Genomic DNA, 92,455 nt, shown 5'->3' on the forward strand with positions numbered 1-92,455 from the left:
CACCTCGATGCCGCGCGTGACCTCGCCCTTCGCGTCCGAAAATACCTTGCCGTGCTCGCGCGTGATCAGCGCGGCGAGGTCGTCGTGGTGCTGGTCCAGCAGTTCCTTGAACTTGAACAGGATGCGCGCGCGGCGCAGCGGCGGGGTGTCGGCCCATGCGGGAAAGGCGGCCTTGGCGGCGGCCACGGCATCGGCTACATCCTGCGTAGTGCCGAGCGCGACGCGCGCCGAGACTTCGCCCGTGGCGGGGTTGAACACATCCGCCTGGCGCTGGCCGCCGGCGCGGCGCACGGTGCCGCCGATGAAATGATGGACTTCGGCCAGTTGCCGGTTTTCTGCGATGCTCACTTGGGATTTCCTTCGATGGCCGTGGCGCGCGCATGGCGCGCCACGGCGTGCAATCAGGGAGGCCGGGCCCGCGGGCCCGGCGGCAATGGGAGGCGGCGCGGGCCGCTAGCTCGATGTCCCTTACTTGATGTCCTGCAGCGCCTTCTTCACCGTATCGAACAGCTCGCCGATCTGCGCTTCGGAGATGATCAGCGGCGGCGAGAACGCCAGGATGTCGCCGGTGTAGCGCACCAGCACGCCCAGCTCCAGGCACTTGAGGAAGGCCTCGTAGGCGCGCGCGCCCGGCTGGCCCGGACGCGATTCCAGCTCGATGCCGGCCACCAGCCCGTAGTTGCGGATGTCCTTCACGTGCGGCGCGCCGCGCACGCCATGCGCCGCGGCTTCGAATACCGGCGCCAGTTCGGCGGCGCGACCGAACAGGTTCTCGCGCTGGTACAGGTCGAGCGTGGCGATGGTCGCCGCGGCGGCAACCGGATGGCCCGAGTAGGTATAGCCGTGCAGCAGCTCGATCGTGCCCGGCGCGGCCGAATTGACCACGGCGTCATGCACTTCGCGGCGCACGGCGACGGCGCCCATCGGCACCGCGGCGTTGTTGATCGCCTTGGCCATGGTGATCAGGTCCGGCGTCACCTTGAAGCGCTCCGCCGCGGTGGCAGCGCCGAGGCGGCCGAAGGCGGTGATGACCTCGTCGAAGATCAGCAGGATGCCGTGGCGGCTGGTGATCTCGCGCAGCTTTTCCAGGTAGCCGACCGGCGGCACCAGTACGCCGGCGGAGCCCGCCAGCGGCTCGACGATCACCGCGGCGACGTTGGCCGGGTCATGCAGCGCCAGGATGCGCTCGAGCTCGTCGGCCAGATGCGCGCCCCATTGCGGCTGGCCCTTGGAGAAGGCGGCCTCGGCGAGGTTGAAGGTGGCCGGCAGGTGGTCGGTGCCCGGCATCAGGTTGGCCGAGAAGGCCTTGCGGTTCGGCCCGATGCCGCCCACCGCCATGCCGCCGAAGCCGACGCCGTGGTAGCCGCGCTCGCGGCCGATAAAGCGCGTGCGCTGGCCTTCGCCACGCGCGCGGTGGTACGCCAGCGCGATCTTCAGCGCGGTGTCGACCGCCTCCGAGCCGGAGTTGGTGAAGAAGATGCGGTCCAGCCCCTGCGGCATGATCGCCGCCACCTTGGTGGCGGCCTCGAACGACAGCGGATGGCCCATCTGGAACGGCGGCGCATAGTCCAGCGTGGCCGCCTGGCGTGCCACCGCCTCGGCGATTTCCTTGCGGCAGTGGCCGGCGGCCACGCACCACAGGCCGGCGCAACCGTCCAGGATCTGGCGGCCGTCGTGGGTGGTGTAGTACATGCCGCTGGCCGACGCCAGCAGGCGCGGCGCCGCCTTGTACTGGCGGTTGGCGGTAAAGGGCATCCACAGCGCATCGAGATCGGGAATCACGGTCTTGGCGGCGTCCATACGTTCTCCTGGGGGAATCGGGTCGGTGGGCGGCGCCGCGCTGGGGGCAGCGGCGGCGATGAAGGCCACTCTACCGGCGGCGGCTGGCCGACAAAATATACAGTTCGGACAACCGCGCCTTACCGTACAGTTTGACCACGCCAAACCGTACAGGCAAGCGGCCCTGCGCTGCCGCTCCGGGTCGCTTCGGCCGTGCCCCGCCCCTGCCGCCGCATGGCATGCCACGTTGCACCGCGGCAATTTTCGCGGGATGGAGCGCCACCGGCCGCGACCGTGCCGCCAGCCGCTAAACTGTACAGGTCCCCGCCCGCCCGAGTGCCCGATGCTGACCCTGAACCTGACCCGCAGCCGCCGCGACGGCGACACCCTGACCGAGCAGATCGTCGCCGGCATCGCCGCGCTGGTCGAGCAGCGCGCGCTGCGCGCCGGCGCGGCGCTGCCGTCGGTGCGGCGCTTTGCCCAGCATCACCATGTCAGCACCTTCACCGTGGCCGAGGCGTACGGACGGCTGACCGCGCTCGGCTACCTGGCCGCGCGGCCCGGTGCGGGCTATACCGTGGCGCACCGCCATGCACCGGCCGGGCATGCGCGTGCGCCGCAATGGGAGGCGCCGGGACTGAACGCTGCCTGGCTGCTGTCGGACGTGTTTGCCGATCATTCGGTGCCGATCAAGGCCGGCGCCGGCTGGCTGCCGGGGGACTGGCTCAACGAGGAAGGCCTGCACCAGGCCATGCGTGCGTCGGCGCGCGTGCCGGCGGCGCAGCTGTCGGGCTACGGCCATCCGTATGGCTTTGCGCCGCTGCGCGAGCACATTGCCGCGGGCCTGGGCCAGTACGGCATCCCGCTGCAGGCGCAGCAGGTGGTGCTGACCCAGGGCGCGACGCAGGCGCTGGACCTGGTGGTGCGCACGCTGCTGCGCGCCGGCGATACCGTGCTGGTGGAGTCGCCCTGCTACTGCAACCTGCTGCAGATCCTGCGGCTGGCCGGGCTGCGCGTGGTCGGGGTGCCGCGCACGGCGGCGGGGCTGGACACCGACGCGCTCGAGGACGCGCTGCGCGCCCACGCCCCGCGCGCACTGTTCATCAACACGGTGCTGCAGAACCCGACCGGCGCCAGCCTGACCAGCATGAACGCCTTCCGCGTGCTGCAACTGGCCGAGCAGCACCGGCTGCTGGTGGTCGAGGACGATATCTACCGCGAGCTGGCGCCGGCGGGCTCGCCGATGCTGGCGGCCATGGACGGACTGTCGCAGGTGGTCTATGTCAACGGCTTTTCCAAGACCATCACGCCGTCGCTGCGGGTCGGCTACCTGGCGGCCAGCCCGGACCTGGCCAAGGCCTTCGCGCGCACCAAGATGGCGGTGGGCCTGACCTCATCGGAGGTGACGGAGCGGCTGGTGTATTCGGTGCTGACCAGCGGCCATTACGGCCGCCATGTGGCGGCATTGTCCGAGCGGCTGCGCGCGCAGCAGGACCGCGTCACCGAAAAGATGGAAGCGCACGGGCTCGAGGTGCTGCTGCGCCCGGAAGGCGGGATGTTCGCATGGGCGCGCCTGAACGAGGCGGTGCAGGCGCGCTGGCTGGCCAGCCGGCGCGGCGGACCGCTGCTCGGCAACCGGCTTGCCACGATGGCGCTGGAGCATGGCATCTGGCTGGCGCCGGGATCGTATTTCGAGCCGGACGAAACCGATTCGCCATGGATCCGCTTCAACGTGGCCACCGGCGATGCGCCACAGTTGTGGCAGTTCTTTGACAGCCTGGCGCAGGCGCGGCAGGCGGCTTGAGGTGGAGGAAGGCGGCGTGGCCGGCGCTCAGCTCCAGAGACGCTCGACCAGCCAGCCGGCGGTGGCGCAAACGCCTACCCAGGCGGCAAGACAGGTGACAATAAAGCGATAGCTCATCTCGGTACGGTCAACAAAGATATGACGGGGACGTGAATTTTCGCCGAATCATACATCCATTCATGAATGTATGTAAGCGAAAGAAAAGATTCCTTACGACTATCGCGGTCATGTTGTTGTGTATAACGCACACGCGTGCAATACCGTCCGTCGTTCCCTGACACAAACCAAGCCCGCCCATGATGCCGTAGGGGATGCCACGGCACGCGCACGGGTCTCTGCTACCCTTGGGCCTGCCCGGCCCCGTGCCAGACGATTCACCAGTTTCAAGCGCAACGCACGTATTCCCCATGCATACCCAAGACCTGTCCGCCTGGACCCACAGCCACGCCTTCGACGCGGGCAACCGCGCCGCCGAACGCGGCACGCGCCTGGTCATGGTGATCACCGCCATCACCATGGTGGCGGAGATCGCCGCCGGGCTGTGGTTCAACTCGATGGCACTGCTGGCCGATGGCTGGCACATGAGCTCGCACGCGCTGGCGATCGGCCTGTCGGCCTTCGCCTACGCCGCCGCGCGGCGCTACGCCGGCGACTGGCGCTTTGCCTTCGGCACCTGGAAGATCGAAGTGCTGGCGGGCTTTGCCAGCGCGGTGTTCCTGCTGGGCATTGCCGCGCTGATGGCGGCGGGCTCGGTCGAGCGGCTGTTCACGCCGCAGGCCATCCACTATCGCGAAGCAATGGGCGTGACCGCGCTCGGGCTGCTGGTCAACCTCGGCTGCGCGCTGATCCTCGGCGGCCATGCGCATGGGCGTGAGCATGGGCATGACCACGGTCACCATCACGGCCACGATCACCACCATCACCACCATGACCTCAACCTGCGCGCCGCCTATGTGCACGTGCTGGCCGATGCCGCGACCTCAGTGCTGGCGATCGTCGCGCTCGCCGGCGGCTGGTGGCTGGGCTGGTCGTGGCTGGACCCGGTGATGGGGCTGGTGGGCGCGGTGCTGGTCGGGCGCTGGGCCATCGGCCTGATGCGCCAGAGCGGCACGGTGCTGCTGGACCGGGAGATGGACCATCCGGTGGTCGACGAGGTGCGCGAGGTGCTGGCCGGCCTCGATCACGGCGACGAAAGCACGCGCGTGTCCGACCTGCATGTGTGGCGCGTGGGCCGGCAGCACTTTGCCTGCATCGTCTGCGTGGTCACGCATGACGGCGCGCTGACACCGCAGCGCGTGCGCGAGGCGCTGTCGGTGCACGAGGAACTGGTGCACGTGACGGTGGAAATCAGCCGCTGCGACGGCGATCACTGATACGACCACTGAGGCGAGCGCTGAGGCGAGCGCAGCGACCCGCCCTCGGCTTGCGGAGGATCAGCTCAGCTCAGCTCGCACCACATGCACAGCGGCGGCGTGTCCGCGGCGCGGTGGAATTCGCTCGATGCCATGACTTCGGGCGGCAGCTTCGCGGCCGGCACCAGCGTAAAGCCGTAGCGCGCGAAATAGCTCGGACAGCTGGAAGCGAGCAGCACCGCACGCAGCGCGCCGTTGGCGCGGGCCCGCATCAACGCGGCACGCACCACGTGGGTGGCCACGCCCTGGTCGCGGTGTTCGGGCAGCACGGCCACGGAACGGATCACCACGGTGTCGCCGCAGCGCTCGCCGGCGGCGCAGCCGATGATCTGCGCGCCAAGGATGGCAACGTGGAAATGCTCGAGCAGCCGCGGCACGCCGTCCAGCGGCAGGCCACACCGTTCCAGCACCTCGCCCACGGCGGGAGCGTCGGTCGGCACGGCCGCGCGGATGCGCAGGTCTTTCATCATCTGGAGCCTCTGTTTTTCACACTGCCTCGCGAAGGGAAACGCCATGGAAGCCCGTACATGGCGGTGCCGCCAACTGGCGGCACGGGTTGCACGCAGGCCGACGGGCCTGTCGGGCAACATTACCCGATTCGCTGCCGTTGATCCATTGGGGATAAACGGGTGTCCGGAACCTTTGCGGCATACCGGTCAGGGCGCGCGCGGCACAGCCCGCCGCAGTCATGACGCTGGCCGATGACAGGCGTGTGAAAAAAGAAAGCGGAGAGCTCGCGCGCGACTGCGCAGGTGCGCCGGGCGCAATGCGCCCGAGCCGGAATATGGAGGCGGGGATCCGGAATCGAACCGTCGTACACGGCTTTGCAGGCCGTTGCATAACCACTCTGCCACCCCGCCGCTGACATCGCGCCGGAGCGGCGCGACGTGCTGCGGGCCGCAGTGTAGCGGGAAATGGAAATCTTTGCAGGAGACCGCGCGCCGCGCCGGCTCAGCCCTCGATCTCGCCCATGGCGGACTGGATGTAATTCTGCAAGCCGACCTTGCGCACCAGCTCCAGCTGCGCCTCGAGCCAGTCGATATGTTCCTCGGTGTCTTCGAGGATATCGACCACCAGCTGGCGCGAGACATAATCGCTGACCGATTCGAAATACTTGATCGCGTCCTTGCAGCTGGCCTGCGACACCAGTTCCAGCTTCAGGTCGCAGCCGAGCATCTCTTCGGTGTTCTCGCCGACCAGCAGCTTGTCGAGGTCCTGCAGGTTGGGCAAGCCGTCGAGCAGCAGGATGCGCTCGATCAGCTTGTCGGCGTGCTTCATTTCCTCGATCGATTCCTCGTACTCATGCTTGCCCAGCGCGCGCAAGCCCCAGTGCCGGTACATGCGGGCATGCAGGAAATACTGGTTGATGGCGGTCAGCTCATGCCGCAGCTGTGCGTTCAGCAACTGGATTACCTTCTTGTCAGTCTTCATGGCAGCCCCCAATGCCCCTGTGACAGGGACATGCGATGTCGCGATGGCACGACCACAGCAACGCCACGGCGAATCAGCCGCCGTGACTTCATGGTAGTTCCGCATAGGCGGACATCAAGCAATCCGGGCCCGCGCCGCGGCGTTCTTGCCGCATGGCTCTTCAATTTTCCAGCCTCGCTTGCGGATGCGAATGCCAATGGTTTTTATTCGGTTTTCATAAGCGCCCTGCTCGACATCGTGACAATAAAAAGCGAGCGCCGCGGCGTTTGCCGCGGCGCCCGCCATGGGCGTTGCCATCGTTGAAGTTCAGTCCAGCTTCGCGCCCGAATCCGCCACCAGCGTCTTCAGCACTGGCCAGTCGCGCGCATAGAGCGCCTGCGCCTCGGCCGGTGTACTGCCCACGGTGCGCAGCCCCAGCGTGACCATGCGCTCCTGCATCTCGGGGGTCTGCAGGATGGCGCGCACTTCGCTCTCGAGCCGGGCCAGGATCGGTGCCGGCACGCCTACCGGCGCCACCAGTCCGATCCAGCCGACGGTCTTGAAGGCGCTGTCCTGCATGCCGGCCTCGGCGAAGGTGGGCATCTCGGGCAGCGCGCTGCTGCGCTGCGCGCCGGTCACCGCCAGCGCCTTGAGCTTGCCGCTCTGGATATAGGGCTTGGCGGTGAGGATGCTGGCGAAGCCAAACTGCACCTGCCCACCGAGCAGGTCCTGCAGCATCGGCGCCTCGCCCTTGTAGGGCACGTGCGTGGCCTGGCCGTGCACCAGCTTGCTGTAGTAGGCGCCGCTCAGATGCGACAGCGAACCCACGCCCCACGAGGCATAGCTCAGCTTGCCCGGCCGGCTGCGCGCGTAGTCGCCCAGCTCGCGCACGGTGCGCGCCGGCACCGACGGATGGGTCACCAGCACCAGCTGCGCGTCGGCCAGCACACTGATCATGGTCAGGTCCTTGCGCGGATCGTAGGGCAGCTTCTGGAACAGGAACTGGTTGGTCAGCACCGACTGCGTCAGCGTCATCAGCAGCGTGTAGCCATCGGGCGCGGCCTTGGCTACGGCATCGGTGCCGATGATGCCGGATGCGCCGGCCTTGTTGTCGACCACCACCGGCTGGCCGAGCCGCTTGCTGAGCTTTTCGCCCATGGCGCGGGCAATGGTGTCGGTGCCGCCGCCGGCCACATAGGGCACGACAATGCGGATGGGCTTGGCGGGATAGGCCTGGGCCGCGGCCGGCAAGGCCATACCGAGCGAAAGCCCGGCGACGAGGCCGCCGGTGGCCAGCGTCAGCCATGCGCGTCGGTTCATGTTGTCTCCAGATAGGTTTTGGTTTTGGAGGGCAACCTTAGTGGGCTTGAGAACTTACGTCCAATGCAATATTTTTCAGTTTTTGATGCATAAATGATTAATTCATGGGCTTGAGGCAACTGCATCACTTCGTCACGCTGGTCGAGCAAGGTAGCTTCGCGCGCGCCGCTGCCGCGCTGCACCTGTCGCAGCCGGCGCTGACGCGCAGCATCCAGGCGCTGGAATCCGATCTGGGCACGCTGATCGACCGCAGCTACGGCAAGGTGCGCCCAACCGCCGCCGGCATGCTGGCGCTGGCGCGCGCGCGCCGCATGCTGCGCGAGCAGCGCGAACTGCGGCGCGACCTGAAATTGCTGGAGGACGTGGAAGTCGGCACGATCCGCGCCGGCTTCGGGCCGTTTGCGGCCTCGTTCCTGCTGGACCCGGTGCTGGAGGCGCTGGTGCGCCGCTATCCGCGGCTGCGCATCGACCTCGAGACCGCCGACACGCCCGCGATGCGGCGCTCGCTCGAAGCCGAGCAGCTCGACATCTTTGTCGGCGAAAGCCGCAGCCTGGCGGAACTGGCACACCTGCAGATCGACCGGCTGCCGGCACTGGAAACGGCATTCTTCGTGCGCAGCGGCCATCCGCTGACCCGGCAGCGCCGGGTCACGCTGGCCGACCTGCGTGGCTACCCGGTGGCCGGGACCCGGTTGCCGCCGCATATCGTGCGCTACTTCCGCCAGGCACTGCACGAGGCCAGCGGCGGCGGCGGCCCGCTGCCGGAGGACGAGCCCGGGCTGATGAGCGTCACCTGCAACGACATGCATGCGCTGCGCGCGCTGCTGCTGGCCGTCGATGCCGTGGCGCTGGTGCCGGTGGCGATGATGGCCGAGGCGTGCGCGCAGCGCCTGGCCGTGGCCCTGCCGATGCACCCACCCACCGCGCTGAAGGCGCAATATGGCATCGTCACGCTGGCCGGACGCACCCCGTCGCCGGCCATGCGCGTGTTCGCGGCGCTGGTGCATGAAGCGGTGGCGCAGACCGGCGCCGATGCCGGGCCGGCGCCGTAGACCCGGCGCGATGCGAGGCGTTCAGCCCGCAGCCACCGCGGGCTGTCCGGCCTGGACATCCGTCGGCAGCCGCGCGGCCAGGCGCTGGCGCGAGCGCTCCGGGTTGACCACGCACAGCCCGGCCAGCGCCGCCACCACCATGATTGCGCCGCACAGCGCCAGCCCCAGCTCAAAGCCGCGCGCGCCGGGCACGTTCTGCACCAGCACGCCCGTCACCAGCGGCGCCAGCACACCGGCCACCGACGACACCGAGGCATCGATCGCCAGCACTGCGCCGCGCTGCCCGGCCGGCACCACTTCGGCCAGCATCGCCGGGCCGAGCGAATAAATCGCCGGCGCGCACACGCATGCCAGCACCAGCAGCCCCACGCGCATGGCCGGCGTGGTGTCCGGCCATTGCAGCAACAGGAAGAAGCCGCCCGCCAGCAGCAGCATGCCGGCCGAGACCCGGCCGCGCGCCACCCGCGACGACACCCCGCGCGCCAGCAGGCGTTCCGAGAACCACGCGATCGCGATCGTCAGCGGCAGGTTGGTGCCGACGATCAGCGCGAACAGCTTGCCGCTGACGGCATGGTCGAAGCCCAGCCCGCTTTGCAGGTAGGCCGGGATCCAGGTCAGGCACAGCGCCAGGCCCCAGTACGCCGCCAGCCGCAGGGCAAAGCAGCCGAGCACGGTGGGATCGCTCAGCAGCACGCGATACGGCAGCCGCTGCGGCGCGCCGGGGCCCGCGGCGCCCGCGGCACCATGGCCGGCCGGGCGTTCGTCGAGCGTGCCTTCGCGCCCGAGCGCGATCCAGACCACCGCCCACACCACGCCCAGCACCGCCAGCAGGTAAAAGTTGGTGCGCCAGCCCCAGTGCGCCGCCACCGCAGGGATCAGCAGCCCGGCCAGCACGATGCCGATGCCCGCTCCCTGCGTCAGCACCGCCACCGGCAGGTTGCGCCGGTTGTTCGGAAACCACTTGTAGCAGGCGTGGATCGCCACCGGCGCGGCCGGCCCTTCCATGAAGCCCAGCAGCACGCGCGACACGATCAGCACCGCCAGGCTCGACGACAGCGCGATCGGGATCTGGCACAGCGACCACGCCAGCGCCATCAGGATCAGCAGCCGCGAGGTCGGCGTGCGGTTGGCGAGGAAGCCGCCCAGCACGCCGGACACCGCAAACAGCCAGAAGAAGCTGCTGCCGACCAGGCCGAACTGCGCCGGCGTCAGCCCCAGCTCCGCCATCATCGGCGCGGCCAGCAGGCCCACCACCATCTTGTCCATGGCGTTGACCACCAGGAAGAAGAACAACAGCACTGCGGTCAGCCACGCGCGGCGCGGCTGGTAGGTTGGATTCATGCGTGCCTCCCGGAAGTAAGGGGATGCCCGCCGCTGCAGGCATCGAGGTTCATTCATTGATGCGCCGTGCCGACGCCGTTGCGCCCGTCGCCGCCGATATAGCCGAACAGGTAGGCGCCGACCTTGCGCATCTGGATCTCGTCCGAGCCCTCGGTGATGCGGTAACGGCGGTGGTGACGGTAGATATGCTCGAACGGCTTGTGGCGCGAATAGCCGAGCCCGCCGTGCACCTGCATCGCGGTGTCGGCGGCCTCGCAGCACAGGCGGTTGGCGGTGTAGTTGCACATCGAGACCTTGTCCGACAGGCGTTTCTCCACCTCGCGCTTGGGCATCTGGTCCATTTGCCAGGCGGTCTGGCGGATAAAGGCGCGCAGCATCTCGGCGCGCGTGGCCAGTTCCACCAGCGGGAACTGGATGCCCTGGTTGCGCGCCAGCTCTTGCCCGAAGGGCTTGCGCTGGCGCGCGTACTTCACGCTCTCGCGGATGCAGTAGTCGGCCGCGCCCAGGCTGGCGGCGGCCTGGCGGATGCGGTTCTCGTGCACGAAATGCTGGGCAATGGCGAGACCGGCGCCGGGTTGCCCGAGCACGGCGTCGTCCGGCACCCAGACCCCGCTGAAACTCACACGCGGGTGGTCGGTGGGCATGTTGAAGGTCCACAGGTACTCTTCCACGCGCACGCCTGCGCTGTGCGCCGGCACCAGGAACGCGGTGATGCCCCGGGCATCGCCGTCCTCGCCGCTGGTGCGCGCGAACAGCACCACGTGCGTGGCGGTATGCAGGCCGGTGGTCCACATCTTCTCGCCGTCGATGCGCCAGCCGCCGCGCCCGCCGCGCGCCTCCGGGCGCGCGCGCGTGGCCATGTGGGTAGCGTCGGAACCGTGCTCTGGCTCGGTCAGGCCGAAGCTCAGCTTGACGGTCTCGTCCAGCATGCCCGGGATCAGCGTGGCGCGTTGCGCGTCGCTGCCGAAATCGCGCAGCACCAGCACGAAAGGCTTGTTGCCGACGATCGAATGCTCGTTCTGCAGGTCGTTGTGCAAACCCAGCCCCCTGGCCGCCAGGTGTTCACGGATCACGGCCATCCACAGGTTGCCGCCATCGCGGCCACCGTACTCGGCAGGCAGCGCGAAGCGCAGGTGCCCGGCGCGGTCGGCGCGGCGGCGCGCTTCGGCCAGCAGCGCCTCCCATTCGGGGCGCGGCAGGCCCTGGTTGTCGAAGTCGGTGCGGGCCCATTCGCGGCGGTGGTCGAAGAAGCGCTGGTTGTCGCTCTCGGCCTGCAGTGGTGCGATCTCGGCCTCGATAAAGGCATCGAGCTCGGCCAGGTAGGCCGTCAGCTCGGCCGGCAGCTGGAAATTCATGGAAGCGTCTCCTCAGGATCCACAATCTGGCGATAGCTGCTGTACCCGGGCTGGTCGACGGCAAGCTTGGCCAGCGTGACCGCCCACAGGTGGTCGGCAAGCCCGGGCGTGGCGGCATCGAGGCGCCCGCTGGCGATGCCCTCGCACAGGCGCCGGTTCAGTTCGGCGAGCGTGCCGTCGGCGCCCAGCAGCGCGCGCAGGCGCTCGTGCTCCGCGGCCTGCGCCGCGGGCGCGAGGCGCAGTTCGCGCGCGACGATGTCGAGCACATTGGCGGCCACGCGCGCATCGAAGGCCGCGCGGCCGCTCAAGCCTGGGATCACGGTGTCACGCAGGAAGGCGGTCACCGCGTCGATCAGTTCAGCGGCGTGGGGGGTGTCTTGCATGTTCAGTCTCCGGGGCCGGGCCGGCCGACGCAGGCTCGCGCGGCAGCAACAGGTCGAGCAGGTCGATCTCGGTTTCGGAACTGCGCCGGCCGATCGCGGCGCGTTCCACGCTGCGCGGCCCGCCGCCGTCCAGCGCGCGCGACATGGTCTGGCAGGCCACGCCCCACTTGAGCACGCCAAAGATCTCCCAGAAGCGAACGCGCCCGGCATCGACCGTGCCGCCCGCGTCGGCATAGCCGGCAAACAGCTGCGCGCGCGTACCGAAGCCGCCCACCGGCAGCTCGGAGCGGCCGAAGCGCCAGGAATTCACGCACAGCCAGCCCAGGTCGGTCATCGGATCGCCCACATGCGCCAGCTCCCAGTCCAGCACCGCGCGCAGGCCCGTCTCGTCGACCATCAGGTTGCCGTTGCGGAAATCGCCATGGACCAGCGTGGCGCGCCCCGGTGCCGGCGCATGGCGCCGCAGCCAGCGGAAGGCCAGCTCGAATACCGGGCGCTGCTCGCCCGCCGCCCGATAGCGCCGCAGGTAGCCCTCGACTTCGTCGGCGGCGCAGCTCTCGCGCAGCGGCGGCAGCGCGGCGCGGTCGATGCCGTGGATCGCGGCGAGGGCCTGCCCGCACTGGTAGGCCAGCCGTTCGCGCGCCCGCGCCAGCCGCGGCTCGCGCACGATGCGCCCGCCCAGCGTCTCGCCTTCGATGCGGTCCATCACGAAGCCGGCGCCGATGCCGTCCTGCGGCGCCAGCATCGCCCGCACCACCGGCACCGGCACCCCGGCCGCGCCGGCCAGTCGCAGCAGCGCGGCCTCGGCCGCCATGCCTGCCTGTAGCGCCGACACCGTCGCCGCGGGCCGCGCCGCCGCGCCGGGATCGCGCCGCAGGATCATCGGAACGGGCCCGTGCGACCCGGCCAGCGTGAACGACCACGTCTCCTGGCTGGCGCCACCGGACAGGCGGCGCAGATCGGTGATGCCGGCCTCGGCATCGAAGCCGGGCAACTCGCGGCGTACGACGCGGCGCAGGCCGGCCAGCAAGCCGGCTTCCGCGTGGAGGGGCGTGGATAGGTGCATCGGTCTCCGGGCAGTCCCGCATGGTCGCGGCACCGCAGAATTAGTAATCTTGATTATGTTTTTGCCGAGTATGGTGGCCTGATACAGTTCATGACATCAGTAAAAACACGGACAAACAGGGGCACGCGGAATCACTTCCGCAACCGATCGGGGTCGTCATGAAAGAAAAACTGATCGCGCTGGAAGGCCACGCCGGCTATGCCGCGCCGCGCTATTCCAGCGGGCTGCGCACCACCCACCGGCTGCTCGAGGCCGGCCGCCGGCTGCTGCGCGAACGCACGCTGGAACAGGTGCCCATCCAGGAGATCTGTGCCCGCGCCGGCGTCACCACCGGCGCGTTCTACAGCCGCTTCGACGGCAAGGACAGCTATTTCAAGGCCCTGCAGGCGCTGGCGCTGGCTAAGCTGCGCAACGCCATGGCGGCGCGCCTGGCACAGCTCGATAACGCACCGACGTCGCTGGAGGACGCGGTGCGCACCATGGCGCGCGACAGCCGCATCTGGGCGTGCCGCAATGAAGGCGTGCTGCGCGCCTCGCTGGTGGTGCGCGCCACCACGGGCGAAGACCCGATCCGGCAGCTCAATCGCCAGTACATCGTCGACCTGGCCTCGCGCCTGGCGCGGCTGCACCCGGCCGGCCCGTCGCCCGAGCTGGAACTGCGCATCCGCTTCGCCCACCAGGCGCTGGCCGGCACGCTGCTGTATGCGCTGATCAACCGCGAAAGCATCTACGCGCTGTCAGACCGCCGGCTGGACCAGGAAATGGCGCGGGCGTTCCTGCTGTCGGTGGCGTAGCGCCAGTCAAGTCCAGGCCACAATGGAAAAGAGGCCCCGCAGGGCCTCTTCGCAACTGGCAGATGGCAGCCGGCGTCGCGCCGGCTTCGCTCGCCTTACTCCACCGTCACCGACTTCGCCAGGTTGCGCGGCTTGTCCACGTCGGTGCCGCGCGCGCACGCCGTGTGGTACGCCAGCAGCTGCAGCGGCACCACGTGCAGGATCGGCGAGAGGTCGCCGTAGTGCTCGGGCATGCGGATCACCTGGATGCCGTCGGACGACTGGATCTGCGTATCGCTGTCGGCAAACACGTACAGGCGGCCGCCGCGGGCGCGCACTTCCTGGATGTTGGACTTGAGCTTCTCCAGCAGCGCGTCGTTGGGCGCGACGGTGACCACCGGCATGGCTTCGGTGACCAGCGCCAGCGGGCCGTGCTTGAGCTCGCCCGCCGGATAGGCCTCGGCGTGGATATACGAGATTTCCTTGAGCTTGAGCGCCCCCTCCATCGCGATCGGGTAATGCAGGCCGCGGCCGAGGAACAGTGCGTTCTCGCGGCGAGCGAAGTCTTCGGACCAGGCGATGATCTGCGGCTCCAGCGCCAGCACGCCGTGCAGCGCGGCCGGCAAGTGGCGCAGGTTGGTCAGGGCCTGGGCCTCGGCCTCTTCGGTGAGCAGGCCGCGGGTCTTGGCCAGCGACAGCGTCAGCATGTAAAGCGCTGCCAGCTGCGTGGTGAAGGCCTTGGTCGAAGCCACGCCGATCTCGGTGCCGGCGCGGGTCAGGAAGCGCAGTTCGGTCTCGCGCACCATGGCGCTGGTGGCGACGTTGCAGACCGCCAGCGTATGGACGTGGCCCAGCGCGCGGGCATGGCGCAGCGCGGCCATGGTGTCGGCGGTTTCGCCCGATTGCGAGATCACCACCACCAGCGCGCGCGGGTTGGGCACGGTGTCGCGGTAGCGGTATTCGCTGGCGACCTCGACCTGGGTCGGGATCCTGGCGATGCTTTCGAGCCAGTACTTGGCGGTGCAGCCGGAATAGTAGCTGGTGCCGCAGGCCAGGATCAGCACGCTATCGATGCCGGCGAAGACCTCTGCCGCGTTGTCGCCGAACAAATCCGGCGACAGGCCTTCGACACCTTCGAGCGTGTCGCCCAGCGCGCGCGGCTGCTCGAAGATTTCCTTCTGCATGAAGTGGCGGTACGGGCCCAGGTCGACCGAGGCGGCATGGGCTTCGACCAGGCGCGCTTCGCGCTCGACCGGGTGGTCATCGACGTCGTGGATGGTCACGCCGTCCAGCGTGATCTCGACCACATCGCCCTCTTCCAGGTAGATGATGCGGTTGGCGGTGCCGGCCACGGCCAGCGCGTCGGACGCCAGGAAGGACTCGTTTTCGCCCAGCGCCACCACCAGCGGCGAGCCGGCGCGCGCGCCGACCACGCGGCCAGGCTGGTCCTTGGCGAACACCGCGATGGCGTAGGCGCCGTGCAGGCGCTTGGTGACCGCGCGCACCGAGGCGAACAGGTCGCCGCGGGTGGCGCTGCTGGGATAGCTGTAGGCCTGGTGGATCAGGTGGGCGACCACCTCGGTATCGGTCTGCGACTCGAAGCCGTAGCCGACCGCGCGCAGCTCTTCTCGCAGCGGCTCGTAGTTCTCGATGATGCCGTTGTGCACCAGCGCGATGGTCTCGCCCGACAGGTGCGGGTGGGCGTTGACGGTGTCGGGCTTGCCATGCGTGGCCCAGCGCGTATGCGCCACGCCGGTGAAGCCGGACAGGCCGGACGCCTGCGTCTGCGCGTCGAGGTCGGCGACGCGCGACACGGTGCGCGCGCGCTCGACCGCATCGTCGCGCACGACGGCGACGCCGCACGAGTCATAGCCGCGATACTCCAGGCGGCGCAGCCCTTCGATCAGGACCGGAACGATGTTGCGCGTGGAAACCGCGCCGACGATGCCACACATGCTGAACCCCCGTTTGCTGGCGCCTGCCCTGAGGCTGACGCCGGTATGAATCCTGTGGCGCCGCCTGGTGCAGGCGGCGCGTGCCCGGGCCGCCCGGGGCGGCCCCTGGTGCCTACTGCTTCGGCGGCTTGACCGGACGCTGCCAGGCGTCGATGGTCAGCTGCTTGGCCCGCGACAGCGTCAGCTTGTCGGCCGGGGCCTCCTTGGTGAGCGTGGTGCCGGCGCCCAGCGTGGCGCCGCGGCGCACCGTCACCGGCGCCACCAGCTGCGTATCGGAGCCGATGAAGACATCGTCCTCGATCACGGTGCGGTGCTTGTTCACCCCGTCATAGTTGCAGGTGATGGTACCCGCGCCAATATTGACGCGCGAGCCCACCGTGGCGTCGCCCACATAAGCCAGGTGGTTGGCCTTGCTGTGTGCTGCCACCTGTGCATTCTTGACCTCGACGAAGTTGCCGATATGCACATCCTCGCCCAGCTCGGTGCCGGGGCGCAGGCGCGCGTACGGCCCGATGCGGCCCGCGGGCCCGATCCTGGCCTCGTCGATATGGCAGAACGGATGCAGTTGCGCGCCGGCGCCGACGGTGCTGTTGCGGATCACGCAATGGGCGCCGATGCGCACGCCGTCTTCGAGGTGCACGCGCCCCTCGAACACGCAGCCGATGTCGATGGTGACATCGCGCCCGCAGGTGAGCTCGCCGCGCACGTCGATGCGGGCCGGGTCCAGCAGCGTCACGCCGGCCTCGAGCAGGCGCCGGGCCTGGTTGCCCTGGTGGATGCGCTCGACCTCGGCCAGCTGCAGCTTGCTGTTGACACCCAGCGTTTCCCACACCGCGGCGGGCTGGGACGAGACCGTCTCGACGCCGTCGGCGACAGCGCGCTCGACCGTGTCGGTCAGGTAGTACTCGCCCTGGGCATTGTCGTTGCGCAGCGTCGACAGCCACTTGCGCAGGTGGCCGGTCGGGCACACGATGATGCCGGTGTTGATTTCGCGGATAGCCTTCTCGGCTTCGCTCGCGTCCTTTTGCTCGACGATGCGGACGATGCTGCCCGCCGCGTCGCGCACGATGCGGCCATAGCCGGTCGGATCGGGCATTTCCACGGTGAGCACGCCAAAGCGCTGCGCGCCGGCCTCGGCCACCAGTGCCTGCAGCGTCGCCGCGCTGGTGAGCGGCACGTCACCGTAGAGAACCAACGTAGGCTGGTTGTCGTCCAACAATGGAAGTGCCTGCATCACCGCATGGCCCGTGCCCAGTTGCTGGGCCTGCTCGGCGAAGGCGACATCGTCAGCGGCCACCGCCTCGCGCACGCGCGCGGCGCCGTGGCCGACCACGACCACCAGCCGCGACGGCGACAGCGCACGGGCCGTATCCAGGACGTGCGCGAGCATGGGTCGCCCGGCTACCGGGTGCAGGACCTTGGGCAAATCGGAATACATCCGCTTGCCCATGCCCGCGGCGAGAATGACGATATTCACAAGGAGATCCCTAAGTGAGTGTGTCCGAAAATATTCTGGAAAACGCCGGCCGGATATTGGGCCCGGTGTTTGGCAAGGGGCGCCGCCGGGGCTGGCAAAAGCCTGCCGCCAGGCCTGCGCATCTTCCCGCAAACCCTTGCCACGACTTGGCTGGCGGGCAGCGAGCGAGCCCGGTTCCAATGCGCGGCGATTTTAACATGGCGCTTTCTGCCCAACCGACCGAGGTTTCCGATTTTCACAATTGCTGGGCCCGCCGCATTTTGGTGATTCTGGGCGCCGCGGCCCTGTGCGCGTGCAGCGCCATGAAGCTCGGTTACCAGCAGGGCGACCGCCTGGCGTACTGGTGGATCGACAATTATGTCGACGTCAGCGCGGCCCAGGAGCCGCTCACGCGCGAGGCCATCGCGCGCTTCTTTGCCTGGCACCGCAAGGCCCAGCTGCCCGAAATCGCCAGCCTGCTGCAGGAGGCCAAGGCCGACGTGCGCCAGCCGGTCACGCCGGCGAAGGTCGCGCACTTCCAGGACGCCTCGCAGGAACTGGCGCGCCGCTCCTTCGAACAGGCCATGCCCGACATGGCCGACCTGCTGCTGACGCTGACGCCCGACCAGATTGCGCGCATGGAAAAGAAGTTTGCCGAGGGCAACGCCAAATACCGCAAGAAATTCCTCAACGCGGACCCGGCCGAGCGCGAGGAAGCGCGCTTCGACAAGGTGATGGAGTACGCGCGCCTGGTCTACGGCGGCTTCTCCCCCGAGCAGGAAAAGGAGATCCGCGTCAAGGTCGGTCCGGTGGTGCAGAACGCCGAGGCGCGCTATGCCGAGCGCGTCGCGCGCCAGCAAGAATGGATCAAGATGGTGCGCTTCGTGCAGGCCACGCAGCCGCCCAAGGCGCAGGTGATCGACCTGCTGCGCCGCTTCCGCGAATACTGGCAGAACCCGCCCGCCCGGCACGCCGCCAGCCACGAAGCCGGCAACAGCGCCGGCATCGCGCTCACGGTGGCGATCGCCAACCTGACCACGCCGCAACAGAAGGCGCACGCGCAAGATCGCTTCCAGAAGTGGATCGACGATACGCATGCGCTGATGCGCGAGAAGGAGAAACCACCGGTGCAGTCGGCGGCGGCGAGCTGAAGCCGCCCCGCCCCGAGGCAAAAAAACGCCCGCGCAAGCGGGCGTTCTGCCATCCGGGTGCCGCCGGACTTACTGCGTGCCGGCCGGCTCCGCCGCGGGCGGGCGCTCGAAGCGCACGAACTCCATGCGGTTTTGGTCCAGGCTGCCGGCAAACGTCAGCGGCTGTTGCTGGAACGTGGTTTCACCGAACAGCGAGGCCTCGTCGACCTTGGCCAGGCCGGTCGCCAGCCCGGTGAACGGGAACAGCTCGGTATCCGCCAGGTGCGACGGGACCACGTTGCGCAGCGCCGCGAAGATGTTGTCGATACGGCCCGGATTGTGCCGCTCCCACTCCTGCAGCATCTCGCTGACCTTCTTGCGCTGCAGGTTTTCCTGCGAGCCGCACAGGTTGCACGGGATGATGGGGAATTCCATCGCGCGCGCGTACGACGCGATGTCCTTTTCCGAGCAATACGCCAGCGGGCGGATCACGATATGCGCGCCGTCGTCGGTGGCCAGCTTGGGCGGCATCGCCTTCATCTTGCCGCCGAAGAACATGTTCAGGAAGAAGGTGTTGACGATGTCGTCGCGGTGATGGCCGAGCGCGATCTTGTTGGCGCCCAGCTCCTTGGCAGTGCGGTAGATCACGCCGCGGCGCAGGCGCGAGCACAGCGAACAGGTGGTCTTGCCCTCGGGCACCTTCTCCTTGACGATCGAGTAGGTGTCCGCCTCGACGATCACATATTCCACGCCGACCGACTTCAGGTATTCGGGCAGGATGTGTTCCGGGAAGCCGGGCTGCTTCTGGTCCAGGTTCATCGCGATCAGCTTGAACTTGATCGGCGCGCGCTTCTGCAGCGCCATCAGGACCGACAGCATGGTGTACGAGTCCTTGCCGCCACTCATGCAGACCAGCACGGTGTCGCCGTCCTCGATCATGCCGAAGTCGCCGATGGCCTTGCCGGTTTGCGATTGCAGCCTCGTCTCGAGGCGATAGAAGTTGTTCGAGTGGCTCATGGAGCATCCTGTTGCGTGGCGCCCGCCGGATGGAATGGCCGGCGCGGCGCGAAGGGGCAACATTTTACTTTAGGCGCCCGCGCGCTGCAGCGGGCGTCGGCAGGACCGCTCAGGCCTGCTTGATATGGAACACCTCGACCCCGACCGAATCGCAATCCGGGTACACATCGGGCTTCTCGGTCGACACGCGCACCGCGCGCACCTTGGGATGCTTCAGCATGGCGCGCGCGACGTCGTCGCACAGCGTTTCCTGCAGGTGCACGTGGCCCTGCGCCATGCGCGCGGCGACGGTGTTGCGCATGAAGTCGTAGTCGACCACTTCGTCGAGCTTGTCGGCCTGCGGCGTGCATTCCTCCAGCGGCACGAACAGGTCGATATTGATCAGCACGCGCTGCTCGCCCTTCTTCTCGAATTCGTGCACGCCGATATTGATCTGTACTTCGTAGTTGCGCAGGAACATGCGTCGGCAGTCCTGCAGGCTGGGGTGGGAAAGGGCGGCGAGCATGGTCATGGGCGGGAAACGAAAAGGACAGTGTAAGGCGGGGGTGCCGCGCCGGTCAGGCGCGGCCGATGATGCAGGTCATTCGGTCAGGAACATCACGTCGCGCGCCAGCGGCATCAGGTGCTGGCCGCCGTCTACGTACAGCGTGGTGCCGGTCACGGCGCGCGCCTGCGCCAGGTAGGCCACCGCCTGGGCGATGTCCTCGGGCGTGGACGACTGGCCCAGCGGCGTCACGCGATGCGCGCGGCGGAAGCTCTGCTCCGACTGCTCGCCCGACACCAGCGTGATGCCCGGGGCCACCCCCACCACGCGCAGGCGCGGCGCCAGCGCCTGCGCCAGCTGCACCGTGGCGGTCTGCAGCGCGGCCTTGGAGAGCGTGTACGACAGGAAATCCGGGTTCAGGTTGTCGAGCTTCTGGTCGAGCAGGTTGATGACCACGCCGCGAGGTTCGACCGACTTCTCGGTGGCCTTGCTGGCGCCATCCGGGCCCGCGGCCGCGGCCAGCGCCTTGTGCAGTTCGCGCGCCAGCAGCAGCGGCGCGGCCACGTTGGTGCGCATATGCGTATCCAGCGACGCATACGAGAAGCTGGTGGCGACGTCGTACTGGAACAGCGAGGCGTTGTTGACCAGGCAGGTCGGCACGCCCAGCGCGGCGGTGCAGTCGGCCACCAGCCGGCTGGTGGCGGCCTCGTCGGCGAGGTCGGCGCGCAGCACCGCGGCGCGGCGGCCGAGCGTGCGGATCTGCGTCGCCAGCGCTTCGGCCTCGTCGACCGAGCGATGGCAGTGCACGGCCACGTCCCAGCCCTGCGCCGCCAGTTCCAGCGCGATGGCGCGGCCCAGGCGGCGCGCGCCGCCGGTCACGAGGGCCACGCCGCGGGCGGCGGGCTGGCCAGCGGGTTGGCTGGCGGAGGTATCGGATGCGGGCATTGCTACAATCGCAGGATGCAGAAAGCCGCTAGTTTACCCCTTCCCCCCGCCGACGCGCAGGCCGCTTCCGATACCCTTACGGCCCGTATTGGCGAATCGATCGATGCGGCCGGCGGCTGGATCGGCTTCGACCGCTACATGGCGCTGGCGCTGTACGCGCCCGGCCTGGGCTATTACAGCGGCGGTTCGGCCAAGTTCGGGCGCGATGCCCGCGACGGCAGCGACTTCATCACCGCCCCCGAGCTCAGCCCGTTCTTCGCCCGCACGCTGGCGCGCCAGTTCGCGCCGCTGCTGGCGCAGGGGATGCCGCGGCTGCTGGAATTCGGCGCCGGCACCGGCCGGCTGGCGGCGGACCTGCTGCTGGGGCTGGAACAGGAAGGCCAGTTGCCTGACACCTACGCCATCGTCGAACTGTCGGGCGAGCTGCGCGCGCGCCAGCAGGACACGCTGGCCCGGCGCGCGCCGCACCTGGCCGAGCGCGTCACCTGGCTCGATACGCTGCCGGCCACCTTTGAAGGCGTGATCGTCGGCAATGAAGTGCTGGATGCGATGCCGGTGCAGCTGTATGCGCGCCGCGACGGCGGCTGGCATGAGCGCGGCGTGGCGCGCGCCGCGCCCCAGGCCGATGGCGGCGCGCCCGCGTTCCGTTTCGAGGACCGGCCGCTGGCCGATGCCGACGTGCCGGCGGCGCTGCGCACCATCCCCGGCGACCACGACCTCGTCACCGAGACCCATGCCGAGGCCGAGGGCTTCACGCGCGCGGTCGGCGCCATGCTGGCGCGCGGCGCGGCCTTCTTCATCGACTACGGCTTCCCCGCGAGCGAGTACTACCACCCGCAGCGCGCCGGCGGCACGCTGATGTGCCACTACCGCCATCATGCGCACCCGGACCCGTTCCTGTACCCAGGCCTGCAGGACATCACCGCGCACGTCAATTTCAGCGGCATCGCGCATGCTGCAGCGGAATCAGGGCTGACCGTGGCGGGCTTTGCCTCGCAGGCGCGCTTCCTGATGAACGCCGGCATCACCGAGCTGCTGATGACGCTGGACCCGTCCGACGCGCGCACCTTCCTGCCGCAGGCCAATGCGGTGCAGAAGCTGCTGTCCGAGGCCGAGATGGGCGAACTGTTCAAGGTGATCGCGCTCACGCGCGGGCTCGACCGCGGACCGGAAGACATCGAGCCGCTCGCCGGCTTTGCCCGCGGCGACCGCTGCCACGCCCTGTAACGGCACCGGAGCCGCGATGCTGCGCTGGACCCTAACCATCTTCCTGAGCGTGATCATCCTGTCGGCGGCGCTGCCGTGGCTGCAGAAGGTCGGGCTGGGCCGGCTGCCCGGCGACGTGCGCTTCCGCGTATTCGGGCGCGAGTTCGTGCTGCCGTTCGCGTCGACGATCCTGATCTCGCTGATTGCGCTGGTGATCGGCAAGCTGCTGTAGGTCTTAGGCAGCTTGTCCGGGCCGGCTCACGCGCCGTCCGGTTGCACCCCGAGCCGCTGCGCCACCGCCGCCACCCGCGCGGCATGGACCCGGTCCTTGATCTGCGCCACGTCGTCCGCGCAGGCGCGCGCGATGGCCCCCGCATCGACCGACGCCGCGGCCTCGCGCGCCGCCAGCAGGCGCGCGGCCTGCGGGTAGGCGTCGTGCTTGAAACCCTTGCGCCCGCGCTTGTCGGCCTCGCAGGCCTGCAGCGCCTGGGCGAAGCGCGCGGGCTTGCGCAGCGCATCGCAGCGCTCCAGCAGCCGCACCACGGCGGCGGCGCTGAACTCCAGCGAGCGGTGGATGTTGCCGTGCTCGCGCGCCACCACCAGCGCGAGGTCGCGGCATTCGTTGGGCACGCGCAAGCGCGCGCAGACCTCCTCCAGCAGCTTGACGCTGCGCAGCTCGTGGCCGACATGGCGCGGCAGCACGTCCGCGGGCGTGGTGCCCTTGCCCAGGTCATGCACCAGCGCGGCAAAGCGCACCGGCAGCGGCGCGCCCAGCGCTACGGCGCAGTCGATCACCATCATCACGTGCACGCCGGTATCGACCTCGGGGTGGAAGTCGGCGCGCTGCGGCACGCCCCACAGCCGCTCGAGCTCGGGCAGCAGCCGCGCCAGCGCGCCGCATTCGCGCAGCACCTCGAACATGCGCGACGGCCGCGCTTCCATCAGCCCGCGCGCCAGCTCCTGCCACACGCGCTCGGGCACCAGCGCATCGACCTCGCCCGCGGCGACCATCTCGCGCATCAGGCGCATGGTCTCGGCGGCGACGTTGAAGTCGTGGAAGCGCGCGGCAAAGCGCGCCAGCCGCAGGATGCGCACCGGGTCTTCGGCAAAGGCGTCGGAGACATGGCGGAACAGCCGCGCGGCCAGGTCGCGCTGGCCGCCGTGCGGATCGATCACGGGCCCGGTCAGGTTGCCGTCGGCATCCACCGCGCGCGCCATCGCGTTGATGGTCAGATCGCGCCGGACCAGGTCGTCCTCGAGCGTGACGTCGGGCTCGCAGTAGAAGGCAAAGCCCTTGTAGCCCATCGCGGTCTTGCGCTCGGTGCGGGCCAGCGCGTACTCCTCCTGCGTGCGCGGATGCAGGAACACCGGGAAATCCTTGCCGACCGGGCGATAGCCGGCGGCTTCCATCTCGGCCGGGGTCGCGCCGACGACCACGTAGTCGCGGTCCTGGCTGGGCTTGCCCAGCAGTTCGTCACGGATCGCGCCGCCCACGGCGTACACCTGCATGGTTGTGGCCTTTTCATGCGCTGGCACGGGGTCACTGGGCAGTGGCCCCGTGCCGGCGTAATTGCTAGTGGGTGACGATTATCGCATCGGCACGGTCCGGGGCCAGCCGGTACGGCTCGTCATCGGCGAGGAAGTCGCGTTCCTCGCGCGCGCCGGCAATCCATTGCTGCATCGCCGGCAGCGCCAGCATGAAGTCGGCATAGGCCTTGGCGTCTTCGCAGTCGTCCGGCAAGTGGATGCCGTAGGTGGCGAAGCGGCTCACCACCGGCGCATAGAACGCGTCGGCGACGGTGAAGGTACCGAACAGGAACGGCCCGCGCGCCGCATGCTGCTTGCGCAGCCCGTCCCAGATCGCGGCGATGCGCTCGACCTCGCGCTGCACCGCCACGTTCCAGCCGCGCCCGGGCAGCACCGCGGTCACGTTCATCGGCAACTGGTTGCGCACGTTGGCGAAGCCCGAATGCATCTCGGCGCAAATCGCGCGCGCCACCGCGCGCTCGGCGGGGTCGGCCGGCCACAGCTGCTGGTCGGGGAAGCGCTCGGCCACGTATTCGGAGATCGCCAGCGAATCCCACACGGTGACGTCGCCGTCGACCAGCACCGGCACCTTGCCCGCGGGCGAGTAGCGGGCGATCTCGGCCGCGAAGCTGCCGGTGAACAGGCGCACCTGCACTTCCTCGAAATCAATGCCGGCCTGGCGCAGCAGCAGCCAGGGACGCAGCGACCAGGAGGAATAGTTCTTGTTGCCGATGACGAGCTTCATCGTGAGGTCCTTGGGGGAGGAAACGGAGGGGAGAGACGGCACGGACGCGGGCCGCAAGCCACGCCCCGCAGCCCGCGGGACGGCGTGGCAGCCGCGCGCCGGACCAGTCATTTTGCCAGCGCGGCCGCCCGCGTCAAAGTGAATTGCGCTCGCAACCGATATGAAATCCGGTCACATAGGCCGCGGCCTCAGATGGCGCCTCAGCGGTGCACGCTGGCGCGCATGTGGGTCAGCGCGGCATCGCGGTTGCGCCCGGACAGCGCGTCGGTCATCACCGCCTCCAGATGCACGGGGTTCAGGTTCAGCTCCGGCGCCAGCGGGCGCTCCAGCACATTGTCGAGCTGCATCGAATCCAGGTTGTCGCGCGACAGCAGCGGCTCGCCCGGCATATGCTCCATGACCGCGGCCTGCACCCGCGCCAGCGCATCGGGCAGCGCGATCACCGGGCGCGGATGGCCCGAGGCGCGCCCGGCAAAGCGCACCAGTTCCTCCAGCGTATAGACCTGCGGCCCGCCCAGCTCATAACCATGGCCGATGGTGGCCGGATTCACCATGGCGTTCAGGTAGGCCTGCACCACGTCCTGCACGAACACCGGCTGGAAGCGCGCATGCGCGCACGCCAGCGGCACCACCGGCGCCAGCTGCTGCATGTGAGCGAACAGGTTGAGGAAATGGTCGTCAGGGCCGAACACCACCGAGGGCCGGAAAATGGTCCAGTCGAGCCCGCTGGCGCGCACGATGCGCTCGCCGTCGCCCTTGCTGCGCAGGTACATCGACGGTCCATTGCTGTCGGCGCCAAGCGCGCTCATATGCAACAGCCGGCGCACGCCCGTGGACAGGCATGACGCCACAATTTGCCGCACCAGTTCCACATGCGCGCTGGCAAAGGCCTCGCCGTAGGGATCGGCGCGCTCGCCGTGCAGTACGCCCACCAGGTTGACGACGATGCCGTCGACGCCGAGCGAGCCGATCGCGTCGTCGAGCGCGGCATTGTCGGCCAGGCCCAGCTCCACCACCTCGACGCGCGGCAGCAGCAGCAGGTGCTGCGCATGCTCGACATTGCGCGTGCCGACCACGATGCGGTCCGGGGCGATGGGGGAATCGGGATTGGCGCCGGGTTCCAGCGGCGCGCCCGAGGCCGAGGCGGCGCCGGCCAGGCGCGAGACGAGATGGCTGCCGATGAAGCCGGCGCCACCGATGACGAGGACGTTGCTGGTCTGCATGTTGCCTCCGTGCCAGGAAAGAAGCACGCCGCGGCACCCGCGCCAGCCCGGGCCTGCGGCGCTACACCGGCAGGCCCGTCTTGCCTGCCCCATGCCGGGGCAGGCGGACCGGAAAAGATGACTTCAGGGCAGGCTGGTGGTGGTCACCGCCGACGGCGCGACCGTGCCCAGGCGCGACTTCAGCGACTGCGGCCGGCCACTCATCAATGCAGCATAGTACGTAGCGTTGGAAAGCACATTCTTCACATAGCCGCGCGTTTCATTGAACGGGATGGTCTCTGCAAAGATCGCGCCTTCCACCGGCCGCGCCAGCGTGCTGCGCCAGGCCTTGGGCCGGCCCGGGCCGGCGTTGTAGGCGGCCGAGGCCAGCGTCCAGGAGCTGTCCAGGTCGGTCAGCACCATGTTCAGGTAGTTGGTGCCGAGCTGGATGTTGATGGTGGGATCGCCCATCATCGACGGCGAAAAGTCGCTCATGCCGATCTTGCGCGCCACGTATTTTGCCGTGGCCGGCATCACCTGCATCAGGCCATGCGCCCCCGCCGACGAGCGCGCATTCATGATGAAGCGCGATTCCTGGCGGATCAGGCCGTACACCCATGCCATGTCGAGGCCAACCTCGTCGGTGGCGCGCTGCATGATGTCGCGGTACGGCATCAGGAAGCGCAGCGCGAAGTCATGCTCGTTGCGGGTGCGGTCGGCCGAGTTGACGGTGCGGTCGAGCAGCTCGAGGCGGCGCGCATATTCGGCGGCGGCCAGCAGCTCGCGATCGCTCATATTGCGCAGCTCCCAGTTCCACTCGCGGTTGCCCTCGAAGCGCAGGTTCATGGCGTAGAACTTCTGCGCGCGCTGAAAACCGGGGCGCGCGCGCATCGCCATGGCCTCGGCGTCGCTGACGGTGGTGCGCGGCGGCAGCGTGATGCGGTTGCCCAGTTCTTCGCTGGCGAGCTGGCCGTAGAAGTTGAACTGCCCGGCAATCTGCTGGAAGTTCTGCTGGGCCTCGGTGTCGCGGCCGTCGGCCTTGAGCGCGCGGCCGTACCAGTAGATCCAGGCCGGGTCCTTGCCGCGCAGTTCCGGGCGCATCAGCTCGACCGCCTGGCGCACCTGCTTCCAGTCGCCCTGGCGCAGCGCGGCGCGCACGCGCCATTCCTGGGTGTCGTCGGACAGCCACTGGTTGCCGCCCAGATCCATCTGGCGGCGGTAATAGCCGGCCGCCTCGGGCAGCAGCTTCTTGGCCGCGAACTGGCCGATCACACCCCACGCCGCACCCTGCTCGTCGCGCGACAGCGTGCCCTGGGCCGTGGCCAGGTAGGCCGCCGCCTGCGACGGGTCGGAGCGCGCCATCTTGACGATGGTGGCAAGGGTATCGCCATCCACGCGCGCGTCAGGGACCAGCGCCGCGATCTTGCCGGCCAGCGTGACGTAGTTCTGCTCCAGCGCCAGCCGCGCCTGGAAGGCCAGGTCGCTGCGCTGGATCTGCTGGCTCTGGACCAGATAGCCGATCAGGTCGACGCAGCCTTCGCCGTAGTACCTGGGGTCGCTCAGCACGTTGCGCGCATCGGCGGCCACGTTCTGGCCCTTGAGCGCGCGCGACAGCAGCGCATAGCACTCGACCTGGGTATCGTCCTTGAGCGCGAACTGCGGGTATTCGACATCGAAATTGGCCCAGTCGCGCTTCTTGCCCAGCACCAGCAGCCAGTCATTGCGCATGCGGTCGGCAATCGCGTCGCCCTTGTAGCGCTGCAGGAACACGCGCACCTGGTCGTCCGGCGCATCGATGCGGGCCAGGCCGCTGGCGTCGAACAGCTGCGGCTTGATGCGGAAGTACTCGACATAGGACGGCACCGGGTAGTCCACCAGCGTGGCCGAGATCGCGTAGGCGCGTTCGACGTCGTTCTTGCGCGCGGCTTCGCGCAGCGCGGTGAAGGCCTCGTCGGGATCGCTGGGGATCACCGTCGACGGCGCGCGCGTGACCGCCTGCGGGCGCTTCTGCGCGTGGACGGGCGTGACAAGCAATGCACATGCAAGCGCGATCCAGGCGGCCCGGCCTGCACGCTGCAGATATACTCCCTTCAGCATTCTTCTTCCTTGTCGATGACGGCGGCGCCCGCGCCTGCACCGTGTGCCGAGAACCGCGGCGCCGCCATCCGTGTTGGTTCGGACGAGGGCATTATCCCACGCCATGTCTTCCACTCCTGAGACTACATCCCCCCCCGCCGCCGACCGCCGCGCGCTGCGCGCGCAACTGCTGGCGCAGCGCAGCGCCCTGCCCGCGCGCGCCGCCGCCGATGCCCGTATCGCCGCCGCGCTGTCCGAACTGCTGGCGGGCCTGGCGGTGCGCTGCCTGGGCTTCTACTGGCCGATCCAGCAAGAGTTCGACGCGCGCGCCGCGGTGGCGCAGTGGCTCGCCGCCGTGCCCGGCCGCCATGCCGCGCTGCCTTCGGTCAGCCGCCCCGGCACGCCGCTGGATTTCCACCTGTGGACGCCGGATACGCCCATGGCCACCGGCCACTACGGCATCCCGGTGCCCGACGGCACCGAGGCCGCGATGCCGGATGCGCTGCTCATTCCCTGTGTCGGTTTCAGCCCGGACAAGTTCCGCCTGGGCTACGGCGGTGGTTTCTACGACCGCACCCTGGCTGCCATGGCGCAGCGGCCGGTCGCCATCGGCATCGGCTACGACGCCTGCCGTATCGCGCTGCAGGCGCAGCCGCACGACATCGCCATGGACTGGATCGTGACGGAGTCGGGCGCGTTCTAGCCCGGATCGGGCCCGACGCCCTGCACCAGCTCGTCGACCAGCGCGCGCATGCAGCGCCAGTGCGAGCCTTCCCAGAACACCCGCAGGCAGCGGTCGCAGGTGACGAAGCTGCGATGGCGCGCCAGCACGCCGTCCGGCACGCGTCCGGCCGCGCCGGCCGGATCCAGCGCGCGCAGCGGCGCATTGCAGTCCAGGCACAGCGAAAACGGCCGCGCGCTGCGCGCCAGATCCAGCCGCGCGAAGATCTCGCGCACCTGCTGGCGCGACTTGAGCGCGCGCACATAGCAGCCGTGCGTGATGCCGCGGCGCTTGAGCAGTTCGCGGTCGCGCGTCAGCACGATGCGGCCCTCGTCGACCGCGATGCGCTCGATCTCGCTGTCTTCGAAATGGTTGTCGTAGAGCGTGTCGAAGCCGGTCATGCGCAGCAGATGCGCCAGCCCGCCAAGGTGCGCGTCGGCGACAAAGCGCATTACCCGCAGCGGCTGCTCGCGTACCCGCAGCAGCGCAGACACGTCGATCCGTTCGAACTTGGGATAGACCGAGACCCGGTCGCCATCACGCAGCTGCCGCTCGAACCCGCTCGATTCGCCGTTGACCAGGATCAGCTCGACCTCGGTATGCGGCACGCCCAGCGCCTCGATCATGTGCTTGACCGTGGCCGCACGCGCACACACGCACGACAGGTCGCGCCGGCGCTGGTCCGGCGCGAGGAAGTCGTTCAGTTCCTCGTAGAAACGGAAGGTGGCGGTGACCATGGGACGAGTATGGCACCGATCGGGCGATGGGTGCCGGCTCAGCCCGCATTCCCGAGCCGCAGCGCCGCCTCCACCGCCAACTTGGCCCACGGCGTCATCGCCGCCGGCGACTCCAGCGCGGCGGGCGGCAGGCTGAGGTAGTGGCGCATGGTGACTTCGCGCCGGGAGGACTGGTAGCGGAACGGCTCGCTGCCCTCGGCCTCAAACTTCGCACGCGTGGCCTCATCCGCCTTCAGGTAGCAGGTGCCGCCCGACACCAGCGCGAACATCAGCCCGTCGTAGAACAGGCCGTGGCCGCCGAACATCCGTTTCGCCGTGACCGGGCCGATGCGCGCCGCCAGCGGCCCCATCAGCTCGAGCAGGTGTTCGATGAAGGGGTCGGGGCGGCGCGTGGCCATTGCCGGATTACAGCTTCAGGCGCTGCCAGATCGCCTTGGTCGCGCCGGCTGCGTTGAGCGTATAGAAATGCAGCCCCGGCACGCCCGCGGCCAGCAGCCGCTCGCACAGCGCGGTGACCACGTCGAGGCCGAAGGCGCGGATCGACTCGCGGTCGTCGCCGAAGCTCTCCAGCCGCTTGGCCACCCAGCGCGGCACTTCGGCGCCGCACATCTCCGAGAAGCGCATCAGCTGCGAGTAGTTGGTGATCGGCATGATGCCCGGCACGATCGGCACCTCGACGCCGAGCGCGCGCACGTCGTCGACAAAGCGGAAGTAAGCGTCGGCGTTGTAGAAGTACTGCGTGATCGCCGAGTCGGCACCGGCCCTGACCTTGCGCACGAAGTTGTCGAGGTCATGGCGCGGCGACTTGGCCTGCGGGTGGTACTCGGGGTACGCCGCGACTTCGATATTGAACCAGTCGCCGGTCTCGGCGCGGATGAACTCGACCAGTTCGTTGGCGTAGCGGAACTCGCCGATCTCGCCCATGCCCGACGGCATGTCGCCGCGCAGCGCGACGATATGGCGGATGCCGCCGTCGCGGTACTGCTGCAGGATCGCGCGGATGCTTTCGCGCGACGAGCCCACGCACGACAGGTGCGGCGCGGCCTCGATGCCTTCGCGCTGGATTTCCAGCACGGCGTCGAGCGTGCCCTGCTGCGTGGTGCCGCCGGCGCCGAACGTCACCGAGATGTACTTGGGCTTGAGCGGTGCCAGCTGCGCGCGCGTGTTGCGCAGCTTCTCGGTGCCCTCCGCCGTCTTGGGCGGGAAGAATTCAAAGCTGAAGTAGCGGTCTTGCATGATGGTGGCGCGCCGCGTTGCCGCCGCGCGCGGAATAAGGTCAGTCGTCGCGGTTGCCCAGCAGCAGGCTGGCCAGCAGCCACGAGATCACGCTGTACAGGATCGAGCCCAGCAAGGCCGCCCAGAAGCCGCCGACGGTAAAGCCCGACAGCAGGTTGCCGACGAACAGGAACAGCAGGGCGTTGATGACGAAGATAAACAACCCCAGCGTCAGCAGCGTAACCGGCAGCGTCAGGATCACCAGGATCGGACGGATCAGCGTATTGACCAGGCCCAGCACCAGCGCCGCCAGCATCGCCGAGCCGAAGCTCTTGATGTGGATCGACGGGATGATGTACGGCAAGACGAACAGCGCGACGGCGTTGATGATCCAGACGACCAGTAGTCTCATGACGGTTCCTTGGGTTGGCTCAATAGCGGGGCTGCTTCCCTCTCCCGCAAGCGGGAGAGGGAAGTTCCTACCTTCCTGCGCGCATCAATAGCGGTAGTGATCCGCCTTGTACGGGCCTTCCTTCTTCACGCCGATGTAAGCGGCCTGCTGCTCGGTCAGCTCGGTCAGCTGCGCGTTCAGCTTGCGCAGCTGCAGGCGCGCGACCTTCTCGTCCAGGTGCTTGGGCAGCGTGTAGACGCCGACGGGGTACTTGCCGCTGTCGCGCTCCTGCCAGAGCTCGATCTGCGCGATGGTCTGGTTGGCGAACGAGCTGCTCATCACATACGACGGGTGGCCGGTGGCGCAGCCCAGGTTCACCAGGCGGCCCTTGGCCAGGATGATCAGCTTCTTGCCGTCCGGGAACTTGACATGGTCGACCTGCGGCTTGATCTCGTCCCACTCGTATTTCTCGATCGAGGCGATGTCGATCTCGTTGTCGAAGTGGCCGATGTTGCAGACGATGGCCTGGTCCTTCATCTTGGCCATGTGCTCATGGGTGATGACATGGTAGTTGCCGGTGCAGGTGACGAAGATATCGCCATGCTCGGCGGCGTAGTCCATGGTGACCACGCGGTAGCCTTCCATCGCGGCCTGCAGCGCGCAGATCGGGTCGATCTCGGTAACCCACACCTGCGCCGACAGCGCGCGCAGCGCCTGCGCGCTGCCCTTGCCCACGTCGCCGTAGCCGGCCACGATGGCGATCTTGCCGGCGATCATCACGTCGGTGGCACGCTTGATGCCATCCACCAGCGATTCGCGGCAACCATACAGGTTATCGAACTTGCTCTTGGTGACCGAGTCGTTGACGTTGATGGCGGGGAATTTCAGTTCGCCCTTCTGCGCCATCTGGTACAGGCGGTGCACGCCGGTGGTGGTTTCCTCGGTCACGCCGCGGATGGCTTCCAGGTTGCGGCTGTACCAGCTGGAATCCTTGGCCAGCTTTTCCTTGATCGCGGCGAACAGGAAGGTTTCTTCCTCGCTGCCCGGGTTGGCGATCACCGAAGCGTCCTTTTCCGCGCGCGCGCCCAGGTGCAGCAGCAGCGTGGCGTCGCCGCCGTCGTCGAGGATCATGTTGGGGGTGCCGCCGTCAGACCAGTCGAAGATGCGGTGCGTGAAGTCCCAGTATTCCTTCAGCGATTCGCCCTTGAAAGCGAACACGGGCGTGCCGCCCGCGGCGATCGCGGCGGCGGCGTGGTCCTGCGTCGAGAAGATATTGCACGAGGCCCAGCGCACGTCGGCACCCAGCGCCTTGAGCGTCTCGATCAGCACGGCGGTCTGGATCGTCATGTGCAGCGAGCCGGCGATGCGCGCGCCCTTGAGCGGCTGCGCGGCGGCGAACTCGTCGCGGATCGCCATCAGGCCGGGCATCTCGGTCTCGGCAATGGCGATTTCCTTGCGGCCCCAGCCGGCCAGGTTGATGTCGGCGACGAGGTAGTCCTGCTTCAGGTCGGTCACAGCGTTCATGTTTCACTCCCGGTGAAGAGTGGCACGCAGTTGACGAGTACGGGGGTCTAGCGGCCGTGCATGGCGCTCGGGCTCATGCGAAGCACGCGGATAGGTCGACTCGCTTCCGTGCGGACCACGGATCAGCGAGCGCCGTTGAAGACAGTCCGAGCCTGGCGGATGGCAGGGGCGGCTGTGCCGCCGGCCGCGCGATGTGCTTCGCGGGCCTCCATCCGTTGCAACGCTCCTCGGAGTGGCGGTATTGTAGCGTGCCCGGAGGCCTTGCGCACCGGCCCTCCTTGATTTCCGCACAGATGATCCCAACGCCACCCCGTACCCTGACCATCGCCGGTTCCGACTCCGGCGGCGGCGCCGGCATCCAGGCCGACCTGAAGACCTTTTCCGCACTGGGCTGCTTCGGCATGAGCGCGATCACCGCGATCACCGCGCAGAACACGCTGGGCGTGACCGGCGTGCATGCGATCCCGGCCGACATGGTGGCCGCGCAGATCGACGCGGTCGCCGGCGATATCGGCGTGGACGCGGCCAAGACCGGCATGCTGGGCACCGCCGCCATCGTCGAGGCGGTGGCCGCGGCGGCAGACCGGCACGGCATCCGCAAGCTGGTGGTGGACCCGGTGATGATCTCGACCTCGGGCGCGACGCTGTCCGACGACGCCACCACGCAGGCCATGGTGCGGCTGCTGTTCCCGCGCGCGCTGCTGGTCACGCCCAACCTGCCTGAAGCCTCCTACCTGCTGGGCCGCAGGATCGCGCGCCGCGCCGACATGGAACAGGCCGCCGCCGACCTGATCGCGCTGGGTTGCCCGGCCGTGCTGCTCAAGGGCGGCCACCTCGAAGACGATGGCGCGGCGGGCCGCGCCGGCGGGCTGGACGACATGCTGATGCTGAAGGACGGAACCGTGCGCGTGTTCACGCACCCGCGCGTCGAGACCCGCAACCTGCACGGCACCGGCTGCACGCTGGCGGCCGCGATCGCGTCGCAGCTGGCGCGCGGCGATGCGCTGGAAGCGGCGGTCGGGACCGCGCTGGACTATGTGGCGCAGGCCATTGCCGCCGGTGCAGGCTTGCGGCTGGGCGGCGGCAACGGCCCGCTGAATCACGCCTTCGCGCCGCGCGCGCTGGGCTGAGCGGCGCGCGGCTCTGGCATCACTCAGTTGCCGCCGCTGGACAACGGCACCAGCTTGAACGCGGCGCGCGCCACGCATACCACATTGCCGTCGGCATCCTTCACTTCGCCCTCGCAGAACGCAATGCGCGCGCCGCGGCGCAGGCAGCGCGCTTCCAGCGTCAGCTCGCCGCGCGCGGCAGCCAGGAAATGGGTCGACATGTCGATGGTGATCACGCCGGTTTCGGTCGGCGCATGCGAGCGCGCGGCGCCACTCAGGGTGAAGTCGAGCGTCGCCATCAGCGTGCCGCCATGCACGTCGCCGCGGCTGTTCACCAGCTGCGGGTGCGCCGGCAGGCGCGTGCGGCAGTAGCCCTCTTCGATCAGCTCCGGCTGCAGGCCGAAATAGCGCATCAGCGGCACGTCGATGCCGAAATAGGGCTTTTCAGGCGTGCCGGGGGCGGCGGGGATGATGGCGGGGAGCTGGATCGACATGGTGGGCACGGCTGGGGGGTTGGCGGGGATGCTGGCCAACATCATAGCGGCGGGTCTTGGCTCGGTTCCCGGCGCTGGGCGAATGTCGCACAAATCTTTGGAAACGCGATGGTTGTCGCCTCAGAGCACCTGCCGCATCGCCACGCGCTGCCGCAGCCCCGCCGCACGCTGCGCCGCCAGCGCCTGCGACAGCAACGGGCATAGCTCGCTGTCCTGCAGCTGCCGAAAGCCCATCGACGCATAGAACGGCGCATTCCAGCGCAGATGCGCGAACGTGGTCAGGCCCAGCGAGCGCAGTCCGCCGGCTCGCGCCCAGTCCTGCACGGTGCCAACCAGCGCGCGCCCGATGCCGCGCCGGCCATGGTCGGGATGCACGTCCATCTCGTCGAGATAGCCGCAGGCGCCATGGCGGCTGGCCAGCGCGAAGCCGGCGATTTCACCGCCGTGCTCGGCCACCCACAGGCGCCCTTCGCGCTGCGCCGCGGCCAGTGCCGGCTCCGGCGTGCTGACCAGGCGCAGCAGCGCCGGCAGGTCGCCTTCCGGGAACAGCGCGGCGGCGGCCAGCTCGATGTCCGGCAGCCGCGGCAGGTCATCCATGGCCGCCAGGCGTATGCGCGGGGCGGCCACGGCGCGCTCAGCCGGCAGGGAACAGGCTGACGAGGCGGGCCACCGCGGCCGGCACGTCGTCGGCCTCGGTGACGGCGCGCACCACGGCGGCGCTGCCGACGCCCACCGCCAGCACTTCGCGCATATTCGACGCATTGACGCCGCCGATGCCGACCAGCGACGGGATCACCGGCTGCATCAGCTTCGCATACGCACGGAAGCGGCCCATGCCCTGCGGCTGGGTCGGCATCACCTTGGTGGTGGTCGGGAAGATCGCGCCCAGCGCCAGGTAGCTGGGGCGGATCGCGGCGACGCGCAGCATCTCGGCGTAACCGTGCGTGGACACGCCCAGCCGCAACCCGGACGCGCGGATCGCATCGAGATCGGCATGGTCCAGGTCTTCCTGGCCCAGGTGGATGCCGTAGATGCCACTGTGCGCGCCATGGGCGGCGTGATGGTCGAGCGCCGCCTGCCAGTGGTCGTTGATAAACAGGCGCGACGACGAGCCCTGCATGGCCCTGGCCGCGCGCGCGATCTCGGCGCGCACCGCGGCCGCGTCGCCGGACTTGAAGCGCAGCTGCAGCGTGGGCACGTTCAGCGGCGCCAGCCGCTCGATCCAGTCGGCGCTCGGCACCACCACATACAGGCCCAGCGCGGGGCATGGCGCGAACGGCGCGACGGTATCCTCGGGCGCCACCAGCGCGGCGTGGCGCACGTGCGGGAAGCGCGCAAAGTCGGACGGCCAGTCGGCCGAGCCCGGGGTCCAGGCGCGCGCCAGGCACAGCGCATCGTGGGCCGGGAAATGCAGCGACAGGCAGGCCAGCAGCACCGCGACGAAGGCGGGCGAATGCGGCTGGCCGGTATCCGCGGCGACCGAGAACACCCAGGTGCCCATCGGCGAGCGCACGGTGTCGATCCACTGGCCGCCTTCGCGGTCGGTCTCGATCAGCGTGGCGCCGGCGGCGGCAACGCGCGCGATGGTGTCGGCATCGGCTTCGCCGTCTGACAGCAGCACGTCGTGGGCGCCGGGCTGCGCCGGCGCGTCTTGCAGGCGCCAGGCCTGCCACGGCTTGTCATCGACGCCGAAGGTGTCGCCGTAGTGTTCCAGCACCGCCTGGCGCAGCGGGCCGTCGCTGGGAGCGTGCACGGGGCGGCGGGTCATGCGCGCTGCTCCGTGTCATCGGCGTGCCAGAACGGCATGCCGACCACCGGGGTGCTGGCCTGCGCGACTTCGCGCTCGGGCATCGGCCCCGCCAGGTAGGCGGTGCGGCCCGCGGCCACGGCCTGGGCGAAGGCGCGCGCCATGTCGACCGGATAGGCGGCCTGCGCCACCGCGGTGTTGAGTAGCACGCCGTCGTAGCCCCACTCCAGCACCTGCGCCGCATGCGACGGCAGGCCCAGGCCGGCATCGACGATCAGCGGCGTATCCGGCAGGCGCTCGCGCAGCACGCGCATCGCGTGCGGGTTGACCGCGCCGCGGCCGGTGCCGATCGGCGCGGCCCACGGCATCAGCGCCTGGCAGCCGACGTCGAGCAGGCGGCGACACAGCACCAGGTCCTCGGTGCAGTACGGCAGCACCTTGAAGCCTTCCCTGATCAGGGTCTCGGCCACGGCCGGCAGGTTGAGCGTGTCGGGCTGCAGGGTGTAGTCGTCGCCGATCAGCTCGAGCTTGATCCACGGCGTCTCGAACACCTCGCGTGCCATCATCGCGGTGGTGATGACTTCCTGCGCGGTGAAGCAGCCGGCGGTGTTGGGCAGCACCGGCACGTCCAGCGCCTTGAGCATCTGCCAGAACGCCTGGCCGCCCTCGCCATCGCCCACCGCGCCCTGGCGGCGCAGCGCGACCGTGATCATGGCCGGGGTCGAGGCCTGCACGGCCGCTTCCAGCGTGGCCGGCGACGGATAGCGCGCGGTGCCGAGCAGCAGGCGCGAGCCGAACGGCTCGCCATACAGCACGAACGGGTCGCGCAGGGTTGCGGAAGGTTCGAAGGTCATGGGTCAGCCTCCCGTCACGGGTTGCACGAGGTCGATGCGGTCGCCGGCCGCAAGAGGGGTGTTGGCGTGCGCGGCGCGCGGCACGAACTGGCCGTTGACCGCCGCGGCAAAGGGGGGCGCGATCTGCGCCGCGCTGACCGCGTCCGCCAGCGTGGCGGATTCGGCAAGGGCGAGCGGTCGGCCGTTGAGCAGGATATCCATGTCAGTCTTGCATTAATGCAGCGTGCCGGAGCGCGCGCCAACGGCGGGCGCCGGCGCTTCCGTCACCGCCTCGATCATACCGGGCCAGCGCAGCGCGGCAGGCACGGCATGCGCGGCGGGATCGCCGTTGAGCAGCGCGCCCACCACCGCGCAGGCGGCCTCGGTCACCGCCGGGGCGATCAGAAAGCCGTGGCGGTACAGGCCATTGACCCGCACCACGCGCGCGCGCTGGTCGACGCGGATCGCCGGCAGGTGGTCCGGCCGCGTGGGCCGGCGCTGCACGTTCAGCTCCAGCACGCGCGCCTCGCCGAAGGCCGGGTGCAGCGAATGCGCCGCCGACAGCAGTTCCAAGGCGGAGCGCACGCTCATCGGCGAATCGTCCTCGCTTTCCAGCTCGGTGGCGCCGATCACATACAGGTCGTTGGGCTTGGGCGCGATATAGATCGGATAGCGCGGATGCAGCAGGCGTACCGGGCGGTGCAGCCTGACGTCGGGCGCATGCACCCGCACCACTTCGCCGCGCAGCCCACGCAGTCCGGGCTGGCCGTGCTGCCCGCTCTGGCCCGGCTGCGCCGGCCACGCGCTGCGTGCGCCCAGGCCGCGGCAGTCCAGCACCACGTCGGCGTGGATGCCGAGCTGGGGCAGCGAGCCGGCATCGACCTCGCCCGCCTCCCACACGCAATGCACGCCTTCGCTGACCGCGCACGACAGCAGCGCGCGCAGCGCGCCGCGGTTGTCGAGCTGGCCTTCGCCGGCCAGCAGCAGTCCCTGCGGAAAGCGGCCCGCCAGCGCCGGCTCGACCTCGCCCACGCCCTTGCCGTCGAGCGCGCGCAGCCGCTGCGCCACCAGCTCCGGCGGCGCCACCGCGCGCATGCGGCTGGTGAACAGCGACATCTCGGCCCGGTCGCGCGCATGCCAGACCACCAGCGTGCCGTCTTCCTGGAAGAAGACCGGCTCCGGCAACTCGGCCAGCCAGGCGCGCCACAGGTCGACGCTGGCGATGCCAAGGTCGACGATGCGGCGCTCGGCAATGGCCGACTCGGCCAGCGGCGCCAGCATGGCCGCGGCCACGTAAGCGGCCGAGCCCGCGCCGTCCGGGCCGGCCCGCTCCACCAGCGCCACGCGGGCGCCGCTGCGGACCAGCAACCAGGCGGCCAGGCGGCCGGCAAGGCCGGCCCCGAGGATGGCGACGTCAAACGACTGCACTGCTGTCATGAGGGTGTTGTGCCGGGCGCGCCATGCGGCCGCGTCCGGCCTCCTTGTTATCGGTGCCGCCGCGCGGGGCGCTGCGCGGCGGCGGATCTTGCGCGGGCATGGCTTGCGAGGCCATGCCCGTCCTGCCGAGACTTCGGCAGGTTTTCTGCTACTGCCTTACGAGTAGATCTTGCTGCCCTTCTTCAGGAACTCGATCGACTTTTCTTCCATGCCCTGCTGCGCTTCCTTGGGCAGCGAGGCCGCGTAGTCGCGCACTTCCTGCGTGATCTTCATCGAGCAGAACTTCGGCCCGCACATCGAGCAGAAGTGGGCGATCTTGGCACCCTCGGCCGGCAGCGTGGCGTCGTGGTAGGAGCGCGCGCGTTCCGGGTCGAGCCCCAGGTTGAACTGGTCTTCCCAGCGGAACTCGAAGCGCGCCTTCGACAGCGCGTTGTCGCGCAGCTGCGCGCCGGGCCAGCCCTTGGCAAGATCCGCGGCGTGGGCGGCGATCTTGTAGGTGATGATGCCCTCACGCACGTCTTCCTTGTCCGGCAGGCCCAGGTGCTCCTTGGGTGTGACGTAGCACAGCATGGCCGTGCCCATCCAGCCGATATTGGCCGCGCCGATGCCGCTGGTGATGTGGTCGTACCCCGGGGCGATGTCCGTCACCAGCGGTCCCAGCGTGTAGAACGGCGCCTCGTAGCAATGCTTGAGTTCTTCGTCCATGTTGGCCTGGATGCGCTGCAGCGGCACGTGGCCCGGGCCTTCGATCATCACCTGCACATCGTGCTTCCACGCCTTGGCGGTGAGCTCGCCCAGCGTGCGCAGCTCGCCGAACTGGGCCTCGTCGTTGGAGTCGGCGATGCAGCCCGGACGCAGGCCGTCGCCGAGGCTGAACGACACGTCGTACGCCTTCATGATCTCGCAGATCTCGTCGAAGTGCGTGTACAGGAAGTTTTCCTTGTGATGCGCCAGGCACCACTTGGCCATGATCGAGCCACCGCGCGAGACGATGCCGGTGACGCGGTCGGCGGTCAGCGGCACGTAGCGCAGCAGCACGCCGGCGTGGATGGTGAAGTAGTCCACGCCCTGCTCGGCCTGCTCGATCAGCGTGTCGCGGAACATCTCCCAGGTCAGGTCCTCGGCGATGCCGCCGGTCTTGTCCAGGGCCTGGTAGATCGGCACCGTGCCAATGGGCACCGGCGAATTGCGCAGGATCCATTCACGGGTTTCGTGGATATGCTTGCCGGTGGACAGGTCCATGATGGTGTCGGCGCCCCAGCGGATCGACCACACCATCTTTTCCACTTCCTCGGCCAGCGACGAGGTCACCGCCGAGTTGCCGAGGTTGCCGTTGATCTTGACGCGGAAATTGCGTCCGATCGCCATCGGTTCCAGCTCGGTGTGGTTGATGTTGGCGGGAATGATGGCGCGGCCCGAGGCGATCTCCTGGCGCACGAATTCCGGCGTGATGTCTTCCGGACGCAGCGGCAGGCCGGCGCCCAGCGCGTTGCCCGGATGCTGGCGCAGCAGTGCCTTGTATTCGGGCTTGTCGTACAGCGCCTGCAGGTTCAGCGACTCGCGCAGCGCCACGTATTCCATTTCCGGCGTGATGATGCCTTTGCGCGCATAGTGCATCTGCGACACGTTGGCACCGGCCTTGGCGCGGCGCGGATTGGTCAGCTGGGCGAAGCGCAGGTGCGCGGTGGCCGGGTCGTTGGCGCGGTCGCGGCCGTATTCCGACGACAGGCCGGGCAGCACTTCGGTATCGCCGCGCTCGTCAATCCACTTGGCGCGCAGCGCCGGCAGGCCGGCCTTCAGGTCGATATGCACGTCCGGATCGCTGTACGGGCCCGAAGTGTCATAGACCGGGATCGGCGGATTGGGCATGTCGCCCTTTTCCGTGCGCGTGGAAGTCTGCAGGATCGTGCGCAGCGGCACGCGGATATCCGGGCGGCTGCCGGTCAGGTAGGTCTTGCTCGAAGCCGGGTAGGCGAATTTCTGGTCGAGATCGCTTTCGAGCGATTCGAAGGATGCAGCGGGGGCAGTACGGGCCATGGGTGTCGTCCTCTCTCTCTTGCGGGGTGGACGAAACCAGGAGCCCTGTGAGCGCCGCCTGGCTTGTGGCCGAGGTGGCGAGTCCCGTGGGGACAAGAGGCTTGGTCTTGCTGAAACTTCCCACGCCGGTACTAACCGGATCGGGTTCGAAGGGACTCTCTCAGCCGCGCGGCCCATCCGCACGGCACCCCTGTTTCATCCAACGGGGTGAATTTAAGCACAGAGCACCGGTGGGCGCCAGTGCCAGTTGGCCGCCGCGGGTGGTGCCACAGTTGTGCAAAAAGGTATCGAATCGCGCATGCTGCACCGCAAAAATGGGCCAAAAGCGGACGACCGTGCACTCATGCGCGCGCGGCGTGATCTACCATGCAAGCAAACGACTAGCCCCGCTCGAGGAGACAGCATGACCGACGCCGCCACCCACCGCGTCTTCAACCAGGTGCCGGATCTCGCGCACTACAACCTGTTCGACAGCGATCCCACCGTGCGGGCCGCGCTCGAACGCCTTGGCGGCGGCTGGCATGCCGACGCGCTGCGGCAGTTCGGCGCGCGCCTGGGCGAGCCGGAAGTGCAGCAATGGGCCGCGGACGCCAACCGCCATGCGCCGCAGCTGCACACCCACAGCCGCACCGGCGAGCGCATCGACACGGTCGAATTCCATCCGGGCTGGCACGCGCTGCTGGGGCTGCTGCGCGGCCAGCAGCTGCAGGCCCTGCCGTTCGCGCAACCGCGCGCGGGCGCCTGGGCGGCGCGCACCGCGGGGTACTTCCTGCAGGCGCAGGTGGAATCGGGCTCGCTGTGCCCGCCCACCATGACCTTTGCCAGCATCCCGGTGCTGCGCAAGGAAGCCGCGCTGTTTACCGAGCTGGAACCGCGCCTCTATGCGGCCGAACATGATGCACGCGACCTGCCCTGGCGCGACAAGACCGCGATCATGATCGGCATGGGCATGACCGAGAAGCAAGGCGGCTCCGACGTGCGCGCCAACACCACGGTGGCGCGCCCCTTACACGGCGCAGGCGGCGAAGGCCGCGGCGCGGAATACGCGCTGACCGGGCACAAGTGGTTCTTCTCCGCACCGATGTGCGATGCGCATCTGGTGGTGGCGCGCATGGGTGCCGAAGACGGTCCGCTGTCGTGCTTCTTCGTGCCGCGCTTTCGCGACGACGGCAGCCGCAACGCGGTGCAGATCCAGCGGCTCAAGGACAAGCTCGGCAACCGCTCCAATGCCAGCAGCGAAGTCGAGTTCCGCGACGCCACCGGCATCCTGATCGGCGAGGAAGGCCGCGGCATCCCGACCATCATCGAGATGGCCACCAGCACGCGGCTGGACTGCGTGATCGGCAGCGCCGCGATCCTGCGCGCGGCCTACGTGCAGGCGCTGCACCACACGCGCCACCGCAGCGCCTTCGGCCGCCTGCTGTGCGACCAGCCGCTGATGCGCAACGTGCTGGCGGACCTGGCGCTGGAATCCGAAGCCGCCACGCTGCTGATGATGGAACTGGGCCAAGCCTTCGCGCAGGCCGAGGGCGACAACCCCGACCCGCTCGCCTCCGCTTGGAAACGCGTGGTCACGCCCGCGGCCAAGTTCTGGGTGTGCAAGCGCACGCTCGAAGCCACCGGCGAAGCGATGGAAGTCTGGGGCGGCAACGGCTATGTCGAAGAGGGGCCGATGGCGCGGCTGTACCGCGAGGCGCCGGTCAATTCGATCTGGGAAGGCTCGGGCAACATCATGTGCCTGGACGTGCTGCGCGCGCTCCAGCGCAATCCGGACGATGCCGCGCGCCTGCTGCAGGACCTGTCGCGCCGCGCCGGCGGCCACCCCGCGGTGCGCGCGGAACTGGCCTCGCTGCAGGCCATGCTGCGTGAAAACGCCGACCAGCTCGAAGCCAATGCGCGCCGCTTTGCCCAAAGCCTGGTGCTGACCGCGCAGGCGGCGCTGATGCTGGCGCATGCCGAACCCGCGCACGCCGAGCTGTTCGTCGCCAGCCGGCTCGGGCGCCAGCACGGGCGCGTGTTCGGCACGCTGGACGCGGATGCCGGCGCGCTCGGGCGGGTGGCGTCGCGCGGCTTCGAGGGCTAGGCCTCCATCGACTCCAGCACCCGCAGCATCACCCGCGGCGCATAGCGGATCAGGTCGTGCGCGCGCTCGCCGATCATGATCGCGGGCGCATTGGTGTTGCCGCCGATCAGCGTGGGCATCACCGAGGCATCGACCACGCGCAACCCCTCCACGCCGCGCACGCGCAGCTGCGGGTCGACCACCGCCATCGCATCCATGCCCATGCGGCAGGTGCCGACCGGGTGGTAGATGGTGTCGGCGCGCTCGCGGATCAGCTCGCGCACGGCGGCATCGTCGCTGCCATCGGCGCGCAGGCCAGCCGTATAAAGTTCGCGCCCGCCGAAGCAGGACAGCTGCGGCTGTGCCAGGATGCCGCGCACGATGCGCACGCCGGCCACCAGGTCGTCCAAGTCGCGCGCGTCGCTCAGATACTTCGGATCGATCAGCGGCGCGCGCCGGATATCGGCCGCGGCCAGACGGACCTCCCCACGGCTGCGCGGCCGCAGCAGGCAGACATGGCAGCAATAGCCATGGCCGAGATTTAGCTTGCGCATATGGTCATCGGCCAGGCCGACCACGAAATGCAGCTGCAGATCGGGCTCGGGCAGCGCCGGGTGGCTGCGCAGAAAGCCGCCGGCCTCGGCGAAGTTGCTCGACATCATGCCGGCGCGCTCGCGCCGGTAGCGCAGCATTTCGGACAGCAGCCTGGCAACCCCGCCGAACGATACGCCGAACAGCTCGGGCACGGCGGTGCGCTTGTGCAGCACCACGTCGAGATGGTCCTGCAGGTTGGCGCCCACGCCGGGCAAGTCATGAACTACGTCGATACCGTGTTCGCGCAGGTGCGCGGCGGGTCCGACCCCGGAGACCATCAGCAGCTGCGGCGAGCCGAACGTGCCCGCGCACACGATCACGTCGCGACGCGCGCGCAGCAGCTGCTGGCGGCCGTCACGCTGCACCAGCACCCCGGCGGCGTGGCGACCTTCGAAGACGATGCGCAGCGCCTGCGTGTCGGTCAGCACGCGCAGCCGCGCGCGGCCGCCGTTGCAGGCGCGATCGCGCGCGTTGCCGCCGTGCAGGTAGGCGCGCGCGGCGTTCCAGCGCTCGCCCGCGTGCTGCGTGACCTGGTACCAGCCGATGCCCTCCTGTTCTTCGCCGTTGAAATCGTCGTTGCGCGGATAGCCGGCCTGCTGCGCGGCCTCGATAAAGCGCTCGGCGAACGGGTTGGGCGTGCGCAGGTCGCTGACATGCAGCGGGCCGTTGCCGCCGTGCAGCGGATCGTCGTCGCTGCCCGCCAGGCGCTCGTTGCATTCGGCGCGGCGGAAGTACGGCAGCACGTCGTCCCAGGACCAGCCATCGCAGCCGGCGTCGGCCCAGGCATCGTAGTCGGCGGGCCGGCCGCGCGTGTAGATCATGGCGTTGATCGACGAGCAGCCGCCCAGCCCGCGCCCGCGCGGCTGGTAGCCGCGGCGGCCGTTCAGGCCCGGTTGCGGCACGGTGTGAAAGGCGTAGTTGCGCGCCCCCGCGCGCGGCAGCATCGCGGCCAGCCCGGCGGGTGTGCGCACCAGCACATGGTGGTCGTGGTGCCCGGCCTCGATCAGCGCGATGGTGTCGTCGCCGCTGTCGGCCAGGCGCCCCGCCAGCGCACAGCCCGCCGAGCCCGCGCCGACGATGACGTAGTCATAGGTGGTTTCCATCTGTCTCCCCGCGAGTCCGCAGGCGGCGCGCATGCGTGAGCCGGGCCGCGCCGGCGCGCGCCCTGTCCGTCCAGCGGATGGCAAGCCGTGAGATTCAGTGTAGGCGCTGGCTGCGCTGGCTCAAGGCCGGAGCGGGGCGGCGGCAACCAAAGGCACGGGCTTGACGGAGAGGCGCGCGAGCGCGCCGGACGGGCGTTTGAATCGGCTTTCTGGTAGCAAGCTTCCATTGTCTTGGCCGTCGCGCTGCCTTATCTTGCGCGATGGTGCGCCAATGTGCGCGCAAATCCAGGAGCGCAGCCATGCGAGAAGTCCCCGACCTGTCGTCCGTCTTCGGTGCGATGCATGCCGCCTCGCGGCGCGACCAGCTGCCCGCGTGGACCGTGCGTGCCGATCGCCTGCAACGCCTGCGACGCCTGGTGACCGAAAACCAGGCCGAAATTGCCGCGGCAATCCACGCCGATTTCACCAATCGCCCGCGCCAGGAAACCGCGCTGCTGGAGGTGTTCCCCAGCCTGGCCGGCATCGACGATGCGCTGCGCCACGGCAAGCGCTGGATGCGCGTGCGGCGCGCGCCTACCGGGTTCTGGTTCCGTCCCGGGCGCTCGCGCCTGGTGCCGCAGCCGCTCGGCGTGGTGGGCATCGTGGTGCCCTGGAACTATCCGCTGTACCTGACCGTCGGCCCGCTCGCCGGCGCACTGGCGGCAGGCAATCGCGCCATGGTCAAGCTGTCGGAATACACGCCGCGTTTTGCGGCGCTGTTCGCGCAACTGGTGCCGCAGCACTTCGCCCCGGACGAGATCGTGGTGATCAACGGCGATGCCGACGTGGCCAGCGCCTTCACCGCGCTGCCGTTCGACCACCTGCTGTTCACGGGTTCGACCGCGGTCGGCCACCATGTGATGCGGGCGGCGGCCGCCAACCTGACCCCCGTGACGCTGGAGCTGGGCGGCAAGTCGCCGGCCATCGTCGGCGCCGGCGCCGACCTGGAGCGCGCGGTGGAGCGCATCCTGGTGGGCAAGCTGATGAACGCGGGGCAGACCTGCATCGCGCCGGATTATGTGATGGTGCCGGAGGACTTGCGCGGTCAACTGGTGGACGCGGCGCGCCGCTGCGTGGGCCGGCTCTACCCTGACCTGGCGCGCAACCCCGACTACACCAGCATCATCAGCCCGCGGCATTTTGCCCGGCTGGCAGCGCTGGTCGACGAGGCCGCCGCGCAAGGTGCGACCGTGGTGCCGCTGTCGGAGGCGCTGCCGGATGCACAGGCGCGGCGCCTGCCGCCGGTGCTGCTGCTGGACGTGCCCGACGGCGTGACCGCGATGCGCGAGGAAATCTTCGGGCCGGTTTTGCCGGTGGTGACCTACCGCACCCTCGACGACGCGGTGGACTATATCAACGCGCGCCCGCGGCCGCTGGCGCTGTACCTGTTCGAGCGCGACCGCGGCGCCATCGCCCATGTGATGCAGCAGACCGTCGCCGGCGGTGTCACCGTCAACGACACGCTGTTCCATATCGCCCAGGACGGCCTGCCGTTCGGCGGCGTCGGCGCCAGCGGCATGGGCGCGTATCACGGGCAGGCGGGCTTCGATACCTTTTCGAAGGTGAAGCCGGTATTCCACCAGGCCAGCCTGAACGGCGCCGGCCTGCTCAAGCCGCCTTACGGCAAGACCTTCGACACCATGCTGCGCCTGCTGCTGCGTTAGGAGCAGGGCGGCGCAGGCCGCGCCTCACGACACCAGCATCGGCCGCCCGAGCATGCGCGACAGCACTGCCTCGGGCGAATGGGTGTGGTCCGAAATCGCCTGCGGCGCCAGGTAGATGGTCTGCTCCATCATCGCGCGCCCGCGCATGGCCGCGTGCAGCAGCTGGTCGCTGAAGACGATCCAGGTCGCACCCGGCGGGAAGTGGAATTCCTGCTGCGGCACGTTGGCCTGGTAATCCAGGTCGGCCTTGGCCAGGTCATGCAGCTGCAGCATGCGGTGGTCGTATTCCGAGCGGCGGCGCTTGGTGATATGCAGCAGCTTCATCAGCGCCGCCTGCCCCGGCCACATGCCGTGGGTCTTGGGCACGAATTTCTGCGCAAAGTCGCCGAACGGCTCGCCCACGCGCCACACACGCGGCGCGGCCGGGTCGATATTGTGGAACACGCGCAACAGGCGCTTGCCCAGCATCGGGTTGGACGGGAATGAATCGACGTGCAGGCGGGTGTCGTCCTTGCGCCAGCTGACCGGGCGCCCGGCGATCTCGCTGGGCCGCAGCGAGGTGCCGGCGCGGGTCATGTGCGGGATGTATTCCGGAAACAGCGTGCGGATCAGCAACTCGCTGCTGTCGGCGTAGCGGCGGATCAGCGCGTAGAGGCCGGCCAGGTCCTGCTCGGTGCCCTGCGCGCCGCGCACCGCGTTGTCGCCGGCGCGCAGGTTGATGTTCTTGGACTTGCCGTCGGAATAGCGGGCATCGAGGAAGCGCTCTTCGCCCGGCTGGAACTGGAACTTCAGGTTGGGGAAATAGAGCACCGCGCCTTGCTCCAGTTCGCGGCGCAGCGTGGCGCGCGCTTCGGCGCTGACCTCGGGCGCCCACTCCGTATAGGGCTGCGGACGGATCAGGTCGAGCTGGCCGGCGGCAGCAGGCCGGGCGAGGGGCGACGGGGCAAGGACAGGCGCTTCGGACATGGCATCCTCTGGGAACGGTTACCAGTGTTTGGGGGTGGCCGCCGCGGCGGCATGGCGTGCCGGAATTTTACTCCGAGCGCCGGCCGTGGCGCCGGCTTCACGCGGCAGCTGGACTACGATCAAACCCGCGTTAAAAAACCCCGCGGGCCCTTGCGGACCGGCGGGGCTTGCCGTCAGGACGACGGACGCGGGCGGCGGCGCTTACAGGCCGGCCGCGGCGCGCAGCGCAGCCGCCTTGTCGGTGGCTTCCCACGAGAATTCCGGCTCTTCGCGGCCGAAGTGGCCATAGGCCGCAGTCTTCTCGTAGATCGGCCGCAGCAGGTCCAGCATCTGCACGATGCCCTTCGGGCGCAGGTCGAAATGCTCCTGCACCAGCTCCGCGATCTTGGCGTCCGGAATCTTGCCGGTGCCTTCGGTATAGACCGTCACGTTGATTGGCCGCGCCACGCCGATGGCGTAGCTGACCTGCACCTGGCACTGCCGCGCCAGGCCCGAGGCCACCACGTTCTTGGCCACGTAGCGCGCCGCGTAGGCGGCCGAGCGGTCGACCTTGGACGGGTCCTTGCCCGAGAACGCGCCGCCGCCGTGCGGCGAGGCGCCGCCGTAGGTGTCGACGATGATCTTGCGCCCGGTCAGGCCGCAGTCGCCCTGCGGCCCGCCGATCACGAAGCGCCCGGTCGGGTTCACCAGGTACTTGGTTTCCTTGAGCATCTCGGCCGGCAGCACCGGCTTGATGATCTCCTCGATCACGGCCTCGCGGATCTGCGCCTGGGTGATGTCGGGCGAATGCTGGGTCGACAGCACCACGGTATCCACGCTGTGCGGCTTGCCGTCGACATAACGCACCGTGACCTGCGACTTGGCGTCCGGGCGCAGCCACGGCAGGCGGCCGTCTCGGCGCAGCAGCGACTGGCGCTCGACCAGGCGGTGCGCATAGTAGATCGGGAACGGCATCAGTTCCGGGGTCTCGTCGCAGGCGTAGCCGAACATCAGGCCCTGGTCGCCGGCACCCTGGTTCAGGTAGTCGTCCGAGGCGCGGTCGACGCCCTGCGCGATGTCGGGCGACTGCTTGTCATAGGCCACCAGTACCGCGCAGCCCTTGTAGTCGATGCCGTAATCGGTGTTGTCGTACCCGATGCGCTTGATGGTGTCGCGCGCGATCTGGATGTAGTCGACATTGGCGGTCGTGGTGATTTCCCCGGCCAGCACCACCAGACCGGTGTTGCAAAGCGTCTCAGCTGCCACACGCGCATACTTGTCCTGCGCCAGGATGGCGTCCAGGACGGCGTCGGAAATCTGGTCGGCGACCTTGTCGGGATGGCCTTCGGAGACGGATTCCGAAGTAAAAAGGAAGTCGTTTGCCACGAACTTATTCTCCAGGTTGGCTATTGCGTGCCAGCCTGTTCGGTTCATGGCGGCGACGCTTTAGCGGTATTTCAGGCAGCCCGGTTAGAGCCGCATCGCCCCGCAAGTTGTCAGTTAACTCGGCGATACACGCTATTATACGCGCCTGCAGGCGTCGTTGCAGCGCCACAGGCGTGCGGTACGACACCTTGCCGGCACGCCGGACCAACGCCTGCCTGCCCGTCTGATCCCGGCACAGACCCGGCGGCGGACTTGCCTGGACCCTTCTTCCACGCCTGATGACTTTTTTATTCTGGCTGATCTCCCGTTTTCCACTGCGGCTGCTGCAGGCCGCGGGCGGCGCGCTGGGCCTGCTGAGCGCCCGCCTGCCGGGCCGCTATGGCCAGCGCCTGCGGGAAAACTTCAGGCTCGCCTTCCCCGACGCCACCGAGGCGATGATCGACGAGGCCGCCCGCTCGGCCGGGCGCATGATCATCGAGATGCCCTACTTCTGGAGCCGTCGCAGGATCGGCGCGAAGCTGTACGGCTTCGACGACCACCTTTGGCCCGAACTGGCTAACCTGCAGGCGCGCGGCAAGGGCATCATCATCCTGACGCCGCACCTGGGCTGCTTCGAGGTGCTGCCGCAATCCCACGCCCTGCATCGCCCGGTGACCGCGCTGTTCAAGCCGCCGCACCAGCCGTGGCTGCGCGACTGGATCGAAAAGATGCGCACCCGGCCCAACATGCATATGGCGCCGGCCACGCCGCGCGGCGTGCGCATGCTGGTGAAGGCGCTCAAGCGCGGCCAGGCGGTGGGCATCCTGCCCGACCAGGTGCCCAGTGGCGGCGAAGGCAACTGGGCGCCGTTCTTCGGCAAGCCCGCCTACACCATGGCGCTGGTGCACCGGCTGCAGCAACTGACCGGCGCGCCGGTGGTGGCGATCTTTGCCGAGCGGCTGCCGCGCGGCGCCGGCTACCGCGGCCATCTGCGCGTGATCGAGGACGGCGGCATGCTGCCGGACGATCCGGCCGCCGCCGCCGCGATCATCAACCGCACCATCGAAGCACTGGTGCGCCAGTGCCCGACGCAATACCTGTGGGGCTACAACCGCTACAAGCAACCCGCCGGAGCGGGCACCCCCGGCATCCCGGACACGCCGGCTACCGAGGGCACGGATTCCGAGCCGGCGACTGATCGATCGACTTCATGAGCCGTGTGTTCACGTGGCTCGGCATCGGCCTGCTGACCGTGCTGGGCAAGCTGCCCTACCCATTCGTCGCGCGCTTCGGCGAGGCGCTGGGCAGCCTGCTGTACCGGATCCCCAGCGAGCGGCGCAAGGTAGTGCAGGCCAACCTGCGCCTGTGTTTCCCCGACCGCACCGAGGCCGAGATCGACGCGCTGTCGCGGCAGAGCTTCCGCCTGCTGTTCCGCAGCTTTGCCGAGCGCGGCATCTTCTGGACCGGCAGTGAGGCGCAGATGCGCCGCTGGGTGCAGATCGACGACCAGGCCGGGCTGGTCGAGCTCGACGGCACGCCGCACATCCTCGTGACGCTGCACCTGGCGGGCGTGGAAGCCGGCGCGATCCGGCTCACCATCCACCTGCGCGAGCGTGTCGGCCGCTCCGGCGCATCGCTCTATACCAGGCAGAAGAACGCGCTGTTCGACGGCTTCCTCAAGCAGGCGCGCGGGCGCTTCGGTGCCAACATGATCTCGCGCAACGACAGCGCGCGCGACATCCTGCGCTGCCTGAAGAAGGGCGAGGCGCTGCAGCTGATCGCCGACATGGACTTCGGCGAGCGCGACTCGGAGTTCGTGCCCTTCTTCGGCGTGCAGGCGCTGACGCTGACCTCGGTCTCGCGGCTGGCGCGCCTGACCGGCGCCAGGGTGGTGCCGATCTACACCGAGATGCTGCCCGACTACCAGGGCTATGTGCTGCGCGTGCTGCCGGCGTGGGAGCACTACCCCGGCGCGAGCGTGACCGACGACACGCGCCGCATGAATGCCTTTTTCGAGGACTGCATCCGTCCACGCGTGCCTGAGTACTATTGGGTGCACAAACGCTTCAAGCACCGCCTGCCGGGCGAGCCCGAGATCTACTGAGCGCTACGAAGCGAAGTGCGCCGGCACGTCCGGCGTCGCGCCGCTACAATCCCCACCATGAAACTCAAGTTCACCAAGATGCATGGCGCCGGCAACGACTTTGTCGTGCTCGACGGCATCCACCAGCAGATCGACCTGACCCCGGCCCAGTGGCGCGCGCTGGCCAGCCGGCATTTCGGCGTGGGCGCGGACCAGATCCTGATCGTCGAGAAGCCGACGCGCCCGGACGTCGATTTCCGCTACCGCATCGTCAATGCCGACGGCAGCGAGGTCGAGCACTGCGGCAATGGCGCGCGCTGCTTCGTGCGCTTTGTCACCGAGCAGGGCATGACCAACAAGCGTTCGGTGCGCGTCGAGGTGATGAACGGCGTGATCACGCTGACGCTGCAGGACGATGGCCAGGTCACGGTCGACATGGGCGCGCCCGAGCTGGAACCGGCGCGCGTGCCGTTCCTCGCCCAGGGCCTGCCCACGCGTACCGAGGGCGCCGACACGCTGTACGGCCTCGAGGTCAACGGCCGCACCGAATGGATCTCGGCGGTGTCGATGGGCAATCCGCACGCGGTGCAGGTGGTGGACGACGTCGAGAACTTCCCGGTGCTGCAGGACGGCCCGGTGATCGAGCACCACCCGGCCTTCCCCAACCGCGTCAACGCCGGCTTCATGCAGGTGGTTGACCGCCACGCCATCCGCCTGCGCGTCTACGAGCGCGGCGCCGGCGAGACCCTGGCCTGCGGCACCGGCGCCTGCGCGGCGGTGGTGGCCGGCATCCGGCGCGGCCTGCTGGATTCGCCGGTGCGGGTCCACACCCATGGCGGCGAGCTGACCATTGCCTGGGACGGCGACGCCGAACCGGTGCGCATGACCGGCCCGGCCACCACTGTGTTCGAAGGCAGCATTGACCTGGCGGCCCTGCCGGCCTGACCATAGGGGCTGCGCGCCCCTTTTTCCCTCCCCTGCAGCGCAGTCCCCGGGGCGCCCGATTCCCTGATCCCGCAGATCATCGCGAATGGAGCGCCCATGCCGCTGGACGATTTCCGCATCACCTCTGGCAAGCGATTCCGCCTTGCCGACTTCGAGCCGGGCAGCAAGCCGCTGTCATGCGGCAAGAAAGAGGAAGACCTGGCCCGCATCATCGAGTTGAGCAACGCCCTCGACGCGCAGCAGGACATCTTCTATGCCGAGCACCGCCGCAAGCTGCTGGTGGTGCTGCAGGGCATGGACACCAGCGGCAAGGACGGCACCGTGCGCGGCGTGTTCCGCAGCTTCGATCCGCTGGGCATCCGCGTGGTGGGTTTCAAGGCGCCGTCGCCCGAGGAGCTGGCGCGCGACTACCTGTGGCGCATCCACCAGCAGGTGCCGAAGGCGGGCGAGATCGTGGTCTTCAACCGCAGCCACTACGAAGACGTGCTGGTCACGCGCGTGCATGACTGGATCGACGCCGCCGAATGCGAGCGGCGCTTGCGCCAGATCCGCGAATTCGAGTCGATGCTGACCGAGACCGGCACCACCATCATCAAGTGCTTCCTGCACATTTCGCGCGACGAGCAGAAGTCGCGGCTCGAAGCGCGGCTGGCAGACCCGCAGAAGCACTGGAAATTCGACACCAACGACCTCGCCGAGCGCAAGCACTGGACGGCATACATGGATGCTTACGAGGCCGCCATCAAGGCGACAAGCACGCCGGAATGCCCGTGGTACGTGGTGCCGGCCGACTCCAAGACACACCGCAACCTGATGGTGGCCGAGATCCTGACCAAGGTCTTCGAGGACCTGAAGCCGGCGTATCCGCCGGCGCGGCCGGAACTGGCAAAGCTCAAGGTCGACTGAGTTCGGCGCGCACCGGGCGCGCTCAGCCCCCGTTGCCGCGATGCACGTCGTGCGTGACGAACGGGTGCTCGCGGCTCGGCATGGCCAGCCAATGCGGATGGCGCAGGGTCTGGCGGATATCTTCGAGCCCGCTGGTCCAGTGCTCGTGCATGGTCAGCGGGCCGAACTGATAATCCTTGGCCAGGTTCTCGAACGACTTGTCGCGGTAGATCAGCTGGATCACGTTGCGGCGCGCATCGCACGACTGCTCCGCGGCACGGCGGTACCAGTCGTTGTCGCGCTTGGACTGCGGCACCAGCGCCATCACCTCGTTGAGCATGCGGCGCAGGTTCTGCTGCTCGCGCATATAGTCGGTGATGGCCCGGGTGCGGCTGGAATACTGGATGTCCTTCTGGCGCTCGGCCACGTCGATCAGGTCGTGCGGCAGCTTGCCGCGCGCGCTCCACAGGTCGACCTGGAAGATCAGCGCATCGCGCCGCGGCTGCGCGGTCAACACCTCGGCCAGCGGCGTGTTCGAGACCAGCCCGCCGTCCCAGTAGTATTCGCCATCGATCTCCACCGCCGGGAACCCCGGCGGCAGCGCGCCCGAGGCCATGAAATGCTCGGCGCAGAGTTTGTCGCGGGTATTGTCGAAGTAGGCAAAGTTGCCGGTGCGGACATTGACCGCGCCCACCGAGACCCGCATCAGGTCGGGGCGATGGTTGATCAGGTCGAAGTCGGCAAAGCGCTCCAGCGTGGCCTTCAGCGGCTTGGTGTCGTAGAAGCTGGCATGGGTCGGGTCCGAGTAGCGCGACATCAGCGCCGGCCAACTGCGCGGCTGGAAGAAGCCGCGCTGGCCCTCCAGCATGGCGCGCGCCGCGTGCAGGCCGTCGAACCAGATCCGCATCGGCTCGGGCCAGCTCGCCGCTTCGTCGGCGAACCAGGTGTAGGACAGGCTGGGCAGCCACGGCTGCGCGCAGATGTGCTCCCAGAACGCCCGCAACTGCTCGACCCGGCGCTGCGGCGGATTGCCGGCGATGATGGCCGCGTTCAACGCACCGATCGAAATGCCGGCGACCCAGTTGGGATAGATGCCGCCATCGGCCAGGCCCTGGTACACGCCGGCCTGGTAGGCGCCCAGCGCGCCGCCGCCCTGCAGCACCAATGCGCGCACGGCATAGGCCTCGTGCGCGGGCCGGTCGGGCGCCTTGGCCGCCTTGCGCACCGGCTTGCGCGGCCGCACCTGGGCGCCGCGCTCGGCCAGCGAATCGCCGTTGGCGGCGGACTCCGCCGTTGGGGACGGCGTTGCCGCCTGCCGCACTGCCCGTTCCTGCCGCTCCTTTGCCGCCACGCCGCGCTCCCTCCCAGTCTGAAAGTCAGCCGTGTGCCTACCGGCCACGCCCCGGGCGCTGGCTGCCAGCGCCCGGCCTCTGCAACGGTTTCAGACGCCGTAGCGCTGACGATAGGCCGCCACGGCCTCGCGCGAGGCGCCCAGCGCCGGGTCCTGCGAGGCATCGAGATAGGCCAGCAGGTCCTTCAGGCTGGCGATGGCGATCACCGGGATGCCGAATTCGCGCTGCACGTCCTGCACCGCAGAATGGGTGCCGACCTGCTCGGCGGTGCCGCTCTTTTCCATGCGGTCCAGCGCGATCAGCACTGCGGCGGGCTCGGCGCCGGCTGCGCGAATCAGGTTGACCGACTCGCGTACCGAGGTGCCGGCGGAGATCACGTCGTCGACGATCACCACCTTGCCCTGCAGCTTGGCCCCGACCAGCGTGCCGCCTTCGCCGTGGTCCTTGGCTTCCTTGCGGTTGTAGGCGAAGCCGACATCACGTCCCATGCCGGCCAGCGCCACCGCGGTCGCCGACGCCAGGGTGATGCCCTTGTACGCCGGCCCGAACAGCACGTCGAACTGCACGCCAGAGGCCAGCAGGGTTTTCGCATAGAATTGCGCCACCTGGCCCAGCATGCCGCCCTGGTTGAACAGGCCGGCATTGAAGAAGTAAGGCGACTTGCGGCCGGCCTTGGTGACGAACTCGCCGAACGACAGCACGCCTGCGTCGAGCGCAAAGCGGATAAAGGTCTGGCTGAGATCAGTACCGGCTGTCGCCGCGGGCGGATTCTGCTGCGTCATCATTTCTCTCTGAATTCAAAATTTCCCCGAATGTTACGGATTATCAGCGCCAACCTCAACGGCATCCGCTCCGCGTCGAAGAAGGGCTTTTTCGACTGGATGGGCAAACAGGACGCAGACATGGTCTGTGTGCAGGAACTGAAGGCGCAGTCCGCCGACATGACGGAAGCGTTCCTGGCGCCACACGGCTACCACGGCTTTTTTCATTACGCCGAGAAGAAGGGCTATAGCGGCGTCGGACTCTACACGCGCCACAAGCCCGAGCGGGTCATCACCGGCTTCGGCAACGCTGAATTCGACAGCGAGGGCCGCTATGTGGAAGTGCAGTACCCGCACCTGGCGGTCATTTCCGTGTACGTGCCGTCCGGCTCGAGCGGCGAGGAGCGCCAGCTGGCCAAGTTTCGCTTCATGGAAGCATTCCTGCCGCACCTGCTGCAACTGAAGGCCAGCGGCCGCGAAATCGTGCTGTGCGGCGACGTCAACATCGCGCACAAGGAAATCGACATCAAGAACTGGAAGGGCAACCTGAAAAATTCAGGGTTCTTGCCGGAGGAGCGGGCCTGGATCGGCGAGCTGTTCGACGTGCACGGCTATGTCGACGTGTTCCGCAAGCTGGATCCGCGGCCGGACCAGTACACGTGGTGGAGCAACCGCGGCCAGGCCTACGCCAAGAACGTCGGCTGGCGCATCGACTACCACCTCGCCACGCCGAAGATCGCCGACACCGCGCAGCTGTGCTCGATCTACAAGGACGAGAAGTTCAGCGACCACGCGCCGCTGTCGATCGACTATAACTTTCCGCTCTGACAGCGGGCGCATCGGGCCGGTTCAGGCCGATTCAGGCCGCCCGGATCTCTTCCAGCAGTTCCGGGTGGCGGTCCAGCAGCCGCAGCAGCTTCACCAGCGCCAGTGGTGGCTTGGTCCGCCCGGTTTCGTACCGCGAGAACGCATTGACGCCACCGCCGAAGATTTCGGCGGCCTCGCGCTGGTCCAGGCGCAGCTTCTTGCGGACTTCGGTGATATAGGCCGGGTCGACGAGGGCGGCGTTGACCTGCCGGTTGAAAGCCAGCATCGCCTCGCTCACCCAGTCGCTGTCACGGGGCAGCACGCCCTCGCCGCACTTGGGGCACCATTGGCCGGACACATTCGGGATCACCGTGGTCTCACCGCGGTACGTATAGGGCACGTCGCGCGTTCCCGCCACCAGTTCCGCGCCACCGCACTCGGGACATTTCATCTTGCTTCCTCCAGCTGTTCGCCTCGGTGCAGTTACCTTGGCTTGAAGGAAACGACCAGTACGTCGTTGGGGACGGTGAGCTTCACATACAGCGCACCATGCGGCGTGATGGGCCGGTAGACGTCCTGCCAGATCCGATCGTCCTCGTATGTTGTCATGCTCTTGTAAAAGTCCGCTGGCTGGAGGCGGGCCAGGATGTCGCGCACCCCGCTCCTGCCCAGACCCATCATCGACGCGTGGGAATACGCGGCATACGTCATTTCCATCTTGCCCGCCAGCAACAGAGCCTTCACATCCCGCAGCTTGTAATGCGCGGTTCCCTTCTCCATGAAAACTAACCTACTTGGTTAAAACCCGCAAGCCGCGAACTGTGCCAAAGCGCAGGACTCCAATTGGTACAAACCCCTGCGACAGGCCCCCATCCCCGTTACAATGCGGGTTCGCCCCTGCGCCCGGCAGGAGAGGTTTCGCATTCCCGCATTTCAAAGAGCGAGTCAGCCATGGTTTTCAAAGTGTTCGTCGATGGTCAGGAAGGCACCACCGGTCTCCGGCTGCTTGACTATCTTTCCGGTCGTGCCGACGTGGAACTGCTGCGCATTGCCGAAGACAAGCGCAAGGACCCGGCCGAACGAGCACGCTTCCTGAACGCCGCCGACGTCGCCTTCCTGTGCCTGCCCGACGTGGCCTCGCGCGAGGCGGTGTCGCTGGTGACCAGCCCGGACACCTGCGTGATCGACGCCAGCACGGCGTTTCGCACCGCCGACAACTGGGCCTACGGCCTGCCCGAACTCGCGCGCGGCCAGCGCGACAAGATCCGCGCCAGCAAGCGCATCGCGGTGCCGGGCTGCCACGCAAGCGCCTTCGTGCTGGCGGTGCGCCCGCTGGTGGATGCCGGCGTGCTGCCGGCCGACTACCCGCTGTCGGCGTTCTCGCTGACCGGCTACAGCGGCGGCGGCAAGTCGATGATTGCGGAGTTCGAAGCCGGCGGTAACGCGAAGCTGAACAGCCCGCGCCCCTACGCGCTGGGCCTGGAGCACAAGCACCTGCCGGAAATGCGCGTGCAGGCCGGCCTGACCCAGGCGCCGATCTTCAACCCCATCGTCGGCAATTTCCTCAAGGGCCTGGCGGTGACGGTGCCGGTGTTCGCCGAGCGCCTGGCGCGCAAGGTCAGCCCCGAGCAGATCGTCGAGATCTATCGCCAGCACTATGAAGGCGAGCAGTTCGTGCGCGTGATGCCGTACAACAGCGCCGACAACCTCGACGGCGGTTTCTTCGACGTGCAGGCCAACAACGACACCAACCGCGTCGACCTGTTCGTGTTCGGCAATGCCGAGCGCCTGAACCTGGTGGCGCGCCTGGACAACCTGGGCAAGGGCGCGGCCGGCGCGGCGGTGCAATGCATGAACGTGCATGTGGGCGCCGACGAGGCCAGCGGACTGCGGGCCTGAAGCCAGCCGTTCCCGCACGTCAAAAAAGCCGGCACTTGAACTGCCGGCTTTTTTGTTGCACGTTGCTGCCGCGTCCTACACGCGTTGCAGCGCGCGCAACGCGTCGACCAGCCCCGCCCCCTGGAAGGAGCGCTCGCGTCCCAGGTCGGTAGCCGCGGCGCACAGGATGGTTTTGACCGTCTCAGGCTGGCCCATCAGTTCATTGTTGCGCGACAGCAGCAGCGCCGCGACCCCGGACACATGGGGCGCCGCCATGCTGGTGCCGTCCATCGACGCCAGCGTGCCGCCGGGCACGGTCGAGGTGATCTTCTCCCCCGGCGCGACCAGGTCGGGCTTGATGCGGCCATCGCCGGTGGGACCGTGGCTGGAAAAGTAGGAAATGCCGAAGCGGTAGGGATCGGTGCGGTGGGTCGCTCCCACCGTGATCACGGCGCGCGCATTGCCGGGATCGGTGATGGTCTGGCCGCGGAAGCCGGCGCCCATGTGTTCGGCGGCGAAGGCCTCGTCGTAGCCGTAGTTGCCCGCCGCCGCCACCACGATCACGCCGCTGGCCACCAGGCGGTCGCACTCGACGCACACCGGCGTGCTGCCGCAGGCGTAGCTGCGCACGTCGTGGCGCAGCGCCACGCTCAGGTTGATGCCGTGCACCGACTGCCGGTCGCGGCTCTGGTTGAGCCAGCGCACGTACTGCAGCGCGCCCAGGATGCCGAACTCGTCGCCCCTGCCCTGCGCGTCGAAAACGCGCAGGTCGAGCAGTTCGATGCGCGGGCAGATGCCGCTGACCTCGCCGGCCTCCATCAGCTCGGGCGGCAGCGGCATGGGATCCGGCCGCGCCAGGTAGGCCGACGCAGGCCAGCCGGCGCCGATGATGCCCGCCACATGCGTACCGTGGCTGCCGCCGGGCGCCACGTACTGCGCCGGGTCATCGTGGCTGATTTCCAGCAGGGGCTCGATCACCGACCAGTCGATGATGCGGCCATGCGCCAGGTCCTCGGCAATCGCGGCGATGCGCTGCCGCAGCTCAGCCTCGCCCGGCCCGCGCTTGCCCTTGGGCATGGGCGGCAGGCGGCCGCTGGTGATCGCCGACAGGCGCGTGAAGTCCAGCGTCCGGACCACGCGCGACAGGCGCGGCGCGATCAGCCCGTCGCGCACGGGCAGCGGCCCGTCCAGCTTGAGCGGATCGAAGAAGGCCGGATGGCGCGCGTCGATGCCGGAATCGATCACCGCCCAGCGCACGCCCTGTCCGCCGGTATCGAACACACGGATGGCCGCATCGGCCTTGACGGTCTTGCGCGAGGCGAACACCGCGTGCTCGGCCGGCCGGTTGACCGAGATGCGCCATAGCGGCGAGACGGCGGCGGCAGCGGCGGCGTCTCCGGCGGCCATGCCGGCTGTCGGCGTGGCCGCCCCCTCCACATGATCCTCGCGCAGGCAATCCCACAGTGTCTCGAGCACCTGGCGGCTGGCCTGCGTGACACGCCGCGTCAGGCCACCGGGCGGGAAGCTGTCGTCGTGCAGGCCCAGCAGCGTCAGCGCGACGTACTGCGCGGCGACATTGACCAGCCGCCCCAGCGCCTGCCCGGCCGGCGCGGCGAGACCGCCGAAGCGGGTACGCGCCGCGGTGTAGCCGATGTCCTTGAAGCGCGCCAGCGCCGCCTCGCTGCCGACATGGGCCAGCACCGACTCGCCCAGCCAGCGCACCAGCGCGTCGCCGGTCAGGCTCAGCGCCAGCGCACTGCGCGCGGCGGGCGTCCACCTGATGCCGGCCATCGGCACGCGCACCTCGCGGTGCCACCAGGCGGTGAGCGGCAGCAAGCGCAGCATGTCGAAGAAATCGATCTGCGCCAGCAGGTGCGATTCATTGGCGGCAAGGAAGCGCGGGCCGGCGGGGTCCGCTGCCGGACCGGCCAGCGCCGGCAGGCGCCTCAGCACCGCGGCGCGCAGCGCGGCGATGCCGGCGCCGTGGTGCGGGGTCAGCAGCAGGCCGCGCGGCACCTCGAACGATTCGCCGGATGCATACAGCAGCCAGACTTCGGAGCTGACCGGCAGGTCGCTGGTGAAGCGGTCGGGCTCGGCCTCGCAGCCGGCGAAGATCAGCAGATACGCGGCCCGCCGTTCCGACGGGCTCATGCGGTTCAGGCTCATGCGGGTCCCCCTGCGGTTGTCGCATTGTCCCCGGCGCCGGCTTCACGCCATCAAGGCGCTGTCCGGAATGCGGCGCGGCTGGTCGCGGCGCCGTTCAGCGCTTCAGCGGCTTTTGCCGGTCCTCGTCGCCGGCATCCACCGGCGCATCGCCCAGCCCCGTCATATTGGGGCGGTAGGGCGGTAGCTTGTCGACCGTGGTGTTGATCGCGCGCGCATACAGCGGCAGCACTTCGGGCAAGTGCCTTTCCAGGTCGGCGATGCGGCTGCGCCCGGACGGATGGGTCGACAGGAACTCGGCGCCGGACTGCGAGACCTTGCCCATCTTCTGCCACAGCGACACCGCCGCGCGTGGATCGTAGCCCGCGCGCGCGGCGACATCCATGCCGATCAGGTCAGCCTCGGACTCGTCCGAGCGGGAAAAGCGCAGCGTCAGCAGGTGCGCGCCGGTGCCCAGCGCCATATTGCCGAGGTTGCCGAAGCCGAACAGCTGCGAGATCACGTTGGCGCCCAGGTTGGTGATCTCGGACTTGGCGGCGCGCTCGCGCGCATGCTCCTGCAGCGCGTGCGCGATCTCGTGCCCCATCACCATGGCGACTTCGTCGTCGGTCAGCTTGAGCTGGTCCAGCAGCCCGGTATAGACCGCGATCTTGCCGCCCGGCATGCAGAAGGCATTGACCTGCTTGGAGCCGATCAGGTTGATCTCCCACTGCCATTGCCGCGCGCGCTCGTTCCAGCGCGCGGTCTGCGGCAGCAGCCGCTTGCCGATGGCGCGCAGGCGCACCAGCTGCGGGTGGTTGTCGGGCGCCAGCGCGCGCTTGGCGATGGCCTCCTGCTTGAGCTGCTCGTACTCCTGCACCGCCTGCTGCTCGATTACCTCGGCCGGCACGATGTTGCGCACCGCCGAGCCGCCCGGGTTCAGCCGGATGCCGCCGGCGCCGCCGTCCTGCGGCTGCGCCGGCGCCGGCACGCTCCAGCCGAGCGGCAGCACGGCCGCGGCCAGCGCCAGCGCGCGGGCCAGCCGCAGTCGGGAGGGACGCTGAACACCTTGCAGGCGGCGAAGCATGGGCGATTCCTTGGGCGCAATCGGAGAGCAGGCAAACAGGTGGTGCAATAATACACGGCGCCCGCGCAGCCGCGCGGGCGGCACACGGCCGCCCCATCCATGAATTTCCAGACCTATCTCGATATCTTCCGCAACCGCCGCATCGGCGCCATGCTGATGCTGGGCTTCGCCTCCGGCCTGCCGCTGGCGCTGACCTCCGGCACCCTGCAGGCGTGGATGACGGTCGAAGGGCTGGACATCAAGACCATCGGCTTTTTCTCGCTGGTGGGCCAGGCTTATATCTTCAAGTTCCTGTGGGCGCCCTTGATGGACCGCTACACGCCGCCGCTGATGGGGCGCCGGCGCGGCTGGCTGCTGCTGACCCAGGTCGGGCTGGTGCTGGGCATCGCCGGCATGGCGTTCTGCCCGCCGCAGCAGGCGCTGTGGATGCTGGCAGCACTGGCCACGCTGGTGGCGTTCCTGTCGGCCTCGCAGGACATTGTCTTCGACGCCTACAGCACCGACGTGCTGCGCCCGGCCGAGCGCGGCGCCGGCGCGGCGGTCAAGGTGCTGGGCTACCGGCTGGCGATGCTGGTCTCGGGCGGCCTGGCGCTGTGGCTGGCGGACCGCGTGCTGGGCTGGCAGCAGACCTACCTGCTGATGGCGGCGCTGATGGGCGTGGGCATCCTGACGCTGCTGTGGGCACCGGAGCCGGATGTGCCCGCGCGCGCGCCGCGCTCGCTGGAAGAGGCGGTGGTGGGCCCGCTACGCGACTTCTTCGCGCGCCCGGGGGCCTGGTGGCTGCTGCTGCTGATCGTGCTGTACAAGCTCGGCGACGCCTTTGCCGGCAGCCTGTCGACCACCTTCCTGATCCGCGGCGCCGGCTTCTCGGCGGGCGAGGTCGGCATCGTCAACAAGACCCTGGGGCTGGCCGCGACCATCCTTGGCGCGCTGTTCGGCGGCACGCTGATGGTGCGGCTGGGCCTGTACCGTTCGCTGATGCTGTTCGGCGTGCTGCAGGCGGTGTCGAACCTGGGCTACTGGATCCTGGCGGTGACCCCGCCGCACCTGTGGACCATGGGCGCGACCATCGCGGTCGAAAACCTGTGCGGCGGCATGGGCACGGCGGCCTTCGTCGCGCTGCTGATGACGCTGTGCAACCGCTCGTTCTCGGCCACGCAGTACGCGCTGCTGTCGGCGCTGGCTTCGGTGGGCCGGGTCTACGTGGGACCGACGTCGGGCTACATGGTCGAGGCCTGGGGCTGGGCGCCGTTCTATCTCGGCACCGTAGTCGTGGCGCTGCCAGGCGTGATGCTGCTCTGGGCGATGCGCCACACCGTGCACCGCTACGAGGCCCAGGCGCGCGAAGCGGTGGCCTGAGCCGCCGGCCGGCTTATTCCTTGTAATAGACGATCTGGTGCGAGCTGGCGATCAGCTCGCCCGCGGCGCTCCACAGCTGCGCGCGCTGGTCGAAGAAGCCCTGCCGGAACACCTGCGCCTGCGCGCTGGCCAGCACATGGCTGTGGCCCAGCGCCGCCAGCGTGGCCGCATCGGCATGGAAATACGTGGTCATCGACACCGTGCCGGCCGGCACGAAGCCGGCGCGCTTGAGGAAGATGCGCGGGTAGAAGCTGTCGGCCCACGCCGCCACCGCGGCGAAGTCGGGCGTGCGCGCCGGCGCGTCGCGCAGCCAGAACTGGGTCAGGCTGTCCGGGTGCTCGGTGCCGGCCTCGGCGGTCGGCTTGGCGCCGCGCACCGGCCGCATGTCGTAAGCCTTGAGCCAGCGCACCGGTGCAAACCCGCCCATGCCCGGCAGCGTGTCGGCGGCCGGCACCTCCGGCATCACCGCTTCGCCGCAGGCCCAGGTATCGCGCCGCACCGCGAACATCGCGGTGGCGGTGGTGGCGACGGCATCGCCCTGGCGCAATTCCAGGGTCCAGTGCTGGGTCGAGCGGTTGGTGCGGACCGGACGCGCCTCGATCTCGAACGGGCCCTCGGCGATCGGGCCGGCAAAGTTGACGGTCAGCGAAACCGGCTCGCCCAGGCGCTGCGGATGATTCAGCGCCGCCTGCAGCAACGTGGCGGCCGTGATGCCGCCGAAGGGGCCGATCATGTTCCAGTACGCCGGCGTGGTGCGGCCCTGGAAAAGGTGTTCGCCGGCCGGCACCAGCGCCAGCGCGTCGTCGAAGGGATGAAGCTGGCTGGCGGCAGCGGCGGCTTGGATCTGGGGCGCAGTGGACATGGCGGAAGCAGGCTGGCTCGTTGAAATAGAACGATCGTTCGTTTATCTGCCTACACTAACCGTAGTCAGCGTTCCGGTCAAGCGCGGCATCCGCCCGCCTCGCCCAACCACACCCTCGCTTCATCCCTGCGCCCGCCGCCGCAACGGCAGCGCCCAGCCCAGCTGGTTGGCGACCACGCCCAGCAGCACCAGCGCCATGCCGGCCACCTGCAGCGGCCCAAGGACCACGCCAAACACCATCACGTCGATGACGATCGCCACCAGCGGATAGATGAACGACAGCGTGGCGATCGACACCACCGACAGCCGCTGGAAGGCGCCGTACAGCAGCGTGTACATCACGCCGGTATGCACCAGCCCGAGCGCCAGCAGCGCGGCCCAGGTGACACCGCCATAGCTGCCCGCGGCCGGATGCGCCAGCGGCGCCAGCATCAGCACGCCCAGCACCATCTGCAGCCCGGCGATCTGTCCCGGCGGGATCGCCTGCAGCCGCCGCGTCGCCAGCGTCGTCACGGCGTACAGCATTGCCGCGAGCAGGCCCAGGCCGATGCCGGCCAGCATCGACGCGCCGCCGGCGCCGTGCTCCAGCCCGGTGATCAGCATGACGCCGGCAAAGGCGAGCACCAGCCATGGCAGCCGGGCGAACGGGAACGGCTCGCGCTGCAGCACCGAGGTCAGCAGCAGCAGGAAGAACGGCTGGGTGTGGTAGACCACCGTGGCGATGGCAATGCCGCTGTACGCGTACGCCGAGAACAGCGCCAGCCAGTTGAGCACCAGCGTGACGCCGCCCAGCACCAGCCACCCGGCCTGGGCGCGGGACATCCGCACCCAGCCGCGCTGCAAGGTCAGCACGCCCAGCAGCGCTGCGCCACCGAACAGGCAGCGGAAGAACACCACATCCAGCGGCGGCTGGCCGCTGGTCACCACGAACCAGCCGATGGTGCCCGACAGCATCATGGCGGCGACCATGCGCCAGGCACCGCCCGGCTGGGGTTGTTGCGAAGGCATGAGGAACTCCGGTTTTAGCCAATGGCCGCATTGTTCCACTCGTCAGCCAGGTCAACAATGCAGTCGTGACTCAATTACTATTTGACTACAGGTCAAAGACAGGAGATTTTGCATGCTGGATGCGCCACTCAATGCGATGGCGGTGTTTGCACGCGTGGTCGAGTGCGGCAGCTTCTCGGCCGCCGCGCAAGACCTCGGCATGACGCCCTCGGCGGTCAGCCGCCATGTCTCCCGGCTCGAGGCCCGGCTCGGCGCGAGCCTGCTGCAGCGGACCACGCGCGCGTTCGCGCTGACCGAGCTGGGCCAGTCGGTCTACGCCGCCTGCGCGCGCATGACCGCGGCCGCGCGCGAGGTCACCGCGCTCGCCGGCGAACACGGCGGCGCGCCGCACGGCGTGCTGCGCGTGAGCGCGCCGGTCTCGTTCGGGCAGGCCTGGCTGGCGCCGCGGCTGCCGCCGTTGCTGGCGAAATACCCGGGACTGGACCTGCAGCTGACGCTGGCCGACCGCATGGTCGACCTGGTCGAGGAAGGCATGGACGTGGCCGTGCGCATCGCGCGTGAACTGGCCCCCGGCCTGGCGGCGCGGCCGCTGCGCGAGGTGCGCTACCGGCTGGTGGCCTCGCCCGGCTACCTCGACCGCCATGGCGCGCCGGCAACGCCGGCCGACCTGCCGGCGGCGCGCTGCCTCTACCTCGGCTACGGCAATTTCGGCGAGCGCTGGACGCTGCGCCACCACGCCGGCGGCGACAAGGTCGAGGTCCGCATCCCGCCGCGGCTGACGCTGAACAACAGCCTGGCGATCATGAGCATGGTCGAGCGCGATGCCGGCATCGGGCTGGTGCCGGATTTCTCGCTGGGCGATGCGCTCGAGCGCGGCCGGGTCGTCACCGTGCTGGGCGACTGGGACATCCTGGAGCCCTACATTGGCACGGCGTACGCGGTGTACACCCCGACGCGGCATGTGCCGCCCAAGGTGCGGGCCTTTGTCGACCACCTGGCTGCGAGCGCCGGCGATGCGCCGCGTTGAAGCTCCGTGGGTACGTCTAAGCTAGCCCCCGGCCTGCCCCAGCACCCGGCGCAGCAGCCACAGCATCGCGTAGCGCACGCGGCCGGCATCGGCGCCGGCCTCGATTTCCAGCGCGGCGCGGTCGAACGCCGCCGACAGCAGCGGCGCCACGCCGCCGGCGTCCACGCCCGCCGCCTCCAGCCCTTCGCGCAGGGTGCGGGCCGCGTTGGCCTCGTCGAGGGCCAGCATCTCGCGCAATCCCAGCACCGCCGGCCCTTCCACCAGCAGCAGGCGGGTGCGTCCGGGCACCGTCATCGCCTGCAGGTAGGCTTGCGCCCCGCTGAGCAGCCCCTGGGCAGCATCCTGCCCCGACGGCGTGGCGGCTTCGATGTCGGCGGCGACGGCCGCGGCGTCTTCGGCCAGCACGTGGCGGAACAGGTCGCGCTTGTCGGCAAAGTGGTGGTACAGCGCGCCGCGCGTGATGCCGGCGGCGGCGCAGACGTCGGGCGTCGAGGTTTCGGCGTAGCCGCGGCTGACGAACAGGGCACGGGCGGCCTCCGTCAGCGCCTGGCGCGTGGCTTCGGTACGTTCACGGTTGGTGCGGGCCACCTTCGGGTTCCTTGCAAACATGCAGCCTGTATCTTAATATCGATTTACATACAGACTGCATGTATTTGCCACCAGGAGCCCGCATGAAAATCACCAGCTATTACCCGGTCATCATGACCGCCGATGTGGCCGGGACGGCCGCGTTCTATCAACAGCATTTCGGCTTCACGGCCCTGTTCGCCAGCGACTGGTACGTGCACCTGCAACTGTCGGACGACCCCACGGTCAACCTCGCCGTGCTCGACGGCAGCCACGAGACCATCCCCGCGCCGGCCCGCGGCCAGCGCGCGCAGGGGCTGCTGCTGAACTTCGAGGTGGAAGACCCGGATGCCCTCCATGAGCGCCTGCGCGCGGCGGGGCTGCCGATCCTGCAGCCGCTGCGAGACGAGGCCTTCGGCCAGCGGCATTTCATCACCGCCGATCCCAACGGCGTGCTGATCGACATCATCAAGCCGATCCCGGCATCGGCGGAGTTCGCGGCGCAGTACCAGGCCGGCGCGCTGCCAGGCTAGGTGCTCACCCCGCTCACCCGGCTCAGGCGGCGCAGACCCGGTACACCGCCAGGCTGCCGCGCCAGTTGACGCCCCAATTGACGGTCACGCCCTCGTGCATCACGACGCGGTCGATCACGCGCAGGCCAACCTTGGGCGCCAGCGCCTCGAAGTCGCTGATGGTCAGCACACGCACGTTGGGGGTGTTGTACCACTGGTAGGGCAGCGATTCCGACACCGGCATGCGGCCGCGGAACACCGACAGCCGGTGCGGCCAGTAGCCGAAGTTAGGGAACGAGACGATGCACTCGCGCCCCACCCGCAGCGTGTCGCGCAACACCTGCGCGGTGTTGTGGATGGTCTGCAGCGTCTGCGACAGGATCACCGTGTCGAAGCTCTTGTCCTCGAACAGCGCCAGCCCGCCTTCCAGGTTCTGCTGGATCACGTGCACGCCCTTCTGCGCGCAGGCCAGCACGCCTTCGTCGCGAATCTCGATGCCGTAGGCCTGCACGTCCAGTTCGTCCTGCAGCACGCGCAGCAGGCTGCCGTCGCCGCAGCCCAGGTCGAGCACGGTGGAACTGGGTTCGATCCAGCGCGCGATCGCGCGGAAGTCTGGACGCAGCGCCAGGATATTGGGATTGGCCAGGGCGTTCATGCGCCGATCTCCTCCGCGATGCGGTCGTAGTAGGCGCGCATCAGGTTGTGGTAGCGCGGGTCGTCGAGCAGGAAGGCGTCGTGGCCGTGTGGCGCGTCGATCTCGGCGTACGAGACCGGGCGCTTGTTGTCCAGCAGCGCCTTGACCAGTTCGCGGCTGCGGCTGGGCGCGAAGCGCCAGTCGGTGCCGAAGCTGGCCACCAGGAAGCTGGCCCTGGTCTGCGCCATCGCACGCGTCAGGTCGCCGCCGTGGGCGAGCGCGGGATCGAAGTAGTCGAGCGCGCGCGTGATCAGCAGGTAGGTGTTGGCGTCGAAGTACTCGGCGAACTTGTCGCCCTGGTAGCGCAGGTAGCTTTCCACCTGGAACTCGACGTCGAACGAGAAGCGGATGTCCTCGCTCTTGAGCTCGCGGCCGAATTTCTCGGCCATGTCCTCGTCCGACAGGTAGGTGATATGGCCGATCATGCGCGCCACGCGCAGGCCGCGCTTGGGCTTGACGCCGTGCGCGTAGTAGTTGCCGCCGTGGAAGTCCGGGTCCGACAGGATCGCGCTGCGCGCCACTTCGTTGAAGGCGATGTTCTGCGCCGACAGCTTGGGCGTGGACGCGATCACGATGCAGTGGCGCAGGCGCTCCGGATACATCAGGCTCCAGGCCACCGCCTGCATGCCGCCCAGGCTGCCGCCCATCACCGCGGCAAACTGCGCGATGCCGAACGCGTCGGCCACGCGCGCCTGCGCATTGACCCAGTCTTCGACCGTGACCACGGGGAACGCCGCGCCATAGGGGGCCCCGGTGGCCGGGTTCAGGCTCATCGGCCCGGTCGAGCCGAAGCACGAGCCCAGGTTGTTGACGCCGATGACGAAGAAGCGGTTGGTATCGAGCGGCTTGCCGGGACCGACCATGTTGTCCCACCAGCCCACGTCGCGCGGGGCGTCGGCATACACGCCGGCGACATGGTGCGAGGCGTTCAGCGCGTGGCACACCAGCACCGCGTTGGAGCGGTCCGCGTTGAGCGTGCCGTAGGTCTCGACCATCAGGTCGTAGCCGGCGATGGACGAGCCGTTGCGCAGCTTCAGCGGCTCGGCAAAGTGCATGCGCTGCGGCGCGACCACGCCGACCGAATCCGGCGGCAGGTCGAACGCGGCAGGCGCGGCGGTCGGCAGGGCGACATCAGTCATGGAATCCGGCCCGTGGCGAACGGGCATAAAAAAACCCGACCGGCATTTGCGTATCAAGCGTCGCAGCCGAGTCGGGATTCGCTGGATTCCTTGCGGGATTCCGCGTGCCGGCGCCATCCACTGCCGTGGTGGCATGGGGCGCCGACCCAACCTCTTTAGCCGCATTTATAGTGGCGAGCCATCGGACCTTGTCCGTGGCTGCCGCGCGCCCGCAAGCCAGTCATCAAATCGGCGCGACCGGGCAATTATAGAGCAATCGGCCCGGCTGGTTGCATTCAGCCCAGCAGCACGCGCAGATGCGCCTCGGCATGGTCCGACGGCGACTTGCGGAAACCGCTCTTGGCATAGCGGTGCCACTGGCCCTGCACCGCCGCCATGATCAGCGCGGCGCGCGCGGGAATATCGGCATCCGCCGGGAACGCGGCCTGGGTCACGGCCACCTTCAGGCACTGTCGCAGCGACGCCTCGATGCGGTCCACCACCTGGTTGATGCGCTCCTGCAGCCGTTCGTGCTCGCCCACCAGGGCCTCGCCGGTCAGCACACGCGTCATGCCCGGGTTCTTTTCCGCGAACGACAGCAGCATGCGCACGATCGCATGAACCTGGCGCAGGCCGTGCTCCTCCTTGTCGGTGATCTGGTTGATCAGGCCGAACACGGTCTGCTCGATAAAGCCGATCAGGCCCTCGTACATCTGCGCCTTGCTGGCGAAATGCCGGTACAGCGCCGCCTCGGACACGCTCAGTCGCGCGGCCAGCGCCGCGGTGGTGATCTTCTCCCCGCGCGGGTGCTCCAGCATGGTCGCCAGCGTCTGCAGGATCTGCACGCGGCGCTCGCCGGGGCGCGGACGCTTGCGCGCCGGCGCCGCCGGCTGCTGGTCGGCGTCCGGCTCGCTGCCCGTAATGGCCGCTTCTGGTGCGCGCCCGTTGCTTTGCGTCATGACCCGGTTCTCCGCATTCGTCGTTGGAGTTGATGCATCGATTGTACTTTTATGTCCACATAGGCCGGCCGGTTCGGCACGCGGGCGCGCACGCGCGGCACGTTGTCCGGCTGCGCCTGCGGCGCCTGGGTCTCGGCGGCCACCAGCGTCACCGAGCGCTCCTGCACCGCGTGGCCGGCATGGCGGCGGTCCTCGGCCTGCAGCGTCGAGCGCACCGCGGCGTCACGGCGGCTGCCGTCGTCATGCGCGGCGGCGGGCGCGGCGGACACCTCGTGCGGGCGTGACGGCGCGACCGTGCGCAGGTAGCCCGTCACCCACGCGGTGCGGATGCCGGTGCCGGCGTAGCGCTTGAGATGCGACACGGTATCCTCCACCAACACCGCGCGATGCGGCGCGATGCGCGCCTGCGCCAGCAGCCGGCGCAGCATGCGGCGGTCCGGCTTGGGCCGCAGATGGCCATGCACCCACATCTGCTCGATCGCCACCACGCGCTCGAAGCAATGGCGGATGCCCGCGATCTCCAGCACCGCGCGCGCATAGTCCTGCGGCGCGTTGGTGACCAGGATCTTGCGCCCGGGCAGGCGCCGCAGGTGCGCGGCCAGGCCGCGCCGCACCCGCACCATCTCGGCCAGCGCCGGGAATTCATGGGCGGCGCGCAGGAAGTCCGCCGGGTCGACGCCGTGGTGGCGGATCATGCCGAGCAGCGTGGCGCCGTAGCGCTGCCAGTAGTCCACGCGCACGCGGCTGGCGGTGGCCTCGTCACAGCCGAGCACGCGCGCCACGTAGGCGGTCATCAGCCGGTTGATCGCCGGGAAGATCGCGTGCGAGGCGTCGTGCAGCGTGTTGTCGAGATCGAACAGCCAGACCGTGCCGCCCGAGGTATCGCCCGCGGGACGGCGGCGGAGGCGAGCGCGGACACGGCGCGGTGAGGAAAGACTGGAAGGCACGCCGGGCAACTCGGAAGGTGGTGGGATATGCCGGAGCGGCCGGCCTGGCCGGCGCCGCTCCGGGGCTCCGCTCAATGCGAGCGGATCATGGTGCCGAAGGCCTGCTCGGTCAGGATTTCCAGCAGCAGCGAATGCTCGATGCGGCCGTCGATGATGTGCACCGAATGCACGCCGCTCTTGGCCGCGTCCAGCGCCGACGAAATCTTCGGCAGCATGCCGCCAGAGATGGTGCCGTCGGCGAACAGCTCCTCGATCTCGCGCGCGGACAGGTCGGTCAGCAGGTTGCCCTTCTTGTCCATCACGCCCGGGATGTTGGTCATCATCACCAGCTTCTCGGCCTTGAGGATCTCGGCCATCTTGCCGGCGACCACGTCGGCGTTGATGTTGTAGGCCTGGCCGTCGTCGGAGAAGCCGATCGGCGAGATCACCGGGATGAAGGCGTCGTCCTGCAGCGCCTTGACCACCGCCGGGTTGATCGCCTCGATGTCGCCGACATAGCCGATGTCGATGAACGCGCCCGGGTTCTCGCGGTCGGGCATCTGCAGGCGCTTGGCGCGGATCAGGCCGCCGTCCTTGCCGGTCAGGCCGACGGCCTGGCCGCCGTACTGGTTGATCAGCATCACGATGTCCTGCTGGACTTCACCGCCCAGCACCCACTCGACCACTTCCATGGTCTCTTCGTCGGTGACGCGCATGCCCTGCACGAAGGTGCCGACCTTGCCGACCTTCTTCAGCGCCTCGTCGATCTGCGGGCCGCCGCCGTGCACCACCACCGGGTTCATGCCGACCAGCTTCAGCAGGATCACGTCGCGCGCGAAGCCGTGCTTGAGCTTCTCTTCGGTCATGGCATTGCCGCCGTACTTGACCACGATGGTCTTGCCGTGGAACTTGCGGATATACGGCAGGGCCTCGGCGAGGATCTCGGCTTTCAGTGCGGGAGCGATGGCGGCCACCGCGGTCGCGGCAGGCCCAGGGTTGTCGGCGTTCATGGGGGACATCCGTGAGAATCAACAGGTATGATGGCTAAGCGGCCGCGTCCCCGGGGGGAAGCCCGACGGATCGCCCCCGGGGATCACCCGAAAGTGCGCCATCCGGCCACGGCAGGCGCCGATTTTACAAGAAACCGCGCGGGGCGAAAGCGCGCCGGCCCAACCGGGCACGGCGAACCGGCTGCAAGCGGCCTGCGGGGCACCGGCGCGTTCCGTCGATGCAACAGGCGCATCGCCTTCTCAGCCATTTGGCCGGCGCCGCACCACAGTGTTCCCGAGTCCTTGCCACCATGTCCGCAGCCATCTCCCGCTCGCCCGACCGGATCCCGTCCATGCCGCCACCGCGGCGGGGGCGGCCATGAGCGACGCCGCCGCGGTGCTGACCGGCCAGTTGCGACCAGTCGAACATTGCAGCCGCTGCGGCGCAGGCTTTGTCTGCGGCTATGTGGCCGGACTGCCCGAGTGCTGGTGCGCCAGCCAGCCGCTGCTGCCGGCGCGGCAGATCGTGCCGGGCCAGCACTGCGTGTGCCCGGCCTGCCTGGCGGAGCGGCGACAGGCGGATCAGGCGCCGGATTCCACCCCTGATTCCGCACCTGATTCCGCACCCGATCCAGCGGCCGGCTGACGCGCCGGCGCGGCCGCCGCGCCGCTGTCCCACTGCATCGCCAGCATCCCGGCGACGATCAGCGCAGCGCCGGCCAGCCGCGCCGGTGTCAGCGCGCGCACCGCAAACCCGGCCAGGCCGAACTGGTCCACCAGCAGCGCGGCCAGCACCTGCCCGGCCACCACCGCGGCGATGAAGCCGGCGGCGCCCAGCCTGGGCGCCATGATCAGCGCGGCCGAGATATAGAACACCCCCAGCACCCCGCCGCTCCACAGCCAGGCCGGCGCCTGCGCCAGCGCCGCCGGCGACGGCAGCGGCACCCGCATCAGCCACAGCACCGGCAGCAGCGCCACCAGGCTGACCAGCAGCGACACCAGCGTGGCCGACAGCGGATGGCCGAGCATGCGCCCGAGCGTGGCGTTGGCCCCGGCCTGGAACGGGATCGCGGCACCGGCCAGTACGGCAGTGCCTAACGGCAGCCACAGCGATGCCGGGATCGAAAACGACAGCTGGGTGCCTGACATGGCGCGCTCCATAAGGCAAGATGCGATGCCAGCAGTTTGAAATATCGCTTTGCGAATTTCCAATTCTGCTTTCGTACCTTTAATATTCGCCGAATGAATAGCCTACGCGGAATCGACCTCAACCTGCTGGTGGTGCTGGAAGCGCTGCTGGCGGAGCGCCATATCTCCCGCGCCGCGCTGCGGCTGCACCTGAGCCAGCCGGCGGTCAGCCATGCGCTCGGGCGGCTGCGGCAGCTGCTCGATGACCCGATCCTGGTGCGCGGCAAGGGCGGGCTGGTGCTGAGCTCGCGCGCACACGAGCTGTCGGGGCCGCTGGCCGAGGCGCTGGCGCAGGTTCGCATCCTGCTGGGGCCGAGCGGCTTCCAGCCGGCCACCGCACGGCGCAGCTTCCGGCTGGCGATGTCCGACTACGGCGCGCTGGTGGTGCTGCCGCGGCTGCTGCGCGCGGTGCGCAAGGCCGCGCCCAATATCGACCTGGTGGTGTCGCAGGCCAGCCGCGAGGGCATGACCGCGCAGGTCGCCGACGGCGAGATCGACATGGCGCTGGGGGTGTTCAGCCACCAGCCCGAAGGCGTGCAGTCCGCCGAACTGTTCCGCGAAAGCTATGCCTGCGCGGTCGATGCCGCCACCGTGCGCGATACCGGCCGGCTCGACCAGGTGGCCTACCTGGCGCGCTCGCACGTGCTGGTGGCCACGCACAGCGAACGCATGGACGCGATCGACACGGCCGTGGCCAGGCTGGGGGGACGGCGCAAGATCGCCTGCGTGGTGCCGCACTGGAGCGTGGCGCCGGCGTTGATCGCCGGGACCAACCTGGTGCTGACCACCGCGCGGCGCAGCCTGGTCGCGCTCGAGGACGACCCGCGCTACGCCGTGTTCGCGCCGCCGTTCGCGCTGGACGACTTCACCTTCAGCATGATCTGGCACGAGCGCACCGAGGCCGATCCGGCCCACGCCTGGCTGCGCGAGCGCGTACAGGCGGCGGCGGCGACTCAGGATTCGGACGAGCCGATCAGCTTGCGCGGCTGACGGCGCCCGGTGGGCCGGGCTTGCCCCGGGGGCCGGGGTTCACGCCGCGGCGCCGGCCCCGCAGGACGCTTGCCAGCGCCTGGCTGGCCGCGGAAAACCAGCTTCTGGCGGGTGCCATGCTGCTTGTTGGCCATGATGTCGCGGCGCCGACGGCCAGGCCGGTCAGTGCTTGTGGTCGCCGTGGCCGCGGCCGGCGGCGGCCGGCACCATGCTGCGCACCTCGGCCGTGACCTTCTGCTCGACCACCTTGCCGCCCTGCTCGATCTTCAGCGTGATGGGCACGGTATCGCCGGGCTTGAGTTGGGCCTTCAGGTCCATCAGCATCACGTGGTAGCCGCCCGGCTTCAGTTCGACGTTCTGCATCCTGGGCAGGTCCAGTGACTTGACCTGGCGCATGCGCATCACGTTGCCTTCCATCTTCATCTCGTGCAGCTCGGCCGCCGCCAGCGGCGACGACACGCCGACCAGCTTCGCGTCCTGGTGCGCGTGCAGCACCATGAAGGCGCCGGAAGCGGTCTGGGTCGGCACCGTGCCCCGCACCCAGGCGTTGCTGACATCGACCTGGGCCAGCGCGGCGCCCGATGCCAGCGCAGCGGCCAGGGCGAAGGGTGCGGCCAGCGTGGCCGGGCGGAATTTGGCTTGCATCAAAGGCTCTCCTGAAAGCAGACATTAGACCATGGCGAGGACCGCCTTGCCTGCGCCCGGCGTGGCCGCCAGGCGCGCGCGATCGACCATGCAACCAGCCAGTCTGGCAGCCGCCGCGGCGGCACGCCAATGCGGCAAGGTGTCGCACGCGCCGGCGCCCCGCGGCGGCATTGATACACTCGCGCCATGCGCCCCGCCCCAGCCGTGACCCGCCTGCCTGACTTCCCGTTCCTGTCGCCCCTGCCGGCCGGCGGTTCGGCGCGCCATGGCCAGGTGACGCTGCGCCGGCTGTTCTGGCTGCGCTGGGCGCTGCTGGGCGGACAGGCGCTGACCGTGCTGGTGTGCGAGCCGATTGCCGGCATCCGCCTGCCCTACACGCCGCTGCTGGTGGTGCTGGGGCTGCAGGCGCTGTTCAACCTGCTCACCGGCCTGCGGCTGCGCCAGCACACGCGGCGCAACAGCGCGCCCGGCGAGGCCGAGCTGATGGGCCAGCTGCTGGTGGACCTGACCGCGCTGTCGGCGATCCTGTTCTATACCGGCGGCGCTACCAACCCGTTCGTCTCGTTCTACCTGCCGGGGCTGGCCATCGCCGCGGCCATCCTGCCGTGGCGCCAGGTGATTGTGCTGGCGCTGTACGCGCTGGCCTGCTACACGGTGCTGCTGATCGAATACGTGCCGCTGGACCTGCACAATCCGGACAACGCGGTGACCTACCACCTGGCCGGCATGTGGCTGAACTTTGTCGCCAGCGCGGTGATGATTGCGCTGTTCGTGGCGCGCCTGTCGGGCGTGCTGCGCCAGCGCGAAGCGCAGCTGAACCTGGCGCGCGAGCAGCTGCTGCGCGAAGCGCGCGTCGAAGACCTGAACGGCCAGGCCGCCGCGGTGGCGCATGAAATCGGCACGCCGCTGGCGACGTTGGCGGTGATTGCCGGCGAGCTGCGCGCCGATGCCTCCGACACGGGCCGCGGCGCCGCCGCCATCAGCGGCTACCTGCCCGACCTGCAGACCATGGAGCAGCAGCTGGCGCTGTGCCGCTCGACCCTGGCGCGGCTGCGCGAAGACCCGGCCACGCTGGCGCCGCAGCGCATCGACGGCTGGCTGCCGGCGTTTGCCGAACGCTGGCAGCTGCGCCATCCCAATGCCAGCCTGCAGGCCGTGGCCACGCCGGGCGCCGGCGCGCAGGCGGTGGAAACCGCGCGCGTGGGCCAGATCCTGACCATCCTGCTGGACAACGCCGCGCGCAGCCAGCAGGCCGCCGGGCGCGGCGCGCAGCCGCTGCAGTTGCAGATCGCCATGGCCCCGGGCAATACCGCGCCGTGGCTGTCGTTCCGTGTCGCCGACCAGGGCGACGGCATTCCCGAAGCGCTGCGCGGCCAGCTCGGCGAAACCCCGGTGGCCAGCCAGCACGGCGGCCAGGGCATCGGGCTGTACCTGGCGCAAAGCGCCGCCCGGCAGATGGGCGGCGAACTGGCCTGGCATGACCGCCCGGGCGGCGGCACCGTCGCCGAACTGCGCCTGCCCGCGCTCTCCACGCTTTCCACCTCGGCGGCTGCCGCCGCCACCGTGCCCTCTGCCTTATGACCGAACCCCTCACCCCGGTACCCGAAGCCACCGCACCGGCCGGCACGCCCTTCCTGGTGATCGACGACGACGAAGTCTTTGCCGGCACGCTGGCGCGCGCGCTGACGCGCCGCGGCTATGCCGTGGCGGTGGCGCACGACGGCCGCACCGCGCTGGCGCTGGCGGCGCGCAGCGACTTTGCCTACGTCACGCTGGACCTTCACCTGGAGCCGCCGCCCGCTGCCGGCAGCACCGCGCCCGCCGAGTCCGGGCTGCAGCTGGTGGCGCCGCTGCGCCAGGCCCTGCCCGACGCGCGCATCCTGATCCTGACCGGCTACGCCAGCATCGCCACCGCGGTGGCGGCGGTCAAGCAGGGCGCCGATGAATACCTGGCCAAGCCGGCCAATGTCGATTCGATCCTGACCGCGCTGATGGCGGGCGTGTCGGAAGACGCGGCGCAGGCCGCGCTGGAAGAACCGGTGCCGCTGTCGGTGGCGCGGCTGGAGTGGGAGCATATCCAGCGCGTGCTGGCCGAGCACGGCGGCAATATCTCAGCCACCGCGCGGGCGCTGAACATGCACCGGCGCACCTTGCAGCGCAAGCTGGGCAAGCGGCCGGTATCGCGCTGACGGCGCGGAACGGGTCCCCAATGCAAAAGGCCGCGCACGTGCGCGGCCTTTTGCATGGCGTGGCATGACGCCGCCTTACAGGCGCAACTGGACGTAGTCCCAGTCCAGCCCCTCGGCGCCGTCCGGCGGAGCGCCGCTGTCGGCAATGCGCATGGCATCGCCGGCATGGCGATCCGCCAGCGTGAACAGCGCGCCCGAATCCAGTGCCAGCGTCGCCGCCGCGGCGGCGGCCGCGCCGAGCGTGCCGGATTGCGCGGCTTCAGCCGCCGGCATCGCCGGACGGATGCAAAGGAAGGCCGTGGCGGCGGCCAGCGCGGCCAGCAGGCCGCCCGTGGCGAGCACGACCCGGCGGGTCTTGTAATGGACCATGTGATTTCTCCTGCCAGTGGGTTGAGGGGGATGCGGTGGCTCCCGCACCGGTCAATCGACCGTCAAGGTGCGCAAGGGTCGCATCGCCCGGCAACGCCGGCCAGCGGGCTTACCAATGCTTACGAGCCTTACCGGGATGTGGCAGGTGGAAACGCACGGACATGAAAAAGGCGCACCGTGGTGCGCCTTCGTTTGGCCGGCTGCGGGCTTTACAGCACGTAGCGCGACAGGTCCTCGTTGCCGGCGAGGTCGCCCAGGCGTTCCTCGACATACGCCGCGTCGATGGTCACGGTCTCGCCGGACGATTTGCTGGCATGGAACGACAGGTCTTCCAGCAGCCGCTCCATCACCGTATAGAGCCGGCGCGCGCCGATGTTCTCGACCTTCTCGTTGACCGAGAACGCAATCTCGGCGAGCCGGCGGATACCGTCCGGCGCGAACACCAGGCTGACCTCTTCGGTATTCAGCAGCGCCTGGTACTGCTTGGTCAGGCTGGCGTCGGTCTGCGTCAGGATGGCCTCGAAGTCCTGCACCGACAGCGATTCCAGTTCCACGCGGATCGGGAAACGGCCCTGCAGCTCGGGGATCAGGTCGCTCGGCTTGGACAGGTGGAACGCGCCCGAGGCGATGAACAGGATATGGTCGGTCTTGATCATGCCGTACTTGGTGTTCACCGTGGTGCCCTCGACCAGCGGCAGCAGATCGCGCTGCACGCCCTGGCGCGACACCTCGCCGCCGCCGATATCGCTGCGGCTGGCGATCTTGTCGATCTCGTCCAGGAACACGATGCCGTTCTGCTCGACGTTGGCGATGGCCTTGTGCTTGAGCTCCTCGTCGTTGACCAGCTTGGCGGCCTCTTCGTCGATCAGCAGCTTGAACGCTTCCTTGACCTTCATCTTGCGGCGCGCCTTCTTGCCCTGGCCCAGGCCGGCGAACATCGTGCGGATCTGCTCGGTCATGTCTTCCATGCCCGGCGGGCCCATGATGTCCATGCTCGGCATGCCGGCGGAGACCTCGAGCTCGATGTCCTTGTCATCGAGCTGGCCTTCGCGCAGCTTCTTGCGGAACACTTGGCGGGTGTTGGAATCCTTCTCTTCCGGCTGCGAGAAGCCGATGTCGCGCGGCGGCGGCAGCAGCACGTCGAGCAGCCGGTCTTCGGCGGCGTCCTCGGCCTTGGTGCGCACCTTCTTCATCTCGGATTCGCGCGTCTGCTTGATCGCCATCTCGGCGAGGTCGCGCACGATGGTGTCGACGTCGCGGCCGACATAGCCCACCTCGGTGAACTTCGTCGCCTCGATCTTGATGAAGGGCGCGTCGGCCAGCTTGGCCAGGCGCCGTGCGATCTCGGTCTTGCCGACACCGGTCGGCCCGATCATCAGGATGTTCTTCGGGGTGATTTCCTGGCGCAGGGGCTCGGCCACCTGCTGGCGCCGCCAGCGGTTGCGCAGCGCCACCGCCACGGCCTTCTTGGCCTTGTTCTGGCCGATGATGTGCTTGTCGAGTTCGGAAACGATTTCCGACGGGGTCATGGTGTGCGACATGGTATCCGTTCAGTTGGGGCGCGGTGCGCGGGGGGCGTACGCCGGCCCCCGCTGGTGCCAGCGGCTTATTCCAGCGTCTCGATGACGAAATTGGTGTTGGTATAGATGCAGAGCTCGCCGGCGATGGTCAGCGCCTTCTCGACCACGTCCTTCGGCGCCATCTCGGTGTTCTCCATCAGCGCCTTGGCCGCCGACTGCGCATAGGCGCCGCCCGAGCCGATCGCGGCGATGCCGCCTTCGGGATCCAGCACGTCGCCGTTGCCGGTGATGACCAGCGTGGTGTCGCGGTCGGCGGTGATCAGCATGGCCTCCAGCCGGCGCAGCGCGCGGTCCGAGCGCCAGTCCTTGGCGAGGTCGACCGCGGCGCGCGTCAGGTTGCCCTGGTATTTCTCGAGCTTGGCCTCGAAGCGGTCCAGCAGCGAGAAGGCGTCGGCGGTGCTGCCGGCAAACCCGACCAGCACCTTGCCGTTGTAGATGCGGCGCACCTTGCGCGCGGTGCCCTTCATCACGATATTGCCAAGCGTGACCTGACCATCACCGCCCAGCGCGACCTGATTGCCGCGGCGGACGCTGACGATGGTAGTGCCGTGATACTGTTCCATGGTGGCTTCCGTGAATATGTCAGGACCGTAGTTGGCGACGCCCCCGCACGGTTTCAAGGCCTACAGCGCACCGCGCCGGCGCGGCGGCAGTCTGACCAATATAGGACGCCGGGCAACCACCGGTCGCGGCGAGCGGAAAACAAAAAGGGCCATGCGCAACGCATGGCCCTTCGGCACAACGCGCCGGCCGGCAGGCCAGCGCGCCGCATGAATCACTCCATCGGATCAGTCCGCATAGACGCCGGCCTTCTTGATCACCGGGGTCCACTTGTTGATCTCGGCGCCCAGGAAGGTGCGCAGCGAATCCGGCGTGGCGCGCTGCGCCGGCACCGCCTCGGCGCCCAGCTCGGCCATCTTGGCGCGGAAGGCCGGGTCGGCCACCGACTTCTGCAACGCCGCCGACAGCTTGTCGATCACCGGCTTGGGCGTGCCCTTGGGCGCGTACATGGCGTGCCAGATCTTCACTTCGACACCCGGCAGGCCCTGCTCGGCGGCGGTCGGGATGTCCTTGAAGGCTTCCACGCGGCGCGACTGCATGGCCGCGTACGGCTTGAGCGCGCCCGCCTTGAGCTGGCCGGCGATATTGGTGGTCTGGTCGCACATCAGGTTGACCTGGCCACCCAGGATGTCGGTCAGCGCCGGCGCGGTGCCCTTGTACGGCACCGTGGTCAGCTCGGTCTGGATCGCGCTCTGGAACAGCAGCCCGCACAGGTGCGAGGCCGAACCGATGCCGGCATTGGCCAGCGACAGCTTGCTGGCGTTGGCCTTGATGTACGGCACCAGGTCCTTGAAAGTGTTGGGCGGCAGCGACTTGTTGCCCACCAGCACCATCGGCACGTCGGCGATCTCGCCGACCATTTCAAAGTCCTTGAGCGGATCGAAGCCCAGGTTGCGGTACAGCGCCGGTGCCGTGGACATGCCGATATGGTGGATCAGCACGGTGTGGCCATCGTTCTTGGCCTGGACCACCTTCTTGGCGCCAATGGTGCCGCCGGCACCGCCGAGGTTCTCGATCACGATGGTCGCGCCCAGGTGCTTGGACATGATCATGGTCAGTTCGCGCGAGACCTTGTCGGTCGGGCCGCCCGCGGCAAACGGCACCACCGCCGTCACCGGCTTGCTGCCGGGATATTCCTGGGCGTACGCGCCCGTCGCCACACCCATCGCGCTGACTGCCATAGCGGCCGCGACCATCTTTGCCACTCGTTTCATGCTCTCTTCTCCTGGTTCCCGGTAATACCCGTCTGCAATGCGTTGCCGCCGGCCCGGCGCCCGCGTGGGCGGGCGCACTGGCGCGCTCTCTGTGGCCGCGCTTGGACCATGCCGGCTGGCGCCGCTGCCCCGCCGTAAACGGCAAGGGCGGGTCTTCATGTTAACAACAGCAGACAATGGGCAGGTATAGGGGCTAACCCGCCTGCAATCCGCGGCATATGGCGGGAAAGCGGGAAGAACTGGCAGCAATCGCCCACAAAGTCGGCGTTTCGCGACAGCCGCCGCCCGCTAGCGGAAGAAACCGAGCATTTCCTCAAGCAGCGGTTCAGCGGCTTCCTCCGGGATGTAATGGCCGCAGGGCAGCGCGCGTCCGCTCACGTCGGCGGCCACTTCCTGCCACAGCGCCAGCGGCTCGAAGCAGCGCGCCACCACGCCGTGCTCGCCCCACAGCACGCGCAGCGGCAGCGCCAGGCGGCGCCCGGCCTCGCGGTCGGCGCGGTCGTGCTCGAGGTCGATGGTGGCGGCGGCGCGGTAGTCCTCGCACATGGCGTGTACGCGCGCCGGGTCGCGCATCGCCGCGGTGTAGGCGGCCATCGCGTCGGGGGCGAACGCGGCCAGGCCGGCGTGGCGCAGGCCCATCAGCTTCTGGATGTAGAAATCCGGCTCGGCGTTGATCAGGGTCTCGGGGAACGGCGCCGGCTGGATCAGGAAGAACCAGTGCCAGTAGGCGGCGGCAAACGCCATGCTGGTGCGCTCGTACATGGCCAGCGTGGGCGCGATGTCGAGCAGCATGGCGCGGCTGACCGCGTCGGGATGGTCCAGGCAGAGGCGGTGCGAGACGCGCGCGCCGCGGTCATGGCCGCACAGCGCAAAGCGCTGGAATCCGAGCGCCGCCATCAGCGCCACCTGGTCCTGCGCCATGGTGCGCTTGCTGTAGCGCTCGTGGCCGGCATTGCCGGGCGGCGCCGCGCTGCTGCCGTAGCCGCGCAGGTCGGTGGCGATCACGGTGAAGTGGTCGGCCAGCGCGGGCGCCACCCGGTGCCAGATCAGATGGCTTTGCGGGTGGCCGTGCAACAGCAGCAGCGGCGGCCCCGAGCCGCCCCGCACCCCGGCGATCTCGACCTCGCCGACCTGCTGCCGGAACGGTTCGAAATTCGGGAACAGCAGCGCGCTCGCGTCATTCAGCATGGGGGTCTCCGCTCAGGTGGTCCTGTGCCGATCATAGGCGCAATCCGCCGCCCCGGCTGACGCAACTGAATTGCAACAACCGTAGGGCTATGGTTAAATCCGGCCATGACCCGTCCCAGTCCGGACCGGCCGGCCCTGGCGCCGGAACCGGCAAACCCGACCCCGGCGGCCCTGGAGGCCGCCCATGAACGCCTGCGCCGGCTGGGCGCGCGCGTGACCCAGCCGCGGCTGTGCATCCTGGCCTGCCTGATCGGCAGCGACGAGGCGCTGACCCACCAGGCCGTGATCGACCGGCTACCCGAGGCCGGCGAGACCATCGACCGCGTCACCGTCTACCGCGTGCTGGACTGGCTGGTGGACCAGGGCGTGGCGCAGAAGCGCGCCGGCAACGACCGCGTGTTCCGCTTCAGCCTGGTCGAGCACGAGGCCGCGCGCGCGCAGGAACATCGCCAGCACAGCCATTTCCATTGCACCCGCTGCGACCGCACCTTCTGCCTGGACGATGCCGCCGCCCCGGCGCAGCCGGCAGCGCCGCGCGTGCCCAGCGGCTTTGCCATCGAACATGTCGAGCTGACCGTGAACGGCGTCTGCGCCGAATGCGGCAAGCGTACGCGCGCCGCCCACTGACCGGCACTCATTTCCCGGAGAACCAACAATGTCCAAACTGATTCCGGTCACGATCCTGACCGGCTTCCTCGGCAGCGGCAAGACCACCCTGCTCAAGCGCATCCTGAACGAGCAGCACGGCATGAAGATCGCCGTGATCGAGAACGAGTTCGGCGAAGAGAACATCGACAACGAAATCCTGGTGCAGGATGGCCGCGAGCAGATCGTGCAGATGAGCAACGGCTGCATCTGCTGCACCATCCGCGGCGACCTGGTGCAGGCGCTGTCGACGCTGCTGACGCGCCGCGACGCCGGCGAGATCGACTTCGACCGCGTGGTGATCGAGACCACCGGCGTGGCCAACCCGGGCCCGGTGGCGCAGACCTTCTTCATGGACGAGGAAATCGCCTCGCGCTACCTGCTCGACGCGGTGATCACGCTGGTCGATGCCAAGCACGCCCACCTGCAACTGGACCAGCAGGAAGAGGCGCAGCGCCAGGTCGGCTTTGCCGACGCCATCTTCATCACCAAGTCCGACCTGGTGAGCGAAGGCGACGTGGCCGAGTTGCGCCACCGCCTGCTGCATATGAACCCGCGCGCGCCGATCCGCCTGGTCAATTTCGGCGAGGCCCCGATCGACACTATCTTCGACCTGCGCGGCTTCAACCTGAACGCCAAGCTCGAGATCGATCCGGAATTCCTGCGCGCCGAGGACCACGACCACGCGCATGATCACGACCACGAGCACGGCGACCATTGCGGCACCGACTGCGGCCATGATCACGGTCACGACCATGGTCATGCGCATGACCACCATCACCACCACAACCACACCGACCGCATCGCGTCGTTCGTGTTCCGCAGCGACAAGCCGTTCCACTACGGCAAGCTGGAAGAATTCCTGTCCGGCATCCTGGCGGTCTACGGGGAAAAACTGTTGCGCTACAAGGGCGTACTATATATGGAGGGGGTGGACCGCAAAGTGGTGTTCCAGGGCGTTCACCAGCTGATGGGCAGCGACATCGGTGCCAAGTGGGAAGACGAGACCCCGGGCACGCGCATGGTGTTCATCGGCGTGGACCTGCCCCGCGACGCCATCCTCAGGGGCTTGGAGAACTGCCTGGCCTGAGTGCGCTTGCCGTCTCACGGGCGGCACCCCATCCGACACCGCCGCGCGGCTGCCCCCCGTTCGGGGTACCGGGGAAATACCGAAGCGCCAGCCGGTTTTCCCCATATCTCCGAAAAATTTGTTCAAGTACAATAGGCCGGATTTGATACCGGTGGCGCACCTTTTTCCCGCCGCCGGTGTCCGGTCCACCGCTTGCCGGTGGACTTGCAGGGCGGCGGTTGTCGTCAGCATGAGGCAGGCCGCCAGCAGGTGCGGTCGCAGTGCTTCGTGCGGAGACCGCCTGTTCCGCTTGGGGTGCCCCGACGCGCGCCGTCACTGACTGACGCGAGAGAGAGGTGTCCCCATGACAGCCGCAACGAAGACCAAAGAAAGCCGCAGCAAGACTGGTAGTGCAGCGGCAGAGACGCTCAAGGCGCAGCCTGTGAAGGCCGCGCCCGCTCCCCGCGGCAGTACGGCGAACGCCGAAGCGGGCGCAAGGAAGGGAGGCCCGCGAAGCAGCAAGACTGCAGCCAGCCAGAGTGAAACAACCGTGGCGCGCAAGCGCGCGGACAGCGCACCCGCGCGGACTGAGACGCCGCCGGCCGCATCAACAAGAGAATCAGCAGCAACCATGAGCAGCAACAAACTTCTGACTGAAGCTGAAATCCTGAAGATGAGCGACAAGGATTACATGAACGAAGCGCAGCTCGCCTTCTTCAAGCACCGCCTTGAACAGCTGCGCGACGAAATCCTGAAGAACGCTGACCAGACCACGGAACACCTGCGCGAAACCGTGATCGTGCCGGACCCGGCCGACCGCGCCACCATCGAGGAAGAACACGCGCTGGAACTGCGCACGCGCGACCGCGAGCGCAAGCTGCTGAAGAAGGTCGAACAGTCGCTGCAGCGCATCGAGTCCGGCGACTACGGCTGGTGCGAGGAAACCGGCGAGCCGATCGGCGTGCCGCGCCTGCTGGCGCGCCCCACCGCGACGCTGTCGCTGGAAGCGCAGCAACGCCGCGAACTGCGACAGAAGCTGTTCGGCGACTGATGCACGGCGCGCCGGCCAGCCGGCGCAGCCTGCGCAACATGACGGCCCGGGTATCCGGGCCGTTTGTTTTTGGCCCCCCACCCGCCCTTGTCGCGCCATGGCCACGGCCTGACATTGAGAATCATCCGGCTGTTGCCGCCGCGGCCTTTCTGGTAAATTCGCAACCTTGTTGCAACAGCGCGCCCGCCATCTTTGCGCGCTGCGCTGCTCCCTTCACATTCCCTGCTGCTGCCATGGCTGATCGCCTGCCCGCCACCGTGCTGTCCGGTTTTCCCGGCGCCGGCAAGACCACGCTGCTGAACCATCTGCTTGCGCATGGCGCGGGCGGGCTTGTCGGCGTGCTGATCTGCGGCGCGCAGGACGGGCAAGCGCTGGCTTCGCTGCCGCCCGGCATTGAGGCCACGGTGCTGCCCTCGGGCGAGCCGCTGCTCGCCGAAGCCGCAAGGCTGGCCGCCACGGGCCGCTTCGACGCACTGCTGGTCGAGGCCGACGGCCTGGACGAGCCGCTGGCGATTGCCGAAGGCTTCCTGTTCGAGGCCGAACATGGCGCGGGGCCCGACGCGGTCGTGCAGCCCGACACGCTGGTGACCGTGGTCGATGCCGCTACCGTGCTGCGCGACCTCAACGAAGCCGAGTTCCTGGCCGACCGTGGCCTGGCGCAGGGCCAGGACGACGACCGCACCGTGGCCGAAGTGCTGGTGGCGCAGATCGAAGGCTGCGACGTGATCGTGCTGAACAAGGCCGACCTCGTCGGCGCCGCCGAGTTGGCGCGGCTGCGCGCGGCGCTGCAGGCGCTGAACCCGCGCGCCGACATCGTCGAGGCCAGCTTCGGCAAGGTGCCGCCCGGACGCGTGCAGGGCACCGGCCGCTTTGATTTCGAAGCCGTCGCCGATGGCGCCGGCTGGCTCGCCGCGCTGCGTGGCCAGGCACCCGCGGCGGATGCCGTCAGCGGAGTGTCCACGCTGGTCTACCGCCGCCGCCGTCCGTTCCACCCGCAACGCTTCGCCGACCTGATCCATACCGAATGGCTGCGCGAGCATGGCAGCGTGCTGCGCTCCAAAGGCCTGTTCTGGCTGGCGGGCCGCATGGAGACCGCGGGCGACTGGAACCAGTCCGGCGGCGTCTGCCGCCATGGCGGCGCCGGCGCCTGGTGGGCGGCGCTGGACCCGGCGGAATGGCCGGCCGACGCCGCCGAACGCGCGGAAGTAGAAGCGGACATGCATGACGCCGGCGCTCCGGCGCCGTTCGGCGACCGCCGCCAGGAACTGGTGCTGATCGGCCTGGACCTGGACCACGCCGCGCTGCAGGCCCGTCTCGACGCCTGCCTGCTGAGCGATGCCGAGATGGCCGCCGGCGTGGAAGCCTGGGCCGCCTATCCGGACCCGTTCCCAGCCTGGGTCGAGGATTTCGACGACGACCACGACCATGGCCACGATCACAGCCATGGCGATGACTGCGGTTGCGGCGATCCCGGCCACGATCACGGTCATGGCGGCCACGGCGGCCCTCCCCATGCGCACTGACTGGTTCGCCCGCCTGCGCGCGCACGGCCCGGGCCTGTGGTCCGCGCTGTGGCTGGCGCTGTGCCTGCTGCTGGCGCAGCATGCCGGGCTGACCCACCGCATCGTCCACGGCGGCCTGCTGGCGCCGGCCACTGCCCCGGCCGCGGCCAACGCCGCCGCGTCCGACAACGACCCGCACCCGCTGTCGCAGGCCTTCAGCGGGCACTCGTGCGTGCTGTTCGATGGCGCCACCGTCGCCGACACCCATTGCGGCAAACTGCCGCCGCTGCAGCTTGCCTACGGCAAGCCGGTCAAGCCGGCCAGCCTGGCCTGGCGCTGGCCCGACCTGCCTTCTGCCCATCCCTTCCAGTCGCGCGCCCCGCCGGTGCCGGCCATCGCCCTCGCCTGATCCGGGACGCGGCCAGCGCCGCGCACCTGCCGTCTTACGCATTCCGAGCTGAACACGCGCCCTGCCGGCCGCGCCGCCATGCCCCATCGCGGGTGTGCCGCGCCTGGCCGGATGCCGCCGTGCCAGCCGGGCCGATTGCCACTGCATTGCTCCGCGCGCCATGTCGAAGAACCCGAAGAACCGTTACACCGCCCGCCGTTACACCCAGCCTTCCGCCCCGCGCCTGACGCCGCTGGCGGCGCTTGCCGTCTCCCTGACTGCCACGCTGGCCGCCGCTTTCGCAGCGCCCGCCGCGCTGGCGCAAACCGCCGCGGCGCCGGCCGCCGATGCCGCTCCCGCCGCCGCTCCAGCCACCCCGGCCGGCGCCACGCTGCGCGAAGTCGTGGTCACCGCCAACCCCTTGGGCAGCGATCTGAACGACATGGTGGCGCCGGTCTCGACGCTGGGCGGCGACGCGCTGGCGGTGCGCCAGGCCAGTACGCTGGGCGAGACCCTGGACAAGCTGCCCGGGGTGTCGTCGACCTACTTCGGCCCCAACGCCAGCCGGCCGGTGATCCGCGGCCTCGACGGCGACCGCATCAAGGTGCTGCAGAACGGCGGCACCACGGTCGACGCCTCGACGCTGTCCTACGACCACGCCGTGCCGGTGGACCCGCTGGTGGCCGAGCGCATCGAAGTCGTGCGCGGGCCGGCGGCGCTGATGTACGGCGGCAATGCCATCGGCGGCGTGGTCAACGTGATCGACAACCGCATCCCCAAGGAGCCGATCGAAGGCGTCGGCGGCGCGGTCGATGCCAGCGCCACCGCCGGCGGCGACCAGGCACGCAACGCCAGCGCGCTGATCGAGGCCGGCAACGGCAAGTTTGCGGTCCACGCCGATGCCTTCGCGCGCAAGACCAGCGACCTGCGCATCCCCGGCTACGCGCGCAGCGACCGCCTGCGCAACGCCGAGCCGCTGCCCGACGGCGAGGCCGAACCCTACGGCCGCCTGCCCAATACCAGCGCCGACCAGCAGGGCGGCTCGCTGGGCGGCTCCTACACCTGGGCCGATGGTTTCCTCGGCGCCAACTACAGCGCCTACCGCAACGACTACGGCACGCCCGCCGAAGACGCGGTGCGGCTGAAGATGAAGCAGGACCGCTTCGCGCTGGAAGGCGAGGCGCGCAACCTGGCGGGCAACACCGGCGGCTGGTTCGAGTCGGTCAAAGGCAAGGTCAGCTTCACCGACTACGAGCACCGCGAAATCGAGGACGGCGAGACCGGCACCATCTTCAAGAACCGCGGCTGGGATGCGCGCTTCGAGGCCCGCCACGCGAAGATCGGCAACCTGACCGGCGTGGTCGGCACGCAGTTCGGCCACACCAACTTCTCGGCGCTGGGCGAAGAGGCCTTCGTGCCCAGCACCAACACCGACAACGCCGCGCTGTTCCTGTTCGAGGAAATGCCGCTGACCGCCGGCGGCGACCTGAAGCTGAACTTCGGCGGCCGCCTGGACCACAGCAGCGTCAAGGCCAGCGCCAACGGCAACGACCGCTTCGCCGACGCCAGCCGCAGCTTCAACGCCACCAGCGCCTCGGCCGGCCTGCTGTACAAGATGAACCCGGCGTGGTCGCTGACCAGCAACCTGTCCTACACCGAACGCGCGCCGACCTTCTACGAGCTGTACGCCAACGGCCCCCACGTCGCCACCGGTGCCTGGGAAGTCGGCGATCCGAACGCCAACAAGGAGCGCGCCACCTCGATCGACCTGGGCGTGCGCTTCAAGTCAGGCGCGCACAGCGCCGGCGTGTCGGGCTACTACAGCCGCTTTGCCAACTACCTCGCGCTCAACGCCACCGGCCGCGCGCGCGACGAGGCCGGCGACGTGGTCGCGCTCGGCAGCCCCGATGCGCTGCCCGAGTTCCAGTACCTGGGCGTGCCGGCGACGCTGTACGGCTTCGAAGCCGAAGGCAAGACCCGCCTGCTGCAGAAGATGCTGACCAGCAGCGACACGCTCGACTTCGAGGCGCGCGCCGACTACGTGCGCGGCGAAAACCGCGACACCGGCGAGCCGCTGCCACGGCTGGCGCCGCTGCGCCTGGGCGGCGCGCTGGTGTATGGCGCCGGGCCCTGGGGCGCGCGCGTCGATGTCACGTATGCGGCCAAACAGACGCGCGTGCCGTCCAACGACACCCCGACCGATGCCTACACGCTGCTGAGCCTGGCGCTGACCTACAAGTTCAAGGTGGCGGGCACGCAAACCCTGGTATACCTGCGCGGCGACAACCTGACCAACCAGGACGCGCGCAACGCGGCATCGATCCTGCGGGATATCGCGCCGATGGCGGGCAGGAGCGTGAAGGTGGGGTTCAGGACGTCGTTCTGAAGACAAGACTGCGGTGCGGGTTGGGTCGGTACTTCATGGAGGCACCCGGCCCTCTCCTCCACACACTTCGAACCAGCTCAATCCCGATTCACCACCCACTCTCCCTCGATCTGCGCCGCCCCCACCCGCGCCAGCGCTCCCACCGTCTGCGCGCAGATCTCAGCCATCTGCTGCCCCGGCATAAAGCGCTCACGCATATGGGCCATCAGCGGCGCCGCCTCCATCCACGCGGCCAATGCCGCCAGCGTCATCCGCTGCGCCTCCAGCAGCTTGAATTTCACCAGCACCTTGACCGCATGGGCGGCATTGCGCGCCGGGTCGGCGGCCAGGTACGCCAGGCGTCCCTGCGCGCGTTCGACGGCCGCGGCGACGTCGGTGAACACGCTGCCGTGGCCCGGGACCACCACGCGCACGTCGAGCTGCGCGATACGCGCCAGCACCGCCGCCTGCTCGGCGAAGCCGCTTTCGCCCTCCAGTTCGGGAAAGATCACGCCGAAGCCGTTCTGCCACAGCGCGTCGCCGGAAATCAGGATGCGCTCGGCGGGCGCGAACAGCATCACCGCGTGGGGGTCGTGGCCGGGGGCCGCCACCACCTGCCAGTCGATGCCGCCCAGGCGCAGCGTGTCGCCGTCGTTCAGCACGCTGTCGAAGGTAAAGCGGTCGCACTGCTGGCCGGTCGCCTTGTAGCTGAGCGCATCGGTATCCCACGCGGCCACGGCGCTGGCCTCGGCCGCGGGGATCGCGGTGCGCGGCTGCCAGCGCGCCTGCAGCGCGGCGTTGCCGCCGCAGTGGTCCGAGTGCAGATGGGTGTTGATCACGCGCGCCAGCGGCCGGCCCTGCAGCGCGGACGCCACCAGCGCCAGCGTCTGCGACGCGTGGGTGACGTAGCCGGAGTCGACCAGCGCGGTATCATCGCCGTCGGCAAACAGGATGTTGTTGGCCGACAGCCAGCCGCGCTCGAACACGCGCATGGTGGCCGGCAAGCGCGGCACGGTGCTTTCGCTCACGATGTCTCCTCGCCGGCCAGCCCTGCGGCGCGCCGCGGCAGTTGCGCCCAGATGCGGCGCTTGTCTTCATCGCCGGCCGAGGACCAGCCGGCAATCTCTTCGATGGTGCGCAGGCAGCCTTCGCAATAGCCGCTGGACGGGTCCATGCGGCAGACGTTGCGGCACGGCGACGGCACCGGGCTGGCCTGCAGCGCGGCGTCGGCCTGCCTGGCCAGTTCCGCGGCGAGCGCGCCGGGCGAAGGGGGCATCGCAGCCATGGCGTTGCGCGCGCTCGCCACTCAGCCCGCCGCGCGCGCGGCCTTGGCTGCGACCTTCTGGTTGAAGCGGCCGGCGTCGATCAGGTGACGCTCGTGCACGCCCTCCGAGATCTTGTCCTCGCCGTCCCACGCGCTCAGCTGGAAGCGCAGGCGGCGCCCGTCGACCTCGACCAGCTCGCCCCTGACCGTTACCGTCATGCCCGGCGGTGTCGGCGCCAGGTGCGAGAAACTGACCAGCGTGCCGAGCGACTGCTCGCGCGGCCAGTCCAGGTGCTCGCGCAGCATCTGCAGGCAGGCGCACTCCATGATGCCGACCAGGTAGCCGGTGGCCAGCACGTCGGGCATCTCGGCGCAGCCCGGGATATCGTCATACAGGCGCGGCACCGTGGCCTTGGCCGGCACCGTGTATTGCCAGCTGAAGGCCAGACCGGGGCGCAGGTCCGGGCTCATGCCGCGGCTCCGGAGGCGCCAGCGGCGGCGGCTGCGACATCGGCCACTTCGGCCCCGGTCATCTGCTGCAGCTGGTGCGGGGTCAGGTTGAACACCGCGTGCGGATGGCCGGCCGCGGCCCACAGGCTGTCATGGCGGAACAGGTCCTGGTCCAGCAGCATCACCGGCGCCACCGCATGGCCGATCGGACAGACCCCGCCGATGGCATAGCCGGTCTTCTCGCGCACGAAGCGCGCATCGGCCTTGCCCAGCGCGCCCACGCGCGCGGCCACCTTGGCTTCGTCGACGCGGTTGCTGCCGCTGGCGATCACCAGCACCGGCGCATCGTCGGCGACGCGGCGGAAGATGATGGACTTGGCGATCTCGGCCACGCTGCAGCCCAGCCCGGCCGCGGCCTCGGCCGAGGTCTTGCCGGTCGCGGGCAGCATCACCACGGGCCGGTCATGGCCGAGGCCGGCCAGCAGCTCGGCCACGCGCTGCGCGGACTCGGGCAGCGCTTCGTCAGGCATCGTCATGCGTTCTCCTGTCAGCAGCCGCGCGCCTTACACGCAGGCCGGCGCCGCGTCGCTGGCGGCCGCCCATTTGGTCAGCAGGGCGCGGCCCACGCGCGAACTGTTGGCGCGGCCGATCGCCTGCGAGATGTAGTCGCCGGCGCGCACCACCGCTTCCAGGTCGATGCCGGTGTGGATACCCATGCCGTGCAGCATGTAGAGCACGTCTTCGGTGGCGACGTTGCCGGTGGCGCCCTTGGCATAGGGGCAGCCGCCCAGGCCCGCGACCGAGGCATGGAAGATCGCGACGCCCACTTCCAGGCTGGCCAGGATGTTGGACAGGGCCTGGCCGTAGGTATCGTGGAAGTGCCCGGAGAGCCGGTCCAGTGCAAACTCCGCCGCCGCGGCGCGCATCACTTCCTGCACGCGCACCGGCGTGCCCACGCCGATGGTGTCGGCGATGTCGATCTCGTCGCAGCCCAGCTCGCGCATGCGGCGCACCACGTCGACCACCGAGCTGACCGGCACCTCGCCCTGGTACGGGCAGCCGAGCGCGCACGAGATGCTGCCGCGCAGGCGCACGCCCTGCTCCTTGGCCGCGGCGGCTACCGGCGCGAAGCGTGCGATCGACTCGGCGATCGAGCAGTTGATGTTCTTCTGCGAGAACGCCTCGCTGGCCGCGCCGAAGATCACCACCTCGTCGGCCCCGGCCGCGATCGCACCCTCGAAGCCCTTCATGTTCGGCGTCAGCGCCGAATACAGCGTGCCGGCGCGGCGCTGGATGCGCGCCATCACGTCGGCGCCATCGGCCATCTGCGGCACCCATTTGGGCGACACGAACGAGGCGGCCTCGATATTGACGAAGCCGGCGTCGGTGAGCTGGTTGATCAGCGCGACCTTCACGTCCGTCGGCACCATTGCCTTTTCGTTCTGCAGGCCGTCGCGCGGGCCCACTTCAACGATCTTCACGTAGTTCGGCATGGTCATGGCTGTCTCCTGTCGTTTATTCGGGATATGGTTGGCTGTATGGCGGCTTGTGCGGCGGTCAGTAGCCGCGCTGCAGGTCGACCACGCCCGCGATCGGCTGGCCGGCGCGCAGCGCGCGGATCTTGCCGGCGATCTGCGCAATGCTGTCCTCGCGCAGCGTCAGCGCCGAGATATGCGGGGTAATGGTGATGCGCGGCTCCTGCCAGAACGGGTGCTCTGCGGGCAGCGGCTCGGTGCGGAACACGTCCAGCGTCGCGCCCGCGACCTGCCCTGCCTGCACCGCCGCGAGCAGGTCGGCTTCGACCAGGTGCTGGCCGCGTGCGACGTTGATCACGTAGGCGCCCTGCGCCAGCTTGCCGAACAGTTCGCCGTTGAGAATGTTCTCGGTCTGCGGCGTCAGCGGCAGCACATTGACCAGCACGCGCAGGCCGTCCAGGAACGGTGCGCGGCCGGCATCGCCGTGGAATCCCACCACGCCCTCGACGGCGCGCGCGGTGCGGCTCCAGCCGCGCACCGGGAGGCCAAAGCCGGCCAGCGTGCGCGCGATATGCGTGCCCAGCGTGCCGATGCCCATCACGCCGATGGTGAAGTCTTCGCGGCGGTGCGGCTTGAGAAATTTCCATTTGCCGGCCTGCGCCTGGGCGGCGTAATCGTCCAGCCGGCGGAAATAGCGCAGCACGGCAGAGGTGACGTATTCGGCCATCTGTGCCGCCATGCCGGCGTCGTCCAGCCGCACGATCGGCACCCCGGCCGGCAGTGCCTGCGGATCCTCGTCGCGCAGGCTCAGGATGCCATCGACACCGGCGCCGAGGTTGAACACCGCCTTCAGGTCGGTGCGGCCACGCAGCATCTCGACCGGCGGGCGCCAGACCACGGCGTAATCGGCAGATTCGCCGCGGCTGTCGTCCCAGGTCACGCAGGTGGCTTCCGGCAGCGCCTGGGCGAAACCTTCGATCCATGGCTCGTAACGGCCATCCGGAACGTACAACTGCAACTTCATGATGTCTCCAGCGACTCTGGTGGTTCAAAGGGCTATTTTGGCAGAGGAATGCGCCGCGGGGGCGGATGGCGGGCGCGCCGCCAATGGAAAATGCCCCGCGCTGGCGGGGCATTTCCTTGGTTCCCGCGGCTCGCGCGGGCTTGTGCAGTCGCGCCGGGCGGCGCAGGGGCCGCTACTGGTAGTTCATATTGAGCGTCGCGATGGCGTTCACGCGGCCGCTGGTCGCGACCGGGCTGGTCTTGAAATACCGTGCGGTCATCGGAATGCTGACGGTCTCGTTATCGCTGGTGGTCCGCACATACGGAGACGACACCACATTCAGCGTTACCGGCACCTTGCCTTCCAGCACCTGTACCCCGACGCCGGTGGCCATGCCGCTGCCGGCCTGGTTTGCCAGCACGCCTGGGGCATTCGATGCGTCCGCCGTCCCGTCAAGTTCGTAGGCGATGCTGATGCCGGCATCGCACACCAGTGGAATATTGAACGGCGTCGCGCCTTGCGTCGAACCGACGCCGCCGAAGCTCTGCAGGCTGGTGGTTGGCAGTTCGACGATGATGTTGCTGTTGGTGACGCGGCAGCCTGCGGTCCGGATATTGACCTGGGTACTGGTGAAGTTGGTCGAGGTGGCGACGATGCCGCCATACATGGACGTCGCGGTGGGATTCTGGAACGCGATCACGCCCGCCGTGACCGGCCCGGTCTTGATCAGCTGGACGCGATACAGCGCGGGCGGCAGATAGGCGCCGCGCATATTGGGCAGCGTCTGCTGCGCACGCGGCCAGTTCTGCACCATGGACTGGGTGATATCGGCCGGCTGCACGCTGACGGTGTTCGACCACCCGGTGCGGATGCCGATGCCAGGGACGCCGGTTTCATAGACGCCGGCGCCGGCCGCCGGCGTCATCGGCATGGCATAGCCATAGCTCCATGTTTCGAGGGGATCGCATACGATGTACGCGGAACTGCCGCCGACCCAGCCGGTGTCGAAGAGAATGCTGCCGTTGGGCTGGTCCCGCGCAACCGTGAGGCTGGCCGGCAACGCCATGGTCGAACTGACCCCGGTGCCGGTGCACGCCGCCCCGGCGGTGCCGGAAGTCAGCAAGGCCCAGAGAAGAATCCGGCATAGCGTTCGTAGCATGGCAAATGCGGGGGGACAGGCGGCAGGTCCGCAATTCTAGGCACGACGCATCGGACCCGCGCGTAGGCGGTGTCTCAAATTCCGCGGGAAAATTCATACCCGCATCCCCACGCCCGCTCTGCCACTTCCGGGCCGGCGTCGGGGCGCCGGACCGGTAGCCGCATGTCTATTTCCCCGCAAACGCCAGCAGCTGCGCGCCTTCCGCCACCTGTTCGCCCACGCCGTAGAGGATTTCGCTGACCACCCCGTCGGCGGGCGCGCTGATGGTGTGCTCCATCTTCATCGCCTCCATCACCAGCAGCGGCGTGCCGCGCGTGACCGTGCTGCCGGCCTCGACCATCACGGCGATGACCTTGCCCGGCATCGGCGCGGTCAGCTTGCCGCCCTCACCCTCGGTTTCCCCCGCGTGGGCGAGCGGGTCGAGCCACGCCAGGCTCACATGCCGCCCGGCGTAGAAGACATGGAAGATCTCGCCATCGGCATGCACCTGTCCGTGCGTGCGCCGCGTGCCGAGGTTGACGCGAAGATCGTCCGCCTGGCAGGTATAGGCAAAGGGCGCGGCCTGGTCGGCGTAGATCAGCGTGCTGCCGCGTGCATTGCTGTCCAGCTTTACGTCGAGCACTTGCTCGCCATAGCCGAAGCGCAGCGTGCGCGACACACCGCCATTGAGCCGCCAGGCGCCGGCGTGGGTCCACGGCGAGTGCGGATCGGCGGCATCGATGCGCAATTCGCGCGTCTCTCGAT

The 92,455-nt window shown here is 68.9% G+C and carries 93 protein-coding genes, 1 tRNA gene and 2 riboswitches; of the genes, 30 read left to right on the forward strand and 64 right to left on the reverse strand.

The features are described from left to right. Nucleotides 1–348 (reverse strand): aldehyde dehydrogenase family protein (locus MKD38_RS25455; RefSeq protein WP_371925749.1); only part of this gene is annotated, 348 nt, incomplete at its 3' end. Nucleotides 349–468: 120 nt separating this feature from the next. Continuing rightward, nucleotides 469–1,800 carry an omega-aminotransferase AptA gene (gene aptA / locus MKD38_RS25460; protein WP_252681314.1) on the reverse strand — a complete coding sequence of 444 codons (1,332 nt, stop codon included), beginning with the start codon at nt 1,798–1,800 and terminating at the stop codon, nt 469–471. Between the two features lie 322 nt (nt 1,801–2,122). Here aptA and MKD38_RS25465 point away from each other — a divergent pair, with 322 nt between their 5' ends. Next, complete coding sequence (locus MKD38_RS25465) at nt 2,123–3,583, forward strand: aminotransferase-like domain-containing protein (protein ID WP_252681316.1); 1,461 nt, start codon at nt 2,123–2,125, stop codon at nt 3,581–3,583. A gap of 407 nt (nt 3,584–3,990) precedes the next feature. Beyond that, nucleotides 3,991–4,956 carry a CDF family Co(II)/Ni(II) efflux transporter DmeF gene (dmeF, locus tag MKD38_RS25470; RefSeq protein WP_252681318.1) on the forward strand — a complete coding sequence of 322 codons (966 nt, stop codon included), beginning with the start codon at nt 3,991–3,993 and terminating at the stop codon, nt 4,954–4,956. A gap of 65 nt (nt 4,957–5,021) precedes the next feature. Here dmeF and MKD38_RS25475 read toward each other — a convergent pair whose 3' ends face one another. From MKD38_RS25475 to MKD38_RS25495, 5 genes are all read right to left on the reverse strand, one after another. Beyond that, a complete protein-coding gene (locus MKD38_RS25475; RefSeq protein WP_252681320.1) occupies nt 5,022–5,465 on the reverse strand; it encodes a GNAT family N-acetyltransferase in 444 nt (147 codons plus the stop codon). Nucleotides 5,466–5,780: 315 nt separating this feature from the next. Beyond that, a tRNA-Cys gene (locus tag MKD38_RS25480) sits at nt 5,781–5,855 on the reverse strand. Nucleotides 5,856–5,946: 91 nt separating this feature from the next. Further along, nucleotides 5,947–6,426 carry a bacterioferritin gene (bfr, locus tag MKD38_RS25485; protein WP_252681321.1) on the reverse strand — a complete coding sequence of 160 codons (480 nt, stop codon included), beginning with the start codon at nt 6,424–6,426 and terminating at the stop codon, nt 5,947–5,949. 114 nt (nt 6,427–6,540) lie between these two features. After that, on the reverse strand, nt 6,541–6,723 hold the full coding sequence (locus MKD38_RS25490; RefSeq protein WP_252681324.1) for a hypothetical protein: 183 nt from the start codon (nt 6,721–6,723) through the stop codon (nt 6,541–6,543). 9 nt (nt 6,724–6,732) lie between these two features. Further along, nucleotides 6,733–7,725 (reverse strand): Bug family tripartite tricarboxylate transporter substrate binding protein, encoded by a 993-nt coding sequence (locus tag MKD38_RS25495; protein ID WP_252681327.1) that lies wholly within the window; start codon nt 7,723–7,725, stop codon nt 6,733–6,735. A 104-nt stretch (nt 7,726–7,829) separates the two neighbouring features. On the opposite strand from MKD38_RS25495, the gene MKD38_RS25500 reads away from it, so the two are divergent. Next, nucleotides 7,830–8,777, forward strand: a complete 948-nt coding sequence (locus MKD38_RS25500) for a LysR family transcriptional regulator (RefSeq protein ID WP_252681330.1) — start codon at nt 7,830–7,832, stop codon at nt 8,775–8,777. A gap of 21 nt (nt 8,778–8,798) precedes the next feature. Here MKD38_RS25500 and MKD38_RS25505 read toward each other — a convergent pair whose 3' ends face one another. Genes MKD38_RS25505 through MKD38_RS25520 form a run of 4 tightly spaced genes read right to left on the reverse strand, consistent with a single transcriptional unit; the run spans nt 8,799 to nt 12,922 of the window. After that, nucleotides 8,799–10,118, reverse strand: coding sequence for an MFS transporter (locus MKD38_RS25505; protein ID WP_252681332.1), 1,320 nt, complete (start codon nt 10,116–10,118; stop codon nt 8,799–8,801). Nucleotides 10,119–10,171: 53 nt separating this feature from the next. Continuing rightward, nucleotides 10,172–11,473, reverse strand: coding sequence for an acyl-CoA dehydrogenase family protein (locus tag MKD38_RS25510; RefSeq protein WP_252681335.1), 1,302 nt, complete (start codon nt 11,471–11,473; stop codon nt 10,172–10,174). After that, nucleotides 11,470–11,856, reverse strand: a complete 387-nt coding sequence (locus tag MKD38_RS25515; RefSeq protein WP_252681338.1) for a DUF6285 domain-containing protein — start codon at nt 11,854–11,856, stop codon at nt 11,470–11,472. The genes MKD38_RS25510 and MKD38_RS25515 overlap by 4 nt, the downstream gene beginning before the upstream one ends. Beyond that, a complete protein-coding gene (locus MKD38_RS25520) occupies nt 11,831–12,922 on the reverse strand; it encodes a phosphotransferase family protein (protein ID WP_252681340.1) in 1,092 nt (363 codons plus the stop codon). The genes MKD38_RS25515 and MKD38_RS25520 overlap by 26 nt, the downstream gene beginning before the upstream one ends. A 158-nt stretch (nt 12,923–13,080) precedes the next feature. Between MKD38_RS25520 and MKD38_RS25525 the strand changes: the two genes are divergently transcribed. Continuing rightward, nucleotides 13,081–13,716 (forward strand): TetR/AcrR family transcriptional regulator, encoded by a 636-nt coding sequence (locus MKD38_RS25525; RefSeq protein WP_252681343.1) that lies wholly within the window; start codon nt 13,081–13,083, stop codon nt 13,714–13,716. A 95-nt stretch (nt 13,717–13,811) separates the two neighbouring features. On the opposite strand, the gene glmS is transcribed toward MKD38_RS25525, so the two are convergent. Further along, a complete protein-coding gene (gene glmS / locus MKD38_RS25530) occupies nt 13,812–15,650 on the reverse strand; it encodes a glutamine--fructose-6-phosphate transaminase (isomerizing) (protein ID WP_252681346.1) in 1,839 nt (612 codons plus the stop codon). A gap of 112 nt (nt 15,651–15,762) precedes the next feature. Beyond that, nucleotides 15,763–17,127 carry a bifunctional UDP-N-acetylglucosamine diphosphorylase/glucosamine-1-phosphate N-acetyltransferase GlmU gene (gene glmU, locus MKD38_RS25535; RefSeq protein WP_252681349.1) on the reverse strand — a complete coding sequence of 455 codons (1,365 nt, stop codon included), beginning with the start codon at nt 17,125–17,127 and terminating at the stop codon, nt 15,763–15,765. A gap of 302 nt (nt 17,128–17,429) precedes the next feature. Here glmU and MKD38_RS25540 point away from each other — a divergent pair, with 302 nt between their 5' ends. Continuing rightward, a complete protein-coding gene (locus MKD38_RS25540) occupies nt 17,430–18,257 on the forward strand; it encodes a DUF6279 family lipoprotein (protein ID WP_252681351.1) in 828 nt (275 codons plus the stop codon). A 69-nt stretch (nt 18,258–18,326) separates the two neighbouring features. Here MKD38_RS25540 and ttcA read toward each other — a convergent pair whose 3' ends face one another. From ttcA to MKD38_RS25555, 3 genes are all read right to left on the reverse strand, one after another. Next, nucleotides 18,327–19,253, reverse strand: coding sequence for a tRNA 2-thiocytidine(32) synthetase TtcA (ttcA, locus tag MKD38_RS25545; protein ID WP_252681353.1), 927 nt, complete (start codon nt 19,251–19,253; stop codon nt 18,327–18,329). Nucleotides 19,254–19,362: 109 nt separating this feature from the next. Beyond that, nucleotides 19,363–19,764 (reverse strand): dihydroneopterin aldolase, encoded by a 402-nt coding sequence (locus MKD38_RS25550; RefSeq protein ID WP_082818824.1) that lies wholly within the window; start codon nt 19,762–19,764, stop codon nt 19,363–19,365. Between the two features lie 69 nt (nt 19,765–19,833). Further along, nucleotides 19,834–20,682 carry an SDR family oxidoreductase gene (locus MKD38_RS25555; RefSeq protein WP_252681355.1) on the reverse strand — a complete coding sequence of 283 codons (849 nt, stop codon included), beginning with the start codon at nt 20,680–20,682 and terminating at the stop codon, nt 19,834–19,836. 15 nt (nt 20,683–20,697) lie between these two features. Between MKD38_RS25555 and MKD38_RS25560 the strand changes: the two genes are divergently transcribed. Continuing rightward, on the forward strand, nt 20,698–21,909 hold the full coding sequence (locus MKD38_RS25560) for a class I SAM-dependent methyltransferase (protein ID WP_252681357.1): 1,212 nt from the start codon (nt 20,698–20,700) through the stop codon (nt 21,907–21,909). A 16-nt stretch (nt 21,910–21,925) separates the two neighbouring features. Then, the gene (locus tag MKD38_RS25565) at nt 21,926–22,120 is read left to right on the forward strand and encodes a DUF2905 domain-containing protein (protein ID WP_012351539.1); all 195 of its coding nucleotides are present in this window, start codon (nt 21,926–21,928) and stop codon (nt 22,118–22,120) included. Between the two features lie 26 nt (nt 22,121–22,146). Here MKD38_RS25565 and MKD38_RS25570 read toward each other — a convergent pair whose 3' ends face one another. From MKD38_RS25570 to MKD38_RS25585, 4 genes are all read right to left on the reverse strand, one after another. Further along, nucleotides 22,147–23,397 carry a multifunctional CCA addition/repair protein gene (locus tag MKD38_RS25570; protein ID WP_252681359.1) on the reverse strand — a complete coding sequence of 417 codons (1,251 nt, stop codon included), beginning with the start codon at nt 23,395–23,397 and terminating at the stop codon, nt 22,147–22,149. Nucleotides 23,398–23,461: 64 nt separating this feature from the next. After that, nucleotides 23,462–24,160, reverse strand: coding sequence for a glutathione S-transferase family protein (locus MKD38_RS25575; RefSeq protein WP_252681361.1), 699 nt, complete (start codon nt 24,158–24,160; stop codon nt 23,462–23,464). A 200-nt stretch (nt 24,161–24,360) separates the two neighbouring features. Further along, nucleotides 24,361–25,383, reverse strand: coding sequence for a complex I NDUFA9 subunit family protein (locus MKD38_RS25580; RefSeq protein ID WP_252681363.1), 1,023 nt, complete (start codon nt 25,381–25,383; stop codon nt 24,361–24,363). A 123-nt stretch (nt 25,384–25,506) separates the two neighbouring features. Beyond that, the gene (locus MKD38_RS25585; protein WP_252681365.1) at nt 25,507–27,459 is read right to left on the reverse strand and encodes a lytic transglycosylase domain-containing protein; all 1,953 of its coding nucleotides are present in this window, start codon (nt 27,457–27,459) and stop codon (nt 25,507–25,509) included. A 103-nt stretch (nt 27,460–27,562) separates the two neighbouring features. Between MKD38_RS25585 and MKD38_RS25590 the strand changes: the two genes are divergently transcribed. Further along, nucleotides 27,563–28,141 carry a 5-formyltetrahydrofolate cyclo-ligase gene (locus tag MKD38_RS25590; protein ID WP_252681367.1) on the forward strand — a complete coding sequence of 193 codons (579 nt, stop codon included), beginning with the start codon at nt 27,563–27,565 and terminating at the stop codon, nt 28,139–28,141. On the opposite strand, the gene MKD38_RS25595 is transcribed toward MKD38_RS25590, so the two are convergent. The 5 genes from MKD38_RS25595 to ahcY form a co-directional block, all read right to left on the reverse strand. Continuing rightward, nucleotides 28,138–28,896: a Mut7-C RNAse domain-containing protein gene (locus MKD38_RS25595; protein WP_252681370.1), complete on the reverse strand. Its 759-nt coding sequence runs from the start codon at nt 28,894–28,896 to the stop codon at nt 28,138–28,140. The two genes, MKD38_RS25590 and MKD38_RS25595, sit on opposite strands and share 4 nt — an antisense overlap. A gap of 38 nt (nt 28,897–28,934) precedes the next feature. Next, nucleotides 28,935–29,294, reverse strand: a complete 360-nt coding sequence (locus tag MKD38_RS25600) for a TfoX/Sxy family protein (RefSeq protein WP_252681373.1) — start codon at nt 29,292–29,294, stop codon at nt 28,935–28,937. Between the two features lie 7 nt (nt 29,295–29,301). Next, the gene (gene metF / locus MKD38_RS25605; protein WP_111521693.1) at nt 29,302–30,132 is read right to left on the reverse strand and encodes a methylenetetrahydrofolate reductase [NAD(P)H]; all 831 of its coding nucleotides are present in this window, start codon (nt 30,130–30,132) and stop codon (nt 29,302–29,304) included. 40 nt (nt 30,133–30,172) lie between these two features. Next, nucleotides 30,173–30,523, reverse strand: a complete 351-nt coding sequence (locus MKD38_RS25610; protein WP_012351530.1) for a phage holin family protein — start codon at nt 30,521–30,523, stop codon at nt 30,173–30,175. Between the two features lie 84 nt (nt 30,524–30,607). Beyond that, nucleotides 30,608–32,026: an adenosylhomocysteinase gene (gene ahcY, locus MKD38_RS25615; RefSeq protein ID WP_252681375.1), complete on the reverse strand. Its 1,419-nt coding sequence runs from the start codon at nt 32,024–32,026 to the stop codon at nt 30,608–30,610. 120 nt (nt 32,027–32,146) lie between these two features. Next, a riboswitch (S-adenosyl-L-homocysteine riboswitch) is annotated at nt 32,147–32,261 on the reverse strand. Nucleotides 32,262–32,319: 58 nt separating this feature from the next. Here ahcY and thiD point away from each other — a divergent pair. Beyond that, on the forward strand, nt 32,320–33,156 hold the full coding sequence (gene thiD, locus MKD38_RS25620) for a bifunctional hydroxymethylpyrimidine kinase/phosphomethylpyrimidine kinase (protein ID WP_252681378.1): 837 nt from the start codon (nt 32,320–32,322) through the stop codon (nt 33,154–33,156). A gap of 23 nt (nt 33,157–33,179) precedes the next feature. Here thiD and MKD38_RS25625 read toward each other — a convergent pair whose 3' ends face one another. From MKD38_RS25625 to thiC, 7 genes are all read right to left on the reverse strand, one after another. Then, complete coding sequence (locus MKD38_RS25625; RefSeq protein ID WP_252681381.1) at nt 33,180–33,629, reverse strand: PaaI family thioesterase; 450 nt, start codon at nt 33,627–33,629, stop codon at nt 33,180–33,182. 120 nt (nt 33,630–33,749) lie between these two features. Then, complete coding sequence (locus MKD38_RS25630; RefSeq protein WP_252681383.1) at nt 33,750–34,256, reverse strand: GNAT family N-acetyltransferase; 507 nt, start codon at nt 34,254–34,256, stop codon at nt 33,750–33,752. A gap of 7 nt (nt 34,257–34,263) precedes the next feature. After that, nucleotides 34,264–35,397: a thiamine phosphate synthase gene (locus tag MKD38_RS25635; RefSeq protein ID WP_252681385.1), complete on the reverse strand. Its 1,134-nt coding sequence runs from the start codon at nt 35,395–35,397 to the stop codon at nt 34,264–34,266. Beyond that, nucleotides 35,394–36,230 carry a thiazole synthase gene (locus MKD38_RS25640; protein WP_252681387.1) on the reverse strand — a complete coding sequence of 279 codons (837 nt, stop codon included), beginning with the start codon at nt 36,228–36,230 and terminating at the stop codon, nt 35,394–35,396. The genes MKD38_RS25635 and MKD38_RS25640 overlap by 4 nt, the downstream gene beginning before the upstream one ends. Nucleotides 36,231–36,233: 3 nt before the next feature. Beyond that, the gene (thiS, locus tag MKD38_RS25645; RefSeq protein WP_012351522.1) at nt 36,234–36,431 is read right to left on the reverse strand and encodes a sulfur carrier protein ThiS; all 198 of its coding nucleotides are present in this window, start codon (nt 36,429–36,431) and stop codon (nt 36,234–36,236) included. Between the two features lie 12 nt (nt 36,432–36,443). Continuing rightward, nucleotides 36,444–37,646 carry an FAD-dependent oxidoreductase gene (locus tag MKD38_RS25650; RefSeq protein ID WP_252681388.1) on the reverse strand — a complete coding sequence of 401 codons (1,203 nt, stop codon included), beginning with the start codon at nt 37,644–37,646 and terminating at the stop codon, nt 36,444–36,446. Between the two features lie 156 nt (nt 37,647–37,802). Further along, a complete protein-coding gene (thiC, locus tag MKD38_RS25655; protein WP_115707857.1) occupies nt 37,803–39,683 on the reverse strand; it encodes a phosphomethylpyrimidine synthase ThiC in 1,881 nt (626 codons plus the stop codon). Between the two features lie 100 nt (nt 39,684–39,783). Continuing rightward, a riboswitch (TPP riboswitch) is annotated at nt 39,784–39,885 on the reverse strand. A 201-nt stretch (nt 39,886–40,086) separates the two neighbouring features. Here thiC and MKD38_RS25660 point away from each other — a divergent pair. After that, the gene (locus MKD38_RS25660; protein WP_252681390.1) at nt 40,087–41,766 is read left to right on the forward strand and encodes an acyl-CoA dehydrogenase family protein; all 1,680 of its coding nucleotides are present in this window, start codon (nt 40,087–40,089) and stop codon (nt 41,764–41,766) included. On the opposite strand, the gene MKD38_RS25665 is transcribed toward MKD38_RS25660, so the two are convergent. Then, nucleotides 41,763–43,442: a GMC family oxidoreductase gene (locus MKD38_RS25665; RefSeq protein ID WP_252681392.1), complete on the reverse strand. Its 1,680-nt coding sequence runs from the start codon at nt 43,440–43,442 to the stop codon at nt 41,763–41,765. The genes MKD38_RS25660 and MKD38_RS25665 overlap by 4 nt on opposite strands. Nucleotides 43,443–43,741: 299 nt before the next feature. Between MKD38_RS25665 and MKD38_RS25670 the strand changes: the two genes are divergently transcribed. Further along, complete coding sequence (locus tag MKD38_RS25670) at nt 43,742–45,145, forward strand: coniferyl aldehyde dehydrogenase (RefSeq protein WP_252681394.1); 1,404 nt, start codon at nt 43,742–43,744, stop codon at nt 45,143–45,145. A 24-nt stretch (nt 45,146–45,169) separates the two neighbouring features. Here the strand turns inward: MKD38_RS25670 and kdoO are convergent, their stop codons facing one another. Together kdoO and metK are read right to left on the reverse strand one after the other, a co-directional pair. Continuing rightward, nucleotides 45,170–46,111, reverse strand: coding sequence for a Kdo hydroxylase KdoO (gene kdoO / locus MKD38_RS25675; protein ID WP_252681398.1), 942 nt, complete (start codon nt 46,109–46,111; stop codon nt 45,170–45,172). 201 nt (nt 46,112–46,312) lie between these two features. Further along, a complete protein-coding gene (gene metK / locus MKD38_RS25680) occupies nt 46,313–47,476 on the reverse strand; it encodes a methionine adenosyltransferase (protein ID WP_010813318.1) in 1,164 nt (387 codons plus the stop codon). 278 nt (nt 47,477–47,754) lie between these two features. Between metK and MKD38_RS25685 the strand changes: the two genes are divergently transcribed. The 4 genes from MKD38_RS25685 (at nt 47,755) to MKD38_RS25700 (ending at nt 51,389) form a co-directional block, all read left to right on the forward strand. After that, a complete protein-coding gene (locus MKD38_RS25685) occupies nt 47,755–48,669 on the forward strand; it encodes a lysophospholipid acyltransferase family protein (protein WP_252681402.1) in 915 nt (304 codons plus the stop codon). Next, nucleotides 48,666–49,559, forward strand: a complete 894-nt coding sequence (locus MKD38_RS25690; RefSeq protein ID WP_252681404.1) for a lipid A biosynthesis lauroyl acyltransferase — start codon at nt 48,666–48,668, stop codon at nt 49,557–49,559. The genes MKD38_RS25685 and MKD38_RS25690 overlap by 4 nt, the downstream gene beginning before the upstream one ends. A gap of 57 nt (nt 49,560–49,616) precedes the next feature. Then, complete coding sequence (dapF, locus tag MKD38_RS25695; RefSeq protein ID WP_252681406.1) at nt 49,617–50,483, forward strand: diaminopimelate epimerase; 867 nt, start codon at nt 49,617–49,619, stop codon at nt 50,481–50,483. Between the two features lie 96 nt (nt 50,484–50,579). Then, nucleotides 50,580–51,389 (forward strand): polyphosphate kinase 2 family protein, encoded by an 810-nt coding sequence (locus MKD38_RS25700; RefSeq protein WP_252681409.1) that lies wholly within the window; start codon nt 50,580–50,582, stop codon nt 51,387–51,389. A gap of 22 nt (nt 51,390–51,411) precedes the next feature. Here the strand turns inward: MKD38_RS25700 and MKD38_RS25705 are convergent, their stop codons facing one another. Together MKD38_RS25705 and pyrE are read right to left on the reverse strand one after the other, a co-directional pair. After that, nucleotides 51,412–52,719: a patatin-like phospholipase family protein gene (locus tag MKD38_RS25705; RefSeq protein ID WP_252681412.1), complete on the reverse strand. Its 1,308-nt coding sequence runs from the start codon at nt 52,717–52,719 to the stop codon at nt 51,412–51,414. Between the two features lie 90 nt (nt 52,720–52,809). Continuing rightward, on the reverse strand, nt 52,810–53,505 hold the full coding sequence (gene pyrE, locus MKD38_RS25710) for an orotate phosphoribosyltransferase (protein WP_172582592.1): 696 nt from the start codon (nt 53,503–53,505) through the stop codon (nt 52,810–52,812). 27 nt (nt 53,506–53,532) lie between these two features. Between pyrE and MKD38_RS25715 the strand changes: the two genes are divergently transcribed. After that, entirely contained in the window at nt 53,533–54,309 is a 777-nt protein-coding gene (locus MKD38_RS25715; RefSeq protein ID WP_252681415.1) for an exodeoxyribonuclease III, read from the forward strand. 31 nt (nt 54,310–54,340) lie between these two features. On the opposite strand, the gene MKD38_RS25720 is transcribed toward MKD38_RS25715, so the two are convergent. Both MKD38_RS25720 and MKD38_RS25725 read right to left on the reverse strand, forming a co-directional pair. Further along, nucleotides 54,341–54,739 (reverse strand): type II toxin-antitoxin system MqsA family antitoxin, encoded by a 399-nt coding sequence (locus tag MKD38_RS25720; RefSeq protein WP_252681418.1) that lies wholly within the window; start codon nt 54,737–54,739, stop codon nt 54,341–54,343. Between the two features lie 32 nt (nt 54,740–54,771). Continuing rightward, on the reverse strand, nt 54,772–55,068 hold the full coding sequence (locus tag MKD38_RS25725) for a type II toxin-antitoxin system MqsR family toxin (RefSeq protein ID WP_252681421.1): 297 nt from the start codon (nt 55,066–55,068) through the stop codon (nt 54,772–54,774). 171 nt (nt 55,069–55,239) lie between these two features. Here MKD38_RS25725 and argC point away from each other — a divergent pair, with 171 nt between their 5' ends. Further along, entirely contained in the window at nt 55,240–56,187 is a 948-nt protein-coding gene (argC, locus tag MKD38_RS25730) for an N-acetyl-gamma-glutamyl-phosphate reductase (protein WP_252681424.1), read from the forward strand. A gap of 75 nt (nt 56,188–56,262) precedes the next feature. On the opposite strand, the gene MKD38_RS25735 is transcribed toward argC, so the two are convergent. Continuing rightward, nucleotides 56,263–58,332, reverse strand: a complete 2,070-nt coding sequence (locus tag MKD38_RS25735; protein WP_252681428.1) for a S8 family peptidase — start codon at nt 58,330–58,332, stop codon at nt 56,263–56,265. A 94-nt stretch (nt 58,333–58,426) separates the two neighbouring features. Then, a complete protein-coding gene (locus tag MKD38_RS25740) occupies nt 58,427–59,395 on the reverse strand; it encodes a M48 family metallopeptidase (RefSeq protein WP_252681431.1) in 969 nt (322 codons plus the stop codon). Nucleotides 59,396–59,494: 99 nt separating this feature from the next. On the opposite strand from MKD38_RS25740, the gene MKD38_RS25745 reads away from it, so the two are divergent. Continuing rightward, nucleotides 59,495–60,754: a muropeptide transporter gene (locus MKD38_RS25745; RefSeq protein ID WP_111521671.1), complete on the forward strand. Its 1,260-nt coding sequence runs from the start codon at nt 59,495–59,497 to the stop codon at nt 60,752–60,754. A 13-nt stretch (nt 60,755–60,767) separates the two neighbouring features. On the opposite strand, the gene MKD38_RS25750 is transcribed toward MKD38_RS25745, so the two are convergent. Continuing rightward, nucleotides 60,768–61,616: an acyl-CoA thioesterase gene (locus tag MKD38_RS25750; RefSeq protein WP_252681434.1), complete on the reverse strand. Its 849-nt coding sequence runs from the start codon at nt 61,614–61,616 to the stop codon at nt 60,768–60,770. Between the two features lie 120 nt (nt 61,617–61,736). After that, complete coding sequence (locus MKD38_RS25755) at nt 61,737–62,624, reverse strand: DMT family transporter (RefSeq protein ID WP_252681437.1); 888 nt, start codon at nt 62,622–62,624, stop codon at nt 61,737–61,739. A 112-nt stretch (nt 62,625–62,736) separates the two neighbouring features. Between MKD38_RS25755 and MKD38_RS25760 the strand changes: the two genes are divergently transcribed. Then, a complete protein-coding gene (locus MKD38_RS25760; protein WP_252681440.1) occupies nt 62,737–63,651 on the forward strand; it encodes a LysR family transcriptional regulator in 915 nt (304 codons plus the stop codon). 21 nt (nt 63,652–63,672) lie between these two features. Here MKD38_RS25760 and MKD38_RS25765 read toward each other — a convergent pair whose 3' ends face one another. After that, on the reverse strand, nt 63,673–64,239 hold the full coding sequence (locus MKD38_RS25765; RefSeq protein WP_501985980.1) for a TetR/AcrR family transcriptional regulator: 567 nt from the start codon (nt 64,237–64,239) through the stop codon (nt 63,673–63,675). Nucleotides 64,240–64,322: 83 nt separating this feature from the next. On the opposite strand from MKD38_RS25765, the gene MKD38_RS25770 reads away from it, so the two are divergent. Beyond that, a complete protein-coding gene (locus MKD38_RS25770; RefSeq protein ID WP_252681446.1) occupies nt 64,323–64,751 on the forward strand; it encodes a VOC family protein in 429 nt (142 codons plus the stop codon). 22 nt (nt 64,752–64,773) lie between these two features. On the opposite strand, the gene metW is transcribed toward MKD38_RS25770, so the two are convergent. The 5 genes from metW to argB form a co-directional block, all read right to left on the reverse strand. Further along, nucleotides 64,774–65,385 (reverse strand): methionine biosynthesis protein MetW, encoded by a 612-nt coding sequence (metW, locus tag MKD38_RS25775; protein WP_252681448.1) that lies wholly within the window; start codon nt 65,383–65,385, stop codon nt 64,774–64,776. Beyond that, nucleotides 65,382–66,563: a homoserine O-succinyltransferase MetX gene (metX, locus tag MKD38_RS25780; protein WP_252681451.1), complete on the reverse strand. Its 1,182-nt coding sequence runs from the start codon at nt 66,561–66,563 to the stop codon at nt 65,382–65,384. The genes metW and metX overlap by 4 nt, the downstream gene beginning before the upstream one ends. Before the next feature lie 275 nt (nt 66,564–66,838). After that, complete coding sequence (slmA, locus tag MKD38_RS25785; RefSeq protein ID WP_252681453.1) at nt 66,839–67,501, reverse strand: nucleoid occlusion factor SlmA; 663 nt, start codon at nt 67,499–67,501, stop codon at nt 66,839–66,841. Further along, entirely contained in the window at nt 67,498–68,448 is a 951-nt protein-coding gene (locus MKD38_RS25790) for a pyrimidine 5'-nucleotidase (RefSeq protein WP_252681455.1), read from the reverse strand. The genes slmA and MKD38_RS25790 overlap by 4 nt, the downstream gene beginning before the upstream one ends. 71 nt (nt 68,449–68,519) lie before the next feature. After that, nucleotides 68,520–69,437: an acetylglutamate kinase gene (argB, locus tag MKD38_RS25795; RefSeq protein WP_039008462.1), complete on the reverse strand. Its 918-nt coding sequence runs from the start codon at nt 69,435–69,437 to the stop codon at nt 68,520–68,522. Nucleotides 69,438–69,795: 358 nt separating this feature from the next. On the opposite strand from argB, the gene MKD38_RS25800 reads away from it, so the two are divergent. Next, entirely contained in the window at nt 69,796–70,062 is a 267-nt protein-coding gene (locus MKD38_RS25800) for a cysteine-rich CWC family protein (protein WP_252681456.1), read from the forward strand. Here the strand turns inward: MKD38_RS25800 and MKD38_RS25805 are convergent. Then, nucleotides 69,999–70,565, reverse strand: a complete 567-nt coding sequence (locus tag MKD38_RS25805; RefSeq protein WP_252681458.1) for a DMT family transporter — start codon at nt 70,563–70,565, stop codon at nt 69,999–70,001. The genes MKD38_RS25800 and MKD38_RS25805 overlap by 64 nt on opposite strands. Nucleotides 70,566–70,658: 93 nt before the next feature. Here MKD38_RS25805 and MKD38_RS25810 point away from each other — a divergent pair, with 93 nt between their 5' ends. Further along, a complete protein-coding gene (locus MKD38_RS25810; RefSeq protein ID WP_252681460.1) occupies nt 70,659–71,594 on the forward strand; it encodes a LysR family transcriptional regulator in 936 nt (311 codons plus the stop codon). Nucleotides 71,595–71,756: 162 nt separating this feature from the next. Here the strand turns inward: MKD38_RS25810 and MKD38_RS25815 are convergent, their stop codons facing one another. Then, nucleotides 71,757–72,239: a copper chaperone PCu(A)C gene (locus MKD38_RS25815; RefSeq protein ID WP_252681462.1), complete on the reverse strand. Its 483-nt coding sequence runs from the start codon at nt 72,237–72,239 to the stop codon at nt 71,757–71,759. Between the two features lie 186 nt (nt 72,240–72,425). Here MKD38_RS25815 and MKD38_RS25820 point away from each other — a divergent pair, with 186 nt between their 5' ends. Further along, nucleotides 72,426–73,820 carry an ATP-binding protein gene (locus MKD38_RS25820; protein WP_252681464.1) on the forward strand — a complete coding sequence of 465 codons (1,395 nt, stop codon included), beginning with the start codon at nt 72,426–72,428 and terminating at the stop codon, nt 73,818–73,820. Further along, nucleotides 73,817–74,428, forward strand: a complete 612-nt coding sequence (locus tag MKD38_RS25825; RefSeq protein ID WP_252681466.1) for a response regulator transcription factor — start codon at nt 73,817–73,819, stop codon at nt 74,426–74,428. Before MKD38_RS25820 ends, MKD38_RS25825 begins: the two co-directional genes overlap by 4 nt. A 75-nt stretch (nt 74,429–74,503) precedes the next feature. Here the strand turns inward: MKD38_RS25825 and MKD38_RS25830 are convergent, their stop codons facing one another. The 5 genes from MKD38_RS25830 to MKD38_RS25850 form a co-directional block, all read right to left on the reverse strand. Further along, nucleotides 74,504–74,797: a hypothetical protein gene (locus tag MKD38_RS25830; protein ID WP_252681469.1), complete on the reverse strand. Its 294-nt coding sequence runs from the start codon at nt 74,795–74,797 to the stop codon at nt 74,504–74,506. A gap of 209 nt (nt 74,798–75,006) precedes the next feature. Next, nucleotides 75,007–76,338, reverse strand: a complete 1,332-nt coding sequence (gene hslU, locus MKD38_RS25835) for an ATP-dependent protease ATPase subunit HslU (protein ID WP_252681472.1) — start codon at nt 76,336–76,338, stop codon at nt 75,007–75,009. 65 nt (nt 76,339–76,403) lie between these two features. Further along, nucleotides 76,404–76,940: an ATP-dependent protease subunit HslV gene (gene hslV, locus MKD38_RS25840; RefSeq protein WP_012351483.1), complete on the reverse strand. Its 537-nt coding sequence runs from the start codon at nt 76,938–76,940 to the stop codon at nt 76,404–76,406. A gap of 225 nt (nt 76,941–77,165) precedes the next feature. Beyond that, a complete protein-coding gene (locus MKD38_RS25845) occupies nt 77,166–78,152 on the reverse strand; it encodes a tripartite tricarboxylate transporter substrate-binding protein (RefSeq protein WP_252681475.1) in 987 nt (328 codons plus the stop codon). A 288-nt stretch (nt 78,153–78,440) separates the two neighbouring features. After that, nucleotides 78,441–79,340: an alpha/beta fold hydrolase gene (locus MKD38_RS25850; protein ID WP_252681477.1), complete on the reverse strand. Its 900-nt coding sequence runs from the start codon at nt 79,338–79,340 to the stop codon at nt 78,441–78,443. Between the two features lie 105 nt (nt 79,341–79,445). Here MKD38_RS25850 and MKD38_RS25855 point away from each other — a divergent pair, with 105 nt between their 5' ends. The 6 genes from MKD38_RS25855 (at nt 79,446) to MKD38_RS25880 (ending at nt 86,381) form a co-directional block, all read left to right on the forward strand. Further along, complete coding sequence (locus tag MKD38_RS25855) at nt 79,446–79,967, forward strand: Fur family transcriptional regulator (RefSeq protein ID WP_252681480.1); 522 nt, start codon at nt 79,446–79,448, stop codon at nt 79,965–79,967. 28 nt (nt 79,968–79,995) lie between these two features. Next, entirely contained in the window at nt 79,996–81,075 is a 1,080-nt protein-coding gene (locus MKD38_RS25860; protein ID WP_252681482.1) for a CobW family GTP-binding protein, read from the forward strand. A gap of 610 nt (nt 81,076–81,685) precedes the next feature. After that, nucleotides 81,686–82,105 (forward strand): RNA polymerase-binding protein DksA, encoded by a 420-nt coding sequence (gene dksA, locus MKD38_RS25865; RefSeq protein ID WP_010813282.1) that lies wholly within the window; start codon nt 81,686–81,688, stop codon nt 82,103–82,105. A gap of 233 nt (nt 82,106–82,338) precedes the next feature. Then, the gene (locus MKD38_RS25870) at nt 82,339–83,628 is read left to right on the forward strand and encodes a GTP-binding protein (protein WP_252681486.1); all 1,290 of its coding nucleotides are present in this window, start codon (nt 82,339–82,341) and stop codon (nt 83,626–83,628) included. Further along, nucleotides 83,618–84,016: a hypothetical protein gene (locus tag MKD38_RS25875; protein ID WP_252681489.1), complete on the forward strand. Its 399-nt coding sequence runs from the start codon at nt 83,618–83,620 to the stop codon at nt 84,014–84,016. Before MKD38_RS25870 ends, MKD38_RS25875 begins: the two co-directional genes overlap by 11 nt. 160 nt (nt 84,017–84,176) lie before the next feature. Next, nucleotides 84,177–86,381 carry a TonB-dependent receptor gene (locus MKD38_RS25880; RefSeq protein WP_252681492.1) on the forward strand — a complete coding sequence of 735 codons (2,205 nt, stop codon included), beginning with the start codon at nt 84,177–84,179 and terminating at the stop codon, nt 86,379–86,381. A 77-nt stretch (nt 86,382–86,458) separates the two neighbouring features. On the opposite strand, the gene MKD38_RS25885 is transcribed toward MKD38_RS25880, so the two are convergent. The 8 genes from MKD38_RS25885 to MKD38_RS25920 form a co-directional block, all read right to left on the reverse strand. Then, a complete protein-coding gene (locus MKD38_RS25885; RefSeq protein ID WP_252681510.1) occupies nt 86,459–87,352 on the reverse strand; it encodes an MBL fold metallo-hydrolase in 894 nt (297 codons plus the stop codon). A 32-nt stretch (nt 87,353–87,384) separates the two neighbouring features. Beyond that, nucleotides 87,385–87,645: a DUF1289 domain-containing protein gene (locus tag MKD38_RS25890; protein ID WP_252681495.1), complete on the reverse strand. Its 261-nt coding sequence runs from the start codon at nt 87,643–87,645 to the stop codon at nt 87,385–87,387. A 21-nt stretch (nt 87,646–87,666) separates the two neighbouring features. Continuing rightward, nucleotides 87,667–88,095 (reverse strand): thioesterase family protein, encoded by a 429-nt coding sequence (locus MKD38_RS25895; RefSeq protein WP_252681498.1) that lies wholly within the window; start codon nt 88,093–88,095, stop codon nt 87,667–87,669. Continuing rightward, the gene (locus MKD38_RS25900; protein WP_252681501.1) at nt 88,092–88,610 is read right to left on the reverse strand and encodes a YbaK/EbsC family protein; all 519 of its coding nucleotides are present in this window, start codon (nt 88,608–88,610) and stop codon (nt 88,092–88,094) included. The genes MKD38_RS25895 and MKD38_RS25900 overlap by 4 nt, the downstream gene beginning before the upstream one ends. A gap of 27 nt (nt 88,611–88,637) precedes the next feature. Next, nucleotides 88,638–89,573, reverse strand: a complete 936-nt coding sequence (locus tag MKD38_RS25905) for a hydroxymethylglutaryl-CoA lyase (protein WP_116335878.1) — start codon at nt 89,571–89,573, stop codon at nt 88,638–88,640. Between the two features lie 58 nt (nt 89,574–89,631). Beyond that, the gene (locus MKD38_RS25910; RefSeq protein WP_252681503.1) at nt 89,632–90,573 is read right to left on the reverse strand and encodes a 2-hydroxyacid dehydrogenase; all 942 of its coding nucleotides are present in this window, start codon (nt 90,571–90,573) and stop codon (nt 89,632–89,634) included. A gap of 172 nt (nt 90,574–90,745) precedes the next feature. After that, nucleotides 90,746–91,711 (reverse strand): fimbrial protein, encoded by a 966-nt coding sequence (locus MKD38_RS25915; RefSeq protein WP_252681505.1) that lies wholly within the window; start codon nt 91,709–91,711, stop codon nt 90,746–90,748. Between the two features lie 166 nt (nt 91,712–91,877). After that, nucleotides 91,878–92,455, reverse strand: a 578-nt coding sequence (locus tag MKD38_RS25920) for an acyl-CoA carboxylase biotin carboxyl carrier protein subunit (protein ID WP_305882536.1), incomplete at its 5' end; no start/stop codon positions are given.

The sequence above is a fragment of the Cupriavidus sp. WGlv3 genome (genome assembly GCF_023952475.1).
Classification (GTDB): domain Bacteria; phylum Pseudomonadota; class Gammaproteobacteria; order Burkholderiales; family Burkholderiaceae; genus Cupriavidus; species Cupriavidus phytorum.

Coding starts and splice junctions, on each gene's coding strand:
- aptA (WP_252681314.1), bottom strand. CDS start 1,800: ATGGACGCCGCCAAGACCGTGATTCCCGATCTCGATGCGCTGTGGATG.
- MKD38_RS25465 (WP_252681316.1), top strand. CDS start 2,123: ATGCTGACCCTGAACCTGACCCGCAGCCGCCGCGACGGCGACACCCTG.
- dmeF (WP_252681318.1), top strand. CDS start 3,991: ATGCATACCCAAGACCTGTCCGCCTGGACCCACAGCCACGCCTTCGAC.
- MKD38_RS25475 (WP_252681320.1), bottom strand. CDS start 5,465: ATGATGAAAGACCTGCGCATCCGCGCGGCCGTGCCGACCGACGCTCCC.
- bfr (WP_252681321.1), bottom strand. CDS start 6,426: ATGAAGACTGACAAGAAGGTAATCCAGTTGCTGAACGCACAGCTGCGG.
- MKD38_RS25490 (WP_252681324.1), bottom strand. CDS start 6,723: ATGGCAACGCCCATGGCGGGCGCCGCGGCAAACGCCGCGGCGCTCGCT.
- MKD38_RS25495 (WP_252681327.1), bottom strand. CDS start 7,725: ATGAACCGACGCGCATGGCTGACGCTGGCCACCGGCGGCCTCGTCGCC.
- MKD38_RS25500 (WP_252681330.1), top strand. CDS start 7,830: ATGGGCTTGAGGCAACTGCATCACTTCGTCACGCTGGTCGAGCAAGGT.
- MKD38_RS25505 (WP_252681332.1), bottom strand. CDS start 10,118: ATGAATCCAACCTACCAGCCGCGCCGCGCGTGGCTGACCGCAGTGCTG.
- MKD38_RS25510 (WP_252681335.1), bottom strand. CDS start 11,473: ATGAATTTCCAGCTGCCGGCCGAGCTGACGGCCTACCTGGCCGAGCTC.
- MKD38_RS25515 (WP_252681338.1), bottom strand. CDS start 11,856: ATGCAAGACACCCCCCACGCCGCTGAACTGATCGACGCGGTGACCGCC.
- MKD38_RS25520 (WP_252681340.1), bottom strand. CDS start 12,922: ATGCACCTATCCACGCCCCTCCACGCGGAAGCCGGCTTGCTGGCCGGC.
- MKD38_RS25525 (WP_252681343.1), top strand. CDS start 13,081: ATGAAAGAAAAACTGATCGCGCTGGAAGGCCACGCCGGCTATGCCGCG.
- glmS (WP_252681346.1), bottom strand. CDS start 15,650: ATGTGTGGCATCGTCGGCGCGGTTTCCACGCGCAACATCGTTCCGGTC.
- MKD38_RS25540 (WP_252681351.1), top strand. CDS start 17,430: ATGAAGCTCGGTTACCAGCAGGGCGACCGCCTGGCGTACTGGTGGATC.
- ttcA (WP_252681353.1), bottom strand. CDS start 19,253: ATGAGCCACTCGAACAACTTCTATCGCCTCGAGACGAGGCTGCAATCG.
- MKD38_RS25550 (WP_082818824.1), bottom strand. CDS start 19,764: ATGACCATGCTCGCCGCCCTTTCCCACCCCAGCCTGCAGGACTGCCGA.
- MKD38_RS25555 (WP_252681355.1), bottom strand. CDS start 20,682: ATGCCCGCATCCGATACCTCCGCCAGCCAACCCGCTGGCCAGCCCGCC.
- MKD38_RS25560 (WP_252681357.1), top strand. CDS start 20,698: ATGCAGAAAGCCGCTAGTTTACCCCTTCCCCCCGCCGACGCGCAGGCC.
- MKD38_RS25565 (WP_012351539.1), top strand. CDS start 21,926: ATGCTGCGCTGGACCCTAACCATCTTCCTGAGCGTGATCATCCTGTCG.
- MKD38_RS25570 (WP_252681359.1), bottom strand. CDS start 23,397: ATGCAGGTGTACGCCGTGGGCGGCGCGATCCGTGACGAACTGCTGGGC.
- MKD38_RS25575 (WP_252681361.1), bottom strand. CDS start 24,160: ATGAAGCTCGTCATCGGCAACAAGAACTATTCCTCCTGGTCGCTGCGT.
- MKD38_RS25580 (WP_252681363.1), bottom strand. CDS start 25,383: ATGCAGACCAGCAACGTCCTCGTCATCGGTGGCGCCGGCTTCATCGGC.
- MKD38_RS25585 (WP_252681365.1), bottom strand. CDS start 27,459: ATGCTGAAGGGAGTATATCTGCAGCGTGCAGGCCGGGCCGCCTGGATC.
- MKD38_RS25590 (WP_252681367.1), top strand. CDS start 27,563: ATGTCTTCCACTCCTGAGACTACATCCCCCCCCGCCGCCGACCGCCGC.
- MKD38_RS25595 (WP_252681370.1), bottom strand. CDS start 28,896: ATGGTCACCGCCACCTTCCGTTTCTACGAGGAACTGAACGACTTCCTC.
- MKD38_RS25600 (WP_252681373.1), bottom strand. CDS start 29,294: ATGGCCACGCGCCGCCCCGACCCCTTCATCGAACACCTGCTCGAGCTG.
- metF (WP_111521693.1), bottom strand. CDS start 30,132: ATGCAAGACCGCTACTTCAGCTTTGAATTCTTCCCGCCCAAGACGGCG.
- MKD38_RS25610 (WP_012351530.1), bottom strand. CDS start 30,523: ATGAGACTACTGGTCGTCTGGATCATCAACGCCGTCGCGCTGTTCGTC.
- ahcY (WP_252681375.1), bottom strand. CDS start 32,026: ATGAACGCTGTGACCGACCTGAAGCAGGACTACCTCGTCGCCGACATC.
- thiD (WP_252681378.1), top strand. CDS start 32,320: ATGATCCCAACGCCACCCCGTACCCTGACCATCGCCGGTTCCGACTCC.
- MKD38_RS25625 (WP_252681381.1), bottom strand. CDS start 33,629: ATGTCGATCCAGCTCCCCGCCATCATCCCCGCCGCCCCCGGCACGCCT.
- MKD38_RS25635 (WP_252681385.1), bottom strand. CDS start 35,397: ATGACCCGCCGCCCCGTGCACGCTCCCAGCGACGGCCCGCTGCGCCAG.
- MKD38_RS25640 (WP_252681387.1), bottom strand. CDS start 36,230: ATGACCTTCGAACCTTCCGCAACCCTGCGCGACCCGTTCGTGCTGTAT.
- thiS (WP_012351522.1), bottom strand. CDS start 36,431: ATGGATATCCTGCTCAACGGCCGACCGCTCGCCCTTGCCGAATCCGCC.
- MKD38_RS25650 (WP_252681388.1), bottom strand. CDS start 37,646: ATGACAGCAGTGCAGTCGTTTGACGTCGCCATCCTCGGGGCCGGCCTT.
- thiC (WP_115707857.1), bottom strand. CDS start 39,683: ATGGCCCGTACTGCCCCCGCTGCATCCTTCGAATCGCTCGAAAGCGAT.
- MKD38_RS25660 (WP_252681390.1), top strand. CDS start 40,087: ATGACCGACGCCGCCACCCACCGCGTCTTCAACCAGGTGCCGGATCTC.
- MKD38_RS25665 (WP_252681392.1), bottom strand. CDS start 43,442: ATGGAAACCACCTATGACTACGTCATCGTCGGCGCGGGCTCGGCGGGC.
- MKD38_RS25670 (WP_252681394.1), top strand. CDS start 43,742: ATGCGAGAAGTCCCCGACCTGTCGTCCGTCTTCGGTGCGATGCATGCC.
- kdoO (WP_252681398.1), bottom strand. CDS start 46,111: ATGTCCGAAGCGCCTGTCCTTGCCCCGTCGCCCCTCGCCCGGCCTGCT.
- MKD38_RS25685 (WP_252681402.1), top strand. CDS start 47,755: ATGACTTTTTTATTCTGGCTGATCTCCCGTTTTCCACTGCGGCTGCTG.
- MKD38_RS25690 (WP_252681404.1), top strand. CDS start 48,666: ATGAGCCGTGTGTTCACGTGGCTCGGCATCGGCCTGCTGACCGTGCTG.
- dapF (WP_252681406.1), top strand. CDS start 49,617: ATGAAACTCAAGTTCACCAAGATGCATGGCGCCGGCAACGACTTTGTC.
- MKD38_RS25700 (WP_252681409.1), top strand. CDS start 50,580: ATGCCGCTGGACGATTTCCGCATCACCTCTGGCAAGCGATTCCGCCTT.
- pyrE (WP_172582592.1), bottom strand. CDS start 53,505: ATGATGACGCAGCAGAATCCGCCCGCGGCGACAGCCGGTACTGATCTC.
- MKD38_RS25715 (WP_252681415.1), top strand. CDS start 53,533: ATGTTACGGATTATCAGCGCCAACCTCAACGGCATCCGCTCCGCGTCG.
- MKD38_RS25720 (WP_252681418.1), bottom strand. CDS start 54,739: ATGAAATGTCCCGAGTGCGGTGGCGCGGAACTGGTGGCGGGAACGCGC.
- MKD38_RS25725 (WP_252681421.1), bottom strand. CDS start 55,068: ATGGAGAAGGGAACCGCGCATTACAAGCTGCGGGATGTGAAGGCTCTG.
- argC (WP_252681424.1), top strand. CDS start 55,240: ATGGTTTTCAAAGTGTTCGTCGATGGTCAGGAAGGCACCACCGGTCTC.
- MKD38_RS25735 (WP_252681428.1), bottom strand. CDS start 58,332: ATGAGCCTGAACCGCATGAGCCCGTCGGAACGGCGGGCCGCGTATCTG.
- MKD38_RS25740 (WP_252681431.1), bottom strand. CDS start 59,395: ATGCTTCGCCGCCTGCAAGGTGTTCAGCGTCCCTCCCGACTGCGGCTG.
- MKD38_RS25745 (WP_111521671.1), top strand. CDS start 59,495: ATGAATTTCCAGACCTATCTCGATATCTTCCGCAACCGCCGCATCGGC.
- MKD38_RS25750 (WP_252681434.1), bottom strand. CDS start 61,616: ATGTCCACTGCGCCCCAGATCCAAGCCGCCGCTGCCGCCAGCCAGCTT.
- MKD38_RS25755 (WP_252681437.1), bottom strand. CDS start 62,624: ATGCCTTCGCAACAACCCCAGCCGGGCGGTGCCTGGCGCATGGTCGCC.
- MKD38_RS25760 (WP_252681440.1), top strand. CDS start 62,737: ATGCTGGATGCGCCACTCAATGCGATGGCGGTGTTTGCACGCGTGGTC.
- MKD38_RS25770 (WP_252681446.1), top strand. CDS start 64,323: ATGAAAATCACCAGCTATTACCCGGTCATCATGACCGCCGATGTGGCC.
- metW (WP_252681448.1), bottom strand. CDS start 65,385: ATGAACGCCCTGGCCAATCCCAATATCCTGGCGCTGCGTCCAGACTTC.
- metX (WP_252681451.1), bottom strand. CDS start 66,563: ATGACTGATGTCGCCCTGCCGACCGCCGCGCCTGCCGCGTTCGACCTG.
- slmA (WP_252681453.1), bottom strand. CDS start 67,501: ATGACGCAAAGCAACGGGCGCGCACCAGAAGCGGCCATTACGGGCAGC.
- argB (WP_039008462.1), bottom strand. CDS start 69,437: ATGAACGCCGACAACCCTGGGCCTGCCGCGACCGCGGTGGCCGCCATC.
- MKD38_RS25800 (WP_252681456.1), top strand. CDS start 69,796: ATGAGCGACGCCGCCGCGGTGCTGACCGGCCAGTTGCGACCAGTCGAA.
- MKD38_RS25805 (WP_252681458.1), bottom strand. CDS start 70,565: ATGTCAGGCACCCAGCTGTCGTTTTCGATCCCGGCATCGCTGTGGCTG.
- MKD38_RS25810 (WP_252681460.1), top strand. CDS start 70,659: ATGAATAGCCTACGCGGAATCGACCTCAACCTGCTGGTGGTGCTGGAA.
- MKD38_RS25815 (WP_252681462.1), bottom strand. CDS start 72,239: ATGCAAGCCAAATTCCGCCCGGCCACGCTGGCCGCACCCTTCGCCCTG.
- MKD38_RS25820 (WP_252681464.1), top strand. CDS start 72,426: ATGCGCCCCGCCCCAGCCGTGACCCGCCTGCCTGACTTCCCGTTCCTG.
- MKD38_RS25825 (WP_252681466.1), top strand. CDS start 73,817: ATGACCGAACCCCTCACCCCGGTACCCGAAGCCACCGCACCGGCCGGC.
- MKD38_RS25830 (WP_252681469.1), bottom strand. CDS start 74,797: ATGGTCCATTACAAGACCCGCCGGGTCGTGCTCGCCACGGGCGGCCTG.
- hslU (WP_252681472.1), bottom strand. CDS start 76,338: ATGTCGCACACCATGACCCCGTCGGAAATCGTTTCCGAACTCGACAAG.
- hslV (WP_012351483.1), bottom strand. CDS start 76,940: ATGGAACAGTATCACGGCACTACCATCGTCAGCGTCCGCCGCGGCAAT.
- MKD38_RS25845 (WP_252681475.1), bottom strand. CDS start 78,152: ATGAAACGAGTGGCAAAGATGGTCGCGGCCGCTATGGCAGTCAGCGCG.
- MKD38_RS25850 (WP_252681477.1), bottom strand. CDS start 79,340: ATGCTGAATGACGCGAGCGCGCTGCTGTTCCCGAATTTCGAACCGTTC.
- MKD38_RS25855 (WP_252681480.1), top strand. CDS start 79,446: ATGACCCGTCCCAGTCCGGACCGGCCGGCCCTGGCGCCGGAACCGGCA.
- MKD38_RS25860 (WP_252681482.1), top strand. CDS start 79,996: ATGTCCAAACTGATTCCGGTCACGATCCTGACCGGCTTCCTCGGCAGC.
- dksA (WP_010813282.1), top strand. CDS start 81,686: ATGAGCAGCAACAAACTTCTGACTGAAGCTGAAATCCTGAAGATGAGC.
- MKD38_RS25870 (WP_252681486.1), top strand. CDS start 82,339: ATGGCTGATCGCCTGCCCGCCACCGTGCTGTCCGGTTTTCCCGGCGCC.
- MKD38_RS25875 (WP_252681489.1), top strand. CDS start 83,618: ATGCGCACTGACTGGTTCGCCCGCCTGCGCGCGCACGGCCCGGGCCTG.
- MKD38_RS25880 (WP_252681492.1), top strand. CDS start 84,177: ATGTCGAAGAACCCGAAGAACCGTTACACCGCCCGCCGTTACACCCAG.
- MKD38_RS25885 (WP_252681510.1), bottom strand. CDS start 87,352: ATGCGCGTGTTCGAGCGCGGCTGGCTGTCGGCCAACAACATCCTGTTT.
- MKD38_RS25890 (WP_252681495.1), bottom strand. CDS start 87,645: ATGGCTGCGATGCCCCCTTCGCCCGGCGCGCTCGCCGCGGAACTGGCC.
- MKD38_RS25895 (WP_252681498.1), bottom strand. CDS start 88,095: ATGAGCCCGGACCTGCGCCCCGGTCTGGCCTTCAGCTGGCAATACACG.
- MKD38_RS25900 (WP_252681501.1), bottom strand. CDS start 88,610: ATGACGATGCCTGACGAAGCGCTGCCCGAGTCCGCGCAGCGCGTGGCC.
- MKD38_RS25905 (WP_116335878.1), bottom strand. CDS start 89,573: ATGACCATGCCGAACTACGTGAAGATCGTTGAAGTGGGCCCGCGCGAC.
- MKD38_RS25910 (WP_252681503.1), bottom strand. CDS start 90,573: ATGAAGTTGCAGTTGTACGTTCCGGATGGCCGTTACGAGCCATGGATC.
- MKD38_RS25915 (WP_252681505.1), bottom strand. CDS start 91,711: ATGCTACGAACGCTATGCCGGATTCTTCTCTGGGCCTTGCTGACTTCC.